General features: G+C 72.2%; 108 protein-coding genes, 1 pseudogene and 2 riboswitches (2 of these 111 running past the window's edge). Of the genes and pseudogenes, 51 read left to right on the plus strand and 58 right to left on the minus strand.

Going from position 1 to position 112,583, the window contains the following annotated elements; all coding sequences use genetic code 11:
- On the plus strand, positions 1-105 hold the 3' end of the coding sequence (mug, locus tag IE97_RS0102030; RefSeq protein WP_030147431.1) for a G/U mismatch-specific DNA glycosylase. 441 nt of this gene lie to the left of the window's left edge; the window shows 105 of its 546 coding nt (coding positions 442-546); its start codon lies off the left edge, out of view; the stop codon is at positions 103-105.
- A 38-nt stretch (positions 106-143) separates the two neighbouring features.
- Here mug and IE97_RS0102035 read toward each other — a convergent pair whose 3' ends face one another.
- From IE97_RS0102035 to IE97_RS0102045, 3 genes are read right to left on the minus strand one after another with little or no spacing between them, the layout of a single operon-like run.
- Positions 144-575 (minus strand): hypothetical protein, encoded by a 432-nt coding sequence (locus IE97_RS0102035; protein ID WP_030147432.1) that lies wholly within the window; start codon positions 573-575, stop codon positions 144-146.
- A 57-nt stretch (positions 576-632) separates the two neighbouring features.
- Entirely contained in the window at positions 633-1,361 is a 729-nt protein-coding gene (locus IE97_RS0102040; protein WP_030147433.1) for an ABC transporter permease, read from the minus strand.
- Between the two features lie 2 nt (positions 1,362-1,363).
- On the minus strand, positions 1,364-2,284 hold the full coding sequence (locus IE97_RS0102045) for an ABC transporter ATP-binding protein (protein WP_030147434.1): 921 nt from the start codon (positions 2,282-2,284) through the stop codon (positions 1,364-1,366).
- 108 nt (positions 2,285-2,392) lie between these two features.
- Here IE97_RS0102045 and IE97_RS0102050 point away from each other — a divergent pair, with 108 nt between their 5' ends.
- The 3 genes from IE97_RS0102050 (at position 2,393) to IE97_RS0102060 (ending at position 5,484) form a co-directional block, all read left to right on the plus strand.
- Positions 2,393-3,562: a sensor histidine kinase gene (locus IE97_RS0102050; RefSeq protein WP_030147435.1), complete on the plus strand. Its 1,170-nt coding sequence runs from the start codon at positions 2,393-2,395 to the stop codon at positions 3,560-3,562.
- Between the two features lie 14 nt (positions 3,563-3,576).
- Positions 3,577-4,239 carry a response regulator transcription factor gene (locus IE97_RS0102055; protein ID WP_030147436.1) on the plus strand — a complete coding sequence of 221 codons (663 nt, stop codon included), beginning with the start codon at positions 3,577-3,579 and terminating at the stop codon, positions 4,237-4,239.
- An 87-nt stretch (positions 4,240-4,326) separates the two neighbouring features.
- Positions 4,327-5,484, plus strand: coding sequence for an ROK family transcriptional regulator (locus IE97_RS0102060; RefSeq protein ID WP_030147437.1), 1,158 nt, complete (start codon positions 4,327-4,329; stop codon positions 5,482-5,484).
- 112 nt (positions 5,485-5,596) lie between these two features.
- Here IE97_RS0102060 and IE97_RS0102065 read toward each other — a convergent pair whose 3' ends face one another.
- A complete protein-coding gene (locus IE97_RS0102065) occupies positions 5,597-6,358 on the minus strand; it encodes a GntR family transcriptional regulator (RefSeq protein ID WP_030147438.1) in 762 nt (253 codons plus the stop codon).
- Positions 6,359-6,694: 336 nt separating this feature from the next.
- Between IE97_RS0102065 and IE97_RS0102070 the strand changes: the two genes are divergently transcribed.
- The 5 genes from IE97_RS0102070 to IE97_RS0102090 all read left to right on the plus strand — a co-directional run bounded on the left by IE97_RS0102070 (position 6,695) and on the right by IE97_RS0102090 (position 12,863).
- Entirely contained in the window at positions 6,695-7,348 is a 654-nt protein-coding gene (locus IE97_RS0102070; RefSeq protein ID WP_030147439.1) for an NADPH-dependent F420 reductase, read from the plus strand.
- 108 nt (positions 7,349-7,456) lie between these two features.
- The gene (locus IE97_RS0102075) at positions 7,457-8,287 is read left to right on the plus strand and encodes an alpha/beta fold hydrolase (protein WP_030147440.1); all 831 of its coding nucleotides are present in this window, start codon (positions 7,457-7,459) and stop codon (positions 8,285-8,287) included.
- A 64-nt stretch (positions 8,288-8,351) separates the two neighbouring features.
- Positions 8,352-9,782 carry a PLP-dependent aminotransferase family protein gene (locus tag IE97_RS0102080; RefSeq protein ID WP_030147441.1) on the plus strand — a complete coding sequence of 477 codons (1,431 nt, stop codon included), beginning with the start codon at positions 8,352-8,354 and terminating at the stop codon, positions 9,780-9,782.
- 139 nt (positions 9,783-9,921) lie between these two features.
- Positions 9,922-11,484 (plus strand): alkaline phosphatase D family protein, encoded by a 1,563-nt coding sequence (locus IE97_RS0102085; RefSeq protein WP_030147442.1) that lies wholly within the window; start codon positions 9,922-9,924, stop codon positions 11,482-11,484.
- Between the two features lie 122 nt (positions 11,485-11,606).
- Complete coding sequence (locus tag IE97_RS0102090) at positions 11,607-12,863, plus strand: GNAT family N-acetyltransferase (RefSeq protein ID WP_030147443.1); 1,257 nt, start codon at positions 11,607-11,609, stop codon at positions 12,861-12,863.
- Positions 12,864-12,872: 9 nt separating this feature from the next.
- Here IE97_RS0102090 and IE97_RS0102095 read toward each other — a convergent pair whose 3' ends face one another.
- Entirely contained in the window at positions 12,873-14,093 is a 1,221-nt protein-coding gene (locus IE97_RS0102095; protein ID WP_030147444.1) for a trans-sulfuration enzyme family protein, read from the minus strand.
- Positions 14,094-14,152: 59 nt separating this feature from the next.
- On the opposite strand from IE97_RS0102095, the gene IE97_RS0102100 reads away from it, so the two are divergent.
- Together IE97_RS0102100 and IE97_RS0102105 are read left to right on the plus strand one after the other, a co-directional pair.
- On the plus strand, positions 14,153-14,644 hold the full coding sequence (locus IE97_RS0102100; protein WP_030147445.1) for an Lrp/AsnC family transcriptional regulator: 492 nt from the start codon (positions 14,153-14,155) through the stop codon (positions 14,642-14,644).
- A 31-nt stretch (positions 14,645-14,675) separates the two neighbouring features.
- Positions 14,676-16,367 carry a DUF885 domain-containing protein gene (locus IE97_RS0102105; RefSeq protein WP_030147446.1) on the plus strand — a complete coding sequence of 564 codons (1,692 nt, stop codon included), beginning with the start codon at positions 14,676-14,678 and terminating at the stop codon, positions 16,365-16,367.
- Between the two features lie 6 nt (positions 16,368-16,373).
- On the opposite strand, the gene IE97_RS0102110 is transcribed toward IE97_RS0102105, so the two are convergent.
- The 5 genes from IE97_RS0102110 to asnB all read right to left on the minus strand — a co-directional run bounded on the left by IE97_RS0102110 (position 16,374) and on the right by asnB (position 24,137).
- On the minus strand, positions 16,374-17,219 hold the full coding sequence (locus tag IE97_RS0102110; RefSeq protein ID WP_030147447.1) for an SDR family oxidoreductase: 846 nt from the start codon (positions 17,217-17,219) through the stop codon (positions 16,374-16,376).
- A 141-nt stretch (positions 17,220-17,360) separates the two neighbouring features.
- Positions 17,361-17,879, minus strand: coding sequence for an immunity 21 family protein (locus tag IE97_RS0102115; protein ID WP_030147448.1), 519 nt, complete (start codon positions 17,877-17,879; stop codon positions 17,361-17,363).
- A gap of 64 nt (positions 17,880-17,943) precedes the next feature.
- The gene (locus tag IE97_RS0102120; protein WP_030147449.1) at positions 17,944-20,937 is read right to left on the minus strand and encodes an AAA family ATPase; all 2,994 of its coding nucleotides are present in this window, start codon (positions 20,935-20,937) and stop codon (positions 17,944-17,946) included.
- Positions 20,934-22,097 carry an exonuclease SbcCD subunit D gene (locus tag IE97_RS0102125; protein WP_030147450.1) on the minus strand — a complete coding sequence of 388 codons (1,164 nt, stop codon included), beginning with the start codon at positions 22,095-22,097 and terminating at the stop codon, positions 20,934-20,936. The genes IE97_RS0102120 and IE97_RS0102125 overlap by 4 nt, the downstream gene beginning before the upstream one ends.
- A 186-nt stretch (positions 22,098-22,283) precedes the next feature.
- Positions 22,284-24,137 carry an asparagine synthase (glutamine-hydrolyzing) gene (gene asnB, locus IE97_RS0102130; protein WP_030147451.1) on the minus strand — a complete coding sequence of 618 codons (1,854 nt, stop codon included), beginning with the start codon at positions 24,135-24,137 and terminating at the stop codon, positions 22,284-22,286.
- A 401-nt stretch (positions 24,138-24,538) separates the two neighbouring features.
- On the opposite strand from asnB, the gene IE97_RS0102135 reads away from it, so the two are divergent.
- The 9 genes from IE97_RS0102135 to IE97_RS0102175 all read left to right on the plus strand — a co-directional run bounded on the left by IE97_RS0102135 (position 24,539) and on the right by IE97_RS0102175 (position 34,541).
- Positions 24,539-25,894: a phenylacetate--CoA ligase family protein gene (locus IE97_RS0102135; protein ID WP_234323971.1), complete on the plus strand. Its 1,356-nt coding sequence runs from the start codon at positions 24,539-24,541 to the stop codon at positions 25,892-25,894.
- A complete protein-coding gene (locus IE97_RS0102140; protein ID WP_030147453.1) occupies positions 25,891-27,663 on the plus strand; it encodes a prenyltransferase/squalene oxidase repeat-containing protein in 1,773 nt (590 codons plus the stop codon). Before IE97_RS0102135 ends, IE97_RS0102140 begins: the two co-directional genes overlap by 4 nt.
- 49 nt (positions 27,664-27,712) lie before the next feature.
- Positions 27,713-28,141 carry a hypothetical protein gene (locus IE97_RS0102145; RefSeq protein WP_030147454.1) on the plus strand — a complete coding sequence of 143 codons (429 nt, stop codon included), beginning with the start codon at positions 27,713-27,715 and terminating at the stop codon, positions 28,139-28,141.
- Between the two features lie 54 nt (positions 28,142-28,195).
- On the plus strand, positions 28,196-28,495 hold the full coding sequence (locus tag IE97_RS0102150; protein ID WP_030147455.1) for an acyl carrier protein: 300 nt from the start codon (positions 28,196-28,198) through the stop codon (positions 28,493-28,495).
- Between the two features lie 2 nt (positions 28,496-28,497).
- The gene (locus tag IE97_RS0102155) at positions 28,498-29,517 is read left to right on the plus strand and encodes an AMP-binding protein (RefSeq protein WP_030147456.1); all 1,020 of its coding nucleotides are present in this window, start codon (positions 28,498-28,500) and stop codon (positions 29,515-29,517) included.
- Positions 29,510-30,928 (plus strand): amidase, encoded by a 1,419-nt coding sequence (locus IE97_RS0102160; RefSeq protein WP_030147457.1) that lies wholly within the window; start codon positions 29,510-29,512, stop codon positions 30,926-30,928. The genes IE97_RS0102155 and IE97_RS0102160 overlap by 8 nt, the downstream gene beginning before the upstream one ends.
- Before the next feature lie 421 nt (positions 30,929-31,349).
- Positions 31,350-32,537: a 3-deoxy-7-phosphoheptulonate synthase gene (locus tag IE97_RS0102165; protein ID WP_030147458.1), complete on the plus strand. Its 1,188-nt coding sequence runs from the start codon at positions 31,350-31,352 to the stop codon at positions 32,535-32,537.
- Between the two features lie 129 nt (positions 32,538-32,666).
- Positions 32,667-33,659: an aldo/keto reductase family protein gene (locus IE97_RS0102170; protein ID WP_030147459.1), complete on the plus strand. Its 993-nt coding sequence runs from the start codon at positions 32,667-32,669 to the stop codon at positions 33,657-33,659.
- Positions 33,660-33,725: 66 nt separating this feature from the next.
- A complete protein-coding gene (locus tag IE97_RS0102175) occupies positions 33,726-34,541 on the plus strand; it encodes an SDR family NAD(P)-dependent oxidoreductase (RefSeq protein ID WP_030147460.1) in 816 nt (271 codons plus the stop codon).
- Between the two features lie 74 nt (positions 34,542-34,615).
- Here IE97_RS0102175 and IE97_RS0102180 read toward each other — a convergent pair whose 3' ends face one another.
- Positions 34,616-35,203 (minus strand): MarR family winged helix-turn-helix transcriptional regulator, encoded by a 588-nt coding sequence (locus IE97_RS0102180; protein ID WP_030147461.1) that lies wholly within the window; start codon positions 35,201-35,203, stop codon positions 34,616-34,618.
- A gap of 114 nt (positions 35,204-35,317) precedes the next feature.
- Between IE97_RS0102180 and IE97_RS0102185 the strand changes: the two genes are divergently transcribed.
- Positions 35,318-36,907 (plus strand): MFS transporter, encoded by a 1,590-nt coding sequence (locus IE97_RS0102185; protein ID WP_234331772.1) that lies wholly within the window; start codon positions 35,318-35,320, stop codon positions 36,905-36,907.
- A gap of 461 nt (positions 36,908-37,368) precedes the next feature.
- Here the strand turns inward: IE97_RS0102185 and IE97_RS0102190 are convergent, their stop codons facing one another.
- The 7 genes from IE97_RS0102190 to IE97_RS0102220 all read right to left on the minus strand — a co-directional run bounded on the left by IE97_RS0102190 (position 37,369) and on the right by IE97_RS0102220 (position 42,807).
- Complete coding sequence (locus tag IE97_RS0102190; RefSeq protein ID WP_030147463.1) at positions 37,369-37,995, minus strand: YigZ family protein; 627 nt, start codon at positions 37,993-37,995, stop codon at positions 37,369-37,371.
- Positions 37,996-38,091: 96 nt separating this feature from the next.
- Positions 38,092-38,376 carry a hypothetical protein gene (locus IE97_RS0102195; protein WP_030147464.1) on the minus strand — a complete coding sequence of 95 codons (285 nt, stop codon included), beginning with the start codon at positions 38,374-38,376 and terminating at the stop codon, positions 38,092-38,094.
- A 123-nt stretch (positions 38,377-38,499) separates the two neighbouring features.
- Positions 38,500-39,042 (minus strand): SixA phosphatase family protein, encoded by a 543-nt coding sequence (locus IE97_RS0102200; RefSeq protein ID WP_030147465.1) that lies wholly within the window; start codon positions 39,040-39,042, stop codon positions 38,500-38,502.
- Positions 39,039-39,764, minus strand: coding sequence for a hypothetical protein (locus tag IE97_RS0102205; protein ID WP_030147466.1), 726 nt, complete (start codon positions 39,762-39,764; stop codon positions 39,039-39,041). The genes IE97_RS0102200 and IE97_RS0102205 overlap by 4 nt, the downstream gene beginning before the upstream one ends.
- A gap of 147 nt (positions 39,765-39,911) precedes the next feature.
- Positions 39,912-40,724 carry an ABC transporter ATP-binding protein gene (locus tag IE97_RS0102210; RefSeq protein WP_037843832.1) on the minus strand — a complete coding sequence of 271 codons (813 nt, stop codon included), beginning with the start codon at positions 40,722-40,724 and terminating at the stop codon, positions 39,912-39,914.
- A complete protein-coding gene (locus tag IE97_RS0102215; RefSeq protein WP_030147468.1) occupies positions 40,721-41,776 on the minus strand; it encodes an iron chelate uptake ABC transporter family permease subunit in 1,056 nt (351 codons plus the stop codon). Before IE97_RS0102215 ends, IE97_RS0102210 begins: the two co-directional genes overlap by 4 nt.
- Before the next feature lie 11 nt (positions 41,777-41,787).
- Positions 41,788-42,807: an ABC transporter substrate-binding protein gene (locus IE97_RS0102220; RefSeq protein WP_030147469.1), complete on the minus strand. Its 1,020-nt coding sequence runs from the start codon at positions 42,805-42,807 to the stop codon at positions 41,788-41,790.
- A 68-nt stretch (positions 42,808-42,875) separates the two neighbouring features.
- Positions 42,876-43,066, minus strand: a riboswitch (cobalamin riboswitch).
- An 82-nt stretch (positions 43,067-43,148) separates the two neighbouring features.
- Between IE97_RS0102220 and IE97_RS0102225 the strand changes: the two genes are divergently transcribed.
- Both IE97_RS0102225 and IE97_RS0102230 read left to right on the plus strand, forming a co-directional pair.
- Entirely contained in the window at positions 43,149-43,559 is a 411-nt protein-coding gene (locus IE97_RS0102225) for a CoA-binding protein (RefSeq protein ID WP_030147470.1), read from the plus strand.
- Between the two features lie 33 nt (positions 43,560-43,592).
- Complete coding sequence (locus tag IE97_RS0102230; protein WP_030147471.1) at positions 43,593-44,816, plus strand: 4-hydroxybenzoate 3-monooxygenase; 1,224 nt, start codon at positions 43,593-43,595, stop codon at positions 44,814-44,816.
- A 15-nt stretch (positions 44,817-44,831) separates the two neighbouring features.
- Here IE97_RS0102230 and IE97_RS0102235 read toward each other — a convergent pair whose 3' ends face one another.
- Complete coding sequence (locus IE97_RS0102235) at positions 44,832-45,191, minus strand: ArsR/SmtB family transcription factor (protein ID WP_037835044.1); 360 nt, start codon at positions 45,189-45,191, stop codon at positions 44,832-44,834.
- A gap of 59 nt (positions 45,192-45,250) precedes the next feature.
- Between IE97_RS0102235 and IE97_RS0102240 the strand changes: the two genes are divergently transcribed.
- Entirely contained in the window at positions 45,251-46,333 is a 1,083-nt protein-coding gene (locus tag IE97_RS0102240) for a cation diffusion facilitator family transporter (protein ID WP_030147473.1), read from the plus strand.
- A 37-nt stretch (positions 46,334-46,370) separates the two neighbouring features.
- On the opposite strand, the gene IE97_RS0102245 is transcribed toward IE97_RS0102240, so the two are convergent.
- Positions 46,371-46,943, minus strand: a complete 573-nt coding sequence (locus tag IE97_RS0102245) for a helix-turn-helix domain-containing protein (protein WP_030147474.1) — start codon at positions 46,941-46,943, stop codon at positions 46,371-46,373.
- 97 nt (positions 46,944-47,040) lie between these two features.
- On the opposite strand from IE97_RS0102245, the gene IE97_RS0102250 reads away from it, so the two are divergent.
- A complete protein-coding gene (locus IE97_RS0102250) occupies positions 47,041-47,898 on the plus strand; it encodes a DMT family transporter (RefSeq protein WP_030147475.1) in 858 nt (285 codons plus the stop codon).
- A 15-nt stretch (positions 47,899-47,913) separates the two neighbouring features.
- On the opposite strand, the gene IE97_RS0102255 is transcribed toward IE97_RS0102250, so the two are convergent.
- Positions 47,914-48,714: an acyltransferase gene (locus tag IE97_RS0102255; protein WP_030147476.1), complete on the minus strand. Its 801-nt coding sequence runs from the start codon at positions 48,712-48,714 to the stop codon at positions 47,914-47,916.
- Between the two features lie 111 nt (positions 48,715-48,825).
- Here IE97_RS0102255 and IE97_RS0102260 point away from each other — a divergent pair, with 111 nt between their 5' ends.
- Complete coding sequence (locus IE97_RS0102260; protein ID WP_030147477.1) at positions 48,826-49,353, plus strand: gamma carbonic anhydrase family protein; 528 nt, start codon at positions 48,826-48,828, stop codon at positions 49,351-49,353.
- Between the two features lie 30 nt (positions 49,354-49,383).
- Here the strand turns inward: IE97_RS0102260 and IE97_RS0102265 are convergent, their stop codons facing one another.
- Both IE97_RS0102265 and IE97_RS0102270 read right to left on the minus strand, forming a co-directional pair.
- The gene (locus IE97_RS0102265; RefSeq protein WP_030147478.1) at positions 49,384-50,007 is read right to left on the minus strand and encodes a DedA family protein; all 624 of its coding nucleotides are present in this window, start codon (positions 50,005-50,007) and stop codon (positions 49,384-49,386) included.
- A 72-nt stretch (positions 50,008-50,079) separates the two neighbouring features.
- Positions 50,080-52,467 carry a phosphoketolase gene (locus IE97_RS0102270; protein ID WP_030147479.1) on the minus strand — a complete coding sequence of 796 codons (2,388 nt, stop codon included), beginning with the start codon at positions 52,465-52,467 and terminating at the stop codon, positions 50,080-50,082.
- A 393-nt stretch (positions 52,468-52,860) separates the two neighbouring features.
- Here IE97_RS0102270 and galU point away from each other — a divergent pair, with 393 nt between their 5' ends.
- A complete protein-coding gene (galU, locus tag IE97_RS0102275; protein ID WP_030147480.1) occupies positions 52,861-53,808 on the plus strand; it encodes a UTP--glucose-1-phosphate uridylyltransferase GalU in 948 nt (315 codons plus the stop codon).
- Between the two features lie 51 nt (positions 53,809-53,859).
- Here the strand turns inward: galU and IE97_RS0102280 are convergent, their stop codons facing one another.
- Positions 53,860-54,297, minus strand: a complete 438-nt coding sequence (locus IE97_RS0102280; protein WP_030147481.1) for a DUF4442 domain-containing protein — start codon at positions 54,295-54,297, stop codon at positions 53,860-53,862.
- Positions 54,298-54,591: 294 nt separating this feature from the next.
- Between IE97_RS0102280 and IE97_RS0102285 the strand changes: the two genes are divergently transcribed.
- Entirely contained in the window at positions 54,592-55,896 is a 1,305-nt protein-coding gene (locus tag IE97_RS0102285; protein ID WP_051704800.1) for an MFS transporter, read from the plus strand.
- Here the strand turns inward: IE97_RS0102285 and IE97_RS0102290 are convergent.
- Together IE97_RS0102290 and tuf are read right to left on the minus strand one after the other, a co-directional pair.
- Positions 55,858-56,703: a spermidine synthase gene (locus IE97_RS0102290; protein WP_030147483.1), complete on the minus strand. Its 846-nt coding sequence runs from the start codon at positions 56,701-56,703 to the stop codon at positions 55,858-55,860. The genes IE97_RS0102285 and IE97_RS0102290 overlap by 39 nt on opposite strands.
- Before the next feature lie 112 nt (positions 56,704-56,815).
- A complete protein-coding gene (tuf, locus tag IE97_RS0102295; protein WP_030147484.1) occupies positions 56,816-57,985 on the minus strand; it encodes an elongation factor Tu in 1,170 nt (389 codons plus the stop codon).
- Positions 57,986-58,315: 330 nt separating this feature from the next.
- On the opposite strand from tuf, the gene IE97_RS0102305 reads away from it, so the two are divergent.
- Positions 58,316-59,107, plus strand: coding sequence for a TVP38/TMEM64 family protein (locus IE97_RS0102305; RefSeq protein ID WP_030147486.1), 792 nt, complete (start codon positions 58,316-58,318; stop codon positions 59,105-59,107).
- Between the two features lie 16 nt (positions 59,108-59,123).
- Here the strand turns inward: IE97_RS0102305 and IE97_RS0102310 are convergent, their stop codons facing one another.
- Positions 59,124-60,293: a thiolase family protein gene (locus tag IE97_RS0102310; RefSeq protein ID WP_030147487.1), complete on the minus strand. Its 1,170-nt coding sequence runs from the start codon at positions 60,291-60,293 to the stop codon at positions 59,124-59,126.
- 93 nt (positions 60,294-60,386) lie between these two features.
- Between IE97_RS0102310 and IE97_RS0102315 the strand changes: the two genes are divergently transcribed.
- The 4 genes from IE97_RS0102315 (at position 60,387) to lnt (ending at position 63,909) form a co-directional block, all read left to right on the plus strand.
- On the plus strand, positions 60,387-60,857 hold the full coding sequence (locus tag IE97_RS0102315; protein ID WP_030147488.1) for a winged helix-turn-helix transcriptional regulator: 471 nt from the start codon (positions 60,387-60,389) through the stop codon (positions 60,855-60,857).
- Positions 60,858-61,030: 173 nt separating this feature from the next.
- On the plus strand, positions 61,031-61,906 hold the full coding sequence (locus IE97_RS0102320) for an undecaprenyl-diphosphate phosphatase (protein WP_030147489.1): 876 nt from the start codon (positions 61,031-61,033) through the stop codon (positions 61,904-61,906).
- A gap of 96 nt (positions 61,907-62,002) precedes the next feature.
- Positions 62,003-62,182 (plus strand): hypothetical protein, encoded by a 180-nt coding sequence (locus tag IE97_RS39710; RefSeq protein ID WP_030147490.1) that lies wholly within the window; start codon positions 62,003-62,005, stop codon positions 62,180-62,182.
- A gap of 152 nt (positions 62,183-62,334) precedes the next feature.
- The gene (lnt, locus tag IE97_RS0102330) at positions 62,335-63,909 is read left to right on the plus strand and encodes an apolipoprotein N-acyltransferase (RefSeq protein WP_030147491.1); all 1,575 of its coding nucleotides are present in this window, start codon (positions 62,335-62,337) and stop codon (positions 63,907-63,909) included.
- Here lnt and IE97_RS0102335 read toward each other — a convergent pair.
- Together IE97_RS0102335 and IE97_RS0102340 are read right to left on the minus strand one after the other, a co-directional pair.
- Positions 63,833-64,738, minus strand: a complete 906-nt coding sequence (locus IE97_RS0102335) for a Gfo/Idh/MocA family protein (RefSeq protein ID WP_030147492.1) — start codon at positions 64,736-64,738, stop codon at positions 63,833-63,835. The two genes, lnt and IE97_RS0102335, sit on opposite strands and share 77 nt — an antisense overlap.
- 13 nt (positions 64,739-64,751) lie before the next feature.
- Positions 64,752-65,108, minus strand: a pseudogene (locus IE97_RS0102340) (FAD-dependent oxidoreductase); the annotation flags it as partial.
- Here IE97_RS0102340 and IE97_RS0102345 point away from each other — a divergent pair.
- The 3 genes from IE97_RS0102345 (at position 65,079) to IE97_RS0102355 (ending at position 66,856) form a co-directional block, all read left to right on the plus strand.
- On the plus strand, positions 65,079-65,681 hold the full coding sequence (locus tag IE97_RS0102345) for a TetR/AcrR family transcriptional regulator (protein WP_030147494.1): 603 nt from the start codon (positions 65,079-65,081) through the stop codon (positions 65,679-65,681). The pseudogene IE97_RS0102340 and the gene IE97_RS0102345 overlap by 30 nt on opposite strands.
- 43 nt (positions 65,682-65,724) lie before the next feature.
- Positions 65,725-66,237 carry a DinB family protein gene (locus IE97_RS0102350; RefSeq protein WP_030147495.1) on the plus strand — a complete coding sequence of 171 codons (513 nt, stop codon included), beginning with the start codon at positions 65,725-65,727 and terminating at the stop codon, positions 66,235-66,237.
- A gap of 115 nt (positions 66,238-66,352) precedes the next feature.
- Entirely contained in the window at positions 66,353-66,856 is a 504-nt protein-coding gene (locus IE97_RS0102355; RefSeq protein WP_030147496.1) for a hypothetical protein, read from the plus strand.
- A gap of 9 nt (positions 66,857-66,865) precedes the next feature.
- Here IE97_RS0102355 and IE97_RS0102360 read toward each other — a convergent pair whose 3' ends face one another.
- The 7 genes from IE97_RS0102360 to IE97_RS0102390 form a co-directional block, all read right to left on the minus strand.
- Complete coding sequence (locus IE97_RS0102360; protein ID WP_030147497.1) at positions 66,866-67,378, minus strand: hypothetical protein; 513 nt, start codon at positions 67,376-67,378, stop codon at positions 66,866-66,868.
- A gap of 128 nt (positions 67,379-67,506) precedes the next feature.
- Positions 67,507-68,190 (minus strand): uracil-DNA glycosylase, encoded by a 684-nt coding sequence (locus tag IE97_RS0102365; RefSeq protein ID WP_030147498.1) that lies wholly within the window; start codon positions 68,188-68,190, stop codon positions 67,507-67,509.
- 92 nt (positions 68,191-68,282) lie between these two features.
- Complete coding sequence (locus tag IE97_RS0102370; protein WP_030147499.1) at positions 68,283-69,863, minus strand: ABC transporter substrate-binding protein; 1,581 nt, start codon at positions 69,861-69,863, stop codon at positions 68,283-68,285.
- A 219-nt stretch (positions 69,864-70,082) separates the two neighbouring features.
- Positions 70,083-70,841 (minus strand): SDR family oxidoreductase, encoded by a 759-nt coding sequence (locus tag IE97_RS0102375; RefSeq protein ID WP_030147500.1) that lies wholly within the window; start codon positions 70,839-70,841, stop codon positions 70,083-70,085.
- 10 nt (positions 70,842-70,851) lie between these two features.
- Positions 70,852-71,613, minus strand: coding sequence for a 3-oxoacyl-ACP reductase FabG (gene fabG, locus IE97_RS0102380; protein WP_030147501.1), 762 nt, complete (start codon positions 71,611-71,613; stop codon positions 70,852-70,854).
- Between the two features lie 303 nt (positions 71,614-71,916).
- Positions 71,917-72,330 carry a DUF3037 domain-containing protein gene (locus IE97_RS0102385; protein WP_030147502.1) on the minus strand — a complete coding sequence of 138 codons (414 nt, stop codon included), beginning with the start codon at positions 72,328-72,330 and terminating at the stop codon, positions 71,917-71,919.
- The gene (locus IE97_RS0102390) at positions 72,327-73,082 is read right to left on the minus strand and encodes a HipA family kinase (RefSeq protein WP_030147503.1); all 756 of its coding nucleotides are present in this window, start codon (positions 73,080-73,082) and stop codon (positions 72,327-72,329) included. Before IE97_RS0102390 ends, IE97_RS0102385 begins: the two co-directional genes overlap by 4 nt.
- A 201-nt stretch (positions 73,083-73,283) precedes the next feature.
- Between IE97_RS0102390 and IE97_RS0102395 the strand changes: the two genes are divergently transcribed.
- Positions 73,284-73,787, plus strand: coding sequence for a Rieske (2Fe-2S) protein (locus IE97_RS0102395; protein ID WP_030147504.1), 504 nt, complete (start codon positions 73,284-73,286; stop codon positions 73,785-73,787).
- Here IE97_RS0102395 and IE97_RS0102400 read toward each other — a convergent pair.
- Entirely contained in the window at positions 73,774-74,427 is a 654-nt protein-coding gene (locus IE97_RS0102400) for a cysteine hydrolase family protein (protein ID WP_030147505.1), read from the minus strand. The two genes, IE97_RS0102395 and IE97_RS0102400, sit on opposite strands and share 14 nt — an antisense overlap.
- Positions 74,428-74,564: 137 nt before the next feature.
- Here IE97_RS0102400 and IE97_RS0102405 point away from each other — a divergent pair, with 137 nt between their 5' ends.
- On the plus strand, positions 74,565-75,035 hold the full coding sequence (locus IE97_RS0102405; RefSeq protein ID WP_030147506.1) for a pyridoxamine 5'-phosphate oxidase family protein: 471 nt from the start codon (positions 74,565-74,567) through the stop codon (positions 75,033-75,035).
- 27 nt (positions 75,036-75,062) lie between these two features.
- Here IE97_RS0102405 and IE97_RS0102410 read toward each other — a convergent pair whose 3' ends face one another.
- Positions 75,063-75,965 carry a LysR family transcriptional regulator gene (locus IE97_RS0102410; protein WP_030147507.1) on the minus strand — a complete coding sequence of 301 codons (903 nt, stop codon included), beginning with the start codon at positions 75,963-75,965 and terminating at the stop codon, positions 75,063-75,065.
- 75 nt (positions 75,966-76,040) lie between these two features.
- Here IE97_RS0102410 and IE97_RS0102415 point away from each other — a divergent pair, with 75 nt between their 5' ends.
- Positions 76,041-77,009: a DMT family transporter gene (locus IE97_RS0102415; RefSeq protein WP_030147508.1), complete on the plus strand. Its 969-nt coding sequence runs from the start codon at positions 76,041-76,043 to the stop codon at positions 77,007-77,009.
- A gap of 214 nt (positions 77,010-77,223) precedes the next feature.
- Here the strand turns inward: IE97_RS0102415 and IE97_RS39150 are convergent, their stop codons facing one another.
- Entirely contained in the window at positions 77,224-78,555 is a 1,332-nt protein-coding gene (locus IE97_RS39150) for an aminotransferase class I/II-fold pyridoxal phosphate-dependent enzyme (protein WP_030147509.1), read from the minus strand.
- A gap of 35 nt (positions 78,556-78,590) precedes the next feature.
- Between IE97_RS39150 and IE97_RS0102425 the strand changes: the two genes are divergently transcribed.
- A complete protein-coding gene (locus IE97_RS0102425; RefSeq protein WP_030147510.1) occupies positions 78,591-79,280 on the plus strand; it encodes a pyridoxamine 5'-phosphate oxidase family protein in 690 nt (229 codons plus the stop codon).
- A 4-nt stretch (positions 79,281-79,284) separates the two neighbouring features.
- On the opposite strand, the gene IE97_RS0102430 is transcribed toward IE97_RS0102425, so the two are convergent.
- The 3 genes from IE97_RS0102430 to IE97_RS38100 all read right to left on the minus strand — a co-directional run bounded on the left by IE97_RS0102430 (position 79,285) and on the right by IE97_RS38100 (position 82,364).
- The gene (locus IE97_RS0102430; protein WP_030147511.1) at positions 79,285-80,220 is read right to left on the minus strand and encodes a DMT family transporter; all 936 of its coding nucleotides are present in this window, start codon (positions 80,218-80,220) and stop codon (positions 79,285-79,287) included.
- 226 nt (positions 80,221-80,446) lie between these two features.
- On the minus strand, positions 80,447-81,451 hold the full coding sequence (locus tag IE97_RS0102435) for an EamA family transporter (RefSeq protein ID WP_030147512.1): 1,005 nt from the start codon (positions 81,449-81,451) through the stop codon (positions 80,447-80,449).
- A gap of 286 nt (positions 81,452-81,737) precedes the next feature.
- Positions 81,738-82,364 (minus strand): PadR family transcriptional regulator, encoded by a 627-nt coding sequence (locus IE97_RS38100; RefSeq protein WP_030147513.1) that lies wholly within the window; start codon positions 82,362-82,364, stop codon positions 81,738-81,740.
- A 177-nt stretch (positions 82,365-82,541) separates the two neighbouring features.
- Between IE97_RS38100 and IE97_RS0102450 the strand changes: the two genes are divergently transcribed.
- Entirely contained in the window at positions 82,542-83,360 is an 819-nt protein-coding gene (locus IE97_RS0102450; RefSeq protein ID WP_030147514.1) for a PhzF family phenazine biosynthesis protein, read from the plus strand.
- Between the two features lie 51 nt (positions 83,361-83,411).
- On the opposite strand, the gene IE97_RS0102455 is transcribed toward IE97_RS0102450, so the two are convergent.
- On the minus strand, positions 83,412-84,212 hold the full coding sequence (locus tag IE97_RS0102455; protein ID WP_030147515.1) for a CPBP family intramembrane glutamic endopeptidase: 801 nt from the start codon (positions 84,210-84,212) through the stop codon (positions 83,412-83,414).
- Positions 84,213-84,278: 66 nt separating this feature from the next.
- On the minus strand, positions 84,279-85,796 hold the full coding sequence (locus IE97_RS0102460) for a glutamate-cysteine ligase family protein (protein ID WP_030147516.1): 1,518 nt from the start codon (positions 85,794-85,796) through the stop codon (positions 84,279-84,281).
- A gap of 554 nt (positions 85,797-86,350) precedes the next feature.
- Between IE97_RS0102460 and IE97_RS0102465 the strand changes: the two genes are divergently transcribed.
- The 3 genes from IE97_RS0102465 to IE97_RS0102475 all read left to right on the plus strand — a co-directional run bounded on the left by IE97_RS0102465 (position 86,351) and on the right by IE97_RS0102475 (position 88,783).
- Positions 86,351-86,935: a hypothetical protein gene (locus IE97_RS0102465; protein ID WP_030147517.1), complete on the plus strand. Its 585-nt coding sequence runs from the start codon at positions 86,351-86,353 to the stop codon at positions 86,933-86,935.
- Between the two features lie 395 nt (positions 86,936-87,330).
- Entirely contained in the window at positions 87,331-87,537 is a 207-nt protein-coding gene (locus tag IE97_RS0102470) for a DUF5999 family protein (protein ID WP_030147518.1), read from the plus strand.
- A gap of 211 nt (positions 87,538-87,748) precedes the next feature.
- Positions 87,749-88,783, plus strand: coding sequence for a LacI family DNA-binding transcriptional regulator (locus IE97_RS0102475; RefSeq protein ID WP_030147519.1), 1,035 nt, complete (start codon positions 87,749-87,751; stop codon positions 88,781-88,783).
- Between the two features lie 273 nt (positions 88,784-89,056).
- On the opposite strand, the gene IE97_RS0102480 is transcribed toward IE97_RS0102475, so the two are convergent.
- From IE97_RS0102480 to IE97_RS0102495, 4 genes are all read right to left on the minus strand, one after another.
- Positions 89,057-90,121 (minus strand): endo-1,4-beta-xylanase, encoded by a 1,065-nt coding sequence (locus tag IE97_RS0102480; protein ID WP_030147520.1) that lies wholly within the window; start codon positions 90,119-90,121, stop codon positions 89,057-89,059.
- 57 nt (positions 90,122-90,178) lie between these two features.
- Positions 90,179-90,943: a carbohydrate ABC transporter permease gene (locus tag IE97_RS0102485; protein ID WP_420706037.1), complete on the minus strand. Its 765-nt coding sequence runs from the start codon at positions 90,941-90,943 to the stop codon at positions 90,179-90,181.
- A gap of 71 nt (positions 90,944-91,014) precedes the next feature.
- Positions 91,015-92,013 carry a carbohydrate ABC transporter permease gene (locus IE97_RS0102490; RefSeq protein WP_030147522.1) on the minus strand — a complete coding sequence of 333 codons (999 nt, stop codon included), beginning with the start codon at positions 92,011-92,013 and terminating at the stop codon, positions 91,015-91,017.
- 6 nt (positions 92,014-92,019) lie between these two features.
- Positions 92,020-93,312 carry an extracellular solute-binding protein gene (locus IE97_RS0102495; RefSeq protein ID WP_030147523.1) on the minus strand — a complete coding sequence of 431 codons (1,293 nt, stop codon included), beginning with the start codon at positions 93,310-93,312 and terminating at the stop codon, positions 92,020-92,022.
- Between the two features lie 443 nt (positions 93,313-93,755).
- On the opposite strand from IE97_RS0102495, the gene IE97_RS0102500 reads away from it, so the two are divergent.
- The 6 genes from IE97_RS0102500 (at position 93,756) to IE97_RS0102525 (ending at position 99,874) form a co-directional block, all read left to right on the plus strand.
- Positions 93,756-95,735: an APC family permease gene (locus IE97_RS0102500; protein ID WP_030147524.1), complete on the plus strand. Its 1,980-nt coding sequence runs from the start codon at positions 93,756-93,758 to the stop codon at positions 95,733-95,735.
- Positions 95,736-95,867: 132 nt separating this feature from the next.
- Positions 95,868-96,263 carry a TOBE domain-containing protein gene (locus IE97_RS0102505; protein ID WP_030147525.1) on the plus strand — a complete coding sequence of 132 codons (396 nt, stop codon included), beginning with the start codon at positions 95,868-95,870 and terminating at the stop codon, positions 96,261-96,263.
- A 159-nt stretch (positions 96,264-96,422) separates the two neighbouring features.
- Positions 96,423-97,238, plus strand: a complete 816-nt coding sequence (modA, locus tag IE97_RS0102510; protein ID WP_030147526.1) for a molybdate ABC transporter substrate-binding protein — start codon at positions 96,423-96,425, stop codon at positions 97,236-97,238.
- A complete protein-coding gene (locus tag IE97_RS0102515; RefSeq protein ID WP_030147527.1) occupies positions 97,235-98,071 on the plus strand; it encodes an ABC transporter permease in 837 nt (278 codons plus the stop codon). The genes modA and IE97_RS0102515 overlap by 4 nt, the downstream gene beginning before the upstream one ends.
- A gap of 271 nt (positions 98,072-98,342) precedes the next feature.
- Positions 98,343-99,428: an ABC transporter ATP-binding protein gene (locus tag IE97_RS0102520; protein ID WP_030147528.1), complete on the plus strand. Its 1,086-nt coding sequence runs from the start codon at positions 98,343-98,345 to the stop codon at positions 99,426-99,428.
- A gap of 26 nt (positions 99,429-99,454) precedes the next feature.
- Entirely contained in the window at positions 99,455-99,874 is a 420-nt protein-coding gene (locus IE97_RS0102525; protein WP_030147529.1) for a TOBE domain-containing protein, read from the plus strand.
- Positions 99,875-99,923: 49 nt separating this feature from the next.
- Here IE97_RS0102525 and gcvP read toward each other — a convergent pair whose 3' ends face one another.
- Positions 99,924-102,809, minus strand: coding sequence for an aminomethyl-transferring glycine dehydrogenase (gene gcvP, locus IE97_RS0102530; RefSeq protein ID WP_030147530.1), 2,886 nt, complete (start codon positions 102,807-102,809; stop codon positions 99,924-99,926).
- A gap of 176 nt (positions 102,810-102,985) precedes the next feature.
- A riboswitch (glycine riboswitch) is annotated at positions 102,986-103,081 on the minus strand.
- A 113-nt stretch (positions 103,082-103,194) separates the two neighbouring features.
- Here gcvP and IE97_RS0102535 point away from each other — a divergent pair.
- Positions 103,195-103,569, plus strand: a complete 375-nt coding sequence (locus IE97_RS0102535) for a PRC-barrel domain-containing protein (protein ID WP_030147531.1) — start codon at positions 103,195-103,197, stop codon at positions 103,567-103,569.
- 16 nt (positions 103,570-103,585) lie between these two features.
- On the opposite strand, the gene IE97_RS0102540 is transcribed toward IE97_RS0102535, so the two are convergent.
- The 9 genes from IE97_RS0102540 to IE97_RS0102580 all read right to left on the minus strand — a co-directional run.
- The gene (locus IE97_RS0102540; protein ID WP_030147532.1) at positions 103,586-104,992 is read right to left on the minus strand and encodes a DNA polymerase IV; all 1,407 of its coding nucleotides are present in this window, start codon (positions 104,990-104,992) and stop codon (positions 103,586-103,588) included.
- Between the two features lie 123 nt (positions 104,993-105,115).
- Positions 105,116-105,799: a MerR family transcriptional regulator gene (locus IE97_RS0102545; protein WP_106975266.1), complete on the minus strand. Its 684-nt coding sequence runs from the start codon at positions 105,797-105,799 to the stop codon at positions 105,116-105,118.
- A 313-nt stretch (positions 105,800-106,112) separates the two neighbouring features.
- Complete coding sequence (locus tag IE97_RS0102550; protein ID WP_003988851.1) at positions 106,113-106,586, minus strand: bifunctional nuclease family protein; 474 nt, start codon at positions 106,584-106,586, stop codon at positions 106,113-106,115.
- A gap of 84 nt (positions 106,587-106,670) precedes the next feature.
- Positions 106,671-107,408, minus strand: coding sequence for a MerR family transcriptional regulator (locus IE97_RS0102555; RefSeq protein WP_030147534.1), 738 nt, complete (start codon positions 107,406-107,408; stop codon positions 106,671-106,673).
- Positions 107,409-107,459: 51 nt separating this feature from the next.
- Positions 107,460-108,407, minus strand: a complete 948-nt coding sequence (locus IE97_RS39715; RefSeq protein WP_078603040.1) for an FHA domain-containing protein — start codon at positions 108,405-108,407, stop codon at positions 107,460-107,462.
- Between the two features lie 61 nt (positions 108,408-108,468).
- On the minus strand, positions 108,469-109,440 hold the full coding sequence (locus tag IE97_RS0102565) for a DUF881 domain-containing protein (protein ID WP_051704802.1): 972 nt from the start codon (positions 109,438-109,440) through the stop codon (positions 108,469-108,471).
- Positions 109,441-109,445: 5 nt separating this feature from the next.
- Entirely contained in the window at positions 109,446-109,778 is a 333-nt protein-coding gene (locus IE97_RS0102570) for a small basic family protein (RefSeq protein ID WP_003988855.1), read from the minus strand.
- The gene (locus IE97_RS0102575) at positions 109,775-110,689 is read right to left on the minus strand and encodes a DUF881 domain-containing protein (RefSeq protein WP_106975267.1); all 915 of its coding nucleotides are present in this window, start codon (positions 110,687-110,689) and stop codon (positions 109,775-109,777) included. Before IE97_RS0102575 ends, IE97_RS0102570 begins: the two co-directional genes overlap by 4 nt.
- 98 nt (positions 110,690-110,787) lie before the next feature.
- Positions 110,788-112,583, minus strand: partial view of a mannose-1-phosphate guanyltransferase gene (locus tag IE97_RS0102580; RefSeq protein WP_030147538.1) — the 3' portion only. It continues 700 nt past the right edge of the window; the window shows 1,796 of its 2,496 coding nt (coding positions 701-2,496); its start codon lies beyond the right edge, outside the window; it ends in the stop codon at positions 110,788-110,790.

Consider the following 112,583-nt stretch of genomic DNA (forward strand, 5'->3'; position numbering starts at 1 on the left):
ACGCGCGTGTGGGTGCTGCCCAACCCGAGCGGGCTGAACGCGCACTGGACGGCCGAGACCATGGCCGAGGAGTTCCGGAGGCTGCGGGAGGCGGCGGACGACTGACCCGGGGCGGTGGCCTCCCTCTTGCCCGGGCCACTCGGTCACGGTGGGTCCGTCTCCGTGATCACGGCCAGGAGTCGCACGTCGTCCGCCGGGTCCCGGTCCGCGACCGCGACGGCGACCCAGCGGCCGGTGCCCTCGACGTGCCACACGTACGCCACCCCGGCCCACGCGCTCAACTCGGCCCACGGCCGGGGCATCTCCTCCCGCTCGGCCCGCAGCAGGACGGTCTGCAGGTTGCAGGGGTCCGTGTCGCCCCAGCGCGAGGCGAGGATTTCGTAGACGGCGTCCCGGTCCTTCTCGAACTGGTCGATCGTCACCGCCCGGGTCGCGGGGTCGTCGTCGGCCGCGCTCTCTAACACCGCGACGTGGTAGCCGGGGCCCGAGGCGCCGACGTCCGACGGGCCGTGCTCCGCCGGAAAGGGGCGGAAGCACAGCTCGTCGACGAGGGCGATGTGCTGGGCGATGTTCATGAGGTCCAGTAAACCCGCCCGCACTGACAGTTGGCGGGGCATCACCCCTGTTATCGGTCAGGCGTCCCGGCGGCGCAGACTCCACGCTCCCACCAGCAGGGCGGCCACCGCCCAGAGCGCGGTCACCGCGAGCCCAGGCCATGGGCCGAGGGACGCCCCGTCGTACGTCTGCCTCAGGACCGACTGCCCCGCCTTGTCGGGCAGGAAGTCGGCGACCGTGCCCGTGGCGTCGCCGATGACGAACGACACGACCAGGATGAACGGGATCAGCAGGGACAGCGTGGCCGTGCCACTGCGCAGCAGGGCGGTGAGCCCGGCGGCGAACAGGGCCATCAGCATGAGGTAGACGCCGCAGCCCACGACCCCGCGCACCTGCTCTCCGGTGGTGAGCCCGTCGGCCGCCGGCCCGAGCCCCGCCCGGGCGACGAGCAGCGCGGCGAGGGCGGTCGCCCACCCCACCAGCAGGGTCGGTACGGCGATGACGGCGGCCTTGGCCGCGAACCACCGGCCGCGCCGGGGAACCGCGGCCAGCGAGAGCCGCAGCGCGCCCGACCGGAACTCGGACGACACGGCCATGGCCCCGAAGGACACGGCCGCGATCTGGCCCGGTATGACGCCGGACAGCGCCGTGAACAGCAGGTCGAATCCCGGATCCGACGTGTCGGAGGCACCGGCGATCGCCGAAAAGGCCGTGGTCGCGGCGAACAGGGCCAGCAGCGCTCCCGGGAGCGAACGCAGGGTGCGGATCTTCAGCCACTCGGAGCGGAGGACGGGCGTGAGTTCCATGGTCAGGCCTCCTGCGGCTGCGCGGTGAACTCGGCCTCGGCCGAGGTGAGGTCGAAATAGGCCTGTTCCAACGTGCCCTCCTCGGCCGCCAGTTCCAGGACCGGCACGCCCGCCTCGGAGGTGAGGCGGCCGATGTCGTCCACGCGTGCGTGGTCCACGGTCCAGTGCCCGTCGACGTGTTCCACGGCCTCGTGGCCGTGCTCCGCGAGCGCGCTCCTGAGCGCCACGGGGTCGGTCGTGCGGATCCGCACCCGGGGCCGCACGCGTGCGTGGATGAACTCCCGCATCGGGGTGTCGGCCAGCAGCCGGCCCCGGCCGAGGACGACGAGGTGGTCCGCGAAGGACGCGGTCTCGTTCATCAGGTGGCTGGAGACCAGGACCGTGCGCCCCTCCCCCGCGAGCCTGCGCAGCAGCCGCCGGGTCCACACGATGCCTTCGGGGTCGAGGCCGTTGGACGGCTCGTCCAGCATGACCACCTCGGGGTCGCCCAGCAGGGCGGCGGCGATGCCCAGGCGCTGGCGCATGCCCAGGGAGTACGTGCGCACCCGGCGCCGGGCGACCGACGCCAGGCCCGTCTCCTCCAGTACCTCGTCGACCCGCCGGTCCGGAATGCGGTTGCTGACGGCCAGGACACGGAGGTGGTCGCGGGCGGTGCGGGAGCCGTGCGCGGCCTGCGCGTCGAGCAGGGCGCCGACGTGGCGCAGGGGTTCGCGCAGCGTCGGGTAGGCACGGCCGCCGACCGTGGCGGAACCGGCGGTCGGCCGGTCGAGGCCGAGCACCAGGCGCATGGTGGTGGACTTGCCGGCGCCGTTGGGGCCGAGGAAGCCGGTGACGCGGCCCGGCAGCACCCGGAAGGTGAGGCCGTCCACGGCTCGTCTGCCGCCGTACTCCTTGGTGAGGTCCTGGACTTCGATGCTGGTCATGGCAGCAGCGTGGCTCATCGCGGACGGCGCCGGCCTCCCCCGGCCGTGGAGATCCCCTCCCCCGTGCGGGGGAGGCCCGCTGTCGGTGACGGCTGGCACGATGGCGCGATGGTCCGCATGCTGCGCCCGCTCACGCGGGCAGTGACGTACAAGCGGTGGCTGCACATGGCGGTGGCCACCGTGTGGCCGTCGCTGTGGCTGTTCATCGAGGAGGCGTGGTGGACCCAGGTCACGGCCGCCGTGCTGCTCGGCCTCGCGGGGCTCGTGCCCGTCACGCGGGTCGTGGAAGGGTTTCAGGCCAGGCTGCTGCTGACCGACCACCGGCAGGAGGGCGAGAGCGCGGAGATCGTGACCACCCCGTCGGCCACCTGGGCCGACCGCGGGCGGACGGTGGTGTGGCTCGAGGCGCGGCTGGTCCTCGGCTGGATCGTGGCCCACCTCTCCTTCCAGCTGCCCCTCCTCGCGGTCGACTTGCTGTCGACGGGGCTCGGCCACGAGCCGGCCGCTGACGGATTCGTGACCGTCGAGGAGAACCACTGGTGGCACGCCGTGCTCGCACCCGTGCCGATGATCCTGGGCCTCATGGCGGTGGTGTGGTCGGGCCACTTCGTCACCGCGCTGGCCGAACGACTCCTCGGCCCGTCGCCCGCCGAGCGGATGGCAGCGCTGGAGGAACGCACCGACCAACTGCTCGAACGCACCCGGATCGCCCGCGAGTTGCACGACTCCATCGGGCACGCGCTCACGGTCGCCGTCGTGCAGGCCGGGGCGGCCCGGGCGGCCGGTGACGCGGAGTTCACGGACCGGGCGCTGAGCGCCATCGAGGAGACCGGCCGGGCCGCCCTGGAGGACCTGGAGCGAGTGCTCGGCGTCCTGCGCGAATCGGGGAAACCGGTCAGCAGCCGGCCCACCCTCGCGGACGCGGACCGTCTGCTGGACTCCGCACGCGCCTCCGGAGCGAAGGTCGACGCCGAGGTGAGCGGCCCCGTGGACACCGTGCCGGGGCCGGTGTCCCGGGAGGGCTACCGGATCCTCCAGGAGGCCCTGACCAACGTGCTGCGGCACGCGGGAGGAGTCCCGGCGCAGGTACGCGTCCTGGTCACCGACGGCACCCTCGTCCTCTCGATACGCAACCCGCTGACGGCGCCGGTACCGGGTCCCGGGCGCGGCAGCGGCCTGCGCGGCATACGCGAGCGCGCGGCCCTGCTCGGCGGGCGGGCCCGGACCGGCCCGGACGAGGGTGACTGGCAGGTCCATGTCGAGCTGCCGCTGGGTTGATCTAGGGTGGCCGGATGCCGGTCACCGTTCTCCTCGTCGACGACGAACCCCTGGTACGCGCGGGCCTGCGGGCCGTGCTGGAGGCGCAGCCCGACATCGAGGTCGTCGGGGAGGCCGCGGACGGGGCGGCGGTGATCCCGCTGGTACGGCAGCTGCGACCGGACGTGGTCGCCATGGACGTACGGATGCCACTGCTCGACGGCATCGAGGCCACCCGGGCGCTGCTGCGAACGGTCGACGAGCCGCCGCGGATCCTCGTGGTGACGACGTTCGAGAACGACGAGTACGTGTACGAGGCGCTGCGCGCGGGTGCCGACGGGTTCCTGCTGAAGCGGGCCCGGCCGGCCGAGATCGTGCACGCGGTGCGGCTGATCGCCGAGGGCGAGTCGCTGTTGTTCCCGGCCTCGGTGCGGCAGCTCGCCGCCGAGTACGGGGAGAGCGGCGGGAACCGTGCGGCGCGGGCGGCGATGGACCGGGCCCAGCTGACCGAGCGGGAGGCCGAGGTGCTGCGGCTCATGGCGCGGGGGCTGTCGAACGCTGAGATCGCCGCCCGGCTGGTCGTCGGGACGGAGACGGTCAAGTCGCATGTGAGCGCCGTACTGGCGAAGCTGGGAGCGCGGGATCGCACGCAGGCGGTGATCGCGGCGTACGAGTCCGGGTTCGTGGCACCGGGCTGACCGACGGGGCCCATGCCCGTCTCTCGCCGGGGGCCGACGTGCCGAGTACGATCCGGCCAACACGCGCACGAGCTGGGAGGACGGACGGTGGGGCGGCTGACCGGCGGGGATCCCTCGCTGCTGCGCAGGATCAACTCCGCGGTGGTGCTGCACGCGCTGCGTGCCACGGACTGCGCGACGCTGACGGAGATCACCAGGGTCACGGGGTTGTCCCGGCCGACCGTCGAGGGGGTCGTCGAAGGACTCATCGAGGCCGGTCTCGTCGTCGAGAAGGCGGCCGAGGAGGGGGCGGCGCGGCGGCAGGGGCGACCGGCGCGGCGGTTCCGGTTCCGGGCGGAGGCCGGGCATCTGCTGGGGCTGGAGATCGGGGCGCACCGGGTGGCGGCACTGCTGGCCGACCTGGACGGGCGGGTGATCGGCTCCCAGGCCAGGGACGTGACCGAGACGGCGGCGGCCGACGAGCGTCTGGAGCGCCTGCGCGGGGCCGTCGCCGAACTGCTGCGCCGGGCCGGTGTCGCCCGCGGCTCGTTGCGGGCGGTGGGCGTGGCGACGCCGGGGATCGTCGAGTCGGACGGCACGGTACGGCTGGGCACCGCGCTGCCGGGGTGGACGGGGCTGCGACTGGGCGAGCGGCTGGGCCGGTCCTTCAAGTGCCCGGTTCTGGTCGAGAACGACGCGAACGCGGCGGCCGTCGCCGAGCACTGGAAGGGCGCGGCCACCGAGTCGGACGACGTGGTGTTCGTCCTGGCGGGGCTCAGTCCCGGAGCCGGTTCGCTGATCGGCGGCCGCCTGCACCGGGGCTACGGCGGGGCGGCCGGGGAGATCGGCGCGCTCCATCTGCTGGGCCGTGGGGTGACGCCCGAGACGCTCCTGTCCACCACGGACGAACCCCTGCACCCTCTCGATGAACAGGCCGTCGCCGATGTCTTCGCCCGGGCCCGCGAGGGCGACCAGCGGGCCCGCGCGGCCGTCGACCGCTTCATCCAGCGCCTGGTCCACGACGTGGCGGCCCTCGCCCTGGCCCTCGACCCGGAGTTGGTCGTCATCGGCGGCTGGGCAGCGGGCCTGGACGGCGTCCTGGCCCCCCTCCGCCAAGAACTGTCCCGGTACTGCCTCCGGCCCCCGCGGGTGACCTTGTCCCGCCTCGGCGACGCGGCGGTGGCGACCGGGGCTCTCCGCCTTGCCCTGGACCACGTGGAGGAACAACTGTTCAGCGTGGAGGGCACCACAACGCCCCGTCGGTGACGCCCCCACAGGGGCGAGGGGCTGTGTCCATATGCGGCTTTGCCGCGTGGGCGCGACCAGCCACACCACACCCGCGGCCCCCTCACTCGACCCGCCCCCTACGGCGCCTCGGTCAGCAAGCCTGCGGCCGAACCCCGTCGCGAATCTCGACCCCACCGGAATCGCCGAAGGTCAACCGACACGTGTCAGCACGATACGTGGCCACGGAAAGCGCGGCCGTGCCACCCGCCGCGACGAACCGCGTCGTGACCACCAGCACGGGCGCCCCGGGCAGCCGGTCCAGTTCCTTCGCGTCACCGGCCCCGGCCGAGCCGAGCTCCACCGCGTTCTCCTGCCGCTCCAGCTCCAGTCGCCTCAAGTCCCGCAGCACCGCACGCGCGCGTGCGGCCCCCGAGGGCGCGTCGATCGCCGAGAGGTCCGGCACCGAGGAGTGCGGGACGTAGAGCAGCTCGGCGGCCACCGGCCGGCCGCGCGAGACGCGGGAGCGGCGCACGACGTGCACGGACTCCTCGCGGCCGGTCCCCAGCGCGTCGGTGACGGCCGCGGGCGGCACGGCCGCCGTGCAGTCGACGGGCTGCCAGGCGTCCTCGGGACCACCCGGCCAGGTGTGCGGGCCGGTGCCGAGGGAGACGCCCTCCCGGGGTGGCGCGACGGTCGTGCCGACACCGCGGCGGCGCTGCAGCCTGCCTTCCAGCTCCAGCTGCTCCAGCGCCTGCCGGAGGGTGGCGCGGGCGACACCGAAGCGGGCCGCGAGGTCGCGCTCGTTGGGGAGGATCTCCCCCACCGCGAACTCCGAGTCGAGCGCCTCACTGAGCACGGTCTTGAGATGCCAGTACTTCGGTTCCGGCACCGATTCCAGCTGCGTGGTCCCCACCCAGTCCTCGCAATCGCCCTGGTCGGCGGCGCTTTCAACGCCCTTGTTTCTTAAAGGTTGTTTCACTTCTCTGCGACCATAGGTCGGCCCTGACGCTTGGTCAATACCAATGCCGGGAACGCTCACGGGGGCGTTTCCGGGAGGCGAACTCCGCTGAGGTGGCGTCGGCGATCCGAGGCAGGACGGGATGGCGCGCTTCGATGACGTCGGTCGCGGACCGGTGGTCACGGACTCCGTCCCGTTCCACCGGTGCCTCCGTCCAGGCGAAATCGCCCAATGCCGGACAGAATGGCCGACAGGACACGGTGATCGGCGAAACGGCACCCGGAGGTGGCGATGCGGTACGCGGTTCTGGGCACGGGCGAGGTCGGGCGCACTCTTGGCGGCCGGCTGGTGGAGCTGGGACATGAGGTGCGGCTCGGCTCGCGCACCTCCGGCAACCCGGCCGCCGTGGAGTGGGCGGCCGCGGCGGGCGCCGGGGCGGAGGCCGGCACCTTCGCGGAGGCGGCGGCGTTCGGCGAGGTCGTCGTGAACGCGGTCGGCGGGCGGGTGGCGCTCGCCGCGCTGGAGGCCGCCGGGGCGGAGAACCTCGACGGGAAGGTCCTCGTGGACGTCTCCAACCCGCTGGCGTTCGAGGAGGGCGAGATGCGGCTGTCCCCCGTCGGGTCGGACAGCGTGGGCGAGCAGATCCAGCGGGCCTTTCCGCAGGCGCGTGTGGTGAAGACGCTCAACACCGTCAACTGCCGGGTGATGGTCGAGCCCGCGCTGGTGCCGGGCGAGCACCAGGTCTTCGTCTGCGGCGAGGACGCGGGCGCGAAGGAGCAGGTGGTGGCCCTGCTCGGGGAGTTCGGCTGGCCGGCCCGGCGGGTCCTCGATCTCGGCGGCATCCGGGAGGCACGCGCCGTGGAGATGTGGCTGCCGCTGTGGATCGGCCTGATGCGGAAGTTCGGGCACGCGGAGTTCAACCTGGAGCTCCGCCGGGCCCGTTGAGCGGTCCGCGGTCACGAAGGTGGCGACGACTCGGGGCTACCCGCCGGTAGCAATTGCTGACAAGCTGTCTACGGCGTCCGTCAGCGAGTCCAGCCGAGGAGCACCCCCATGTCCGCCACCGTCGCCTTCGAAGTCGCCTCCGCGCGAGGCGAGCAGACCGTCACCTTGTCCTACACGCGCAAGGGCACCGGCGAACCGCTGGTCCTGCTGCACGGCATCGGCCACCACCGGCAGGTGTGGGACCCGGTGCTCCCCGCACTGGCGGCCGAGCGGGACGTCATCGCCGTGGACCTGCCGGGGTGCGGTGAGTCGCCGGCGCTCCCCGACGGCATGGCGCACGACCTGGCCACGATGAACACCGTCCTGGCGGCGCTCTTCGCGGCGCTGGACGTCGAGCGGCCGCACGTGGCGGGCAACTCCCTGGGCGGCCTGCTGGCCCTGGACCTCGCGCGGGCGCGGCTCGTCCGGTCCGTCACCGCCCTGTCCCCCGCCGGGTTCTGGAACGAGGCCGAGCGGCGCTACGCCTTCGCCGTGCTGATGACGATGCGGCAGATCGCCCAGCGGATGCCCCAGCCCGTGGTCGAACGGCTGGCCCGCCCCGCGATCGGACGCACCCTGCTGACGAGCACCATCTACGCCCGCCCGGGCCGCCGTTCGCCCGAGGCCGTGGTCGCCGAGACGCTGGCGCTGGCGAACGCGCAGGGGTTCTCCGAGACCCTCCGCTCGGGCCGGACCGTGCAGTTCTCCGACGACATCGTGGGCACGCCGGTCACCGTGGCGTGGGGCAACCGGGACCGGCTGCTCATCCCCCGCCAGGGCGTGCGCGCCAAGGGCGTCATCCCGGGCGCCAGGCTGGTCCGGCTGCCCGGCTGCGGCCACGTCCCGATGAACGACGATCCAGCCCTGGTCGCCCGGGTCGTCCTCGACGGCAGCCGCTGATCGCCCGCCCCCTGCGGCCCTCACCCTTTCCCGGGGAGCCCCTCGCATCCGGCAGACTGACCGCATGAACCGCAACGGGCCCGCGTCCACCGCCTGGGAGCTGTTGCTGCCCGCCGCTGCGGCACCGGCACGCACACGTGGGCGTTCCCTCCAGGCCGCGCTGCGTGAGGCGGTCCGCTCGGGCCGGCTCGCTCCCGGCACGCGGTTGCCGTCGAGCAGGGACCTCGCGGCGGACCTGGGGGTGTCGCGCGGGCTGATCACGGAGGCGTACGAGCAGCTGACGGCGGAGGGCTACCTGCGCAGCGGACAGGGTGCCGGGACGTGGGTGGGTGCCGCCGTGCGGGCCGCCCGGCCGTCCGCGCGGGACCTCGCTCCACGGCTGTCCGGAGCCCGCGCGGACTTCGTGCCCGGGACGCCGGACCTGTCGCTGTTCCCCCGTTCGGCGTGGGCCGCCGCGCACCGCGGGGTGCTGGCGGAGCTGCCGCACCAGGAGCTGGGCTATCCCGATCCGCGCGGGCTGCCCCGGCTGCGTACCGCGCTCGCCGGACTGCTCGCCCGGCGGCGGGGCGTGGTGGCCGATCCGGAGCGGATCGTCGTCGTCTCCGGGGTGGCCCAGGCCACGACGCTGCTCGGTTTCGCGCTGCGCGCCCGCGGTGTGCGCACCGTCGGAGTGGAGGACCCGGGAAGCCCTCAGCACGACGCGCTGTACGCCTCGGCCGGGGTCACCGCCGTGCCGGTGCCCGTGGACGGTGAGGGAATCGCCCTGGAGGCGCTGCGGGCGTCGGGCGTACGGGCCGTCGTGACGACCCCGGCCCATCAGTTCCCCACCGGCATCGCCTACTCGGCCCGCCGTCGCGCCGAGCTGCTGGACTGGGCGCGGTCGGTGGACGGCATCGTCCTGGAGGACGACTACGACGGCGACTTCCGCTACGACCGTGCCCCGGTCGGCGCACTCCAGGGCCTCGACCCGGAGCGCGTCGCCTACACGGGGTCGGTCAGCAAGTCCCTCGCCCCCGGCTTGCGGCTGGGCTGGCTGCTGGTGCCCGAGACCTGGGCGGAGGAGATCGTCGAGCGCAAGCGCACGATGGACCTCGGACACCCGGCCCTCGACCAGGCCCTGTTCGCGCGCTTCCTGGAGCGCGGTGACTACGACCGCCAGCTGCGCCGCTGCCAGCGCGCGTATCGCGAACGCCGCGACGCCCTGGCCGCGGCCCTCGACGAGCACTTCCCCGGCTCCGGGGTGTCCGGGATCGCCGCAGGGCTGCACGTGATCGTCACCCTTCCCGAGCGCTACGGTCCCGAGGACCGTTTCCTCGCCCGAGTGGCGGCGGCCGGAGTGGCGGTGCGCCCGCTGTCGGCGTACGCGCACGCGCCTGCCGCCCGGGCCGGGACCGACCCTCCGAAGCGGATACGCCTCGTCCTGGGCTACGCGCACATACCGCCCGCCCGGATCCACGAGGGTGTACGCCTGATGGCGGAGGCGGCCACGGGGTGACGCCCCGCGCGGACCCGGGCGTCCGCCGGTCCCCCTCCCCCCGCGGTCAGTTGTTCACCTGGGATTCGTGTGCGCGCTGCGGCGTGCCGGTAGGTCTGACTGTGCACACTGGCCGGATCCCGTCCCTGGAGGCGCATCCATGTCACACCGTCCGTTCCCGGGGCGCCGTAGCGTCCTGCGCGGCTCCCTCGCCGCTTCGGCGGCCCTGTCCCTGCCCACCGCGCTCGGCACGGCGCCGGCCTTCGCACGGTCCGGGCGTCCGAACGCGGGATGGGGGGTGCAGACGGGCGACGTGACCTGCGACTCCGGGCTGGTGTGGGTGCGCTCCGACCGGCCCGCTCGGATGATCGTCGAGACGTCGGCGACCGAGTCGTTCCGCGACCCGCGCAGATGGCACGGGCCGCTGCTGGGATCCGGCACGGACTTCACCGGCACGACCAGGCTGCGCGGTCTGCCGCCCGGCGAGCAGATCCACTACCGGGTGCTGCTCGCCGACCCGGACGACCCGCGCCGCACCGGCGAGCCGGTCACCGGTACCTTCCGCACGGCCTCCGACAGGCGCCGCGACGGCGTGCGGTTCGTCTGGTCCGGCGACCTGGCCGGGCAGGGCTGGGGCATCAACCCGGAGTTCGGCGGCTACCGGATCTACGACGCGATGGCCGCCCTCGACCCGGACTTCTTCCTGTGCAGCGGTGACAACATCTACGCCGACGGTCCGATCACCGAGACCGTTCCCCTGCCCGACGGGCGCACCTGGCGGAACATCACCACCGAGGAGAAGGCGAAGGTCGCCGAGACCCTGGCGGAGTTCCGCGGCAACTTCCGCTACAACCTGCTGGACGAGAACCTGCGCGCCTTCAACGCCCGGGTCCCGTCCATCGTCCAGTGGGACGACCACGAGGTCACCAACAACTGGTACCCCGGCGAGGTCCTCACCGACGCCCGTTACTCCGAGAAGCGGGTCGACGTGCTCGCGGCCCGCGCCCGCCAGGCCTTCTCGGAGTACTTCCCGGTCTCCACGCTCCGCCGCCCCGACGGCCGGGTCTACCGCGTGCAGCGCCACGGCCCGCTGCTGGACGTCTTCGTCCTGGACATGCGCACCTACCGCAACGCGAACTCGCCGGGTGACCAGCCCACCGACGCGCAGGGCATCCTGGGGCGCGAGCAGTTGGAGTGGCTCAAGCGTGAGCTGGCCCGCTCCCGGGCGGTGTGGAAGGTGATCGCCTCCGACATGCCGATCGGCCTGGTCGTGCCGGACGGTCAGAACATCGAGGCCGTCGCGCAGGGCGACCCGGGCAAGCCCCTGGGGCGTGAGCTGCAGATCGCCGAGCTGCTGCGGTTCGTCAAGCACCGCCGGATCACGGGCACGGTGTGGCTGACGGCCGACGTGCACCACACCTCGGCGCAGCACTACCAGCCGACGCGGGCCGCCTTCACCGACTTCGAGCCGTTCTGGGAGTTCGTGTCGGGCCCACTGAACGCCGGTGCCTTCCCGGCGAACGCGCTCGACGGCACCTTCGGTCCGGACCGCGTCTTCGTCAAGGCGCCGGCCACCGCGAACGTCTCGCCGGCCGGCGGCTACCAGTTCTTCGGCGAAGTGGACATCGACGGCGGCAGCGGCGAACTGACCGTCCGTCTGCGGGAGCAGGACGGCACCGTGCTGTTCACGAAGGTGCTCCAGCCGGGCCTGGTCGGCCAGTGAGGCACGAAGTAAGGTACGGAGCACAACGTTTGAAGGGTCGATAAAGAGGGCAGACCCACCCTTTTACCCGCCAGTCACAATGCGTTCGTGATCACGCAACACGGTTCGGTCACAGTGGGTGCATGACGCGAGAAGTGACCCATGTGACGCACCTGAACGACTGCCGCCCCGCCACCCCGTGGCAGCGGGTCACGGCGGCGATCCACGCCTGGCGAACACGACGGCACGAACACGCGCCGCCGACGGGCGATACCGGGTCCCCGGCACCTGAGCCGGTGCCGGGGGCGAACACGCTGTGGCGGATGCGGACGACCGTGAAGGACGAGCCGGGGTCCCTGGCGGCCCTGTGCGCCGGCCTCGCCGAGCAGCGGGTGGACATCCTCAGTCTCCAGACGCATCCGCTGGCCGAGGGCACGGTCGACGAGTTCCTGCTGCGGGCCCCGGGCGAACTCCCGGCGTCCGGGATCAGCACGGCGGTACGGGCGGCCGGGGGCACCGACACCTGGATCGAGCGGGCCGACGCCCACGACCTGGTGGACGCACCCACCCGGGTCCTGGGGCTGGCCGCCCGCACCGCGCTGGACACCGCGGAACTGCCCCTGGCGCTGCGCCAGTTGCTGGGCCGGTGCACGATCCGCTCCCTGCCGGCACCCGTCGGCGGCGACCGGGCGCCCGACGGCGTGCCGGTTGAGGGCGCCCTCGACGACACGGTGATGCGCCTGCGCGCCCCGGAAGGCGGCGTCATCACGGTGGAGCGGCCGTACCTGCCGTTCACGCCTACCGAGTTCGCCCGGGCCAGGGCCCTGGTGGAGCTGGACGCCCGCCTCGGTCCGCGCGTCCCGCACGGCCGGGACGTGCTGACCCTGGCCGAAGGCCGTGACATCACCGTGCGCCGGGCCGACCCGCGTGATCTGGAAGCCGCTCGGGCGATGCACGAGCGGTGCTCGGATCGCACGCTCAAGCTGCGCTACCACGGGCCGGTCGGTGACGCCGACCGGTATCTCAACCACCTGCTCAGTCCGCGGTTCGGCCGCACGCTCGCGGTGCAGACCGCGTCCGGGCGCGTGGTGGGGCTCGGTCATCTGCTGTGGGACGGTGACGAGACCGAGGTCGCACTGGTCATCGAGGACGCGTGGCAGCGGCGCGGGATCGGCGGGGTGTTGCTGCGCAAGCTGGTGGGGATGGCTGCCGAGGCGGGCTGCTCGAGTGTGTACGCCGTGACGCAGGCGTCCAACACCGGGATGGTCGCGGCGATGCGGGGACTGGGCCTCCCCCTCGACTATCAGGTCGAGGAGGGGACCCTGGTGATCACGGCTCGGTTGGATGAGCCCGTGGCGGAGCGGCTGACGAGCGAGTTGGGGAACGCGTCAGCGTCGTAGGGATCGTGGTCAGCGTGCGGCTGCGGGCTCGCCGCGGCCGTTCGCGCAGTGCCCCGCGCCCCTGACGGAGCGTTCTCCCAAGGCCGCGTTCAGGTCCGACCACAGGTCCTCCACGTCCTCCAGGCCCACCGACATCCGCAGCAGCCGGTCGTTCACCCCGGCGTCCCTCCGGTCGTCCGCGTCCACGATGCGGTGGCTGATGGACGCCGGGTGCTGGATGAGGGTGTCGACGCTGCCGAGGCTGACCGCGGGGGTGATCAGGCGGACGCCGGCGATGACCTCGTGCGGGTCGCCGTGCACCTCGAAGGAGACCATCGCGCCGCCGATACGGGGATAGTGCACGCGGGCGATCCGCGGGTCGGCGGCGAGACGACGGACGAGTTCCGCCGCGTTGGCGGAGGCGGCCCGGACCCGGACGGGCAGTGTGGACAGTCCACGCAGCAGGAGGTAGCCGGCCAGCGGATGCAGTACGCCGCCCGTGGCGAACCGCACCTGCCGCAACCGTCCCGCGAGTTCCTCGTCGCAGGCGACGACACCCGCCAGGACGTCCCCGTGCCCGCCGAGGTACTTGGTCGCGCTGTGCAGCACCAGCCGGGCACCCTGTCCGGCGGGGCGCTGGAGGACGGGAGTGGCGAAGGTGTTGTCCACCAGCAGCGGGACGGATCCGCAGGCGTGGGCCACCGCCATCAGGTCGACCTCGGCGAGGGTCGGGTTCGCCGGGGACTCCACCATCACCAGGCCGGTGTCCGGGCGCAGCGCCTCCATGATTCCGGCGGGGTCGGTCCAGGTCACCTCCGAGCCCAGCAGCCCGGCGGTGAGCAGGTGGTCGCTGCAGCCGTAGAGGGGGCGTACGGCGACGACGTGGCGCAGTCCCATCGAGGCCCGGACGAGGAGGACCGCGCTGAGCGCCGCCATGCCGCTGGCGAAGGCGACCGCGGCCTCGGTGCCCTCCAGGCGGGCCAGCGCGGTCTCGAAACGGGCGACGGTCGGGTTGCCGAGCCGCCCGTACACGGGCGGGCCGTCCGGCTCCGCGCCGGTGGCGGCGAACGCGTCGATACGGGCCGCCTCGGCCCGGCTGTCGTACGAGGGGTAGGTGGTGGACAGGTCGATCGGCGGGGCGTGCAGCCCCTGCCGGGCGAGGTCGTCCCGGCCGGCGTGCACGGCCTCGGTGGCGAGTGCTCGCGGTGCGGTGGGTGTGTCGTCGGGTGCGCCCATGCTCGCTGTGTCCATGACGAAAGGGTGAACAGCGAACGGGCAGTCGGCGGAGATTCCCGTGTTACGTTCGGCTCATGGCCGAATCCGTCGTACTGGACCCGGTGGATCTCCATTTGCTGCGGCTGCTGCAGAACGACGCCCGGGCGACCTACCGGGATCTCGCCGCGCAGGTCGGGGTCGCGCCGTCGACCTGTCTGGACCGGGTCACCCGGCTGCGTCGCTCGGGCGTGATCCTCGGGCACCGGCTCGAGCTGGATCCGGCCAAGCTGGGGCGCGGGCTGGAGGCGCTGCTGTCGGTTCAGGTCCGGCCGCACCGGCGGGAGCTGGTCGGGCCGTTCGTGGAGCGGATCCGGGCCCTGCCGGAGTCGCGGACCGTCTTCCATCTGACCGGCCCGGACGACTACCTGGTCCATGTCGCGGTCGCCGACATGGCCGACCTCCAGCGACTGGTGCTGGACGAGTTCACCGCGCGGCGGGAGGTCGCGCGCGTGGAGACCCGGCTGATCTTCCAGCAGTGGGAGTGCGGGCCGCTGCTGCCGCCTTCGCCCTCGGCTCAATCCGGGTGACGTGCGCGGTCCGTCGTACGAGGATGGCCGCATGTCTGAGATCAAGAGCCCGCTGCCCCGTCAGGTCGCCGACTCCTACGTCGACGAGCTCATCGCCCTCGACCCGATCACCGGCACGTTCCTCGGCGTGCGGGAGAGTTCGAGCAGGCTGCCCGACACCTCACCGGCGGGCCAGGAGGCGCTCGCGGAGCTGGCGCGCGGGGCGCTGGCCCGGCTCGACGAGGCGGAACGGCAACCCGGTGCGGACAGCGACGCCGAGCGCCGTTGCGCGCGGCTGCTGCGTGAGCGGCTCACCGCCGAGCTCGCCGTGCACGAGGCCGAGGAGAGCCTGCGTTCCGTCAGCAACCTGAGCTCGATCGCCCATGCGGTGCGGCAGGTGTTCACCGTGACACCCGCGCAGTCGGAGGAGGACTGGGCGGCGATCGCGGAGCGGCTGCGCGCGGTCCCGGCGGCGCTGGAGGGCTACCGGGAGTCCCTCGCGCTCGGCCTGGAGCGGAAGCTGTACGGCGGGCCGCGCGCCACGGCCACGTTCGTGCGGCAGCTCGGCGAGTGGGCGGACACCGACGGCCAGGGCCTCGGCTGGTTCGAGACCTTCGCGGCCACCGGCCCCGATGCCCTGCGGTCCGAGCTGGACGCGGCGGCCCGTTCGGCCACCGAGGCCGTCGTACGGCTGCGCGACTGGATGCGGGACGTGTACGCGCCGGCGATCGAGGGTGCTCCGGACGTGGTGGGCCGGGATCGGTACGCGCGCTGGGTGCGCTACTTCAACGGCACCGATCTCGACCTGGACGAGGCGTACGCGTACGGCTGGTCCGAGTACCACCGGCTCCTCGGCGAGATGAAGACGGAGGCCGAGAAGATCCTGCCGGGGGCAGCCACGCCGTGGGTGGCGCTGGCGCACCTGGACGAGCACGGGACGCACATCGAGGGTGTCGACGAGGTGCGGCAGTGGCTGCAGTCCCTGATGGACGAGGCCATCGACGCGCTCGACGGCACCCACTTCGACCTGGCCGAGCGGGTCCGCCGGGTGGAGTCCCGGATCGCCCCTCCGGGCAGCGCCGCGGCCCCGTACTACACGGAACCCTCGGACGACTTCTCGCGCCCGGGGTGCACCTGGCTGCCGACCATGGGCAAGACGCGCTTCCCGGTCTACGACCTGGTGTCGACCTGGTACCACGAGGGCGTCCCCGGCCACCACCTCCAGCTGGCCCAGTGGAAGCACGTGGCGGAGAACCTCTCCCGCTACCAGGCCGGTGTCGGCATGGTGAGCGCCAACGCCGAGGGCTGGGCCCTGTACGCGGAGCGGCTCATGGACGAGCTGGGCTTCCTGACGGACGCGGAGCGCCGGCTCGGCTACCTGGACGCGCAGATGATGCGGGCCGTGCGGGTGATCATCGACATCGGGATGCACCTGGAGCTGACGATCCCCGACGACTCGCCCTTCCACCCCGGCGAGCGCTGGACGCCCGAGCTGGCGCAGGAGTTCTTCGGCTCGCACAGCAGCCGTCCCTCGGACTTCGTGGAGAGCGAGCTGACCCGCTACCTGTCCATGCCGGGCCAGGCCATCGGCTACAAGCTGGGCGAACGCGCCTGGCTGCTGGGCCGCGAGAACGCGCGCAAGCGGCACGGTGACGCCTTCGACCCCAAGGCCTGGCACATGGCGGCCCTGTCCCAGGGGTCGCTGGGCCTGGACGACCTGGTCGACGAGTTGTCGCAGCTGTAGCCGCCGCTAGCGGCGGAAGCCGCCCTCGGAGTCGATGACCTGACCGGTGACCCACTCCGCCTCGTCCGTGGCGAGCCACGCGATGAGGCGGGCCGGGTCGTCGGGCATGCCCCACCGTCCGGCGGGGAAGAGGGCGGCGATGGCGTCGTAGTCGTCCCCGGTCATGTAATCCGTGTCCACGGGGCCGGGGTTGACGGTGTTCACGGTGACCGCGTGTTCGGCGAGCGTGGTCGCCAGGGAGCGGGTGACGGAGGCGAGGGCGCCCTTCTGGAGGGCGTAGGCGAGTTCCCCGGGCATGCCGCCCGCCATGTCCTGGCCGGAGGTCATCATCATCACGCGCCCACCGGGGGTGCGGGGCGGCAGTGCGGTGCGCAGTCGCGCGTACGCCTGGACGAGCAGGATCACGGAGCGGGTGTCGACCGCCCAGTGGCGGTCGAGCATCCCCGCGTCGATGTCGTCCAGAGCACCGTCGAATCCGCTCTGCGCGTGGTTGGCGACGAGGATGTCGAGCCGTCCGCCGAGCGCGTCCGCGGCCCTGCCGATCAGTTCGCCGGGCACCTCCGGGTCGGCCAGGTCGCCGGGCCCGGCGACCACCCGGGCCCGGGGATCGCCGAGCGCACCGCGCACGGACTCGGCGACGTCCTGGGGACGGTCCGCGCCCCAGGGTTGGTCGGCGTCGTGCGGCACGTGGTGATGCAGATAGACACTCGCCCCGTAGGCGGCGAGCCGCCGGGCCACGGCATGCCCGATGCCGCCGCGCCGACTGGCACCGGTCACCAGGGCGGTGCGCCCGCGCAGGGGCAGGGGGTCGCGTCGCAGTTCTTCCGGGGTGGGGTGGGGAAGTCGAGGCATACGATCATCGTGGCCTGGCTACACAGGTGACGCACGCGAATTCCGGCTCTGGGGGCGCGGGACTGTGCTGATATGCGGCTCCGCCGCGTGGGCGCGACCAGCCGCGGACGCCCGCACACGCCAACCGGTCAAGACCGCCGGTCACCTGGGGGCGATCAACCGAACCTGCACCAACCCCACCCACGTCTCCGGCCCCGGCTGCACCCGCGCCGCCCGCACCGCGTACCTGCCCGGCTCCAGAACCACCCGCACACGGTCGTTTCCCGAAGGCTCACCGCCGGGCCAGGCCGCGTCGAACAGCAGCACCGCCCCGGGCACCTCCCAGCTCACCTCCGGCTCCCACTCCGCCGCATCGACAGCCGCCGGCACACTCGCCAGCAACTCGTCCTCGGAGTCGCCCGCGCACCACCGCACGAACACACCCTGCTCGGGCAGATACGCGGTCGAGGCGGGCTCGTCCCCCAGCACCAGCGCCGTACAGTCGCCGACCGGCAACAGCCCGACGTGCCCGTCCACCTCGCAGGCCCGGTCGTAGTCCGACGCCGTCTCCTCGCCGTCGGCGCCCGCCCAGAACGGCAGGACGGTCTCGGGTACCGCTATCAGCGGCCCGCCGCCCGACTCCACCCATTCCACCGTGCCCGGCTCCGCGTATCGCACCATGGTGGAAGAACCTACAACGCCAACTCGCCAAGCGATGTCGCGGGTTGGGGGGGACCGACGCCCCCTAGCCGCCGCGCTGCCGCAGCACCGATCCGGACCGGCCCTTGACGACCTCCAGCTGCGCGTGGATCCGCCGCCGCAGGTCGGGCACATGGCTGACGATGCCGACGCTGCGGTCGCGTTCGCGCAGGGAGTCGAGGACGTCGAGGACCTCGTCGAGGGTCTGGTCGTCGAGGCTGCCGAAGCCCTCGTCGATGAAGAGGGTGTCCAGCCGCACCCCGCCCGCCTCGTCCGTGACGACATCCGCGAGGCCGAGGGCGAGAGCGAGGGAGGCGAAGAAGGTCTCGCCGCCCGACAGCGTCGCGGTGTCGCGTTCGCGGCCGGTCCAGGCGTCGACGACGTGCAGCCCGAGCCCGCTGCGCCCGCGTCCGGTGCGGTCGTCGGAGTGGACGAGGGTGTAGCGGCCGGACGACATGCGGCGCAGCCGGACGGTCGCGGCGGCGGCGACCTGCTCCAGCCGGGCCGCGAGCACGTAGGACTCCAGGCGCATCCGGCGCTCGTTGTCGGCCGAGGTGCCGGCGGTGAGGCCGGCCATGCGGGCGACCCGGTCGTACTCCTCACGCAGCGGTGCCAGCCGGCGTACGGAGGCGGTCGCGCGGGTGGCGAGCCGGTCGAGTTCGGCGCAGCGCCGTGCGGCGGCGTCGTGCGCGGAGGCGGCGTCGCGCAGGCGGCGGGTCGCCTCGTCGGCGGCCTGCTGCGCCGAGGCGACGTCGGCGGGGCGCTGTCCGGCGGCCGCGGCGGTGTCGGCCTCGGCGAGGACGGCCCGGACGGCGGCCTCCTCGTGCAGCCAGGTATCCAGGCGGTGTTGCAGTTCACGGTGGGACGCGTTGTCGAGGAGAGCGGCGGCGGCGGCCTGCGGGGTTTCGAAGCCGGCGCGGAAGGCGGCGTCGGCGAGCCGGGCGTCGGCGACCTTGAGCCGCTGGGCGGTGTCCTCGGCGACGCGGGCGGCGTCGGCGGCGTCGGTGAGCAGCGCGGTCCGCCGCTCCAGCTGCGCGGCCCGGGCGGCGACACTGTCCAGGTCGCCCCGGGCCCGGTCCAGCTCCTCCTCCAGGGCGGCGCGTTCGCGTTCCAGCCGCTCCCGGTGGCCGACCCGGGCGGCGGTCCGTACGGCGGCCTCCTGCCGGACGGCGACGCGCCGTTCGTGCTCGTGCCCGGCCTGCCGCAGCGCTTCCTGCGCGGAGTGCAGGTCGGCGGCCCCCTGGCGGGCCTGGGCGTACTGCTTCTCCAACTCGTCCGTCTCCTGGGCGAGTCGGTCGGTCGGGGTGTCACCGGCCTCGGCGGTCGCGGCGGCCAGTGCCTCCCGTACGGCGCCGAGCCGCCGCTCGTCCTCGGCACGCTGTTCGTCGGCGCGCTGGTACGCGGCCAGGGCGTCTTCCTCGGCCTCGCGGTCGACGTGCCCGGCGACCTTGCGGGCGGGGGCGGGGTGTTCGGTGGCACCGCAGACCGCGCAGGGCGTGCCGTCGGTGAGGTTCGCGGCGAGCTCGGCGGCGATGCCGGTCAGCCGCTGTTCCTTGAGGTCGAGCCAGTGCTGCTTGGCGCGCAGGGTCTCCTCCTGCGCGCGGCGGACCCGGTCCACGGCCCGGTTCGTGTCCTCGGTGAGCTGGTCACGCAGCCGGGCCGCCCTCAGCCGCTGCCGTGCGGGCTCACGCCGTACGGCGAGTTGTTCGGCCAGGGCGGCGGCCTGCTGCGCGGAGTCGATCCGGGCCTGGAGGCCGGTGCGGGTCTCCTCCCACCCGTCGAGCCAGGCCTCCGCCTCCTGGAGGACGTCCGCGTCGGCGCGCTCCTGACGGTCCAGGCCGGCGCGTTCGTCGAGGAGTTCGGCCAGTCGGCGCTCGGCGCGGCGGGCCGAGTCGAGTCCGCCCAGTTCCTCGGTGGCGCGGCGGGCGGCGGCGGCGAGTCCGGCCACCCCCGCGTCGGCGAAGCTCTCGGGCAGCAGGGCACGCGCGCGTGCTTCGGCGGCCGAGGCCTGCCGGTGTTCTGCGTCGGCCGACTCCCGCAGGTCCAGGGCGGGCGCGACCGCCTCGGCCTTGCGGGCCCGCTCCATGAGGGCCTGCGCCTCCCGGTACGCCCCGGCGCCCTCCTCCAGACGCGCGGCGCGTTCCCGCGCCTCGGCGTGCCTCTGCTGCAGCCGGGCGAGTTCGCGCACGTCGTCCAGGGCGCGGCCGGCGGCGGCCTGTGCGGACTCGGCGGCGGTGAGTGTGCATTCGGCGACGGTGAGCTGCTCCCGGGCGGTGCTGCGGGCGACGGCGGCCGCGCCCAGCACGGCCTCGGCGAGGCCCGGTTCGCCCGGGCCCAGCTCGGGGAGCTCCATGGCGTCACCCGCGGCCTGCTGCATGCGGTGCGCGTCGGCCAGCAGTTCGGCGTCGCCGTCGCGCACCTGGGTCTCGGTGGCCCGGCGGCGTTCGGCGAGGCGTTTCTCGACGTCGGCGAAGCGGCGGGTGTCGAACAGGCGGCCGAGCAGCTTGCCGCGGGCCTCGGCATCGGCGCGCAGGAACCGTGCGAAGTCTCCCTGGGGCAGCAGGACGACCTGGCAGAACTGCTCCCGGCTCATGCCGAGCAGCTGGGTGATCTCCTCGCCGATCTCCTGGTGGGAGCGGCTGAGGTCCTTCCAGGTCCCGGCTGTGGTGTCGTACTCGCGCAGCCAGGTCTGGGCCTTGTCAACGGTCGTGCCGGTCCCGCGCTTCTTGGGGCGTTCCCAGGGCGGCTGGCGGGTGATCTCCAGGCGGCGGCCGGCGACGGTGAGTTCGAGGGCGACCTCCGTGCGGGTGCCCGGGGCGGCGTGGTCGCTGCGCAGGGTCAAGCCCTGTCCGCCGCCCTGCCGGGCGCCCGGCACCGAGCCGTACAGGGCGTAGCAGACGGCGTCGAGGACGGAGGTCTTGCCCGCGCCGGTCGGTCCGTGCAGCAGGAACAGCCCGGCGGCGGACAGGTCGTCGAAGTCGACCGTCTGGGTGCCTCCGAAGGGGCCGAAGGCGGTGACCGCGAGCCGGTGCAGCCTCACCGCGCCACCTCCCGTACGGTCTCGTCGGCCCGCACCGCGTCGAACGCGTCCCGCAGCACCGCCCGTTCGTGCATGTCGGGTCCGGTGCCGCGCACGTGCGCGACGAAGTCCTCGGCGATCTGCTGGTCGCTGCGTCCGGCGAGGCGGCGGGCGTACGACACCTCCGGCTCGTCCTCGGCCCGGTCGGGGTCGAAGACGAGGCTGAGCGTGTGCGGGAAGCGCTCGGTGAGGCGGGCCATGGGGTCGGCCGGGCGGACCGGGTCGGTGAGCGTCGCCTCGACCCACGCCTCCTCGTGTTCCGCGAGCTCGGGGTCGGCGAGCAGGTCCTCCAGCGTGCCGCGGATCCGGGCCAGGGGGCGCGGCACCGGGCAGTCGACGCGCTCGGCGGCGACGGAACCGTCGGCGGCCAGGTCGACGAGCCACATGCTCTTGCGGTGGGCGGCCTCGGAGAAGGAGTAGGGCAGCGGGGAACCGGAGTAGCGGACGCGGTCGCCGATGGTCTGGCAGCCGTGCAGATGGCCGAGCGCCACGTAGTCGACGCCGTCGAAGACGCCGGCGGGCACCGCGGCCACACCGCCGACGGTGATGTCCCGTTCGCTGTCGCTGGGTTCGCCGCCGGTGACGAAGGCGTGTGCGAGGACGACGGAGCGGGTACCGGGCGCGCGGGCCGCGAGGTCGGCGCGGACGCGGTCCATGGCGGCGGCGAGCACGGTCTCGTGTCCGGCCTTCTCCACACCGAACTCGTCCTTCACGAGGGCCGGTTCGAGGTAAGGCAAGCCGTAGAAGGCGACATCGCCCTGGGCGTCGGAGAGCACCACCGGGGTGCCGGCCGCGGACGGCTCGGTCCGCAGATGGATCCCGGCCCGCCCGATCAGCCCGGCCCCGACGCCCAGCCGGCGGGCCGAGTCGTGGTTCCCGGAGATCATCACCGTCGGCACGCCGAGCCCGGCGAGCCGGTGCAGGGCGTCGTCGAACAGCTCGACCGCGGCGAGCGGAGGCACCGCCCGGTCGTACACGTCGCCGGACACGACCACCGCGTCCACGGCGCGTTCCCGCACAGTCGTGACGAGGTGGGAGATGAAGTCGGCCTGGGCTCCGAGCATGTTCACCCGGTGGAACGAGCGGCCGAGGTGCCAGTCGGAGGTGTGCAGCAGCCTCAAGACGCCACCACTCCGGCCCGCATGTCTCCCCCTGCTACCGCTCCTACCCGCGCGAGCCGGGACGGCTCGCTGTCAGCACCCACCACGCTAACGCGTGCGGGCACCCGGTCCACCACGAACCTCGGTACACCACTCACAACCAGCGGCGAATCGGCGGAAATATCCGCATGCGAGCTGTGAAGCGGGTCACTCCGGTGCGATGTCGTACTCCCGCATCCACCGGTCGAGGTACAGGGCGGTCTCCAGGCCGTTGCGGTGCAACTGCGTGTGGAAGTGCCCCTGCGGGAGGTCGAGCAGCCGGGTCAGCTCGGTGGCGTCCACCACGTCGAAGGCGGGAGAGGAGCGGTCGGCGAGCAGCGTCCGGGTCCGGGCCCGCAGGTCCTTCTCGTAGAGCTGGTCGGCGGTGGTCGGGTAGGGGCTCTTCCGCCGCTCCAGGACCGAGCGGGGCACGATGTCGCGGGTGGCGCGCTTCAGGAGGCCCTTGGGGTCGCCGTCGGGTGTCTTGAGGTCCCAGGGCGTGTTGTGCACGTACTCGACCAGCCGGTGGTCGCAGAACGGCACGCGGACCTCCAGCCCGGCGGCCATGCTGAGCCGGTCCTTGCGGTCGAGCAGGGCGGGCAGCCAGCGGGTGAGGTGCAGGTGACTGATCTCCCGCATGCGGCGTTCCGTCGGGGAGTCGCCCGGCAGGTGCTGGACCTCGGCGAGGGCCTGCTGATAACGGTCCGCGCGGTACTGCTCGAAGCGGGTGGCCGTCCGGAAGGCCGGGGAGAGCAGTTCGGGTGTGATGAGCTGCATACGGCTGAGCCAGGGGAACGTCGGGGTCCGGACGGTGGCCGGGTCGTGGAACCACGCATAGCCGCCGAAGACCTCGTCGGCCGACTCTCCCGAGAGGGCGACCGTGGAGTGCTCGCGTATCCCGCGGAACAGCAGGTGCAGTGAGGTGTCGACGTCGCCGAAGGTGTACGGCAGGTCGTGGGCCCGCAGGACCGCGTCACGGTTGGCGTCCCGGGTGAGTTCGTCGGCGGAGAGCTCGATGAGACGGTGGTCGGTGCCGATGTGGCGGGCGGCTTCGAGGGCGTAGGGGGAGTCGCGTTCGGGCCGGAAGTCGCTGGCCTTGAAGTCGGCTTCGCTGCCGGTGAAGTCGACGGCGAAGGACCGTACCGGGGGCTCGCCGGCGCGGGTCTGGACCCGGGCGGCCAGTGCGGTGAGGACGGTGGAGTCCAGTCCGCCGGAGAGCAGGGTGCACAGCGGCACGTCGGTGACCATCTGGCGGGAGACGGTGTCCTCCAGCAGGGCCCGGACGGTGTCCGCCGCGGTGCCGGCGTCGTCCTCGTGCGGCTGGCGCTCCAGGCTCCAGTACCGCTGGATCCGCAGCCCGTCGCGGTCGTAGGCCGCGACGCAGCCCGGCGGGACTTCCTCGATGTCCCGGTAGGGGGTGACGCCCGGCGACTTCATCAGGCCGAGGAGGTCGGCGAGCCCTTGGTCGTCGAGCCGGGCGCGGAAGCGCGGGTGAGCGAGGACCGCCTTGGGTTCGGAGCCGAACAGGACACCGCCCGCGAGGCGTCCGATGTACAGCGGCTTGATGCCGAGCCGGTCGCGCACCAGCAGGAGGCGCTGGACGCGCTCGTCCCACAGCGCGAAGGCGAACATGCCGTTGAGGCGCCTGACGAAGTCCTCGCCCCACTGGAGGTAGGCGCGCAGGACGACTTCGGTGTCCGAGCGGGTACCGAAGGTGTGGCCGAACCCACGTAGTTCCTCCCGGAGTTCACGGAAGTTGTACACCTCGCCGCTGTAACTGAGCACCACGGACGGCTTTTCCCCGGCGGGCCGGTCCGGCCCCGTGGGCACGGCCATGGGCTGCCTGCCGCCCTCGATGTCGATGATGGCCAGCCGGCGGTGACCGAGGACGGCGTGTGTTCCGGTGTGGATTCCGGCGGCGTCCGGCCCGCGGCAGGCCATGGTCCGCACCATCGGCTCGACGCTGTCCACCTCCCGTGTGAGGTCGCCTCGGACGTCGGCCCAGCCTGCGATTCCGCACATGAGAAAGCTCCAAGTGGGGGCGTGGAAATGCGTGCTCACGGATTCGGATGAGGGTCGCGGGTGGCCGTGTGAAAACGGCGAAACCCGCTGTTCGGGATCCCTTAACCGCGACTTTGATAAGACTCCGGATTCACACCGGCGTGCGTCGAGACTAAGCCGGAAAATCAACTCGGGCAACGTACCGATCAGTAGGCGCATTGACGCACCGACAGGTCCGTCGATTTTCAGTCGCACATGGCCAATTGAGACCCCCAAGGCCGGTTGCACGGCCGACCTTTAGTGCTATACGTTCGCTGTGAGTCGGGCGTCCGGCCCCTCTGCCAAGCCCTGAGCTGTGGCCTCCCGACTCCCGCAGGGCGGCCCGTCGACGCCGATGTCACGGGAGTACGCACAGGCGATAAATGAGCGAGGTTCGTGTGATCCTGCACACCGACAAACGCCAGGCATTACTTCGTGAGGCACAGTCCGAGATACGGGAGAATCAAGGCCGCGTCCCGGCCATGGACTTCTACACCAGAAAGCTCTCCGCCGCCTGGCGACGCGCACGCGGAACAAGGGCCTACGGGCCTGGTGAGGGCCGGGACGATATCGGGGAGTTCTCCCTCGATCGTTTCCGGGAGCTGCCCGTGACCCCGCGTGAGTCACTGAAGGCACAGCCGTTGGACTTCGCGGCCGTGACGCCCACCGAGGGCTCGAAGTACTACGAGACCACCGGCACGACGGGCCGGCCCACGCCCACCCCGCGCCTCGCCGAGGACACCATCTGGAACACCGTCTCGGTGGCCGAGGCGTGGCGTCCGCTGCTCGGAGCCGACGAGCGCGTCGTGATCCTGCTGCCGTCCGACATCGTTCCGGTGGCGGATCTGATCGCGGGGGTCTGCGAGTACCTGGACCTCGCGCACATCCGCGCCTACCCGTTCGCCAACGGCATCACCGACTGGGACCGGCTGGAGGCCATGTGGCGGACCTACCGCCCCACCACGGTCTTCGTCGCCCCCGGCGTGGCCCTGCAGTTCACCCGGCTGCTGGCGCAGCGCGGGCTGCTGGACGACCTGAGCTCCTCGGTGGACCGGCTGATGCTGCTCGGCGAGGTCAACACCGCGCCCTTCCGCACCCGGCTGGGCAGGTGGTGGAACGCCGGGGCCTTCGACGCCAGTTACGGCAGCACGGAGACCGGCACGCTGGCCGCCGCCTGCGCGCACGGCCGCCAGCACCTGCTGCCCGCCGCCACCTACTTCGAGCTGGCCACACCCGAAGGGGTCGTGCCGCTGCACGACCGGGGCGGCCACGAGCGGGGGCGGCTCGTCGTCACCCCCCTCAACGCCCACGCCAGGCCCCTGCTGCGGCTGGACACCGGCGACGAGGTGTCCGTCGGGACGGACTGCCCGTGCGGCAGTGCCGTACCCCGGATCACCGTCCACGGCCGCGCCAGTGACGGCCTGCGAGTGCGCGGCACACCGCTGTCGGTGCGGGCCGTCGAGGAGGTGGTCTACGGAGTGACCGACGCCACCGGCTATCTGTTGGAGGTGGACAGCGAGGGTACCTACGCCCGGCTGCTCCTGGAACGCGGCGTCGGTACCGGACGCGACCGCGAACCCGAGGAGTGCCGGCGCGTCCAGGCCAGGTCCGAGGAGTTGCTCGGGCTGCGCTGGGACGGGGTGGTGTTCGTCAACTCCCTGCCCGCCAACACCAAGAGCGGCGCCTCGCAGAAGAGCTGGAAGCGGTCCAACATCAGGGAAGTGGAGGTCGCGCGATGACCACCACCGTGACGAGCACGGCCCCCCGCGCGCCGCAGGGGCGGGGCGTGTCCGGCGGGGAACCCGACCTGTGGTGCACCTACGCCGCCGTGCGGACCCTGGCCTGGCTGGACCGCACGGACAGCGTCACCGACCCGGACGGCACCGCCGCCTATCTGGCCGGCCGGCGCAACACCGACGGCGGTTACGCCTGGAGCCGGGGCATGCTCTCCGACGCCTGGGCGACCTTCTACTGCACGCAGGGGCTGCGCGACCTGGGCCGCCCGGTGCGCGACGTCGAGGGCACGGCCCGCTGGCTGGAGCGCACCTGGTCCGGCGACGCCTACGCGATGCTCCCGGGGCAGGCCCCGGACGTGTGGGCCACCCACTTCTCCACCCGTTCGGCGGTCGAGCTGTGCGGCGGCCCGGTGCCCGACCGTGCCCGCCTGCTGGACTGGCTGGGCCGGCTCCAGTGCGCCGAGGGCGGCCTGAGCTGGTCCCCCGAGGACGCCCGGCGCGGCAAGGCCGACGTACGGGCCTGCTACTACGGGGTGATGGCCTGGCGGGCCGCCACCGCGGGCGGCGCCTCGGGAGCCCCGCCGTGGGACGAGGAGGCGCTCGTCGCCTGGCTGCGCGCCCGCCAGGGCGAGGAGGGCGGCTTCCGTTTCGCGCCCGCCGCCGAGGTGCCCTGCCTGTGGGCCACGTACCGGGCCGTGGGCGCGCTCGCGGCGCTCGGCCGGGCCCCGCGCGATCCCGACGGCTGCCACGCCTGGGTCATGGGCCTTCGCGGCCCGTCCGGTGCCTTCGTGCGCTGGGAGGGGTACGACGTCGAGGACGTGTGGGCCTCCTTCTGTGCCGTCGGCACCCTCAAGGCGCTCGGTGCGCCGCTCTCGCCCGTCGCCGACGCCGTCACCGCCCGCCTCGCCGAACTGGCCTGCCCGGGCGGCGGCTACACCTACCGGGAGCCGCGGGACGCGGCGGACGCCCTGTCCACGGCCGCCGCCGTGCTCTCGGCCGGCCCGGCCTCCCCGCGCCCGGCGGAGGTGCGCTGGCTGGAGGGCTGCCAACTGCCCAACGAGGGCGGCTTGATGTACATGCCGGGCCGGGGCAGCGAGGTGCGCTGCACCCTGTGGGCCCTGGCGGCCGGAGCGTTCGCCGAGGACCGGGCGGCCCGGCGCCGGATCGCCGGCTGGCTGGCCGAACTCCAGAACGCCGACGGTGGGTTCGGCTACTGGGAGGGACGCGGGTCCGACATGGTGTCCACGGCCGCGGCGGTGGAGACGGCGGCCCTGCTCGGCGGGCCGGACGGACTCGGTCTTGACCTCGCCGGTGTGCTGTCCTTCGTCGAGTCCTGCCGCGTCCCCGACGGCGAGGCGCACACGTACGGCAACGTGCCCGGCTCCCAGCCGGGCCTGCGCCCCGCGCTCCAGGCCCAGCGCGTCCGGCTGCTCCTCGGCCCCGGGCCGGCCGAGTCCGCCGAGGCCCGCGACGCCGTCGAGGTCCTGCTCGCCCGCCATCGGGTACGGAGCGGCGGATACGCGGGCGAGGGCAACCGCGTCCCCGACCTGCTGTCCACCTACGAGGCGGTGCTGGCCGCCGACCGGGCCGGGCTCGCCCTCGACACCGGACACGCCGGCGCGTTCACCGACCGGGTGCGCGGAGCCGAGGGCACCGCGTGGAGCCCGCTGGCCCCGGGCGGCGGAGGCCCGCTGGCCGACTGTCTCGGAACCCTCCTCGCCCGGCGCCTGACCGCGGGGCCCGGCACGCTGCCGGCCCTCGCCCTGTCCTGAATCACCCGGTTCCCGAACCGCGAGCCTGATACGCCGTCCCGGAGGCCTCGTGCCCACCATCACCATCCGTACCCCCGAACTCCCCGTGCCCCGCCGCCGCGCCGTCGCGCTGCGGATCACCCGCTGGCTCACCGCCCAGGGCGTCCAGGCCGGTCACGTCGTCGTCCGCTTCGAACCCACCGGGGACGGCACCGTCTTCTCCGGCGGGATGCCGGTCGAGGCCCTGCCGTACGAGACGGACGGAACCGGCCCGCAGCACGCGTCGGTGACGTGCTGTGTGGGGCCCGACCGTGACGACACCTTCCGCGACGGGCTCGCCCGCTGCGTCACCGAGGCACTGGGCGCGGACGCCCGGACGCCCTTCTGCTACCTGGAGTTCCGCCCCACCTCCCCGTCCGACGTCTACCTCGGCGCGGGAGAAGGGATGACCAGGGCCGACGGCACGGCCGTGGGCCCCGCACCGGCCACCGCCGGCTGAACGCCTCTTCCTCTCCCCCTCCGAACGACTGTTCCACCGGCAAGGAGTACGACGATGACCACGACCGTCCCCTCGACCGAAGAGATCCACGACCGCACCCGGTCCGTCCTGGCCACCCGTATCGGCGACGCCTTCACCGACGTCCCCTCCGACGCCGACCTCCAGAAGGCCCTCGGCGAGCGCTACGACAGCCTCACCGCGATGGAGTGCATCTCCGCCGTGGAGGGCGAGTTCGGCATCGAGGTGGACTTCGTCGCCGACGACGTCCGCTTCTGGTTCTCCAGCGTGGAGCGGATGGTGCGCTTCACCCACGAGCGTCTGGAGGACTCGGTGGCCCTCGGGCACGGGAGCTGACCGTGCCGGACATCGCCTTCGCCACCTCCGGCAGCACCGGCCCCCCGGTGACCTGGATGCGCACCGAGGCCCAGTTGCGGGCAGAGGTGGAGCTGGTGCACGAAGCGGTGCTGGGTTCCGCCCGGTTCGGCCGCGTCGTCTCCTACGCTCCCCCCGGCCACCTCTACGGGCGGCTGTACGGGCGCGAGCTGCCACGGCTCCAGGACGTCCCGGTGACCGGGCTCTGGGACGAGCCGCTCACCGTGCCTCCGCTCGAGGACGGCGTTCCCACCCTGCTGATCTGCCTGCCCTCCACCTGGCAACTGCTCGCCCGGCACCTTCCGGCCCTGGCGCGGCACGGCCGGGTGACGGCCCTGCACAGCACCGGTCCGGCCACCCCGGCGGCCCACCGGGTGGCCGGACGCCTCACCGAGGCCGGCTTCCGGGCACACGAACTGCTCGGCTCCACCGAGACCGGGGCCGTCGCCCACCGCCGGATCGCCGGCGAGCACACCGACGGTCTGCCCTGGCGTCTGCTGCCCGACGTGGAGGTGCTGCCCGGGGCCCCCGCGGACGACAGCGGCACCGCCCGGCGACTGCGGGTCGCCAGTCCCCGGCTGGCCCGTCGGCCCGGCACCGAAGTACCCCCGGAGGGCTGGGAGTTGCCCGACCTCGTGGCACCGGCGGGCCCGCGCGCCTTCCACCACCTGGGGCGCGCCTCCCGACTGGTGAAGGTGAACGGGGTGCGCTGCGACCTGGCGCGTGTGGAGGAGATGGCCCGGGCCCGCTGCCCGGGGCTGGACCTCGTCTGCGCGCCGGTCAGCGACCCGGTCCGCGGAGAGCACTACGAGGTGTTCTACGCCGGTCCCGCGACGGTCGACCCGGTAGCTCTGCGCCGGCAGCTGGGCCGGCTGCCCTCGGGACTGCCCGCGCCGCGCGCCGTGCACCGCGTTCCCCGTATCCCCCGCAGCGCCACCGGCAAGGTCCTCACCACCGAGCTCACCGCCACCGCCCGCCCCGCACAGGAGGCCGAGCATGTCTGACGCCACCGTCGCCACAGCGCACAGCACCCCCACTCCTCAGGAGGCCATCACCGGCTACGCGCGGCAGGCCCGCTGGACCACCGCACCCGAGGCACCGGCACCCGGCACGCCGATGGCGTTGCCGCTGCCGGAGCGGGTGACGGCCCGTGCCCGGGGCGCCCTGGGCGCCGAGGAGTGGCGTACCGCGGAGGCCGCCTGGTCCGACCTGGCGGACGCCCGCTACCGGGCCTGCGTCCAGCGCGCCCCGCTCGGCCCGGACGCCCCGCCCGTGCGGGTGGGCGTGAAGGACACCGTCGACGTGGCAGGCTTCCCCACCAGGCTGGGTCTGCGCGGCCACCGTCACCACGCCCGGGTCTCGAACCCCGCGATCGCCGCCCTTCCGGGCGGCCTCGCGGCCGTGACCGCCAAGGTCGTCACGACCGAACTCAACATCGGGGTGGGGTCGGAGTGCGTCAACCCGTACGCTCCGCGGATCGACCCCGGCGGGTCCAGCACCGGGACGGCCGTCTCCGTGGCCGCCGGCATCTGTGACCTCGGCCTCGGCACGGACGTGCTGGGCTCGGTGCGCTGGCCCGCCGGTCAGTGCGGGACGGTGGGCCTGCGGATGACGCACCGCACCTCACTGCTGGACGGGGTGTTCCCGCTCTCCCCGCCCATGGACGCACTCGGCTGGGCCACCCGCAGCGCGGCGGACCTGGCGTACCTGTGGCCGCTCCTCGGACTCGACCGGCTCGGCGCCCAGTACCCGGCCGGCCAAGGTCCGTACCGGATCGGCGTCGTCGCCAACGTCGACGGACCCGAGGGCACCTGCGGGCCCGTCATGCGCCAGGCGCTGGACGCCGCCTGCGGGCTTCTGGAAGGGGGCGGTCAGCGGCTCGGCCCGGTACGGCTCGACGACCTGTGGGCGCTGCGCGGGCCCGCGTGGGAGCTGTGCGCGCGTCAGGCCTGGGACGCCTACCAGCTGTGGCGGCCCTGGGTGCCCGCCGACCTGCACGAGACCACCCGAGGAGCCCTGGAAGTGGGCGCGAAGGTCCAGGACGACCGCTACGCCTGGATCCTGGAGCGCCTGGCGCACACCCGCGCCACCGTCGAGGGCGACTTCGACACCGCGGGCGTGGACGCCTGGCTGCTCCCCCTGGACCCGGCCGCGCCGCCGGACCTCGCCACCGCCGACGCCCGGGTGTCGACCATCCCGGCGCCGGGAGATCCCGACTACGACCTGCGCGTGGCCTACACGCCGCTGGCCAGCTTCGCCGGGCTGCCCGCGCTCACCATGCCGGTCGCCCGGGACGAGCGCGGCGCGCCCCTGTGCGTGCAGCTCATCGCCCGCCGCGACCACGAGCCGCTGCTGATCCGGCTGGCCGGGCTGCTGGAGGACGCGGTCGGCCCGCTCGGATTCACCCCCGGGTAGGGCCTGTTGCGAAAGTGCCGGCTGCCGCGCGACGCCCGGCACGCCGAGAGCACGCAACGGACGCCGCGCGGCCGCCCTCCGGGCGACGAGGCCGCTTTCGCAACAGGCCCTGGACCGGTGCGCCCGCAGACCCGCCGACGTCACGACAGGACGACGGAAGGCACCGACGGCCCTCCCCCGCTCATCCGACGACAGCCGATCACCCGGCACCTCGGTGGAGGCCTGCCGGCCCGCGGCAGCGCACCAGGACTGACCCGTCCCGGCTCCGGTCCGGCGCCCGCCGCCGCGGACACCCACCACGCGGCTGCCGTGTGACGCCGGAGCCGGACCGGGCACCGGGATCCGCCCGCTCCCCGCACCCCACCCGCTTCCCCGGCCCGGCCCTGACGCCGGACGCCGACCCGCCCCATGGAGGAAGACCATGACCGCCACGCGCCTGCTGTTGCCGGCCCGTGCCCTGCAGCAGCCCGAATGGGCCTCGCTCGACGAACTCAAGGACGTCCTGCGCTCCCTGGAGGCCAAGCCCCCGCTGGTGGACGCCACCGCCTGCGCCGACCTCACCGCCGAACTCGGGCGGGCCGCCCGTGGTGAGGCCTTCGTGCTGCAGGCCGGGGAGTGCGCCGAGCGGTTCACCGACGCCGATCCCGAGACCGTCCTCGCCAAGGCCGACGAACTGCACGGCCTGGCCGACGAGTTCACCGATGCCGTCGGCCTGCCCACCGTCCGGATGGGGCGGATCGCCGGGCAGTACGCCAAGCCGCGCTCGAAGCCGACCGAGACCCTCTCCGACGGCACCGTGCTGCCGGTCTACCGCGGGGACGCGGTCAACGCCCCCGAGCCCACCCTGGCCGCGCGCACCGCACTGCCTTCCCGGCTGCTCCTGGCCCACCGGAACGCCGGTACCACCCTGAGCACCCTGCTCGAGAGGGACATGGGCCTGGCCGGGCGGGCAGCGCCCCAGCGCACCTACGCGGGACACGAGGCGCTGCTCCTGGAGTACGAGCAGGCTCTGGTGCGCCCCGACGGGGACGGGGGCCGCTACGGCTCCTCCGGCCACTTCCTGTGGATCGGTGACCGGACCCGTCAACTCGATCACGAGCACGTGCAGTTCGCCGCGTCGATCAGCAACCCGGTCGGCGTCAAGATCGGCCCCGGGGCGCCGCCCGAGGAGGTGCGCACGCTGGTGCGGATGCTCGGCGACCCGAACCGTCCGGGCAGGCTCTCCCTGATCGTGCGCATGGGGCGGGACCGCATCGACCCGGGCCTGACCGCGGTGCTGAGGGCGCTCGGTGACGAGGCCGCCGGTGTGACCTGGATCTGCGACCCGATGCACGGCAACACCCGGGTCAACGGCGCCGGGCAGAAGACCCGCGTGGTCCGCGACGTCATGGCCGAGATCGAGGGCTTCGTGTCGACGCTGCACGCGCACGGGCTGCGCCCGGCCGGTCTGATGCTGGAGACGGCCCACGGTCCGGTCACCGAGTGCGTCGACACGGCCGGGGAACTGGCCTCGGCCACGCCGCTGCCCCGCTACGAGTCGGCCTGCGACCCGCGGCTCAGTCCGCGCCAGGCCCGTGAGGTGGTGACCCGCTCGGCGGCACTGCTGTGAGGCGCCGGTCCGGTTGTCCCGCCGCGCCCGCACGCGCACCGCCGGGACGCTCCGCGACAACCGAGAACGCCGAAGAAGAGAAGCCAGCGCACCAGAGAACCAGAGAACCAGAGAAGGGGACACGAACCCATGGAGTTCCGCCGGCTCGGCCGGAGCGGCCTCGTCATCAGCGAGATCGCCTACGGCAACTGGATCACCCACGGTGCCCAGATCGACGAGGAGGCGGCACATGCCTGCGTGCGGGCCGCACTCGACGCGGGCATCACCACCTTCGACACGGCCGACGTGTATTCCGAGACGCGGGCCGAGACCGTGCTCGGCAAGGCGCTCGCGGGGCAGCGGCGGGAGGGCCTGGTGCTCGCCACCAAGGTCTGCCACCCGGTGGGCCCCGGCCCCAACGACCGCGGCCTGTCCCGCAAGCACGTCGTCGAGGGCTGCGAGGGCTCGCTGCGCCGCCTCGGCACCGACTACGTCGACATCTACTACGCGCACCGCTACGACCCGGACGTGCCGCTCGAGGAGACCATGCTCGCCTTCGCGGACCTGGTCCGCTCCGGCAAGGTCCTCTACGTCGGCGTGAGCGAGTGGACCGCCGAGCAGATCAGCCGCGCCTCCGGTCTCGCCAGGGAGCTGCGGGTCCCGCTGGTCGCCAGCCAGCCCCAGTACTCCATGCTGTGGCGGGTCATCGAATCGCAGGTCGTCCCCGCGTGCGAACGGGAGGGACTGGGCCAGGTCGTCTGGTCGCCCCTCGCGCAGGGCATCCTGAGCGGGAAGTACCTGCCCGGCGCGGCGGCGCCCGCGGGCTCCCGGGCGGACGCCGAGGCCGGCAAGGGCTTCCTCGACATGCTGGTCGGCCACTGGATGAACGACGAGGGGGCCCTGCGGGCCGTTCAGGAGCTGGCCCCCGTCGCCTCCGACCTCGGGCTGACGATGAGCCAGCTGGCGATCGCCTGGGTCCTGCAGAACCCGTCCGTCTCGGCGGCCATCATCGGCGCGAGCCGCCCCGAGCAGGTCAAGGAGAACACCGCGGCCTCCGGTGTGCGGCTGGAGCGGCCGGTGCTGGATCGCATCGACGAGATCCTCTCGGCGTACATCGTGCGGGACCCGGCGAGGACGGGCTGATCTCGGCCCCGGGAGACGGGGAGCCGAGGAAGGAGGGACGGACGGACGAGGAGGGGAGCAGACGGCGTGGACGGCACGGACGGCAGGGCCGGTGTACCGGAGTCCGGCAGGCCGGGGCCGGCCGGGAGCGCGGTGATCGTGACCGGCGGCAGCCGCGGGCTGGGCCGGGAGACCACGCTGCGGCTCGCCGCGCAGGGGTGCGATCTCGCCGTGTGCGGTCGTGACGCGGCCTCGCTGGACACGGTCGCCGAGGAGGTGCGCGACCGGTACGGGCGCGTCATGCACACCGAGCGGCTCGACGTACTCGACGAGTCCGCCCTCGCGGCGTTCGTACGGACGTCGGCCGCCCGGCTCGGCCGGGTGGACGGTCTGGTGACCGTCGCGGGCGGAGCGCGCGGCGGGGACCTGCGCGCCACGGAACCGTACGACTGGGACCAGACGTGCCGGCTCAACGTCACGCACCCGGCGATCGCGCTGCGCGAGGCCGCCGATCACCTGGCGGAGGCAGGGGGCAGCGCCGTGCTGGTCTCCTCGGTCTCCGGCTGGAAGCCCGCCCCGCCCGCGCAGTACGCGGCGGCCAAGGCGGCCCAGATCCACCTGGCCGCGTCCCTGGCCCGGGAGCTGGGGCCGCGCGGGATCCGGGTCAACTGTGTCTCGCCCGGCTCCATGCTGATCGAGGGCAAGGGCTGGGCCAGGCTCCGGGACGAGAACCCGCGGGCCTACCGCGAGTTCGAGAAGGAGTTCCCCGGCGGCCGTCTGGTCGATCCGCGGGATGTCGCCGAGGTGATCGCCTTCCTGCTCTCGGACCGGGCACGGGCCGTCAACGGCGCGAACATCCCGGTGGACGGCGGCCAGAACGCGCCGAGCGCGTACGGCTACTGATCCGGAGCTGTTTCCCGGTCCGGGGGCGCCCGGGCCGGGTCCGGCCATGCTTCCGGTCTGGTTTCCGGCCGGGCTCAGCCGTGTCCAGGCTGGTCCAGGCCCTCGTGCCCCACATGGGAGACCCCCCGCACCTTCAGCTCGTCCTGCACGTCGTCGAGCAGTTCGCGCAGCAGTTCGGCGAGGGCTTCCCGCCGCTCCGGGCCCAGGCGTTCCAGGAGCTGTGCCTCGCGGGCGAGCACCCGGTCCACCGTGCGCTCCACCAACTCATGGCCGGCGGGGGTCAGTTCGACCAGGACAGCGCGGCTGCGTCCAGGGGCGGGCCGACGGGTGACCAGGTGGTCGCGCTCGGCGCGGGCGACGCGCTGGGAGATGGCGCCCGCGGTGACCAGGGAGTGCACGGCCAGGTCCCGGGTGCTCATGGTGTAGGGCGGCCCGCTGCGGCGCAGCACGCTGAGCAGGTCCAGGGTGGCGGGGTCGACCCCGGCCTCGGCGAGCACCCGCCTGCGGTCGTCGCCGAAGTGCTTGGCGAGCTGCCAGATCCTGGTGACCACGCCGATGGAACCCACCGGCGTCTCGGGGCGCTCGCGACTCCAGGCGGCCGCGATGGCGTCCGCCGGGTCGTCCCCCGTCGGCCGGTGATCGCTCTGTTCCGGTGTCCTCATGAGGCCTGTCCTTCACTCAGCTGCTACATTTAGATCTGAATTTAGCGCTAAACATATGTCGGTGCTTCGGCGCACCCCGCACGACCAGCGCACCTTCCGACAACGAGTGGTGATATGCGCACAGTGACAACGAAAGCGAGTCCGAAGGCCGGAGCCGGGGCCTCCACCGCGACCGGTCCTCCCCGTGCCACCGGGCGGGACTGGGCGGGACTCACCGTGGTCCTGCTCGCGATGTTCATGAGCCAGATCGACATGTTCATCGTGAACGTCGCGGCTCCGGGGATCCAGGCGGACCTGAACGCCGGGTTCGGCCAACTCCAGTTCGTGATCGACGGTTACGTGATCGCCTACGCAGCGGGCATGGTAACCGCCGGCCGGCTCGGCGACCGGATCGGCCGCAAGCGCACCTTCCAGTACGGGGTGGCCGCCTTCACCCTGACCTCCCTGTTGTGCGCCCTCGCGCCCAGCCCGGTCACCCTGATCGCGGCCCGGGTGCTCCAGGGCCTGTCCGCCGCGGTGATGACACCGCAGGTGCTCTCGCTCATCCGTGCCCTCTTCGTGCACGAACGGGACCGTGCCCGTGCGGTCGGCGCCTACGGGGCCTCCATCGGCGCGGGCGTCATCGCCGGCCTGGTCGGCGGAGGCCTGCTGCTCGACCTCGACGTGGCCGGTCTGGGGTGGCGCATGATCTTCCTGATCAACGTGCCGATCGGCGCGGCGATCCTGTGCGCGGCCGTGCCCGCCGTCACCGAGAGCCGCAGCGCCGACGTGCCGCGACTCGACATCGTCGGCGCCGTCTTCACCGCCGTACTGCTGCCCCTGGTGCTCATCCCGCTGATCCTCGGCGGCGAGCACGGCTGGCCCTGGTGGACGTACTGCTGCTTCGCGCTCAGCGTGGCCGGCGCCTGGGCCTTCCTGCGCTGGGAGCGCCGCGCGGAGTCCCGGGGCGACGACCCGCTGCTGCCGAGCCGGCTGCTGCGGGCCAAGGGCTTCCCGCTCAGCATGGGCACCGTCCTGCTGTTCTTCTCCGGCAACGCCGGGCTGTTCCTGGTCCTCACCTACCACCTCCAGTCGGGCCTCCGACTGACTCCGCTGACGGCGAGCCTGGTCTTCGTGCCGCTCGGCCTCGGGTTCATCGTCGCCTCGGCGGCATGCCGCGGGCTCGCGGCCCGGTTCGGCATCGGGGTGTCGGTGTCGGGCGGCCTCGTCATGGCGGCCGGTCTGGTCGCCGTGCCCGCGACGACCGGCCTGGACAGCACGAGCCAGGCGATCGGGCTCGCGGCGGTGATGGGCGTCTCCGGGTTCGGGCAGGGCCTCGTCGTGGCCCCTCTGGTGGACACCGTCCTGTCCCGGGTCCACCCGGACGACGCCGGTGCCGGATCGGGTGTCCTGAACACCGTCACCCAGGCGGGCATGGCCTTCGGCGTAGCGGTCATCGGGGCCCTGTACCGCGGCTTCCTGGGCACCAATCCGCAGGAACCGGGTCCGGGCACCGGCCTGTCCGAGTTCGCCGGCGCGTTCGACCTCACCGCGTACGTCCTGGCGGCCCTCGCCGTCGCCACCGCACTGCTCGCGCTCCGGCTGGGGCGGGTGCCCGCGGGCACGGATCCTGCGGTGGGTGCGCGGCCCGACGGTTCCGAAGGCCTTTCCGACGGCCCCGCCGTGGGCCCGGACCAGCCCACCGGCGCCGCGACGGACCGCTGACCGCTGTCCGCGCCGGGCGTTCGGACGTCGACCACACCGTCCCCTGGCCGGTCCGACCGAGGGGCGGAGCGCGCTTCCGGCACGCGATGGCCCTGGCGGTGTGCCAGGGCCGGTAGCCGCACCACGGCCCGGTGCGCACACCACCCAGTGGTGCACCGCGCCCCGAAGGCGCACCACAGCCACTGCGCCACATCCGTGGGCACACCCCAGCCACTGCGCCACATCCGTGGGCACACCCCAGCCACTGCGTCACATCCGTGGGCGCGCCACACCCCTGCACGTGCCACGGCCCCGATGCGCGCCCGGCCCGGCGGTATACCGCGCGGGCCCCGGCGGCGCGCCGCGCGGCCTCTCCCCCCACCGGGACGGGCCCGGGCCCGACGGCCCGGCGGGTCCGGGCCGCCGGGTCCGGTGGCCCAGCAGGCCGGCGCTCAGGCGTCGCACCAGGCGCCGCCCGCTCGTCAAGCGTCGCCGTACGCCTCTCCGCCCGGTTCGAACCCGGCCGTGCCGGCGGTCGTGTCGGCGAGCCAGGCGCGGAAGGCCTCCACGTCGGCGTCCGGGAGCGCGATCTCTATCGTGACCGCCTCCCCGTAGCGCACGTCCCGCACCTCGCGCCCGGTGGTGCGCAGGTCGTTCTCGAGCCTGCCGGCTCGCTGGTGGTCGACGGTGACCGTGGCCAGGCGGAACCTGCGGCGGGTACGTGTGCCGAGGGTGTCGAGGGCCTCGCCGACCGCTCCGCCGTACGCCCTGATGAGCCCGCCGGCACCGAGTTTGACTCCGCCGAAGTAGCGGGTGACGACGGCGACGACGTACCGCATGTCACGGCGCAGCAGCATCTGGAGCATGGGGACGCCCGCGGTGCCGCCGGGTTCGCCGTCGTCGCTCGCCTTCTGGACCGAGGCGTCGGCGCCGATGACGTAGGCCCAGCAGTTGTGGTTGGCGTCCGCGTGCTCCTTGCGGACCGCGGCGATGAAGGCCTGGGCCTCCCGCTCGGTGGCCGCCGGGGCGAGGGCACACAGGAAGCGGGATCGGTTGACCTCGGTCTCGTGCACGCCCGGACGGGCGACCGTGCGGTATTCGTCCTGCATCCGGCCAGCCTAGAAGGCTCATGACCCGGACCTTCGAAACACCCCCTGGTCGCCACCCGCGACGCCCCGGGTCAGCCGGATCCGCCGAGGCCTCGGCTACGAATGAGCCACGACCTCGCCCGCCGTGACCTGGGGCGGATTCGGCAGCAGCTCGGCGAGGTGGTCCCGTACGAAGTCCCCGGCCCTCCCGGTCGACTCCTCGGCGCCGGCCCGGTCCTGGAAGACACTGGTCGACACCATCACCCCGTCACCGGCGTCGACCCAGTAGTAGGCCACGAAACCCTGCACCTCGCGCAGGAGCGGCACGAACCCCTCCGCCACCCGGCGTCCCGCCTCAGCCGGGTCGGTCACCCCTTCGTACCGCCGGATCACTGCGTGCATGGCTGGTCTCCTCATGGATCGCGGGGCCGTTCGTCCCAGACGGCGTACCCGCCGCGGCGCCCACCCCCAGCGCGAGACGGGCGCAAATCACCGGAAAGGCCTCGTGCCCGTGGGTGACCCGGGCTACGTCTTCGCGCCCCGGGGCACCATCACGGACGTGAGCAGCGCGCCGGCGGGGCCGAGGGCCCGCCAGGTCGAGCCGTGCCAGGACAGGACGGCGATCGCCGCGGTGGGGAATTTCGTACGGACCCGCTCCAGGTTGTCGTCGAGACCGTCCCCGGCGAGCGCCAGGACCAGCTCCTCCAGACCGGGGTTGTGGCCGATCACGAGCAGCGTCCCCACCTCGGCGGGCACCTCCCGCACGACGGCCAGCAGACCGGCCGGGGTCGCGGCGTACAGGCGCCGGTCGGTGCGGACCGGTGGCGGTGTCCCCCACTGGGCGGCGGCCAGGTCCCAGGTCTGGCGGGCGCGCAGGGCGGTGGAGCACAGCGCGAGGTCCGGCAGGCAGTCGGCCTCGGCCAGGGCCCGTCCGGCAGCGGGGGCGTCGCGGCGGCCGCGCGGGGCGAGCGGGCGCTCGTGGTCGGTGACGTCCACCGGCCAGGCGGACTTGGCGTGCCGCAGCACGACCAGGCGGCGCAGCGGAAGCGCTCCGGTGCGGTCGGTCATGACGATGCTCCCAGGTCGCGGGTGAGGTCGAGGCCGAGGAGCCGGTCGGCGTAGGCGTACGTCTCGAAGCGGGCGCCGTCCGGCAGCTCCGGCTCCGTCTCCACCTGGCGCAGTACGTCCAGCACCCGGGGGACGTCCAGGTCGTCCTGCCAGGCGTCCCGCAACCGGCCGCGCACCTCGTCGGGGACGGGCCGCGAGGGCCGCCTCGCCCAGCGGGCGACCGCACCGCGCCACCGGGCGAGGGTGGTGCGGGCCTCGTCGAGGACGGCCGCCTCCAGCCGTACGGGCGTGTCGTGGTGCCGGGTGAGCAGGGCGAGGCGCAAGCCGGCGGAGTCGGTGTCGTCCAGCGGGCCCGGGTCCTCGGGGCGTACCGGGGCGACACCGATCCGCACGCCGTCGGTCGCCTCCCCGCCCTGGACGGCCACATGAATGATCTGGGCCGCGCCCAGCCCGGCGCTCGCGTCCGTGCTGTCCTCGAACGGCCGGACGCCGAGCGTCGCGGCGCCCGCTCGCAGCTCCGGCTGGTGCCGCCCGCCGGTCAGCAGGGCCCACACCGGAGTGCCGTCGAGTTCCAGGGCCCGGACGAGCACGTCCGCGACGAGCAGCACCCTCAGGTTCGTCGTGTCGAAGCCGGACGCGTGCACCTCGACACGGGTCAGGCCCCGGCGGGCCGGGGCGGCGTCGACCGGCTCGCCGGTACGGGCGTCGATGATGCGCAGCACGATGCGAGCGTAGGCGGGCGGGCACGCACATGCGGGCACGTTCGACGATTTCGGGCCACCGTGGCGGGATTTCACCCCACCAATGGCACGGCCACGCGCTCACACCCACCGCGCCGGGGCCCGGCGGCACGCCCGGGCGAGGACCCCTCAGCCCAGCGTGCCCAGGAACCGCACGTGCGGCCGCCGTTCGGGGCCTTCCCGGCTGACGGCCGCCCGCACGCCGTACACCTCGGCGATGAGCTCCTCCGTGACGACGTCACCTGGGGCGCCGCACGTCACCACCCGCCCCCGGCTCAGGACGACGACCTGGTCGCAGTACATGGCCGCGAGATTGAGGTCGTGCAGGGCGACGACGGTGGTGACCGGCAGGCCGCTGACCAGGGCCAGCAGGTCGAGCTGGTGGTGGATGTCGAGGTGGTTGGTGGGTTCGTCCAGGAGGAGTTCGCGTGGCTCCTGGGCGAGCGCGCGGGCGATCTGCACCCGCTGCCGTTCGCCGCCCGAGAGCGTGTGCCAGGGCTGGCCAGCACGGTCGGCGAGGCCGGTGCGTTCAAGGGCGGCACGCACCGCCCGTTCGTCGTCCGCCGAGGCGGGCGTCCAGGCGCGGCGGTGCGGTACGCGGCCCAGCCGTACGACATCCACGACCGTCAGCTCGACCTGTGTGTCGGCCTGTTGCTCGACCATGGCGAGGCGTCGGGCGACGGTACGGCGGGGCAGGTCGCGCAGCGGGGTGCCGTCGAGGGTGACGATCCCGGCGGTCGGCGTGAGCAACCCGGCCAGCAGCCGCAGCAGCGTGGACTTGCCGGAGCCGTTGGGGCCGAGGACACCGACCGTGGAGCCGGTCCGAGGCGCGAGGACGACGCCGTCGAGGATGAGGCGCCCGTCGGCACGGCGGCTGACCCGGTCGGCCCGGAGCCCGGCGACGTCCGCCGGATCCCCGGTACTTGTTCGCGTCCGGGTCACCGCACCCTCCTCGTCCGGTACAGCACCACCACGAACGCGGGCACCCCGATCAGCGAGGTCACGACCCCCACCGGCACCTCCTGCGGGTCCAGGACCGTGCGGGCCAGGGTGTCCACCCACACCAGGAACACCGCACCGGCGAGCGCGGTGACCGGCAGCAGCCGCGTATGGCCGGGGCCGGCCAGGGCCCGGGCGGCGTGCGGCAGGACCAGCCCGACGAAACCGATGGCCCCGGCCGAGCTGACCAGCGCGGCCGTGAGCAGGGCCGTGACGCACAGCAGCACCAGGCGGGTGCGGGCCACGGACACCCCGAGCGCCGCGGCCGCGTCCTGCCCGAAGGCGAAGGCGTCGAGGGCACGGCCGTACGACAGGCACACCAGCAGCGCCGCCGCCAGCACGGCCAGGCACAGCCACACGTCCGTCCAGCCCGCGCCGCTGAGCGAGCCGAGGAGCCAGAACAGCACGCCCCGGGTCGTCTCGGCGTCGGCGGAGGTCAGCACGACGAAGGAGGTGAGCGCGGAGAAGAGCTGCATGGCGGCGACGCCGGCCAGGACGACCCGGTCGGTGGTGCCGCCGAGGGTGTGGCTGAGCAGCAGCACCAGCGCGAAGGACAGCAGGGCGCCGGCGAAAGCGCCGGACGACACCGAGACGGCACCGCCGCCGACGCCCAGCACGACGACCACGACCGCGCCGGTGGAGGCGCCCGAGGACACCCCGAGCACGAACGGGTCGGCGAGCGGGTTGCGCAGCAGCGACTGCATCACCGCCCCGCACACGGCCAGTCCGGCGCCGCACACGGCGGCGAGCAGGGTGCGCGGCAGCCGCAGCTGCCAGACGATCCCGTCCCGCACCGGGGTCAGTTCCGAGGTGCCGAGGCCGGCATGGGCGGCCACGACGGACCACACGTCGGCGACCCTGATGTCGGCGGGACCGATGGTGATGGCCACGGCGAGGGACGCGACGAGCGCGACGGCCCCGGCCGCGCCCAGAGCGAGCCCCGGCCCGCGACGGGGCCGGGCCGCCCCGGCCGCCGGAGCCGCGACCTCCCTCAGGCCGCGGACGGTCACTTGACCAGTCCGAACCGGCGCAGCCCGGCCGCCACCTGCTCGACACCCTCGACGGTGCGGATGGTCGGGTTCATGGCCTGTCCGCTGAGCAGCACGTACCGCTTGTGCCGGACCGCGTCCATGTTCCTGGTGACGGGGTTGGACTCCAGGAAGGCGATCTTCTTCGCGGCCGACTCGGCGGTCTGCGACTTGCGGGTCAGGTCACCGATGACGAGGACGTCGGGGTCGCGGTCGGCGACCGTCTCCCAGTTGACCTGCGGCCATTCCTCGTGCGTGTCGTCGAAGACGTTCTTCGCGCCCAGGGCCCGGGTGATGATGCCGGGCGCTCCGCAGCAGCCGGCCATGTAGGGCGACTCGGAGTTGGCGAACCAGTACAGCAGGGTGACGTCGGAGGCGTCGATGCCCCGGGTGGCCTTCGTCATGCGCCGTTGGAGGGAGGCCACGAGCCGGTCGCCGCGTTCCCTCACTCCGAACACGGTGGCCAGGTCACGCACTTCGCCGTAGACGGTGTCGATGCCCAGGGCCTTGTCGCGCGTGCCGTCGCCGCCGGAGTTGTCCTTGCCCGCGCAGTCGGACGGGGAGACGTACGTGGGTACGCCGAGCTGCTCGAACTGCTCGCGGGTGGCGACGCCGCCCTTGCCGAGGGTGGAGACGAAGGACGCGGCGACGAAGTCGGGGTCTGCGTCCAGGACGCGCTCGAAGGACGGGTTGTTGTCGGCGATGCGCGGCACGCGCGCGTCGGCCTTCTCCAGCCCCTTCATCACGGGGTCGGTCCAGGTGGCCGTCCCCGCCAAGCGGTCGGCGAGGCCGAGGGAGAGCAGGATCTCGGTGGTGCCCTGGTTGAGGGAGACGGCATGCCGCACAGCGGCCTTGACGCGGACCGTCCGGCCGCAGTTGTCGAGCGTGACGGCGGCCTTCGTGGTGCCGGGCCCTGGCTCGGGGGCACCGCAGCCGGTCAGGAGCAGAGAACCGGCCGCGAGCAGGAGGGCGGCACGGGTGGGGTGGGCGAGGGGCACGGAAACCAGTCCTCAGTCGTCGAGGGCCCGAACGCGGAGCCCGGTCGTACGGTGCTCCCCCGCCGCGAACGGCCGCGGGGGCCGCCAGCAGGTCTTCGGACTCGGGTTCACCCGGTACGGGACGCCTTCCCGGACGACTCGCACGCCGTCCAGTGGCCGAGGCCCCGCCCGTCCCCCTCACCGCTGCGCGTCAGTTCCGGATTCGCACCGGATTCCCTGACCCACGTACATGGGTTCGACTGGCGTCGGCAAGCTATCACGCGGGCCACCGGGGAATCACCGCGCGCCCTGCCTCGTTGTGCGGAGAACAGCTCGTTCACGACGTCCGGAGGAGGCCGCCGGTGTACGGCGACGACGCAACGGTCCGCAGGATCCTCACCGAGCTCGGCGACACCTGGGCCGTGGTGGGCCTGTCGTCGAACCAGGCGCGCGCGGCGTACGGCGTCGCCGCCGTGCTCCAGCGCTTCGGCAAGCGCGTCGTGCCCGTGCACCCGAAGGCGGAGACGGTGCACGGGGAACAGGGGTACGCGAGCCTGGCGGACATCCCCTTCGACGTGGACGTCGTGGACGTGTTCGTGAACAGTGACCTCGCCGGAGCCGTCGCCGACGAGGCGGTCGCGAAGGGGGCGAAGGCCGTGTGGTTCCAGCTCGGCGTCGTCGATGCGGCGGCGTTCGACCGGACCCGTGCGGCGGGCCTGGAGATGGTGATGGACCGCTGCCCCGCCATCGAGATTCCCCGGCTCGGGCGGTGACCGGACTGTGGTCGGTGCCTCCATAATGAGCGGATGCCGCACGCCTCACCGCCTCCCGGCTCCGGCGCCCCGCACCGTTTCCCGGTCGTTGTCGTGGGCGCCGGTCCCGCCGGTCTGACCGTCGGCAACATCCTGCGGGCCGCCTCCGTGGACTGCCTGGTGCTGGAGACCGAGACCCGCGCGTTCATCGAACAGCGGCCCCGGGCCGGGGTCATCGAGGAATGGGCCGTGCGGGCCCTGGAGAAGCGGGGCCTCGCCCGGAACCTGCTGGACCGGGCGGAGCTGCACACCGCGTGCGAGTTCCGCTTCGACGGTGAACGGTATCGTTTCCCCTACGGCGAGCTGACGGGCCGTCACCACTTTGTCTACCCGCAGCCCTTGCTGGTGACGGACCTGGTGCGCGAGTACGCCGACGTACGCGGCGGGCAGATTCGCTTCGGGGTCCGGGACGTGCGTGTGCACGGCATCGAAACCGACCACCCTTCGGTGTCGTACCTCTGCTCCGAGTCGGGTGAACGGCGGGTCGTGCACTGCGAGTTCGTGGCGGGCTGTGACGGGGCGCGCGGGGTGACCCGGGCCTCGCTGCCGCCGGAGCGGGTCCGGACAGCACGGCACGACTACGGCATCGGCTGGCTGGCCCTGCTCGCCGAGGCGCCGCCGTCCGCCGACTGCGTGCTGTTCGGCTGCCACCCGAACGGGTTCGCCGGGCAGATGCCGCGCAGCCCGGAGGTGACGCGCTACTACCTCCAGTGCCCGCCGGGCGACGCCCCGGAGAACTGGCCGCACGAACGCGTCTGGACGGAGCTGCGGCAGCGGCTCGGTGCGGCCGGTGCGCCGCCGCTGACGGAGGGGCGGCTGATCGAGAAGCGCGTACTGGACATGCACGACTACGTGGTGGAGCCGATGGTGCACGGCCGGCTCCACCTCGCCGGCGACGCGGCCCACCTGGTCGCCCCCATCGCCGCCAAGGGCATGAACCTCGCCCTGCACGACGCCTTCCTGCTCGGTGACGCCCTGGTGGCCCATCTGACCGACGGGGACGACAGCGGCCTCGGCGGCTACACGGAGGCGTGCCTGCGGCGGGTGTGGGACTACCAGGAGTTCTCGCAGTGGCTGTCCGAGGTGTACCACGGGGCGGCGTCGGGGGACCCCTTCCGCGCGAGCACCTCGCTCGCCCGGCTGCGCCGGCTGTTCTCGTCGCCCTCGGCGGCCGCCGCGTTCGCCGAGCAGTACCTCGGGACGGCCGATCGGTACTGAGCCCGCGGTGCCGGCTCAGTCGTGCACGGGCCGATCGGTGAGCCGGTGGTCGGCCACCTTCAGCGCCTCGTCCACGAGCCGGCGCAGATGGCCGTCGCGGAGTGCGTAGATCACCCGGCGGCCCTCCTTGCGCGTGCTCACCAGGCCCGCGAGGCGTAGCCGCGCCAGGTGCTGGCTGACGGCCGGCCGCGCGGCCCCGCACGCCTCCGTGAGCGTCGTGACATCGGCTTCTCCCCTGGTCAGGGCATGCAGCAGGGTGATGCGGGTGCGGTCACCGAGCAGGGCGAGGAGTTCGGCGGCGAGCGCGAACTGTTCCTCGCTCGGGGTGCGCGGATGCGCATCGTCCGCAGGTGACAGGTGCATGCGTGCGCTCATACGCACATAATGGCGCCGTGGGCGTGTGCACGTCCACTCGCGCACGGAAGGGGACCCACGTGAGTCACGACCACCCGCACGAGCACGGACACGAGGGCCACGGGCACGGCGACCCCGGACACGGGCACGGGGGCCACGGGCACGCGCACTCCCTCACCGGCCTCCGTCATCGCCTCTCCCACCTCCTCACCCCGCACTCCCATGAGACCGCCGACAAGGTGGACTCCGCGCTGGAGTCCTCGGCGCGCGGCATGCGGGCGCTCTGGGTGTCACTCGCGGTGCTCGGCCTCACCGCCCTCGCGCAGGCGGTCGTGGTGGCCGCCTCCGGCTCGGTGGCGCTGCTCGGGGACACCGTGCACAACGCCGCGGACGCGCTGACCGCCGTACCGCTGGGCATCGCGTTCGTGCTGGGCCGGCGCGTGGCCACGCGCCGCTTCACCTACGGCTACGGGCGGGCCGAGGACCTGGCGGGCCTCGTGATCGTGCTGACGATCGCCGCGTCCGCGGCCTTCGCGGGATGGACGGCGATCGACCGCCTCCTCGACCCGCGCCCCGTGGAGCACGTCCCGGCGGTCGCCCTGGCCGCCCTTGCCGGGTTCGCGGGCAACGAGTGGGTCGCCCGCTACCGCATCCGCGTCGGCCGCTCGATCGGCTCGGCCGCACTGGTCGCCGACGGACTGCACGCCCGCACGGACGGGTTCACCTCACTGGCCGTGCTGCTGGGCGCCGGTGGGTCGGCTCTGGGATGGCAACTGGCGGACCCGGTCGTCGGATTGGCGATCACGGCGGCGATCGCGCTGGTGCTGCGGGACGCGGCGCGGGAGGTGTTCCGGCGCGTGATGGACGCGGTCGACCCGGCCCTGGTGGACCGGGCGGAGCGGGCACTGACCGAGGTGGCGGGCGTGCGGGGCGTGGGCGAGCTGCGGCTGCGCTGGATCGGCCACCGCCTCCGCGCTGAGGTGGCGGTCGTGGTGGACGGCGACGTCTCGGTACGTGAGGCCCATCGCATCGCCGTCGACGCGGAGCACGCGCTGCTGCACGCCGTACCCCGCCTGACCGCGGCACTGGTCCACGCCGACCCGGAACCGGCCCCGGGTGAGGCCGACCCGCATCTGACGCTGGCCCACCACACGGCGGCGTAGCGCCACCGGCCGCCGTACCGGATGCGGTGGGCCCCTGTCAGGACACGGGCGGCACGGAGACGGCCATCATCATCTCCATCGGCACATCGCTGGTGTTGCCGTACGTGTGCGGGGCGTTGGCCTCGAAGGAGACGCTCGCGCCCGCGGGGACGCGGTGCTCCACGCCGTCGACGGTGAGGGTCAGCTCCCCGGCCGTGACGTGGAGCAGCTCGACGGTGCCGGCCGGATGCGGGTCCGAGGGGCTGCTCTCGCCGGGCATCAGCCGCCAGTCCCACATCTCCAGCGGCCCCGGCGCCTCGGTGCCGGCGAGCAGCCGGTTGTAACTGCCGGCGTCGGTGTGCCACAGCCGTACGGCCTGCCCGGCCGGGACGATGCGGACCTTCGGGCCCCGTTCGTAGTCGAGCAGGGTGGTGATGCTGACACCGAGCGCGTCCCCGATCTTGACGACGGTGCCGAGGCTGGGGTTGGTGCGGGCCTGCTCGATCTGGATGAGCATGCCGCGGCTGACGCCCGCCCGGGCGGCGAGCACGTCCAGCGTGAAGCCGCGCACCGCGCGCCAGTGCTTGACGCTGCGCGCCAGGGACTGGGTCAGCAGGTCGAGGTCCGACACATTCCGTCCAATATTCTGTATGACACAGTGCAACAGGGTGCACTATGGTGTGGTTGACCTGATCGTTCACTGAACTGTACTGCGAGGCATCCGGACCATGACAGCGCTCTTCGCCCTGGCCACCAGCCTGCTGTGGGGACTGGCCGACTTCGGCGGCGGACTGCTGACCCGGCGCACTCCCGCGCTCACGGTGGTCGTGGTGTCGCAGTCGATCGCGGTGGTCGTGCTCGGCGCGGTCGTGGTGGCGACCGGCGGCTGGAGCGAGGCGGGGCCGCAGCTGTGGTTCGCCGTGGCCGCCGGTCTGGTCGGACCGGTGGCGATGCTCGCCTTCTACAAGGCGCTCGCGCTGGGCCCCATGGGTGTGGTCTCGCCGCTCGGTTCGGTCGGCGTGGCCGTGCCGGTCGGCGTGGGCCTGGTGCTGGGTGAGCGCCCCGGTCTGCTGCAGTTCGTCGGCATCCTGGTCGCCGTGGCCGGTGTCTGTCTCGCGGGCGGCCCGCAGTTCCGCGGCGCTCCCGTGCAGCGCCAGGCCATCGCCCTGACCCTGCTCGCGGCGTTCGGCTTCGGCGCGGTGATGGCCCTGATCGCCGAGGCGTCCACCACGCTGACCGGCCTGTTCCTCGCCCTGTTCGTGCAGCGGGTGACGAACGTCGCCGCCGGCGGACTGGCGCTGTACGTGTCGGTGCGGCGCGGGGCGCCCGCCCTCGCGGCGGACGGCTTCCCGTGGCGCTCCCTGCCGGCTCTCGCCTTCGTCGGCCTCGCGGACGTCGCCGCGAACGGCACGTACTCGATCGCCGCGCAGCACGGCCCGGTCACCGTCGCCGCCGTGCTCGCCTCCCTGTACCCGGTGGTGACCGCGGTGGCCGCGCGTGGCGTCCTGCGCGAACGGCTGCGGGCGGTGCAGGCGGCGGGGGCGGGCCTCGCCCTGGTGGGCACGGTCCTGCTGGCGTCGGGCTGACCCCGGCCGGGGCCGTCAGGACCCCGGCGCCGGCTCGGCCATGCTGCCGGGCGTCTTCTCCTCGTCCAGTCCGGCCAGCCTCGCCGCGGTCTCCTCGTCCATGCCCGACAGGGCACGCAGCTGCTCGGGCGTGACGCCCTCCGGTATCGGCACCGGCGGTGGGGTGCGCAGCGGCGGCTGCCAGCCGTCGTCGGGCGTCCAGCGCCGTACGACGCGGGCCGGCGCCCCTGCCACCACGGCGTGGTCCGGGACCGTGCCGCGGACGACCGCGCCCGCGGCCACCACCACGTTCCGCCCGATCCGGGCTCCGGGCAGGATCACCGCCCCGGTGCCGATCCAGCAGCCGGGCCCGATGTCCACCGGTTCCATCCGCGGCCACTGCCTGCCGATCGGCTCGTGCGGATCGTCGTAGGAGTGGTTCGTGGACGTCACATAGACGTACGGGCCGAAGTAGCAGTCGCTGCCTATGGTGACCGTCGTGTCGGCGATGACGTGGCTGCCGCGGCCCAGGACGACGCCGTCGCCGAGGCGCAGGATCGGGTCCGGGCCGAGGTCGAGGTCGGGCATCAGGCCAGCCGTGAGGGTGACCTGTTCGCCGATGATGCAGTGCGCGCCGACGTGGATCCAGGGTTCGCCGAAGACCGTGCCGAGCGGGAAGGCGAGCCTGGTACCCGTTCCCATCGCGCCGAATCGGTAGCGCCCGGGATGCTCGGCGGTGACGGAGCCGGTGCGCTGCACCCAGGCCCAGCCCGCGTGGACGGCGCGCTGCGCGAGGCCGCGCCGCCAGGAGGAGAACGTGTTCTTGCGCTTCGGCACGAGGTCACGGTACTCACCGGTAGCCCACCCCGCGGCGTCGGAGGCCTGTGATCTTCACCCCACCGAGTGGCGTACGGTGTGCGCGTTGTCTACGACGTTGTGGAGGCCGGCATGGGACAGCGGGCGATGATCACGGGGATCGGCGGCAGGGAGCCGCGGATCGACGAGACGGCGTTCGTGGCGCCGACGGCGTCGGTGATCGGCGGTGTTTCACTGGGGCCGGGGGCGAGCGTCTGGTACGGGGCGGTGCTGCGCGGTGACGTCGAGTCGATCTCCGTGGGGGCGAGCAGCAACGTCCAGGACAACTGCACGCTCCATGCCGACCCGGGGTTTCCCGTCAGCGTCGGTGAGCGCGTGAGCGTCGGGCACAACGCGGTGGTGCACGGGGCGACCGTCGAGGACGACTGTCTGATCGGTATGGGGGCGACGGTTCTGAACGGGGCGGTGATCGGGGCCGGGTCCCTCGTCGCCGCCCAGGCGCTCGTGCCGCAGGGAATGGTGGTGCCGCCGGGGTCTCTCGTCGCGGGAGTGCCGGCCAAGGTCAAGCGCCCGTTGACAGAGGAAGAGCGGCAGGGCATCACCCTCAACGGCACGATGTACGCGGAGTTGGCGAAGGCGCATCGCGACGTGCACGCGTAGGCCGTATGGCGGGTGCGGGTCGTGTGTCGGCTACTCCCCGGCGATCACGGGCTGCGCCTTCTTGGCCTTGCGCTTGAGCACCAGCATGGAGGTCAGGCCGACCAGGACGGCCGCCACCAGCCCCAGCCACGAGAAGCGCTTCAGCCAGGACTCGGCGACGATGCCCACGTAGTAGATGACCGCTGTCGTGCCACCGGCCCAGACGATGCCGCCGAGGACGTTGGCGATGAGGAACTTCCAGTACGGCATGCGGAGCACACCGGCCAGGGGGCCCGCGAAGATGCGCAGGAGGGCGACGAAGCGGCCGAAGAAGACGGCCCACATGCCCCACTTCTCGAAGGAGCGCTCGGCGGTGGCGATGTGTCCCTCGCTGAAGTGCCTGGGGAACTTGTTGCCCAGCCAGGCCAGCAGCGGCCGTCCCCCCTTGCGGCCGATGGCGTAGCCGATCGAGTCGCCGATGATCGCGCCGGCCGTGGCGGTGGCCCCGAGGACGACGGGGTCGATCTCGCCGTGCTGGGAGGCGAGCAGCGCGGACGAGACCAGGATGATCTCGCCCGGCAGCGGGATGCCCAGGCTCTCCAGGCCGATGACCAGCCCCACCAGTGCGTAGACGGCCACCGCGGGTACGGTTTCGAGCCATTCCTGGACGTGCAACGCCGGTTCCTTTCCCTGTGCTTCCCTGCCAGCCCGGGGAAGCCTACCGGCTCGTGGGACGTCGCTTGCGACTCAGGCGTTCCAGCTCCACTCGGCGACCTCGGGCAGGTCGGTGCCGTGCTCACGGATCCAGGCGTGGTGGCGGGTACGGACGTCGGCCATCCGCTGGCGCACGGCCGTGGCCCGCACCGCGAGGCCCGGGACGCGGTCGATGACGTCCATGACGAGGCGGTAGCGGTCCAGGTCGTTGCGGACGACCATGTCGAAGGGCGTGGTCGTGGTGCCGGCCTCCTTGTAACCGCGTACGTGCAGGTTCTTGTGGCCGGCGCGGCGGTAGGCGAGGCGGTGGATGAGCCATGGGTAGCCGTGGTAGGCGAAGATCACCGGCTTGTCGGTGGTGAAGAGGCCGTCGTACTCGAAGTCGTTCATGCCGTGCGGGTGCTCCTCCCGCGGCAGCAGCCGGGCCAGGTCGACGACGTTCACCACACGGACCGCCAGCTCGGGCAGGTGCCGGCGCAGCAGGTGCGCGGCGGCCAGGACCTCCTGGGTGGGGACGTCACCGGCGCAGGCCAGCACCACATCGGGTTCGCGCAGGCCGTCCTCGGTGCCGGCCCAGTCCCAGATGCCGGCGCCGCGGGCGCAGTGCACACGCGCCTCGTCCATCGACAGCCAGTCGAAGCACGGCTGCTTCCCCGCGACGATCACGTTGACGTAGTCGCGGCTGCGCAGGGCGTGGTCCGCGACGGAGAGCAGCGTGTTGGCGTCCGGCGGGAGATAGACGCGGACGACCTCGGGGCTCTTGTTGAGGACGTGGTCGACGAAGCCCGGGTCCTGGTGGGAGAAGCCGTTGTGGTCCTGACGCCACACGTGCGAGGTCAGCAGGTAGTTGAGGGACGCGATGGGGGCACGCCACGGCAGGCGCCGGGAGGTGCGCAGCCACTTGATGTGCTGGTTGACCATCGAGTCGACGATGTGGACGAAGGCCTCGTAGCAGGAGAACAGGCCGTGCCGGCCGGTGAGCAGGTAGCCCTCCAGCCAGCCCTGGCAGAGGTGTTCGGAGAGGATCTCCATCACCCGGCCGTGCCGGTCCAGGTGCTCGTCGACGGGCAGCGTCCCGGCCTGCCAGGTCTTGCCGCTGGCCTCGAAGACGGCCTGAAGCCGGTTGGAGGCGGTCTCGTCGGGGCCGACCAGACGGAAGTCGCGGCGGGCCCGGGTGTCCCGCATGATCTGGGCCAGGAGGTCGCCGAGGACCCGGGTGGGCTCGTGCGTCGTACTGCCCGGCTTGTCGACCGGGACGGCGAAGTCGTCCAGGGACGCGATCGGCAGGTCGCGCACCAGGAGTCCGCCGTTGGCGTAGGGCGTGGCGCCGAGTCGCCTGGGGCCCTCGGGAACGCAGGCGAGGACGTCGGCGACCGGGCGGCCCTCGGCGTCGAACAGCTCCTCGGGCCGGTAGGAACGCAGCCAGGCTTCCAGTTGCCGCAGGTGATCCGGGTTGTCGCGGACCCCGGACAGCGGCACCTGGTGGGAGCGCCAGGTGCCCTCGACGGGCTGCCCGTCGACCTCGGACGGTCCGGTCCAGCCCTTCGGGGTGCGCAGCACGATCACCGGCCAGTGCGGTCGCTCGGTCGCGCCCTCCTCGCGGGCGGCGTGCTGTGCCCCGGTGATGCGGTCGAGTGCGGTGTCCATCGCCCGGGCCATGGCGCGGTGGACCTCGGCCGGGTCGTCGCCGGCGACGTGGAGCGGCTCGTGCCCGTAGCCGCGCAGGAGCGCGTCGAGTTCCTCCTCGGGCAGGCGGGACAGCACCGTGGGGTTGGCGATCTTGTAACCGTTGAGGTGGAGGATCGGCAGGACGGCACCGTCGTGGACGGGGTCGAGGAACTTGTTGGCGTGCCAGGAACCCGCGAGCGGGCCGGTCTCCGCCTCGCCGTCGCCGATCACGCAGGTGACGAGCAGGCCGGGGTTGTCGAGGGCGGCGCCGTAGGCGTGGGCGAGGGAGTAGCCGAGTTCGCCGCCCTCGTGGATGGAGCCGGGCACCTCCGGGGCGACGTGGCTGGGCACGCCGCCGGGGAACGAGAACTGCCGCATCAGCAGTTCCATGCCCTGCGCGTCCCGCGTCACGTCCGGGTACTTCTCGGTGTAGCTGCCCTCCAGCCAGGAGTTGGCGAGAACCGACGGCCCGCCGTGGCCCGGGCCCCAGATGCACAGGGCGTCCAGTCCGCGGTTCTTGATCACCCGGTTGAGGTGGGTGTGGACGAGGTTGAGGCCGGGCGAGGTGCCCCAGTGGCCCAGCAGCCGCGGCTTGATGTGCTCGGCCCGCAGCGGCTCGGTGAGCAGGGGGTTGTCCAGCAGGTAGATCTGACCGGCCGCCAGGTAGTTGGCGGCCCGCCAGTGGGCGTCGAGCGTGCGCAGTTCCTCTTCGGTCGGTGCGGTGCTGCTGTCCTGGCGCGGGGCCTCGGGCATAAGTGACTCCCTGGGTTCTGCGACGGCCTCAGGAGGAGTACCAGTCTGCTCCGGTTCGATGCCGGGCGCCTCCCAGTCATGCGAGGCATGGCCGGGAAGGCCTCCCCGTCATGCGAGGCCTTCCCGGCCACGGGCGACCCGCAAAGGCGAACCCGGCCGGCCGGGGCCGCCGCAACCGCCATCCGGCCCCGGCCCGCGAGGAGTCGGCCTACCGGACCGGGAACGTCGGCGCCGGGCCCGCCCACATCACCTCGGCCGTCCCCGGTCCGGTCCCACCGCGGCGGTCCACCTGGGCGAACGCGTCTCGCCGCTCCCGTGGCGGTTTCCGCCTCCACAGCCTGCTCCCATGTGCCTCTCGGCGTGCTCTCATCTCCGCCCGCCGGCATGGGCCGCATGATCACCCCCCACCGTTCCGCCCCGCCCGCCCCCGTCCGAACCGTGCGCAAGGCGGTCATCCCGGCCGCCGGTCTCGGCACCCGCTTCCTGCCCGCCACCAAGGCGACCCCCAAGGAGATGCTGCCGGTCGTCGACAAGCCCGCCATCCAGTACGTCGTCGAGGAGGCGGCCACGGCGGGCCTGGACGACGTCCTGATGGTCACCGGCCGGCACAAGCGGGCCATCGAGGACCACTTCGACCACGCCTTCGAGCTGGAGCAGGCCCTCGCGGCCAAGGGTGACACCGTGCGGCTGGACGCGGTGCGCGACCCGGCGCGGCTGGCGAGCATCCACCACATCCGGCAGGGCGACCCGCTCGGTCTCGGCCATGCCGTCCTGTGCGCCCGTCGGCACATCGGCGACCAGCCCTTCGCTGTCCTCCTCGGAGACGACCTCATCGACCCGCGCGAGACGCTGCTCAGCCGGATGCTCGAAGTCCGCGGCCACCTGCTCGGCAGCGTCGTGGCCCTGATGGAGGTCCCGCCGGAACAGACCCGGCTCTACGGCTGCGCGGCCGTCGAACCGACGGACGAGGAGGACGTCGTCCGCGTCACCGGCCTGGTCGAGAAGCCGGCCCCGCACGACGCGCCGAGTCGCTACGCCGTCATCGGACGCTACGTGCTCGACCCGGGCGTCTTCGACGTCCTGGAGCGCACTCCGCCGGGCAGGAGCGGCGAGATCCAGCTGACCGACGCCCTCCAGGAGATGGCCGCGGGCGGCGCCGTGCACGGAGTCGTCTTCCGCGGCCGGCGCTACGACACCGGCGACAAGGCCGACTACCTGCGCACGGTGGTGAGACTGGCCTGCGACCGGCCGGACCTGGGGCCGGAGTTCGTCACATGGCTCAAGGGGTTCGTCGCGGGGCTGGACGGCGCGCGACCCGCACGGCGGGACTTCGCGGCCTGACCCACGAGAACCCCGGCACCCGGCCGGGGTTCCGCGGACACGACGGCCCGGTCAGCCGTTGGGACGCAGCGTCCACACCACGGTCATCTCGCCGGTCACGGCGCCATCGGCCCGCTGGATGGCGATGGCCACCGGGAACTCGGGCCGCTCCCCGGCGTCGAGTTCCGCGACGACCTCGGCGGCCGGACGGCCGAGCGTGGCGGTGGCGGTGACCGGGCCCATCGCCAGTTTCTTGTAGGCGATCTCGGCGCTGACGGCGAGCGGCACGGCCCGCGAGAGCTGGTCCCCGAACGCCGCCAGCACGATCGCCCCGCTCGCGGACTCCCCGAGCGTGAACATCGCACCGGCGTGCGGCCCGCCCACGTGGTTGTGGTACTCGCTCTGGTCCGGCAGGGACACCACGGCCCGCTCCGGCGAGGTCTCGAGGAACTCGAGGTTGAGGGTCCTGGCCATGGGCACCGTGGCGGCGAGCATCTCGCCGATGGACATCTGGTCTGCGCTCATGACCGAAGGTTACTCACGAGTAGGCGCGGCTGGCCAGGCCTGTGTGACGACCGCCGCACCGCCCTCGCCGCATCCGTCCGCGCCGCCCCGTTCCCGGGTTGCTGCGTCTTTCCACCTGGAACCCGTACGGCGCCAAGGGGGCAAGCACGAACGCCCGACGCGACCGTCCAGAAGCTCCTGAGCACTGCGCGTCACCGAGGAGGCGCCCACCGGGCGTGACAGGCCAGGCCGTCACGAATCCGTTTGGCAAGTCGGCCCGCCCCCGGCGATAGTCACCCGGTGACGACCCCCACTTCCTCCCGAATCCCCGGCCGACCCGCCTGGGCGGGCCGCAACTACTCCCTGCTGACCGCGGCCGCGGTCGTCACCGGTCTGGGCAGCCAGGGCGCCCTGGTCGCGGCCGCGTTCGCCGTACTCGAAACGGGCGGTGACGGCGGTGACGTCGGCCTGGTCGCGATGGCGCGAACGCTCCCGCTGGTGCTGTTCCTGCTGATCGGCGGCGCCGTCGCGGACCGGCTGCCCCGGCACCACGTGATGGTCGCCGCCAACGCCCTGAACTGCCTTTCGCAGGCCGTCTTCGCCGCCCTCGTGCTGACCGGCGACCCCCGCCTGTGGCAGATGATGCTGCTCGCCGCCCTCGGCGGCACCGGTCAGGCCTTCTTCGGCCCCGCCGCCGAGGGCATGCTGATGTCGTCGGTCGAGGGCGAGCAGGCCGGCCGCGCGTTCGCGGTGTTCCGGATGGCGATGCAGGGCGCGGCTCTGGGCGGTGCCGCGCTCGGCGGTGCCATGGTCGCCGCGATCGGTCCCGGCTGGGTGCTCGCGGCGGACGCGGCGGCCTTCGCCGTCGCCGGGGTACTGCGGGCCTTCCTCGACGTCGGCCACATCCCGCCGCGCGCCCCGGGCGGCGGTCTGCTCGCCGATCTGCGCGACGGCTGGCGGGAGTTCTCCGGCCGGCCCTGGCTGTGGGCCATCGTCGTCCAGTTCTCCATCGCCAACGCGGTGGTCGCCGCCGCCGACGCGGTCTACGGCCCGCTCGTCGCCCGCGACCACCTCGGCGGCGCGGGCCCCTGGGGCCTGGCCCTGGGCGCGTTCGGGGCGGGCACGGTCGCCGGGGCCGTACTGATGACCCGCTGGAAGCCCCGCCGCCTGCTCTTCGCCGGCACCCTCTGCGTGTTCCCCCTGGCCCTGCCCTCGGCCGCACTGGCCGTCCCGGTGCCGGTCGGCGTGCTGTACGTGGTGATGTTCGTCGCCGGCGCCACCGTGGAGGTGTTCGGTGTGTCCTGGATGACGGCCCTGCACCAGGAGATCCCGGAGGACAAGCTCTCCCGCGTCTCCGCGTACGACTGGTTCGGCTCCGTCGCACTGGTGCCGCTCGCCACGGCAGCCGCCGGCCCGGCCGAGGAGGCCTTCGGCCGGTCGGCGGCCCTCTGGGGCTGCGCAGGCCTGGTCGTCCTGGTCACGGCGGCGGCGCTGTGCGTACCGGACGTACGCGGCCTGCGCCGCAGGACCACGCACGTCACACGCGGCGGGGCCACCGGGAACGACTCAGCCGATACCGAACGCCCCGTCGGGGGGCTCGGGTGACGGCACGGCGTCCTCGTCCCGCACCGCCCTCGCGCCACCGATGAACTCCCGCAGTGCGGCGCCGTGTTCCACCCGCGCGGGAAAGGCGTCCGCGGCGGTGAACCGGGTCAGGGTGGCGACGTCGACCGGCCGGTGCCCGGCGACCAGCACCGCGTTCCCGAACCGCCGCCCCCGCAGCACCCCAGGCTCGGCGATCAGGACGAGCTCCTCGAACACCGTGCCCAGGGTGGCCAGTTGGGACCGGAGGAAGGCGAAGGGCGCGGCGTCGGGCAGATTGGCGAGATAGACCCCGCCGTCCCGCAGCACACGCGCGGCCGCACGGACGTACGCGACCGATGTCAGGTGCGCCGGCACCCGTGAGCCCCCGAACACGTCGGCGACGACCACGTCGGCCGAGTCCGAGGGGCCGCTTTCCAGCCACTCCCGGGCATCCGCCGCGTGCAGCTCGACTCGGGCAGCCTCCGGCAGCGGCAGATGCTCGGCCACCAGCTCCAGCAGCCCCCGGTCGGCCTCGACGACGTCCTGCCGTGATCCCGGCCGGGTCACGGCGACATACCGGGGCAAGGTCAGAGCGCCCCCACCGAGATGCAGCACGTCGAGCGCGGCCCCCGGCTCCGCCACGACGTCCAGCGCATGCCCGAGCCGCCGCGCGTACTCGAACTCCAGATGCGTCGGATCATCCAGATCGACGTACGACTGCGGCGCCCCGTCGACGGTCAGCAACCAGGCCCGGGCCCGGTCGATGTCGGGCATGAGCTTCGCAAACCCGTGGTCGACGGACCGGGCGACGGGTACAGACTCGTTCACCCCTTCATTGTGCCTGCGTGACAACGCCCCCTCAGGGGCGCGGGGCTGCGCTGATGTGCGGCTCCGCCGCGTCGGCGCGACCAGCTGCAACGGCCCCGCGGCCCCCAGCGTCTCAACCCACCACGGTCACGGTCCCGGCCCCCACGGTCCTGCCCCCTTCACGGATGGCGAACCCGAGCCCCGGCTCCAACGGCACCTCCCGCCCCAGCTCCACAGTCATGGCAACCGTGTCACCGGGCCGGGCCACCGCCACCTCACCGAGGTCGACGACCCCCACCACATCCGCCGTACGGATGTAGAACTGCGGCCGGTACCCGGTCGAGACAGGCGTCGTGCGCCCGCCCTCCCGAGCCGACAACACATAGACCTGGGCGGAGAACCGCCGCCGCGGCTTCACACTCCCCGGCGCGGCCACCACATGCCCCCGCCGTACGGCATCCCGCGGCACCCCCCGCAACAGCAGCGCCACGTTGTCCCCGGCCTGCGCCTCCTCCATCGGCTTCCCGAAGGTCTCCAGCCCGGTCACCACGGTGTCGACAGCGGCCCCGAGCACCTCGACCCGGTCCCCGACCCGCACCACGCCCCGCTCCACCGCCCCGGTCACCACGGTCCCCCGCCCGGTGATGGTGAGCACGTTCTCGACGGACAGCAGGAACGGCGCGTCCAGATACCGCTCCGGCATCGGCACATACGTGTCCACGGCGTCGAGCAGCGCCTCGATCGACGCCGTCCAGCGCGGGTCCCCCTCCAGCGCCTTCAGGCCCGAGACGCGTACGACGGGTACGGAGTCGCCGCCGTAGCCGTGCGCGGTGAGCAGGTCGCGGACCTCCAGCTCGACCAGGTCGGTCAGCTCCTCGTCCCCCGCGTCGGCCTTGTTGAGGGCGACGACGATGTGGTCGACGCCCACCTGCCGGGCGAGCAGCACGTGTTCCGCCGTCTGCGGCATGATCCCGTCGAGCGCGGAGACGACGAGGATCGCTCCGTCGAGCTGCGCGGCACCGGTGACCATGTTCTTGACGTAGTCGGCGTGGCCCGGCATGTCGACGTGCGCGTAGTGCCGTGTGTCGGTCTCGTACTCGACGTGCGCGATGTTGATGGTGATGCCGCGCGCCGCCTCCTCGGGCGCCCGGTCGATCCGGTCGAACGGCACGAACGCGCCGGTGCCGCGATCGGCGAGGACCTTGGTGATGGCAGCCGTCAGGGTGGTCTTGCCGTGGTCGACATGACCCATGGTGCCGATGTTGAGATGCGGTTTCGTACGGACGTAGGCCGTCTTGGACATGGCTGTACCTCGAAGCGTCTAGTCATGAAGTGGGACCCCGAGGACCTGCCCGACCCTCCCCTTGCGGGGTCCGCCGGACGAACCGGAGAGGGTCAGCTTCGGGCGCCGTCGGCGAAGGCGGTGACATCGACGGCAGCCTTCGGGGCATCCGTGACCACGGATGCTGCGAGGGCGAAGGCGTGCCGGAACATGAGGTCGATCATTGCCGACGCTTTACCGCACGTCGAATGGTTTTCGGCTGCCCGGACGCGCGGCTGCGCACGGCGGCCTGTGACGCTGGTGAGACGAACCATACGGCGATCACACACATTTGTCGGTTAGTGTCACCGGATGCTCGATGCCACCACCCGCTCTGGGGGCACCGCCACGGCCTCTCCCCGGGCCACCGCCGCGGAGCTCGCCGTAGCCGTTCCCCCGGCCACGACCGCCTCGCCCGCCACACCCACCGGTTTCGCCGCCCGCTGCACCAGAGTTCTGTTCTCCCCCTGGTCGCGGCTGTCCCTGCTCATCGCCCTGCTCGCCGCGGGCGCGTGCACGGTGCTGCTGTTCGAGCCCCAGCGGCTGCTGACGCAGGGCTGGCCTCCGCAGCTGGGCGGAGCCGCGGCGGCGGTGGTGTTCACGGCGGCGTACGGCCTGTGCACCGTGGCGTTCGTGCCGAGGCCGCTGCTGAACCTCGCCGCGGGCGCGCTGTTCGGTTCGCAGCTCGGGCTCGGTGTGGCCCTGGCGGGCACGGTGCTCGGCGCGGGAATCGCCTTCTGCCTCGGCCGGGCGCTGGGCCAGGACGCCCTGCGGCCGCTCCTGCGCGGGCGATGGCTGAAGGCCGTGGACGGCCAGCTCAGCCGGCACGGGTTCCGCTCGATGCTGGCGGTGCGGCTGTTCCCCGGTGTGCCGTTCTGGGCCGCGAACTACTGTGCCGCCTTCTCCCGCATGGGCCTGCTGCCGTTCCTGCTGGCGACGGGCCTCGGCTCGATCCCGAACACCGCCGCCTACGCGGTCGCCGGCGCCCGCGCCTCGACGCCGACGTCCCCCGCCTTCCTGATCGCCCTGGCCTGTATCGCCCTGCCGGCATTGGCGGGCGTGGTGGTGGCCTGGCGCAAGCGGCACCGCCTGCGCCAGCTCTGACGAACCGTTACACCGCTCACACCCTCTCGAGCACCATGGCGTTGGCGAGCCCGCCGGCCTCGCACATCGTCTGCAGCGCGTAGCGCGCGCCTCGTTCCCGCATGGCGTGCACCAGCGTCGTCGTCAGACGGGTGCCGCTCGCGCCGAGGGGGTGGCCGAGCGCGATGGCGCCGCCGTGCACGTTGACCCGGGCGAGGTCGGCGCCGGTCTCCTGCTGCCACGCCAGGACGACACTGGCGAAGGCCTCGTTGACCTCGAAGAGGTCGATGTCACCGAGGGCCAGCGACGCCCTGCGCAGCACCTTCTCGGTCGCCGGGATCACGCCCGTGAGCATCAACAGCGGGTCGGACCCGGTGACGGCGAAGCTGTGCAGCCGGGCGAGCGGACGCAGCCCGAGCCGGGCCGCCGTCTCGCTCGACGTGATGAGCACCGCCGAGGCGCCGTCATTGATCGGGCTGGCGTTGCCGGCCGTGACGTTCCACTCGATCTGCGGGAACCGCTCGGCGAAGCCGGGGTCGTGGTAGGCGGGCTTGAGCCCGGCGAGGGTTTCGGTGCTGCTGCCCGGCCGTACGCACTCGTCCCGCGTGACACCCTCCAGCGGCGCGACCTCGGCGTCGAACAGCCCGCCCGCCCAGGCGGCGGCGGCCTTCTGGTGCGAGGAGACGGCGAAGGCGTCCATCTGCTCGCGGCCGATCGACCACTTGGCGGCGATCAGCTCGGCGCTGATGCCCTGCGGGACGAGCCCCTCCGGGTAGCGCTCGGCGACCCCGGGCCCGAAGGGATCCTTGCCTTCCGGCACGTTCGACCACATCGGCACCCGGCTCATCGACTCGACTCCGCACGCCACGACGAGGTCGTAGGCGCCCGCGATGACGCCCTGGGCCGCGAAGTGCACGGCCTGCTGCGAGGAGCCGCACTGCCGGTCCACGGTGGTCGCGGGCACCAACTCCGGGAGGCCCGCGGACAGCACGGCGTAGCGGGTGGTGTTCATGGCCTGCTCGCCGACCTGGTCGACGGTGCCGCCGATGACGTCGTCGATCAGCGCCGGGTCGACGCCGGAGCGCTCGACGAGGGCGCGCAGGGTGTGGGCGAGGAGCTCCACGGGGTGGACGTGCGCGAGGGCGCCGTTCGGCTTGCCCTTCCCGATGGGTGTGCGTACGGCTTCGACGATCACTGCGTCACGCATGAGCGGGCCTCCACGGCTACCAGTGAGTAGGAAATCCAAACTCACCGTAGCCCGGTAGGTTGGAAAATCCAACCCTCTCCTAGACTGAGCGCCATGGCCGCTCCGAAGGACCCGCGCCCCTGCTCCATCGCCGACACCCTGGCGCTCGTCGGCGAGAAGTACTCCCTGCTCGTGCTGCGGGAGGTGTGCCTGGGCAACGGCCGTTTCGACCGGCTGGTGCGCAACATCGGCGCCCCGCGCGACATCCTCGCCACGCGGCTGCGCCGGCTCGTCGACGCCGGGATCCTCGTCAAGCAGCCCTACAGCGAGCGCCCGCAGCGTTTCGAGTACCGGCCCACCCGGGCCGGACTGGAACTGGAGCCGGTGCTGATGACCCTGATGGCGTGGGGCGACCGTCATCTGCGGACGGACGGCGACCGCCCGATGGTCCTCGAACACTCCTGCGGTCAGGCGCTCGCCCCGGTCGTCACCTGCCGCGCCTGCGGCGACGAGGTGCGCCACGAAGACCTCGCGGCCCGCCCCCAGACGCCCGGCTGGACGGTGACCGGACCGACCGCGGCCTGATCCGGATCCGCCGGGCGCCGGGCGCCGGTGCGGCTTGCAAACCCCTGTGTCCGAGCGGCCACCCGGGGGCGCTACGCTTCCCCCTCGGCACACCTGATCACCCGGTCGTCCCAAGCGGCGGCCCGGTCTGCACGTCGTCCATTCCACGATCGGCACTTGGACTCCGCTACCTCATGTCTTGGTTCGAATCACTCATCCTCGGACTCGTCCAGGGGCTGACCGAGTTCCTCCCCGTCTCCTCCAGCGCGCACCTGCGACTGACCGCGGCCTTCTCGGGCTGGGAGGACCCCGGCGCGGCCTTCACGGCGATCACGCAGATCGGCACCGAGGCCGCTGTGCTGATCTACTTCCGCAAGGACATCGGGCGGATCATCTCGACGTGGACGCGTTCGCTCACCGACAAAGCGCTGCGCGGTGACCCCGACGCGCGGATGGGCTGGCTCGTCATCGTCGGCTCGATCCCGATCGGTGTGCTCGGCGTGACACTCAAGGACCAGATCGAGGGACCCTTCCGCGACCTGCGGATCACCGCGACGATGCTGATCGGCATGGGTATCGTCCTCGGCGTGGCCGACCGGCTCGCGGCGCGGGACGAGAACGGCGGCCGGCACCGCGCGCCCAAGCAGCGCAAGGCCCTGGAGGATCTGGGCGTCCGGGACGGCCTGATCTACGGCGTCTGCCAGGCCATGGCACTCGTCCCGGGAGTCTCCCGCTCCGGCGCCACCATCAGCGGCGGCCTGTTCATGGGCTACAAGCGCGAGGCCGCGGCCCGCTACTCCTTCCTGCTCGCCATCCCCGCGGTGCTGGCCTCGGGCCTGTTCGAGCTGAAGGACGCGACCGAGGGCGGTCACGTGTCCTGGGGCCCGACGATCTTCGCCACGGTCATCGCCTTCGGAGTCGGGTATGCGGTGATCGCATGGTTCATGAAGTTCATCTCGACCAAGAGCTTCATGCCGTTCGTCTACTACCGCATCGCGCTGGGCATCGTCATCATCGTCCTGGTCGGCATGGGGGTGCTGAGCCCGCACGCCGGTGAGTCCGCGCACTGACGCGGCCTGTGTGATCCGGCTCTCGTGACCAACCGCATATCGATCGGGTAGCCGTCCGGTAGCGGGCTGTCAGTGGCTGCCCCTAGGCTTGTCCGCATGTCCCCCGATTCCGTGACCCCTGGTTCCGTGCGGTCCGCCGCCGAGGTCAACGAGGAGATCCGTGCCCTGTGGCGGCGCACGGGCGGCACCCTGTCGGCCGAGGAGCGCGCGGAGTACGAGCTGCTGGTCGTCGAGTGGGCGATCGCGATCCGCGGCGGCGTCGTCAAGGCAGCCTGACCACTTCTGCCCCCGTTCCCCGGGCGCCCTGCCGCGCAAGCACCTCGTCTCGCCCCTGCATGTCGGGGCCTGTGGTCGACCGGCCCGGCTTCCTCTGTCCTAGATCGTCGGCAGGGCGCACACTGGAGGCACCCGCGGGGTAGGAGGCGCCTATGAAGACGCTCGGCCACTGGCTCGCCTCCCCCTGGCAGCGCTCGGCCGCCGCGGCGGTCGCGGGCGCCCTGCCCGTCCTGGCCTTTCCCGCCCCGTCCCTGTGGTGGTGCGCCTACGTCGCCCTGGTCCCCTGGCTCCTGCTGCTGCGCACCGCGCCGACCGGAAAGCGGGCGGTGTACGACGGCTGGTGCGGCGGCTTCGGCTTCATGCTGGCGATGCACCACTGGCTGCTGCCGAGCCTGCACGTGTTCACGTTCGTCCTCGCCGCCCTGCTCGGCGTGCTGTGGGCGCCGTGGGGCTGGCTGGTGCGACGCCTGCTCACCGGCATCCCGCCCTGGACCAGGGTCGCGGCGGCGCTGCTGGTGGTGCCGTCGGGCTGGCTGGGCGTCGAGCTGATCCGCTCCTGGCAGGGCCTCGGCGGGCCGTGGGGCATGCTCGGCTCCAGTCAGTGGCAGGTCGGACCGACACTGCGGCTGGCCTCGGTCGGCGGGGTGTGGCTGCTCAGTTTCCTGGTCGTCGTCGTCAACGTCGCGGTCACCGTGCTCGTGGCGGTCCGGCAGTCCCGCGTGCCCGCGGTGGCCGGTCTCGTGGCCACCGCCGCCGTCACCTCCGCCGCGTGGGCCTTCTCGCCACGCCCGGCCGTCGACGGCCACATCAGGATCGCCGTCGTCCAGCCGGGCGTCATCAGCGGCCCGGACAGCGCGGATCGCCGGTTCGCGCGCGAGGAACAGCTCACCCGCCGCCTCGCCGGCCAGGACGTCGACCTGGTCGTCTGGGGCGAGAGCAGTGTCGGGTTCGACCTCGGCGACCGACCCGATCTCGCCCGGCGGCTCGCGGACCTGTCCCGTGCGACGGGCACCGACATCCTGGTCAACGTGGACGCCCGGCGCTCCGACAAGCCCGGCATCTACAAGAGCTCGGTCCTGGCCGGCCCGGACGGCCTGACCGGCCAGCGTTACGACAAGATGCGGCTCGTCCCGTTCGGCGAGTACGTCCCGGCCCGCTCCCTGCTCGGCTGGGCCACCTCCGTCGGCAAGGCGGCCGGGGAGGACCGCAGGCGCGGCTCACAGCCGGTCGTGATGAATGTGGGAGACGGTCTGCGCATCGGCCCGATGGTGTGCTTCGAGACCGCCTTCCCCGACATGACCCGCCACCTCACCAAGGAGGGCGTCGACGTGCTGGTCGGCCAGTCGTCGACGTCCACGTTCCAGCACAGCTGGGCCCCCGGGCAGCACGCTTCCCTGGCCGCCCTGCGCGCCGCCGAGACCGGCCGGCCGATGGTGCACTCGACACTCACGGGTGTCTCGGCCGTCTACGGCCCGAGCGGGCAGCGCGTCGGATCGTGGCTCGGTACGGACGCGTCCGCCACGCGGATCTACGAGATCCCCCTCGCACACGGCACGACGCCGTATGTCCGCCTCGGCGACTGGACGGTGCACGCGGCGCTGCTGATCCTGGCCGCCTGGGCCGCCGGCGAGGGCGGACGGACCCTGCGGTTCAGGCGGTCCGCTCCTGAACCGCGTACACCACCCGCTCGCACAGTTCATGGGTCTCCAGCGCGTCCCGGGCGCTGAGCACCCGGCCGGCCCGCACCGCGTCCAGGAAGGCCAGCACCGCCTGTTCGATACCGCGCTGCCGGGCCACCGGCACCCAGTCCCCGCGGCGCCGCACGGTCGGCTGACCCTTGTGGTCGACGACCTCGGCGAGATTGATCACCTGCCGTTTGGTGTCCTGTCCGGACACCTCCAGGATCTCCTCGGCCGAACCGCTGAGCCGGTTCATCACGCCCAGCGCGGTGAAACCGTCCCCGGCGAGCTGGAGCACCAGGTGGTGCAGCAGGCCGTCCCGGACGCGGGCGTGCACGGTCACGTCGTCGACCGGGCCGGGCGCCAGGAACCGCAGGGTGTCGACGACGTGGATGAAGTCGTCGAGGATCATCGTGCGCGGCTCCTCCGGCAGCCCGATGCGGTTCTTCTGCATCAGGATCAGCTCGCGCGGATGGTCGGCGCACTGCGTGTAGCCGGGGGCGTGCCGCCGGTTGAAGCCGACCGCGAGGCTCACGTCCCGCTCCTCGGCGAGCCCCACCAGCCGCGCGGAGTCGTCGAGTGCGTAGGCGAGCGGCTTGTCGACGTACGTCGGTACACCCGCTTCCAGCAGCCGCGTCACGATCTCCGGGTGCGTGATCGTGGGCGCGTGCACGAAGGCGGCGTCGAGGTCCGCCGCGAGCAGGGAGTCGAGCGTGGTGTGCCGACGCTCCCGCGGCAGGTGCAGGCCGTCGGAGACCCGGGCGAGCGTGGCCGGCGTGCGGGTCTGCAGGTGCAGCTCCACCCCGGGCTGGAAGGCGAGGACCGGGAGGTAGGCCTTCTGCGCGATGTCGCCGAGTCCGATGCAGCCGACCTTCACGGGGCGTTCTCCTCTATCGGTTTCCTGCCGGGGTCTGCCCGGAAGCATACGGCGGGGCGTACGGCCCGGGAGGCCGCCAGTCGGCGATGCCGTCGAAGCCGCGCAGGAACAGGGCGGGTCCGGCCTGGGACAGTGCCGCGATGACGGTGTTGCGTACGGCGATGCCTGTGCGGCTGGTCATGAGGTTGAGGCGGGCGACCCGCACGGCCTGGCGTGCGATGGCGGTCGCACGGGGCAGCCTGGCGGCGCTGTAGGCGGGCAGGTCGTCGCAGTGGTGTGCCAGGACGATCGCGTCCTCGATGGCCTGGTTGCCGCCCTGGCCGAGGGTCGGGGGCATGGCGTGCGCGGCGTCGCCGACCAGGGCGACCCTGGCCCCGCTCGCTCCGACCTCGTCGCCGACACCACCCTCGCCCTGCTCGCCGAGCGCGGGATGCGCGGTCTCACGCACCGGGCGGTCGACACGGCGGCCGGGCTCCCCCAGGGCTCCACGTCGAACCTCGCGCGGACCCGGCAGGCCCTGCTGGAACTGGCGGTGCGGCGCCTGGCCGACCGTGAGGCACGGGTGCTGGCGCTGCACGAGATGCCGGACCCCGGGGCCGGGGCCGACTCCCTCGCCGACGCCCTGGCCCTGGCGACCCACCGCGCGCTGACGGGCGACCGCGCCCTCTCGCTCGCCCGCTACGAACTGGCACTGGAGGCGACGCGCCGCCCCGAGCTGCGGGCCTACTTCGACGCGACGGGCGCCCGCTTCCGGGAGCAGCTCGCCGCTCTGGTCGCCGGGATGGGCTCCACGGACCCGGCCCGGCACACGCTGTCGCTGATCGCCTGGGCGGACGGGCTGATGTTCAGCTGCGTGGCGGGCTCGTTCGGTGCCGAGGTGCCGAGCCTGGAGGAGGTGCGGGCCGGGCTGCGGGAGCTGCTCGGCGGGATGCTTCCGGGCTGAAAACAGGTGGTGCGGGAGGGAGCAGCCCCGACAGGATGCGTGCATGACGAACGAACGCCGCATCCCTGCCACAACCGCCGACGAACGCACCATGCTGGAGGGCTGGTTGGAGTTCCACCGGCAGACCCTCGCCTGGAAGTGCGAGGGCCTCGGCGACGAGCAGCTCAGGTCCGCCTCGGCGGAGCCCTCCCCGCTGTCCCTGATGGGGCTGGTGCGGCACATGGCGGACGTCGAGCGCAACTGGTTCCGAAGGGTGCTGACGGACGAGGACGTGGCGCCGCTCTACTGGAGCGACGAGGATCCGGACGGCGATTTCCGTCTGACCGGGACGGACACCTACCAGGAAGCACACGCCGCCTGGCAGACCGAGATCGAGACCGCCCGCCGCAACGCGGCCCGCTTCGGTCTGGACGACGTCTCCGAGGGCAAGCACCGGCGCACCGGCGAGCGGTTCAACCTGCGGTGGATCTACACCCACATGATCGAGGAGTACGCGCGGCACAACGGTCACGCCGATCTGATCCGCGAGCGCATCGACGGCGCGACCGGCGACTGACGACGTCACCCGCGCCACGCCGACGGCCTCCGTACGGGGCGGGAGATCACCCGTGCGGGGCATCCTCCTCCTGTCCGCTTCCCCAGTCCCGCCCGGACACAGCAGAGTTGCCCGGGTGCATCGAACGACGACCACCGCGACGCTCCTGGTGACCGTGGCTGTCTCGGCCCTGTCCGGCTGCATGACGGTCCAGCGTTCCTCCGCTCCCGGTCCGCCGGTGGCACCGCCCCGCCCGTCGGCGCCGCACCCGGCGGGGCAGGCGGAGACACAGGCCGTGCCGGCACCGGCCCGGGAGGCCCTCGCACGGATCGAGACGTCCCGCCGCCCGGAGCCGGCCGCGTCCGAGTCCCGGCCGCCCGCCCCCGCGGCGGCCCCGCCGAAGCGGGCGGTGCCGTCCGGCCGCCGCGACCAGCACCCGCACCCCGTGCGGCCGGAGCCGCGCCCGCGGGGCACGCACCGGCCGCATGTCGACGCCCCGGACGTCGCGGGCCGGGTACGGCAGGACGTCCAGAAACGCGTTCCGGACCACACGGATGTCTGTGCCCTGGGCAGGCGGTACGGAGGGTGGCCGGCGGACAGTCCGCAGGCGACCATCTGCCGCGACACCTACGGGCGTTGACCCGCCGCGTCAGGGCCGCTGCCGCGGCGGCCTCCACGTCCCGTCGCCGTCTTCTCCCAGCCGGCTCTCCAACCGCCGGATGGCGGCCCGCACGCCCTGCCCGTAGCGGTCGTCGGCGAGGCCGGCCGCAGCCTTCCTGGCCCTGCTCAGGTGGGTGCGGGCGGCGTCGCCTTCACCGAGCCCGGCGTAGTCGGCGGCCAGGCTCAGGTGCAGGGAGGGGTAGAACGCGCGGACCGCGAGCGCGCCTTCCCGCGCCGCGGGACCGCTCTCGCCGATCTCCTCGGCCGCCGTCAACGCGCGCAGATCCCAGGCCAGTTCGTCCGCGGGGTCGTCCTGCGTGTCGGCCAGGTAGTGAGCGAGCGTGCAGCGGTACAGCGGGGCACCGTGCTCCCCGATCTCCGCCCACAGTTCCAGCAGGCGCCGTCGGGCCTCCTCACGATCGCCCGCGTGGTGCAGGATCACGACTTGCCCGATCCGCGTCAGCACGGCATCCGCCGCCGCCTGCCCCTGCCGCTCCGCCACCACGCCCTCCGCACGTTCGCCGGCTGTCTCCTCCCGACGCTAACCGCAGAACGGGAGGATCCGGCTCATGCCGCTCCGTACCTCACCGGCCACGTGGCATTCGACCGTCGGCCATGAGCCGTCAGCCCTCAGCCGAGGTTCGGAATCGTCCAGTCGACCGGCTCATGCCCCTGGGCCGCCACCGCCGCGTTGATCTGCGTGAACGGCCGGGAGCCGAAGAACTTCCTCGCCGACAGGGGCGAGGGGTGCGCGCCCTTGACCACCGCATGCCGCGAGGCGTCGATCAGAGGGAGCTTCTTCTGCGCGTAGTTGCCCCACAGCACGAACACGGCCGGGTCGGGCCGCTCGGCCACGGCCCGGATCACGGCGTCGGTGAACTTCTCCCAGCCCCGGCCCTTGTGTGAGTTGGCCTCGCCGCCGCGGACCGTGAGCACCGCGTTGAGCAGCAGCACGCCCTGCTGGGCCCAGGGCATCAGATAGCCGTTGTCCGGGATCGGAGTGCCCAGCTCCTCGTGCATCTCCTTGTAGATGTTCCGCAGGGACGGCGGGATCCGCACACCGGGCCGGACCGAGAAGCACAGCCCGTGCCCCTGCCCCTCGCCGTGGTACGGGTCCTGACCGAGGATCAGGACCTTCACCTTCTCGTACGGCGTGGCGTCCAGCGCGGCGAAGACCTCCTCGCGCGGCGGGTGGACGGGGCCCTTCGCCCGCTCCTCCTCGACGAACTCCGTCAGCTCCTTGAAATAGGGCTGCTGCAGCTCGTCACCCAGAACCCCGCGCCAGGACTCGGGCAGCATGGCGATGTCGGTCACGTCAACGTCCTCACGATGTGTGGTCACTTGCAGGCCTCAGAACCTACCGGCGACCACTGACAACATGCCCTCGAGAGCCCGGAGGCCGCCCGCTACCAGGCGGTCTTGCGGTGCAGCTCCCACAGCATCATGATCGTCGACGGGTCCAGGGCCCGCTCCGCGCCCGAGACGTCCCGGCTCGCCGCGACGTACTGCCTGCCCTGCCACAGCGGCAGCAGCCGTGCGTCGTCGACGAGGATCTGCTGGGCCTCCTCGAACTCCTTCACCACGTTCGCGCGATCGCTCTCACGGCGCGACCGGGGCAGCAGATCGCCGGTGATCTCGGGCGCCGGGTAGGGCGTGCCGAGGGCGTTCTGCTCGCCGACGAACGGCGCGATGAAGTTCTCGGCGTCCGGGAAGTCGGGGAACCAGCCACGCCCGAACACCGGGTACTCACCATTCTGGTAGCCCTTGACGTACGTCTTCCAGGGGCGGCTCTTGAGGGTGATCGTGAACAGTCCGGAATCCTCGAGCTGACGCTCCAGCTCCTTGAACTCCGCGGCGGTCTCGGAGCCGTAGCGGTCGCTCGTGTACCAGAGGGTGAGCGGGACCCGCCGGGTGATGTTCGCGTCGGCGAGGATCTCACGGGCCTTGTCGACGTCCGGGTCGCCGTAGTCGTCGAAGAAACCGGTGGTGTGGCCGGTGAGGCCCTTGGGGACCATGGAGTACAGCGGGTCGACGGTGTCCTTGTAGACCTTGTGCGCGATCGCCGCCCGGTCGACGACCTGCGCGATGGCCTGGCGCACGGCCTTCCGGTTGGCCCAGGGGTCCTTCGGGTTGAACACCAGGTAGTTGATGTCCGTGCCGGTGCCCTCGACCAGCTGGATCTCCTCGTCCCTGGAACCCTGGAGCTCGACGACGTCCCCGGCGGCCAGACCGCGGTAGGTCACGTCGATCTGCTCGTCGCGCAGTGCCTTGACCATGGCGCCGGAGTCCTGGAAGTAGCGGATGGTGACCGCGTCGTTCTGGCGCTTCGCGAAGCCCTTGTAGCCCTCGTTGCGGACGAGGACGGCTTCCTTGCCCTCGTTGTAGGAATCCAGCCTGTACGGCCCGGAACCGACGACGTCGCCGTCCTTGCGCAGGGCGTCCTCCGGGTAGGCGTCCGGGGAGACGATCGACATGGCGGGGGTGGCGAGCACGAACGGGAAGGTGGCGTCGGGCTTGTTGAGGTGGAAGATCACCTCGCGCTCGTTCGGCGCCTGTACCCGCTCGAGGCTGCCCAGCAGACCGGCGGGACCGCCGTTGACGTTGATCTTGCGGATCCGGTCGAAGGAGTACTTCACGGCCCGGGCGTCGAGCGCGTCCCCGTTGGAGAACTTCAGGCCCTCGCGCAGCTCGCAGCGGTACACCTGGTTCGAGGAGTCGCTGAAGCCGCACTGCTCGGCGGCGTCCGGCTGCGGCTCGCTGGAGCCCGTCGGATAGCTCAGGAGCGTCTGGTAGATGTTGCGGAACAGCTCCCAGGAGCTGTCCCAGGAGGCGGCAGGATCGAGCGTGCTGGGCGTGCTGGTGGTGCCCACGACGATCGGCCCTTCGTCCTCCGGGGTGTCGGACGACAACACGCCGCACCCGGTGACAAGGGACGATATGGACGCGATGGCCGCCACCCGCCGCAGGCATCGGTTCCGGTTGAACACGCGCACGCTCCTCGATCTGCCATACCAAGGGTCGGCAGACCATACCGCAGTGCCGCGCCGGCTGGCTCTCCCGGGGCGATGACTCCTTGATCACGAAATCCTTGACGACGTTGTCATCGCCTTCGTGGCCCCTTGAAAGGACCCCTGAGCCGGCTGAATGGACCCCCGGTTCGGCACGGGCGTCCCTCGCGTGCGGGCGCCCGTGCCGGACCGCGTACGTCAGCCCGTGCCGGCGTTGAGGAAGATGCCGCCGTCCACCACGAGGGTCTGGCCGGTGACCCAGTCGGACTGTCCGGAGGTGAGGAACGCGGCCGCGCCGCCGATGTCGGAGGGCATGCCGAGCCGGCCCAGCGGGTAGGCAGCGGCGGCCTCCGCCTCCCGGCCCTCGTACAGGGCCTGGGCGAACTTGGTCTTCACGACGGCCGGGGCGATGGCGTTGACCCGCACCTTGGGCGCGTACTCGTGCGCGAGCTGCACCGTCAGGTTGATCATCGCCGCCTTGCTGACGCCGTACGCGCCGATGAACGGCGAGGGCGACATGCCCGCGACGGAGGCGATGTTGACGATGGCGCCGCCGTTGTCCTTCTGCCAGGCGTGCCAGGTCTTCTGCGCGAAGCCGAGCGCGGAGATCACGTTGGTCTCGAAGACCTTGCGCGCGACGTCCAGGTCGAGGTCGGCGATCGGCCCGAACACCGGGTTGGTGCCGGCGTTGTTGACCAGGAAGTCGAGGCGGCCGAAGGCCTCCATCGTGCGCTCGACGGCGGCGGCCTGGTGGTCCTCGTCGTGCGCCTTGCCGGCGACGTAGATCGCGCGGTCGGCGCCGAGCCGCTCGACGGCCTCCTTGAGGGCGTCCTCGTTGCGGCCGGTGATGCACACCCGGTCGCCGCGTGCGACGAGCGCCTCGGCGACGCCGTAGCCGATGCCACGGCTGGCGCCCGTGACCAGGGCGGCCTTGCCGGAGAGTTCCACGGAAGTCATGTCTCGTCCCCTAGTCGAGCGGTCCGCCGGCCACGTACAGCACCTGGCCGGAGACGAACCCGGCCGCCTCGCCCGTGAAGAAGGCGATGGCGTTGGCGATGTCGTCCGGCTCGCCGACCCGGGCGACCGGGATCTGGGTGGCGGCGGCGGCCTTGAAGTCCTCGAAGCCCATGCCGACGCGGTCGGCGGTGGCCTTGGTCATCTCGGTGGCGATGAAGCCGGGGGCGACGGCGTTGGCGGTGACGCCGAACTTGCCGAGCTCCTTGGCCAGCGTCTTGGTGAACCCCTGGAGCCCCGCCTTGGCGGCGGAGTAGTTGACCTGGCCGCGGTTGCCGAGCGCGGAGGACGAGGACAGGTTGACGATCCGGCCGAATCCCGCGTCCACCATGTGCTTCTGGCAGGCCTTGGACATCAGGAAGGCACCGCGCAGGTGCACGTTCATGACGGTGTCCCAGTCGGAGACGCTCATCTTGAACAGCAGGTTGTCACGCAGCACGCCGGCGTTGTTGACCAGGATCGTCGGCGCGCCGAGCTCCTCGGCGACGCGGGCGACGGCCGCCTCGACCTGTGCCTCGTCGGAGACGTCGCAGCCGACGGCGATGGCCTTGCCGCCGGCGGCGGTGATCTTCTCGACGGTGTCCTTGCAGGCCGCCTCGTCGAGGTCGAGCACGGCGACGGCACGGCCCTCGGCGGCCAGGCGTACGGCGGTGGCGGCGCCGATCCCGCGCGCGGCACCGGTGACGACGGCGACCCGCTGCTCAGTGGTGGACATGGCTGCTTCTCCTCAGGTGAGCGACCGCTTAGTACCTTCAGTGGGTGTGACGCTAGAAGCCCTGGCACGCGGTGTCAACGGCAGGGCGCGGCATGTGATCCATCACCCGGGCCCACGATGCCCGGCGAACCCCACATGTCCCCGGCCCGGCTCCGACCAGCCACCCCCGGCCACCCGATCGGCCCACGACCGCCGAGCCCGCACACGCTCGAAGCCGGCACTCCCGCCCGGTCCGCATGGGCGGGCCGGCCAGGCGGGGCGTTGGCCTCCGGACCCCGGCCCGGCCGCGCCAGGGAGGGTCGGTCACCGCACCAGCAGGTCCAGCAACCGCTCGGTCTCCGCTGCCGGGTCCGTGGTCAGGCCGGTGTGCACGGGGCCGGGCTGGACGATCGTCGAGCGGGGGGCGACGAGCCAGCGGAAGCGGCGGCCCGGGTCGTCGCCCGATGCCTGACCGGCCGCGGTGCCGCCCGCGCAGACGCCCTCCACGGCCCGTAGGGCGGCGTGGACTCCGGCCACGTCCGTCTGGGGGTCGAGGGCCAGCAGGCGTGCCTCGTCGAGGTGGGTGCGGGCCCCGACGTAGGACTCGGCGCGGCAGTAGACGAGCACTCCCGCGTTGATGCACTCGCCGCGCTCTACGCGCGGGACGACGCGCAGGACGGCGTACTCGTAGATCTGGCGGTCCCGGGGCCCGCCCTTGATGATGTGCCGGTCGCTCACTTGATCCCCTGGATTCGGTCGTGGATGACGGCGGCCCGGGCGAGCAGCGGCCGGGCGTAGGCCCGCCTCAGGTCGTCCGGTGTGCCGAAGCCGGGCTCGTCCGACAGCCAGGCGTCCGGTACGCGGGCCGTGACGTCGGCGAGCAGTTCCTCGGTGACCAGCGGTGCCAACTCTGCCGCCGCGGAGGTGACATCGGGCGTGAAGGGCGCCAGGGTGTGGTCGGAGGCGTCGTACGGGCGGGCCGCGGAGACTTCCGCGCCGGGCCAGTTGTGGTGCCAGATCATGGTCGCGCCGTGGTCGACGAGCCACAACTCGCCCCGCCAGATCAGCAGGTTGGGGTTGCGCCAGGACCGGTCCACGTTGTTGACCAGCGCGTCGAACCAGACGATCCGCCCGGCTTCGTCGGGGCTCACCGGGAACGCGAGCGGGTCGAAGCCGAGGGCGCCGGAGAGGAAGTCCATGCCGAGGTTGGTGCCGCCGCTGGACCTGAGCAGGTTCTGCACCTCCTGGTCGGGTTCGGCGAGCCCTAGCTCCGGGTCGAGCTCGACCGTGACCAGGCGCGGAACCCGCAGCCCCAGCCGGCGGGCGAGTTCCCCGCAGACGACCTCGGCGACGAGCGTCTTGCGGCCCTGCCCCGCGCCGGTGAACTTCAGGACGTACGTCCCGAAGTCGTCGGCCTCGACGAGACCCGGCAGCGAACCGCCCTCGCGCAGGGGGGCGATGAAACGGGTCGCGATCACTTCCTCGAGCATCGTCCCAGGTTACTGACGCGGCGGTCGGCACCGGCGCCGGCGTCGCGGTGGGGGCCGGGAAACCGACAGCGAACCGACAGGGTGGTTTTGTCCACAACCGCTCGCGGCCGCGTCAGTATTTCGGCACCGTCTGAACAGGCGGTCCGCCCGGACCGTACCTCCCGGCAGATCATCGCAAGCCTCCCGAAGGGAAACGCCAGTATGACCAGCGCATCGCTCCAGCCCGCATCGGGACCGGCCCGTCGTACCGTCGTGGCGGCGGCCGGAGCGGCGGGCCTCGCCGTCGCGCTGACCGCGTGCGGAGGCTCGGACGACAGCTCGTCCGGCGTCGCCGACTCCTCCGGCTCGTCCGGCACGGCCCAGGAGGACCAGGGGGCGGGCAGCACCCCGTCGAGCGGTGGGGGCGACGCCCCGGCCGGTAACGCGCTCGCGTCGACCGCGGACATCCCGGAGGGCGGCGGAAAGGTCTTCGCCGACCAGAAGGTGGTCGTCACGCAGCCGACCGCGGGCGAGTTCAAGGCGTTCTCGGCCACCTGCACCCACCAGGGCTGCGCGGTGAAGAGCATCGCCGATGGCGTCATCAACTGCCCCTGCCACAACAGCAACTTCTCGATCACCGACGGCAGCGTGAAGAGCGGTCCGGCGACCAAACCGCTGCCGGAGATGAAGATCACCGTCGACGGGGACTCGATCACCCTCGCCTGAGCCCGTCACGCGGACGCGTGAGACACGCCAGGACCTCGTCCGTGGTCGCGACCGTGGCGACCAACGCGAGGGTGTGGCGGATCATCGCGGGGGTGTAGTCGGACGGCACTCCCGCGATGGCGTCCGCCGGGACGACGGCGGTGTAGCCGCGGTTGACGGCGTCGAACACGGCGTTGGGGATCGCCACGTTGGCCGAGACCCCGGTGACGATCAGCGTGCGGCAGCCGAGGTTGCGCAGCAGCGGGTCGACGTCGGTGCCCTGCAGTGGCGACAGCCCGTGCAGGCGCCGTACGACCAGGTCCTCCCCGGCGACGTCGATCGGGGCCGCGACACGCACCGCGGGTGTGCCGGAGAGCTGCTGGACGGGCAGGCGTGCGGCGGCGCGGAAGAGGCGGGCGTTGCGGCTGGCCCCCCGGCCGTCGGGGCGGCGTTCGGCGATGGCGTGGACGACCTGGACACCGGCCGCGTGGGCGGCCGCCACCAGGCGGGCGACGTTGGCGAGCACCCCGCCGGAGCGAGCCGCCTCGGCGAGTTCGGGCAGCGCGCTGTCCGCTCCGACGACGCCTTCCTGGCACTCGACGGTGAGCAGCACGGTGGTCGGCGGATCGAGGAGTTCGCTGAGCTCTGGGTGCGCGGGCACGGTTCCCCCTGGGCGCCGGCGGCGGGTCGGGCGAGCGTAGCCACCGTTGCGCTCGGACGGAAGAGAACCCATCCTTTTCTGACGTGATGTCAGAGGATCTCCTCTGGCACGACGTGAGAGAACGAAAGAGGGGGAGCATGACCGTCACGCAGCAGCGCCGGGGCCGGAAGATCATGATGACGCCCGGTGAGCTGGACGATTTCCTCACCACGCAGCGCACCTGCCGGGTCGCCACGGTGTCGGCCGACGGTGCCCCGCACGTGAGCACGCTGTGGTTCGCCTGGGACGGCACCTCGATGTGGCTGTACTCGGTCGTGCGCAGCAAGCGGTGGACCGACCTGCGGCGCGACCCGCGGGTGGCCATCGTGGTCGACACCGGCGAGGAGTACGACGAGCTGCGCGGCGCGGAGTTGTCCGGGACCGTCGAGTTCGTGGGCGAGATACCGCGCACCGGGGAGCTGCGCGCCGAACTCGACGTGCCCGAGATGCTGTTCGCCCGGAAGAACTTCGGCCTGGAGGAGATGCCGCACGACGGCCGGCACGCCTGGCTGCGTCTGACACCTCGGAAGATCGTTTCCTGGGACTTCCGCAAGCTGGGAGGGCAGTAGCGGAACACCCCCCAGCGCCAGGCCGGGTCAGCCGACGCGCTCCCCCGCCGCCTGCAGGGCTTTCACCGCCGCCCGGATCGACGGGCGGCGGTCCGCGTCCGCGCGCCAGACGACGTACACGTGCCGCCGGACCCGCTGCTTGACGGGGACGGTCACGACCCCTTCGGGCACGGGACGGCGGCCGAGCAGCGGCGCGATGCACACGCCGAGGCCCGCGGCGACCAGCGCGAGCTGCGTGTGGTTCTCGGCGGCGCGGTGGCCGACGATCGGTTCGATGCCCTTGGAGCGGAGCGTGAACATCAGCCACTCGTGGCAGAACTCGCCCTCGCCCCAGGTGATCCACTCGTCGTCTGCGAACTCGGCGAGGTCCACCTCGTCGCGCCCCGAGAGCCGGTGGTCCGCCGGCATGGCGACATGGGCCGGGTCGTCCAGGATGGGCGCCTTGACCAGGCCGTCAGGCAGCGCCATCGGCTTGTTGTACCAGTCGAGCACCACGGCCAGGTCGAGGTCGCCGCGCACCACTCCCGCGATGCCGTTCTCCGGTTCCAGCTCGCAGGAGCGCAGTCGCAGCGCCGGATGCCGCTCGCGCAGTGCGGACAGCGCGAGCGGGAACAGTCCGCGTGCGGCGGTCGGGAACGCCGACAGTCTGAGCTCGCCGACCACCTGCCCGCGCTGCGCCTCCAGGTCGGACTGGGCGAGTTCGACCTGGGACAGGATGCGCGCGGCGTGCTCGGCGAGCAGCCGGCCCGCGTCGGTGAGCCGCACGCCCCGGCCGTTCTTGGCGAGGAGCCGCTGGCCGACCTCCCGCTCCAGCTTGGACATCTGCTGGGAGACCGCGGACGTCGTGATGTGCAGCCCCTCGGCCGCGCCGCTGACCGAGCCGTGCCTGGCGAGGGCGTCGAGGGTGCGCAGGCGCTCCAGGTTCAACATGTAAGCAATGCTAAGCGGTATCCGGTGCGAAATCTCGATTGTGCTACGAGGTCGTCGTCCAGCATGGTGGCCGCCATGAGCACCGTCACCTCCCCCAGCCGGGTCACGCCCGCGTCGAGCGACCGGCCCCGTCGCCGCCTCGACTGGCGTCTCCGCTTCGCCGCCCTGTCCCTGATCTGGGGCTTCAGCTTCCTCCTCATCAAGGTGGGCACCCAGGGATACGCCCCGTTCCAGGTCACCCTCGGCAGGCTGGTGTTCGGCACGGCGGTGCTGGCCGCCGCGATGGCCGTGCGGCGCGAGCGACTGCCTCGCGGGGCGCGCACCTGGACGCATCTGACGATCGCCGCGTTCCTGCTCAACGCCCTGCCCTTCTCGCTGTTCGCCTACGCCGAGCTGACCATCCCGTCCGCGCTGGCGGGCATCTGCAACGCGACCTCGCCGCTGTGGGGCATGGCGCTGTCACTCGTCGCCCTGTCGGAGGACCGTCCGACCCGGGTGCGGGTCGCCGGGCTCGGTCTCGGCTTCCTCGGGGTCCTCACGGTGCTGGGCGCCTGGCAGGGCTTCCACGGCCTGGACGCCACCGGCACGGCACTGGCCCTGCTGGCCTCCCTCAGCTACCCGGTCGGCTGGATCTACGTCCGCCGCACCCTGGCCGGCACCGGCCACTCGCACCTGTCGATGACCGGCGCGCAGCTCCTGCTGGCCACCGTGCAACTGGCCGTCGTCACCCCGCTGTTCACAACCCTGCCCACGCGCCTGCCCCTGACGCCGCTGCTCGCGATCGCCGCCCTGGGCGCGCTGGGCACGGGCCTCGCCGTGCTCCTCCAGTACGGCCTGGTGGCCGAGGTCGGCCCGACGACCGCCCAGATGGTCACGTACTTCATCCCGGTCATCGCCACGGCGGCGGGCGTCACACTCCTCGGCGAGCCCCTCGCGTGGTCGACACCGGTCGGGGCGGTGATCGTCCTGACGGGGGCCGCGCTCACACAGGTCCGGCCGAAGCCGCGGACGCAGGTGGCGGGCGTGAGCCCGCAGCGCGGGTGAAAGCCCGTAGCCGGGCCCAGGCAGCGCGCGGACGCCTGTAGCGCGGACGAAGACAGCGGGCATAAGCCCGCAGCGCGAGCACAGGCCCGCGCGGCCGGTCACCGAAGGCTTCGGACGCGGCGGCTCGGACCACCGCCGTGAAGGCGACGGGGCCGGCCGGCACCTCGGTCGCGCCGGGTCGGCAACGCCTCGGACGCGGCCGCCACGCCACACCTCACGCCCAACCGCGCGCCGGAGCCGGCCCGAGGGCCGAGGCGATCGCGTCGGCCAGTGCCTCGGCCTCCCCCTCGGCGAGTGTCGAAACGGTGACCCGGACGCCGGGCGGTGAGCTCATCCGGAAGCGGGCGCCGGGGGCGACGGCCCACCCGGCGTGCAGCAGCCGGGCGACGGCACCGGTCTCGTCCGGCACGGGCACCCACACGTTCATGCCGCTGCGCCCGTGCGCCGTGACGCCGCGCCGGTCGAGCGCGCCGATGAGCGCGTCCCGGCGGCGACCGTACGCCGCCGCCACCGCGCGCGTGTCCACCGCCCCGTCGGCCCACAGCCGCACCAGGGCCCGCTGCATCAGCCGGCTCACCCAGCCCGGCCCGAGCCGTTGCCGTCCTCGGACCCGGTCGACGGTGACGTCGTCCCCGGTGAGCAGGGCGAGCCGCAGATCGGGCCCGTAGGCCTTGGCGACCGAGCGCACCAACGCCCAGTGCCGGGTGGCGTTTGCCAGCGGATGGAGAGGGACGTCCACGATCCCGTGGCCGTGGTCGTCCTCGATCAGCAGGGTCTCCGGGTGCTCACGGAGAACGGACCGCAGGGCACGCGCGCGCGGGCCGCTCACCGCGGCACCGGTCGGGTTCTGGGCGCGGCCCGTGACGATCAGGGCACGCGCTCCGGCCCGCAGCACCCGATGCACGTCGTCGGCACGCGGCCCCTCGTCGTCGATGCCGACGGGGACGGTCCTCAGCCCGAGCGCGGGCACGAGGTCGAGGATGCTCCCCCATCCGGGGTCCTCCACGCCGACCGTGTCGCCTGGCTTGAGGTGGGCCACGAGCACCCGTTCGACGCCGTCCAGCGCGCCCGACACCACGGCGAGCGGCCCGTCAGGAACGCCGTCGGCGTCGAATCCCGCGCGTGCGAGCCGCGCCAGCTCCGGCTCCAGCGGATCCTCGCCGTACAGCACGGGGGCGAGATCGCCCGCGGCGGCGGCCGCCGCGAAGGCCGACGCGAGCGGCGGCAACAGCGCCGGGTCGGGATTGCCGGTCGCCACGTCGCGCACGCCCTCGGGCACGTCCACCCTGATGTGGTCCCGCCCGGTCGTGGCCGGCGCGGGACGCACTCGGCTGCCGCGCCGACCGGCGGTCTCGATGACACCACGCTCCCGCAGCGTCCGGTACGCGGCCGCGACCGTGTTCGGGTTCACCCCCAGACGCTCCGCCAACTCTCGCATGGGCGGCAGAAGTTGACCGGGTTGCAGCTCACCGGTCCCCACTGCCCGCTCGACGCTCGCGGAAATGTCCGCTGCGCGACGCCCGCTGATCGGATACTCTCCTAGCACAAAAGCAAGTATGCACTAGTGCAATGGAGAGCGCCATGCAGGGGACCGCGCAGACGCCGTCGCAGCCCGCCGCCACCGCCTACACCCCGACCGACCGCACCGTCCCCACACGCGCGGCGGACCGGGCCTCGTACGACCGGGAACTGGTGCACGCGATACTCGACGAGGGCTACGTCTGCCACCTCGGCTTCGTCCGCGACGGCGCGCCGGTCGTACTGCCGACGCTGTACGCCCGGGTCGGCGAGCGGCTCTACGTACACGGCTCGACGGGCTCGCGTCCGCTGCGGGCGGCCGGTCAGGCCGACCCGGGACTGCCGGTCTGCCTGACCGTCACGCACGTCGACGGCCTGGTCCTGGCCCGGTCGGCCTTCCACCACTCGATCAACTACCGCTCCGTGGTGGTGCACGGCGTGGCCCATGACGTGACGGACCCCGAGGAGAAGCGGCAGTCCCTGGACGCGCTGGTCGACCACGTCGTGCCGGGCCGCGCCGCCGACTCACGGCCGGCCAGCAAGAAGGAGCTGGCCGCCACGGCCGTGATCCGCCTGGACCTCGACGAAGTCTCGGCAAAGCTGCGCACCGGCGGCGTGAACGACGAACCGGAGGACCTCACCCTTCCGCACTGGGCCGGAGTCGTTCCGGTCCACAAGAGTTACGGCACCCCGATCCCCGACCCCGGCCTGGCCCTCGGTACGGAACTTCCCGACTACCTCAAGGCAAACTGACCGGTCACACAAGCACCCCCGACCCGGCCCGCGCCTCCCCCACCGCAAGCCCCACGACCGACCCCAGCATCAGGAGGGTTCCGGCCACGGTCGCCACCGTCAGCTGCTCCCCGAGCAGAACAACGGCGAGCGCGGCCGCACTCACCGGCTCAAGCAGCATGACCACCGAGACGGTCGCCGACCGTACGACGGCCGCGCCGGCGAAATAGAGGCCGTAGGCCAGGGCCGTCGGCACAGCGGCGACATACGCCAGCAGAACCAGGAGCCGCCCGGGTTCCGCGGTGTGCGGCACCAGCCCCTCGCCCAGCGCGAACGGCAGCAGGCACAGGCTCGTCACGGCGAACGCCCCGACGGTCGTCCGGGAGGCGTCGGTCGCGCCGTCCCGCCCCCACCGGCGGGTGAGCAGCGTCATCACGCTGTACCCGGCCGCGGACAGCAGCGCGAGCAGCACACCCCACGGGCGTACGGCCGTCCCCCCGCCGCCCAGTACGAGGACCGCGAGGCCGGCGAGGGCGCCCGCGACGGCGGCGGTCCCGCCTCGCCCCAGGCGTTCGGAGAGGGTCAGCCGGGCGCCGAGCGCGATGAGCACGGGCCCCGCGCCGAGTGTGACGACAGTGGCGACGGCGAGGCCCGTGGCCGCGACGGCCGCGAAGTAGGCCGTCTGGAACACCGCGAGTCCCAGCCCGGTGACCCCGGCCCGCAGCGCCCTGCGGGCGAGCGGCTCGGACACGGCGGTCCGGGCACGCGGCCGGACCAGGCGCACGGCGAGCAGCAGCACCAGGCCGGCGGCGCAGCGCCAGAAAGAGAGGGCGACGGGCCCCAGGTCACTGGTCCGGTAGACCAGGGAGGCGGCCGCGCCGGCGGTACCCCAGGCGACACCGGCGACGATCAGGTAGAGGAGGCCTCGCCCGACGGGCAGGCCGGAGACAGTCTTCGACACGTGTTCTCTCCGCAGACGCGCACGACACACCGCGCGGCATCGGCGGCGAGTGGTGCGCGGAAGTTCGGGAAGGGCCCCGGATCAGTGGATCAGCGGGGTCCGCGGACTTCGTCTGCGGGCAGCACCGTCCGGCCCGGCGACGACACGCCGGGCGCGGTTTCCGGAGGGCCCGCCTCAGGCGGCCGGAGGCGGAAGAACGAGTGCGTTCGAAGGCATGATCGGCACCTTATGCGGCCGTTCCGGGCGTGGACAACTCCCTTTCCGGGCCGCCGCTCGCCACCGGCCGTCCGGAGCCCTTCGCGGGCGTCGAGGACTGCGCGATGAACGCGCCGACGAGCACGATCACGCCACCGGCGATCTGCGGCGCCGACAAGTGCTCGCCGAGCAGGACCCATGCCAGGACGGTGGCGATGACCGCTTCGAGACAGGCCACGACACCCGCGACCTGCGGGGAGAGCCGGCGCACGGAGAGCACACCGGTGACGTACGCGACGACCGTCGCGACCAGGACGATCCAGGCCAGCAGGACGACGGCGGCGACGGGCGTGGCGTCCATGCGAGCGGTGCCCTGGAGCACGGACCATTCCATGCTCCAGGGCCGGGCGACGACGGTCAGCACGGCGGCGCCGACGAGCAGGCCGTAGGCGATGACGCCGAGCGGGTCGGGCGCCTCGTCCCCGGCATCGCTGCCCTGGTCGGAGAGGACGAAGTAGCCGACCTGGCAGCAGGCCGCGCCGAGCGCGAACAGCAGGCCCAGGGCGTCGAAGCCGAGGCCCGACCACACCTCGACGACACACGCCAGCCCACCGACCGCGAGGACGACACCGACCGCGGCGGCACGCGACACGGGCCGCCGCTGGACGAAACGCACCCAGCCCAGCACCAGGGCGGGCGCCAGGTACTCGATGAGCAGCGCCACCCCGACAGGGATGCGGGAGAGCGCGGCGAAGTAGCAGGCCTGCACCCCCGCGACGGCCAGCAGCCCGAACCCGGCGAGCAGTCCGGGGCGTCGGCGCAGCAGCGCACGGTGGCGCACGGCGAGCGGCAGCATCACCAGGGCCGCCCCGGCCACCCGCAGCCACACCACGTGCAGCGGGTCGAGGCCCGCCTCGATCAGCGGCTTGGCCGCGACACCGGATCCACCGAAGGCCACCGCGGACAGGAGCGCGAGGCCGAGCCCCGCGCCCTTGCCGCGCCTGCTCGCACTGCTGTCAGACGTCCGCACCGGCACATGATGGCAGGGGCCGACAGGAGCGTCACCCCCTATGGCACCTGTCTCACTGTCCGGACGGGGCGAGCCGCTCGGTCAGGGAGTGACTTCGCCGCCCTGGACGGATTCCTGAGGCCGGTCCGACCAGCCGTCGAGCAGGGCGAGCACCTCGTACGGATCGACACCGACTCGTTCGAGCACCTCGACCGCGCGCCTGCCGGTCCACCACGACCGCCGCGAGCAGGTCGGCACCGCGGGCCGACCGGCCGTGCCCCGCGGGGCAGGTTCACCTCGAGGGGGCCGGCCCTCAATCTTCGTCGGCGAGGATCAGATACAGCTTCTTGCGGGCTTCGTTGATGACGCCGAGCGCCTTCTCCCGCTGCTCCTTGCTGCCGGTCTTCCAGACCTGCCCAAAGGCCTCCATCAGCCCGAAGCCGGCCTGGCGGATCTCACCGAGGGCCTCCCAGTCGACCCCGCGGGAGGCCTCCTCCCAAGGAGCCTCGGGCCCTTCGTCGGCAGCGGCGCGGCCGGCCTCGGTGAGCGAGAACAGCTTCTTGCCACCCTCGGACTGGCTGATGATCAGCCCTTCGTCCTCCAGCAGCTGAAGGGTGGGGTACACCGAGCCGGGGCTGGGCTTCCACGCCCCGCCGCTACGCTCGGCGATCTCCTGGATCATCTCGTAGCCGTGCATCGGACGGTCCTTCAGCAGGGCCAGGATCGAGGCCCGCACGTCACCGCGCCGCGCCCTTCCCCTCGGCCCGCCGCGCCCTCGGCCGCCCCATGGGCCGGGACCGAATCCCGGGCCCCCGGGACCACCCCAGCCGGGGCCGCCCGGCCCGAAGGGACCGAAGGCCGCACGCAGCTGCTCGAAGCCGCCCCGGCCGGGACGCGGTCCGCCGTGTCCATGTCCGCGCTCGAAACCATGGGTACGCATCGCAACCACTCTCCATTCCATCTTTGATCTGTCGCGATGCCTCAACGATATATCGGAACAGTACGGTTGCCAAGGCCCGGTCGGCGGACGCCGGCGGGGCCCCTGGCCGGCAGAACCGGGCCAGGACTCGCGAATTGGCCTTGGTCTGCGATTTCACGGAGCCCCTAACGTCGAGGCATGCGGATCCGAATCGTCGACGCCTTCACCGACCGACCCTTCTCCGGCAACCCGGCCGGGGTGCTCCTGCTGGAAGAGGCGGATGCCTTCCCGGACGACGCCTGGCTGCAGAACGTCGCCCTCGAGGTCAACCACGCCGAGACCGCCTTCGCCCACCCGCTGCCCGAGGGCGGCGAGGCCGACTGGGCGCTGCGCTGGTTCACCCCGGCCGCCGAGGTCGCGATGTGCGGGCACGCGACCCTGGCCACCGCCCACGTCCTGCACACCACCGGTACCCAGGAGGGCCCGGTGCGGTTCGCCACCCGCAGCGGCGTCCTCGTCGCCACGTCGGCGGACGACGGCTCCGTCACGCTGGACTTCCCGACGGCTCCGCTCACCCCGGTGGACGTGCCCGACGGCCTCACCGAGGCCCTCGGCGCCGAGCCGCTCACGGCGTTCGACACCGGCCCGAACGTCGGCGACCTGCTCGTGGAGGTCGCCGACGAGAAGACGGTGCGCGGCCTCCGCCCGGACCTCAAGGCACTCGCCACCCACTCCGAGCGCGGCGTCATCGCCACGGCACTCGCGGAGGACCCGGCCCGGGGCTACGACTTCGTCTCGCGCTGCTTCTTCCCGAACGTCGGCATCGACGAGGACCCGGTGACCGGCAGCGCCCACACGGCGCTCGCCCCGTTCTGGTCCGAGCGCCTGGGCCGTCCCGGCCTCACCGGCCTGCAGGCCTCACCCCGCTCCGGCCGCGTCCGCACGGAGCTGCGCGGCGACCGTACCCTGCTGACCGGCAGGGCGGTCACCGTCATCGAGGGTGAGCTGCTCGCCTAGATCCAGCGAAGGGGCGCACGAACACCGTCGTACGCCCCTTTCTGCAGCCGTTCACGCCGTCGGCAGCCAGCCCACCTTGCCCGCCAGCAGCGCGTACCCCACGAACGCCCCGATGTCGAGCAGGGAGTGGGCCACCACGAGCGGGCCGACCCGGCCCCAGCGGCGGTAGAGGTAGACGAAGACGACGCCCATGACCATGTTGCCGATGAAGCCACCGATGCCCTGATAGAGGTGGTACGAGCCGCGCAGCAGGGAGCTGCCCATCAGCGCGGCCGTCGGGGTCCAGCCCAGCTGGCCGAGGCGGCGCAGCAGGTAGCCGACGACGATCACTTCCTCCAGCACCGCGTTCTGGATCGCCGAGAGGATCAGCACGGGGTACTTCCACCACACACCGGGCAGCGCCTCGGGCACCACGGTGAGGTTGAAGCCCAGGCCGCGGGCCGCCAGGTAGAAGGCGATGCCGGTGCTGCCGATGACCGCCGCGATCGCCGCGCCCCGGCCGAGGTCGGGCCAGGGGCGGGTGCGGTCGAAGCCGATCGTGCGCAGACCCGCGCCCTCGCGCAGCAGGAAGTGCGCGACGAGCGCGACGGGCACGAGCGCCGTGGTGATCCCGAACAGCTGCCAGGTCAGGTCGAGCCAGGGCCGGCCGGGCGCGGCCGAGGCGTTCATCGTGGCGGCCTGGTCCTTGAGCCCGCCCGGCTTGGTGACCGAACCGATGAAGCTGATCAGCGCGGACACGCCGCTCGCCCCGAGTGACAGCGCGAGGACGAGCAGGGTCTCGTTGCGGAGCATCCGCCGTGAGAGCCGCTGCTGGGGAATGGAATCGGCCACCGGGCTCGCCTCCGCCTGCACACCTGCCTCCACTTCACCGACTGTCGGATCAGTATGGCGGCAGCAGGATGTCACCCCGACGGCGCGTCAGCCCAGCGACACAGGCTCCGGCAGCCCCACCGGCCAGCTGTGCACCGGGTCCCCCTGGTGCATCAACTCGCGGTAACGCCGGGTCGTCGCGGCCAGCGCGGCCTGACGCGTATGGCCGGCGTCCAGCGCCTTGTGGAACGTGGCGGCCTGCCAGCTCGCCCCGTTCACCCTGCGCCGGCACCGTTCCTCGATCACGCCCAGGTACAGGTCGCGGTCGGCCGGCTCGACCCCCCACGCGTCCAGCCCGGCCTCCGCGAGCGGCAGCAGTTCGTCCCGCACCAGGCTGACCGCGTCGACCTGCCCGGTGCCGCCGTACCGGCCGCGGCGCGGCCAGGTGAAGCGGGCGTCGATGCCGTCCTTGCACGCGGCGTCGAAGTTGGCGGCGGCAGCCTCGAACGGCAGCCGGGTCCACACCGGCCGGGATTCCTCGGCGAGGGCGCGGACGAGGCCGTAGTAGAAGGCCGCGTTGGCGACGACGTCGATGACGGTGGGCCCGGCGGGCAGTACACGGTTCTCCACGCGCAGGTGCGGGACGCCGTCGGCGACGCCGTAGACCGGGCGGTTCCAGCGGTAGATCGTGCCGTTGTGCAGGACCAGCTCCGCGAGCGCCGGGACACCGCCCTGGTCGAGTACCTCGAGCGGGTCCTCGTCGTCGCAGATCGGCAGCAACGCCGGGTAGTAGCGCAGGTTCTCCTCGAAGAGGTCGTACGCCGAAGTGACCCAGCGCTCCCCGAACCAGGTACGCGGCCGGACGCCCTGGGCCTGGAGCTCGGGCGGGCGGGTGTCGGTGGACTGCTGGAACAGAGGAGGCCGCGACTCGCGCCACAGCTCGTGACCGAAGAGGAACGGCGAGTTGGCGCCGACGGCGATCTGCGCGGCGGCGACCGCCTGGGCCGCGTTCCACACGTCGGCGAAGCGGGCCGGGGTGACCTGGAGGTGCAGTTGCACGGAGGTGCAGGCGGCCTCCGGCGCGATCGACTTGGAGGTGCAGGTGAGGTGCTCCACGCCGGCGATGTCGAGCGTGAACTCCTCGCCCCGGGCGGCCACGATCTGGTCGTTGAGGAGGGTGTAGCGGTCGACGTCCGAGAGGTTCGACGACACCAGGTCGTCGCGGTCGAGGGTCGGCAGAATGCCGGTCATCACGATTCCCGCGTCAACCTCACCGGCTTTCCGGTCGGCATATGCCAGTGACGTACGGAGTTCCTCCGCGAGCCGGTCGAATACCCGGCCACCCAGACGGTGTGGAGGAATGTTGACTTCCAGGTTGAACATGGCGAGTTCTGTTTGGAAATCGCGGCTCGCGATCCGTTCGAGGACCTGCGCGTTCAACATTTTCGGCATGCCGTCGGCGCCCGCGAGATTCAGCTCGATCTCCAGCCCCATGAGGTTCTTGGGGCGGTCGAACCGCTTCTCCGCCAGGAGCCGCTCCAAGCCCGTCAGGCACCGACGGAGCTTGTCGCGGTAGCGCTGGCGATCGGACAGGTCGAACCGGCCTGCCACGACCTTCTCCCCCATCGATGCGTCCCTCCTCGAATGATGCGGGCCGAAGATCCGGCCGGCGGGGTCCCGGTCAGGTGGAGGATGCCCAGCGAAAGCGATCGATAACGTCCCGGAGGGGGCCGCTGACCGCTACGCTGGCCACGTGTAACCGGTGGCACATTCACTCGGCATGCCACAGAGGCCCGGGTTTTCGGTTCTGTGAAGTCGTGAAAAACGCCGACAAGAATGGGCCGACCACCTCGCGGACATTCGCCGAGGTCATCGCCGCACACCCACGCCCGGAATCGGGATAATTCTCGCGTATCGCCGACCGAATGTACCCTTGTTCTACTCACCGGAAACGACTAGACGAAACACAGTCTGAACCCGTGTCGTATAAACTCCGCGAACAGGCAGTAGGTTGGCGCCCTCGGTCGACGGGTCCTGCCGTCGAGGCGGTGTTCCACGGACCCCACCCCCCTCTCGTTCTTGAGACCCCCGGCCCCTGCCTCTGTCCACCCTCGTGAGCAGACAGCGCCGTCCGCCCCCGCCCTCGTGCCACCGTGCCTTTGAATGAGAGGCGACCCACCATGCCGCTGCATGTCCCTCCGGCTCCCGTGCCCGCGCTCCGATCCGTCCTCACCGCGCTCTCCTCGCCCACCGCTGTGCACGAGGCCAGAACGCCCTCCCTGCTCCGCGCCCAGGGACCCGCCTCGCCCGAGCTCCCCCTGCCCGTGCACGTCCTCGACCGGGTCACGGCCGAGGGTGTCTCGGCCACCCGGCTGGCCGGGTGGCGTTTCCTGATCCGCTGCGGCGACCGTTCGGTGGCCGCAGCCGAGACCATGCTGACCCCCGACGGCTGGGCCTTCTCCCATTTCTTCGAAGGCCCGTACATCACCTCCACCGAGCGCGCCCTGCGGCAGGCCGAGACGATGCCGCAGCCGTACCAGCCCCGCCTGCTGTCGGTACCCAGCCTGTACATGCTGACGCTCTGGCTGCACGAGGACTGCACCGCGGACGGCGCTGTCGGTCATCCCGCCGCCACCGACCTGCTCGTCCCGCTGGCCCCGGCGCCTCCCGGCATCGCGGCCCACCGGCCGCACCGCGTCGCCGAACTGCTCCCGGTGCTGACCCACCGGGCGACTCCGGGACGTCTGCTCGGCTCACCCGCCTGAAGCGCACCCCGCGAAGATTCCACGCCCCGTCGCCGAATTCCCGGCGGCGGGGCAGACCTTTTGCTCGCTCGTACGAGCATCCAATAGCTCGTACGAGCCAGAAACGGCCTCTGGTCCAACCGAACTAGCCCCATTCGGCCACCACGAACCACCCGAAGTGACAGTCCAGTTGGGGTGAACCGTCCGCGCGGGTGACGCGTCATGAACCTATGAGAAGCGGTGCTGCGAAATCCCTGCGGATAGACGCCCGTGGGGCAACACTGGGTTCCGACGACTTCAACGGGGGGGCGGCCATGAACGACACTTCTAGCCGCGGAACAAAGACCACAGCGGACTCAGCCGACTCGGTCGGTTCGGTCATCTCATCCATCACGCCAGAGCGAAAGATCCCACCCATGTGCCAGCACCAGACACCGTGCCCCTCCGCAGACTCCGCCGACCGGGAGTCCGCCCGCCTCGTGGCGCACCACCCGGAGCAGGGGTGGAGCCTGCTGTGCAACGGCGTGGTGCTCTTCGAGGACACCGGTGAGCTGCTGCCGGACGGCCGGGTCATCGCCCCTCACCGTCCGCTGGCAAGTGGCCAGGTGATGACGGCGGCCTGAGAGCCGCGGGGCGGAGTGAGGTCCGCCCGCAGACACAGAGGGGCCGGCCACGGGACATCCGCGAACCGGCCCCGACGCATGTCAGGGCGTCGTCACTGCCTGTCACCCCTCGCGACGTGCCGTTTCATGGCTCGCACTCCTTCCCCCCGATGCCCGGTTTCCGGAAGACTCCTGGAAGTTTCGCGGTCATGCGCCGACGGAGGTGGGGCAAGTGGCAGGACGTGAGACCGACGCCGGGGGCAAGGTCACGATCACGGAGATCGCCCGGCAGGCCGGTGTGTCCGTACCGACCGTGTCCCGGGTCGTCAACGGCCGGTCCGACGTGTCGCCGCAGACCCGGGCCCGCGTCGAGGACCTGCTGCGCCGGCACGGCTACCGCAAGCGCCCTGCCGCCCCGGGCACCCGTGCCGCCCTGCTCGACCTGGTCTTCAACGACCTCGACAGCCCCTGGGCCGTGGAGATCATCCGTGGGGTCGAGGAGGTCGCACACGCCGCCGGGGTCGGCACGGTGGTGTCGGCGATCCACGGGCGTTCGGGCGACGCCCGCGAGTGGATGCGCAACCTGCGATCCCGTGCCTCCGACGGTGTCATCCTCGTCACCTCCGCTCTGGAACCCACGCTGCACGAGGAGTTGCGGATTCTCGGCGTGCCCCTGGTCGTCGTCGACCCGGCGGGCTCACCCACCCTCGACGCACCCACCATCGGAGCCGCGAACTGGTCGGGCGGCATGGCGGCCACCGAGCACCTGCTCTCGCTGGGCCACCGCCGGATCGGCCTGATCGCGGGTCCGCCACGGCTGTTGTGCTCGCGGGCCCGGCTGGACGGTTACCGCGCGGCCCTGGAAGGCGCCGGCGTCGCGATGGACGACTCCCTCGTCGTGCCCGGCGACTTCCGCCCCGAGTCCGGCTTCACCGCCTGCGGCGCCCTCCTCGACCTGCCCGAGCCGCCGACCGCCGTGTTCGCGGCCAGCGACCAGATGGCTCTCGGCGCGATCGAGGCACTGCGCCGGCGCGGTCTGCGGGTGCCGCAGGACATGAGCGTGGTCGGTTTCGACGACCTTCCGGAAGTCCGCTGGTCGGCACCGCCACTGACCACGATCCGCCAGCCCCTGGCCGACATGGGCAAGCTCGCTGTCCGTACGGTGCTCCGCCTGGCCCACGACGAACGACCGGATTCCCCTCGAGTGGAACTGGGAACGGACCTGGTGGTAAGGGCGAGCACGGCCCCTCCGCCGACGGCCGGCTGACGGCCCGACGGCGCCCGGCCGGCCCCTCACCGACCTGCCCGCCCGACCTCTGCGCCGCGTCCGGCCGCCCCCGTCGCGGCCCTCGGCGTCGGCTCTGACGACGCCCACCGACGCGATCTCGTCGGAGACACCCGATGGCGCCCGCCTGGGCCGCCCCGCGCTACTCACCGCCGAACCGCGCACCCCTCACCGACCGAGCTCCCCCGACTCGACGTCACCGGACGTCGCCCGGCTCCGGGCGGCACAGGGCCGGCGGGGCGCCACCCGCCCCCGTCACCTCCCCGCAAGCGCCTCACGCAGAGCGAAGTACGCCGGTTTCGGCCGCAGTCGCTCGTCCCAGGGCAGGGCCGCGCCCTCTCCCGGGAAGACCGCCGGGATCCACGAGTACTTGTCGGTGTAGTCCCACACGGTGACACCGACGCACCGGCGCACCGCCAGGCACGCCTCGGTCAGGTCCCGGTACCACTCGGCCTGCTGTGCCAGCTTCTCCTCCGTCGCGGGCAGTTGCATCCGTACGTCGACCTCGGTGAGGGCCGTGTCGAGGCCGAGCCGGGAGAAGCGGCGGAGGTTGTCCTCCAGGCTCGTGGGATAGCCGTACTGGAGGGCCAGATGGGCCTGGAAGCCGATGCCGTGCAGGGGTACGCCCTTCGCCTTCAGCTCCTTGGCCAGCCGGTAGTACGCGTCGCTCTTGGGGCCGATCCCCTCGATGTTGTAGTCGTTGAGATACAACTTGACGCGGGGATCGGCCTGGTGCGCCCAGCGCAACGCGTCGGCGATGTACCCCGGCCCGAGCGTCTTGTAGAAGACCGACTCGCGGTACGTGCCGTCCTCGTTGAACGCCTCGTTGACGACGTCCCAGGCGAACACCTTGCCCCGGTAGTGCCGTACCTCCGCCTGGACGTGCTTCTTCAGCACCGCCCTGAGCTCCGGGGCCGTCCACTCCCGCCCCGTGAGCCACTCGGGCAGCTGGCTGTGCCAGACGAGCGTGTGGCCACGCACCTTCTGCCGGTTGGCGCGGGCGAGGTTCACGATCTCGTCGCCCTTGGAGAAGTCGAACACCCCCTGCTGCGGCTCGGTCGCGTACCACTTCATGCCGTTGCCGGGCGTGATCTGGTCGAACTCGCTGCCGAGCAGTGCCTTGTACGGTTCGTCGGTGAGCTCGGGGTTGTCGGTGGCGCTGCCGAAGTAGCGGCCGTGCCGCTGGGCGAGGTCGGCGAGGGTGGGTTCCTTGCCGTGCTCCTCGCCGGCCTGTGCCGCCGGGCCGGTCGCGATGCCTCCCAGCATCAGCGCGGCGGCCAGCGCCCCGGCGAGTCTGAGCCGTGTGGCGGACTTGCGCATGGTGCGACTCCTCACGAACGGGATGGGGGTGTGCGAGCCGGACGTCCGCGGTGCGCGTCAGCCCTTCGTGGCGCCCGCGGTGAGGCCGCCGACGAGCTGACGCTCGGCGACCGAGTAGAAGGCGAGTGCGGGGACCATGGCCAGCACCAGATAGGCGAAGACCTTGGCGTACTCGGCGGAGTACTGCCCCTGGAACTGCTGGACGCCGATCGGCAGGGTCCACCACTGCGCGTCGGTGAACACCAGCAGCGGAAGGAAGAAGTTGTTCCAGCTGGTGACGACGGCCAGCACGGAGACGGTGCCGAGCGCGGGCCGCGCCATGGGCAGTAGCACCCGCCAGAAGAAGCCGAAGGGCGTGCATCCGTCGAGCGTGGCCGCCTCCTCCAGCTCACCGGGGATCTGCCGGAAGAAACCACGCAGGATGATGATGGTCATCGGCAGCCCGAAGGCAGCCTGCGGAAGAATCACGCCGAGGGGGTTGTCCAGCAGGTCCAGGGAGCGCAACAGAAGGAACAGCGGCAGGGCGGCCACCGCGAAGGGGAACATCAGCCCCATCGTGAACAGCGTGAACAGCATCTCCCGGCCCCGGAAGGCGAACCGGGCGAAGGAGAAGGCCGACAGCGCGGAGACCGCGACGACCAGAACGGTCGTGCCGACCGCGATCAGCGTGCTGTTGCCGATCAGCCGCCAGAAGTCCCCCGAGCCGAGGATGCCGGTGTAGTTGGAGGTCACCCACGACTCGGGCAGCCCGACCGGGTTGCGGGAGAGCTCGTCGGTGGTCTTGAAGCCGGAGAGCGCGGCGTAGATCAGGGGGACGGCCATGACCGCCCCGACGACGATCAGGACGAAGTGCAGCGGAAGGTTCCGCCCCTTACGTACCTTCTGACTGGCGGTCACTTACCGTCACCCCGCATGGTCGTGGTGGCCCCTTCCAGGTCGCGCCGGAGCACGAACCGCTGGTAGGCGAGGGCGAAGACGAGGCTGATGCCGAACATGACCACGCTGATCGCGCTGGCGTAGCCGACCTGGTAGCGCTTGAAGCCGTACTGGAACATGGTCACGGCCATGGTCTCGGAGTGGTGGTCCGGGCCGCCCGCGGTGGTCACCCACACCAGGTCGAAGAGCTGGATGGCCCCGATGACCGACAGGAAGACGCTGATCCGCAGGGTGGGCGCGAGCAGCGGCAGCGTCACGTTCCGGAAGCGCTGCCAGGGACCGGCCCCGTCGATGAGCGCCGCCTCCGTCAGCTCCCTGGGCACCGCCTGGAGCCCGGCCAGGTACAGCATCATGTGGAAGCCGAAGTACTTCCAGGTCATGACCAGGAACAGGGTCGCCATGACGGTGGACGGATCGGCGAACCACTCCCCGCCGAGCCCCTCGAGCCCGACCTTGCCGAGGATCTGGTCGGCGAAGCCGTCGTCCGGGGCGAAAATCATGCCGAACAGGATTCCGGTGATGGCCTCGGACAGGACGTACGGGGCGAAGAACAGCATCCGGTAGACCGCCCTGCCACGCATCCGCTGGTTGAGCAGAACGGCCATGGCCAGTGCGAACGGCAACTGGATCGCGACCGACAGCACCACCAGCACCAGACAGCGCCACAGGTCGCCCAGGAAGATCTCGTCCTGGAAGAGCCGGGTGAAGTTCTCGCCGCCGACGTAGTCGGAGGGCATTCCGAAGCCGCCCCAGCGGAAGAAAGCGGCGTACAGGGCGAACAGCATCGGCAGCAGGACGAGCCCCATGAACAGCACCAGGGCGGGGAGCTGGAAGCCGACCGCCGTCAGCCAGTTGAGCGCGCGGCGCCGGGCGCGGCCCGTGGCCCGGTCCTCGGCCGGAGGCGGCAGGACGGCGCCGGGGCCGGTCCGTTTGTCCGGCAGGAACGTGGAGGTCATCGCGGGCTACTGCTCTTCCTTCGCGGTCCTGGTGACCGACTGGGCGACCTGCGCGGGCGACTTGGAGCCGGAGATCAGGGCGGCGACGCTGTCGTTGACCTCCTGGCCGACGGCGGGCGCGTACGCCTGGTCGAGGTAGAGCTGGAAGCCGGTGGACTTCTTCAACTGCTCCTGCACGGACTTGATGTTGGGGTCGGCGATGGCGCTCTCGGCCGCCGGGACGACGGGCAGGACGCCCGTCTTCTTGACCAGTTCCCGGTCGGTGGCCTCGGACGCGAAGAACTTCAGGAAGTCGACGGCCTCCTGCGGGGCGCCCCGGCGCAGGGCGTGCCCGCCGCCTCCGCCGAACACCTCTGTGATGGCGCCCTTGCCGCCCTCGACCGCGGGGAACGGGAAGAAGCCGAGGTCCTTGCCCAGGCCCTTGCCCGCGTCGGCCTGCACGACGGGCGCCCACTGGCCCATGAGCTCCATGGCCGCCTTGCCGTTGCCGACGGCGGCGGCCTGCCCGGTGGGGGTGGAGTACGCGGCGCCGAGGAAGCCCTTCTGGAACGGCTGGAGGGCGACCAGTTCCTCGAGGTGCTCTCCCGCCTCGACGAAGGGGGTGCCGGTGAAGTCCTTGTCCTCGTAGGCCTTCTGGAGCGCCCCGGCACCGGCGGTCCGCATCGCCAGGTAGGCCCAGTAGTACATGCCGGGCCACTTCTCCTTGCCGGCCAGGGCGAGGGGTGTGACACCGGCGGACTTCAGCTTGCGTACGGCGTCGAGGAAACCGCTCCAGGTGGTCGGGGGTGCGCTGATGCCGGCCTTCCGGAAGAGCGCCTTGTTGTACCAGAAGCCGATCATGCCGATGTCGAACGGGATGCCGTAGGCCCTGTCGTCGATCAGGTACGGCTCCCTGGCGGCCGGCAGCAGGGCGTCGCCCCACGGCTTGGTGCTGTCCGTGAGGTCCTCGACGAGTCCGGCGTCGACCTGCTGCTTCAGTACACCGCCGCCCCAGGTGTGGAAGATGTCGGGCAGCTTCCCTGAGGAGGTCAGGGCTGTCATCTTCGACTTGTAGGCGTCGTTCTCCAGCTGGACGATCTTGATCTTGACCTTGGGGTTCTGGGCCTCGAACTTCCGGGCGAGGGCGGCCCAGACGCTCTTGGCCGGCTCGGTGGTGGAGATGTTCCACCACTCGATCGTGGTCGTCCCCGACGACCCTCCGTCCGAGTCCCCGCCGCATGCGGTCAGTGTGGTCATCCCCAGACCGGCCGCGGCGGAGGCCGCCAGGAAGCCGCGGCGGGACAGTGCCGGGTCGCCCATCATGCCCTCCTCGAAAGTTTCGGATGAGATGCAGAAAGCTGCGTCGATGCCGCACCCTAGAGACAGTGGCCAAAGGGTGACAACCCCTTGTGCGTGGGATTCTCGGGTCGGTTCGAGGGCTGAGCCGGTGACGAAACATTCGAAGTGAATGGCGAACGTTACGGAGCCGATCCCCGGGCAATCACACAGGGTGTCCATCTGCGGACCGGCCCTGGGCGCCGTTCAACCACACGGACAGGTGGCTCGGCAGCCGACTCACACGGCCTCAGCTCGCGTTTCACCCCCGGGCCGCCCTCGCCGGAGGACACCCGGACCAGTCTTAACGGAAGCTTGACGCCCTCAGCCCTCTCATCTCGAGGCCACAGCATCACGCTCCGCTTACGCTGATCAGGCCGTCCACAGATGGCCGGAACCTCGTTGAGCCGTACATCGGGAGCACGTCGATGGCCACCACCGACCATTCGCCACTGAGCGGCACCGGGCCCACCCGCCCCAGCCGCCTGCGCGCCTGGATGCTGGAGGGCCTGTCCGAGATGGGCAGGGGAAGCGGTCACACCGGGCCGCACGCCGAACCGGAGCCCCCGCACAAGGGCCAGCCCTGGTGGCGCGTGATGTGCCTGACCGGCGTCGACTACTTCTCCACCCTCGGTTACCAGCCCGGCATCGCGGCCCTCGCCGCCGGACTGCTGTCACCGATCGCGACCATCGTGCTGGTCGTCGTCACACTCGTCGGCGCGCTGCCGGTCTATCGCCGGGTCGCCGAGGAGAGCCCGCACGGCGAGGGATCCATCGCCATGCTGGAACGGCTGCTCTCCTTCTGGCAGGGCAAGCTGTTCGTGCTGACCCTGCTGGGCTTCGCCGCCACCGACTTCCTCATCACCATCACCCTGTCGGCCGCCGACGCCTCCACCCACCTGGTCGAGAACCCGCATCTGGCGGATGCCCTGCACGACAAGCAGCTGCTGATCACCCTGGTCCTGATCGCGCTGCTGGGGGCCGTGTTCCTCAAGGGCTTCCTGGAGGCGATCGGCGTGGCGGTCGCTCTCGTGGGCGCCTACCTCGCGCTCAACGCGGTCGTGGTGGTCGCCGGTCTCTACCACATCGTCACGGCGGGTCACGTGGTCACCGACTGGTCCAGTGCCCTCACCACCCAGCACAGCAACGTCTTCCTCATGATCGGTGTCGCCCTGCTCGTCTTCCCGAAGCTGGCGCTCGGCCTGTCCGGCTTCGAGACCGGCGTGGCCGTGATGCCGCACGTCAAGGGCGACCCCGAGGACACGGAGGAACGGCCGACCGGCCGCATCCGCGACACGAAGAAACTGCTCACCACGGCCGCTCTCATCATGAGCGGCTTCCTGATCACCACCAGCTTCATCACCACTCTCCTCATACCGGAGAAGGAGTTCGAGCCGGGCGGCGCGGCCAACGGGCGTGCACTCGCGTTTCTGGCGCACGACTACCTCGGCAACACCTTCGGCACGGTCTACGACGTCTCGACGATCGCCATCCTGTGGTTCGCCGGCGCCTCCGCGATGGCCGGCCTGCTCAACCTGATGCCGCGCTACCTTCCCCGTTACGGCATGGCGCCGCAATGGGCCAGGGCCGTCCGCCCCATGGTCATCGTCTTCACTCTGATCGCCTTCCTGGTCACCTGGATCTTCGACGCCGATGTCAACGCGCAGGGCGGCGCGTACGCCACCGGTGTGCTGGTCCTCATCAGCTCCGCCGCGATCGCGGTGACCATCGCCGCCCGCAAGGCGGGGCAACGGAACTGGACGATCGCGTTCGCGGTCATCTCCGCGGTGTTCCTCTACACGACCGTCGCCAACGTCATCGAGCGCCCGGACGGCGTGAAGATCGGGGCCTGCTTCATCGCCGGCATCATCCTCGTCTCCCTCCTGTCGCGGTTGGCCCGCGCGTTCGAGCTCCGGGTGACCAGCGTGACGCTGGATCCCATGGCGGATCGCTTCGTCCGGGACATGGCCAGCCGCCGGATGCGGTTCATCGCCAACGAGCCCGACCGGCGCGACATCACGGAGTACCGGGACAAGATCGAGCAGATCCGGCAGGACAACGACGTGCCAGGACAGGAGGACTTCGTATTCGTCGAGGTCACGGTTACCGACCCGTCCGAGTTCGAGTCGGGCCTGACCGTACGCGGCGAAGTGCTCCACAACCGCTATCGCGTTCTGACCCTGGAGTCCTCCTCCATTCCCAACGCCCTGGCCGCGCTCCTGCTCCACGTCCGCGACACGACCGGCCGCACCCCGCACATCTACTTCGAGTGGACGGAAGGGGGCCCCTTCGCCAACCTCCTGCGCTTCTTCCTGTTCGGCCAGGGCGAGGTCGCCCCCGTCACGCGGGAAGTCCTGCGCGAGGCGGAACCGGAGCGGCGGCGAAGGCCGAGGGTGCACGTCGGCTGAGCCACCAGCCCCTGGCCGAACGGATCTCAAGACGGTTCGGCTCGAGCCGGCCCTCCCCGCGACGGCCGGGCCCCCTCCAAAGGCGGCGCCCCGCATCCGCGGTTCCGCCCCTACGCCCCTATCGTGACCGGCATGCAGTCCTACACGATCGGCCAGGCAGCGCGTCTGCTCGGCGTGAGTCCCGACACCGCCCGGCGCTGGGCGGACGCGGGCCGTCTCACCACCCATCGCGACGAGGCCGGCCGACGACTCGTCGACGGACGGGACCTGGCCGCGTTCTCGGTCGAACTCGCCCGCTCCGGCCCCGCCGATGAGGACACGCCGTACACATCGGCGCGCAACGCCTTCCCCGGCATCGTCACCGCGATCAAACTCGGCGACGTCGCCGCCCAGGTGGAGATCCAGGCCGGCCCGCACCGCCTGGTCTCCCTGCTCACCCGCGAGGCCGTCGAGGAACTGGGCCTGGAGGTCGGCGTGGAGGCGACGGCCCGGGTGAAGTCGACGAACGTGCACATCGACCGCGTCTGAACCCTCCCTCACGAACGCACATGCCACCCTTCACGCCCCCATACCCCCGCTCATGCGATGAGACAGGAGACATCTGGCTCGCAGATGCGTCAGTATGATCGGCGTATGGGAAGGGCCTGGCGGGCTCTTCCTCCAGCACACCGAGGGAGTGGCCCCGAGATGACCCGTTCCGCGCCCCGGACACGCCGGCTCCAGCGGGCCGCCGGTGCGTCCGCCGCCGCGCTGCTGGCCCTGAGCGCCTGCTCCTCCTCCGACTCGGACACCGGGAAGGGGCCCTCGGCGTCCTCGTCACCGGAACTCTCCGGCACGGTCACGGTCTTCGCCGCCGCCTCCCTCCAGGAGAGCTTCACGACCCTGGGCAAGGAGTTCGAGAAGGCCCACCCGGGCACCAAGGTCACCTTCAACTTCGGCGGCAGCGACACCCTCGCCGCCAGCATCACCAGCGGCGCACCGGCCGACGTCTTCGCCGCCGCCAGCACCAAGACCATGGCGCTCGTGACCGACAGCGAGGACGCGGCAAGCACGCCCGCCACCTTCGTACGCAACCGGCTGGAGATCGCCACGCTGCCCGGCAACCCGGACCGGATCACCTCCCTGCAGGACCTCACCACGTCCGGTCTGAAGGTCGTCCTGTGCGACAAGACCGTGCCATGCGGTGCCGCCGCCCAGAAGGCCCTGGACACCAGCGGCCTGAAGCTCACCCCTGTCTCCTACGAGCAGGACGTCAAGAGCGCCCTGACGAAGGTCGAGCTGAAGGAGGCCGACGCCGCCGTCGTCTACCGGACCGACGTCCGGGCGGCGGGTGACAAGGTGGAGGGCGTGGACTTCCCCGAGTCGGCCGAGGCCGTCAACGACTATCCGATCGCCCTGCTCAAGAACGCCCCCAATCCCGAGACGGCGAAGGCCTTCATGGCTCTGGTCACCTCGGCCGAGGGCCAGAAGGTTCTGTCCGGGGCCGGGTTCCTCAAGCCGTGACGGGCATCGACACCGTGGAGAGCCGGCCCCGCCGCGACCGCCCCGGCCGACGGAGCCGCACGGTGCCGGTTCCCCTGCTGGTCCCCGCCCTGATCGGTCTGGCGTTCCTGCTCCTGCCCCTGATCGCCCTGCTCGTCCGGACGCCCTGGCGCAGCCTCCCCGGGCAGCTCACGAGCCCCGAGGTGTGGGAGGCGCTCCGGCTGTCGCTCGTGTGCGCCACGGCTGCGACGGGGCTGAGCCTGGTCGTCGGAGTGCCCCTGGCCTGGCTGCTGGCCCGTACACGGTTCCCCGGGCGCGGTTTCGTACGGGCCCTGGTGACGCTGCCGCTGGTGCTGCCGCCGGTGGTGGGCGGTGTGGCCCTGCTGCTCGCCCTCGGGCGCAACGGGGTGGTCGGGCAGTGGCTCGACGCCTGGTTCGGAATCACCCTGCCCTTCACCACGACGGGTGTCGTCCTCGCCGAGACCTTCGTGGCGATGCCGTTCCTCGTCATCAGTGTGGAGGGCACCCTCAGGGCCGCCGACCCGCGCTACGAGGAGGCGGCCACGACCCTGGGCGCCTCGCGCTTCACCGCGTTCCGGCGGGTCACCCTGCCGCTGATCGCGCCGGGCATCGCGGCCGGTGCCGTGCTGGCCTGGGCCCGGGCACTGGGCGAGTTCGGCGCGACGATCACCTTCGCGGGCAACTTCCCGGGCCGTACGCAGACCATGCCGCTGGCGGTCTACCTCGCCCTGCAGAACGACCCGGCGGCCGCGATCGCCCTCAGCCTGGTGCTGCTGGCCGTGTCCATCGCGGTGCTGGCGGCCCTACGGGACCGCTGGATGACGCCGTCATGACGTCCTCCCGCCGACGGCTGGGCAACGGTCCTCCGGCACACGAACCGGCCGCCGCACAACAGCCGGGCGGCACCGCCCGGACCGGCGCCGGCCCGACCGCCGGCCGCCACCACCCCGCCCGACGCCTCGGCGACAGCCTACCGGCACCCGCCCGGACGCCGACGAGCGCCCAGCCACCAGCATCGCCCGACAGGCCCGGCACGACCGCCGGCCGATACCGGCCCCCCGGCCCGGCCGACGCCGACCCTCTGACTTCCTGGACACGATCCTCATGACCGAGACGACCGACCGCGACGACACGGCGACCGGCCTCCTCCCCCAAGGCCTCGACGCCCGCCTCCTCGTCGACCGCGGCGCCTTCCGGCTCGACGTCGCACTCACCGCCGCTCCCGGCGACGTCGTGGCGCTGCTCGGCCCCAACGGCGCCGGCAAGACCACGGCCCTACGCGCCCTCGCGGGCCTCTCCCCCCTCACGTCGGGCCATATGGGACTGGACGGTGTGCGCCTGGACCGTACGCCGCCCGAGTCCCGCCCGGTCGGGGTCGTCTTCCAGGACTATCTGCTCTTTCCGCATCTGACCGCCCTGGACAACGTCGCCTTCGGGCCGCGCTGCCAGGGCGCCGGCAAGGCAGAGGCCCGTGCCCAGGCCGCCGAGTGGCTGGACCGCATGGGCCTCGCCGACCACGCCGGCGCCAAGCCCCGCCACCTCTCCGGCGGCCAGGCCCAGCGCGTGGCACTGGCCCGAGCGCTGGCCACCCGGCCGCGGTTGCTGCTCCTGGACGAGCCCCTCGCCGCCCTCGACGCCCGCACCCGGCTGGACGTTCGCGCCCAGCTCCGCCGCCACCTCGCCGGCTTCGAGGCCGTGGCCGTCCTCGTCACGCACGACCCGCTGGACGCCATGGTGCTGGCCGACCGGCTGGTCGTCGTCGAGGACGGCCACGTCGTCCAGGAGGGCACACCCTCCGACATCGCCCGCCACCCCCGCACGGACTACATCGCCCGGCTCGTCGGCCTCAATCTCTACCGGGGGCTGGCCGAGGGCCACACGGTCCGGCTCGACAACGGACCGGCCATCACGACCACCGAACAGCTCGACGGCCCGGTCTTCGTGGCGTTCCCGCCCAGCGCGGTGACGCTGTACCGGGAACGCCCCACCGGCTCCAGCGCCCGCAACCTGTGGCGCTGCGAGGTCGCCGGCCTGGAGACGCACGGCGACCAGATCCGCGCGGACCTCACCGGCGAGCTCCCCCTGACCGCCGACCTCACCACCGTCGCCGCGGCCGACCTCGATCTGCACCCCGGTGCCAGGATGTGGGCCACGGTCAAGGCGACGCAGACCCACGCATACCCTGCGTAAGGGGTGCATCGGGCTACCGTGCGGTCATGAGCCTGAGCATCCGCAACCAGCTCCCCGGCACCGTCACCGCCGTCACACAAGGCGAGGCCATGGCGACGGTCAAGGTCCGCCTTTGCGGCGGCCAGAACCTCACCGCGGCGATCACCCGCGAGGCCGCCGACGACCTCGCTCTCGCCCCGGGCAGGGCCGTGCGCGCCCTGGTGAAGTCGACGGAGGTCTCGCTGGCCACCGCTCCCGTCGAGGGCCTGTCCATCCGCAACCGGCTCCCGGGCACGGTCACGTCCCTCGCGACCGGCGACGCCATGGCCACCGTCCGGGTCACCGTCGAAGGCGGCGAACTGACCGCCGTGATCACCAGGGACGCCGCCGAGGACCTCGCCCTCGCGGCCGGGACCCCTGTCGTCGCCCTGCTCAAGTCGACCGAGGTGTCACTCGCCGCCCAATGACGGGAGGGGCCCCGCACCGCGGAGCCCCTCCGACTGACACGACGGCCGATCAGTCCTCGTACGCGTCCAGCGGCGGGCAGGAGCAGACGAGGTTACGGTCGCCGAAGGCCTGGTCGATGCGGCGCACCGGCGGCCAGTACTTGTCGGCGGCCGAGACTCCGGCCGGGAAGACGGCCTCCTCACGGCTGTAGGCGTGCTCCCAGTCGCCGGCGAGCGCGCCGGCGGTGTGCGGGGCGCCGCGCAGCGGGTTGTCGTCCGCGGGCCACTCACCGGAGCCGACCTTCTCGATCTCCGCACGGATCGAGATCATCGCCTCGCAGAACCGGTCCAGCTCGGCCAGGTCCTCCGATTCGGTCGGCTCGATCATCAGCGTTCCGGCCACCGGGAACGACATCGTCGGCGCGTGGAAGCCATAGTCGATGAGCCGCTTGGCGACGTCGTCGACGCTCACTCCGGTCGCCTTGGTCAGCGGCCGGAGGTCGATGATGCACTCGTGCGCGACGAGCCCGCCGGGCCCGGTGTAGAGCACCGGGTAGTGCGGCTCCAGTCGCTTGGCGACGTAGTTGGCGCTGAGCACCGCCACCTGCGTGGCCCGCTTCAGCCCCTCGCCGCCCATGAGCCGGACGTACGCCCACGAGATCGGGAGGATGCCCGCGGACCCCCAGGGCGCGGCGGAGATGGGACCGACACCCGTCTCGGGGCCCGCCTCGGGCTGCAGCGGGTGGTTCGGCAGGTACGGCGCGAGGTGCTCGCGCACCGCCACCGGGCCGACGCCGGGACCGCCACCGCCGTGCGGGATGCAGAAGGTCTTGTGCAGGTTCAGGTGCGAGACGTCACCGCCGAAGTGCCCCGGCTTGGCGAGCCCCACGAGCGCGTTGAGGTTGGCACCGTCGACGTAGACCTGCCCGCCCGCCTCGTGCACCTGCGCGCAGATCTCGGAGACGTGCTCCTCGAACACACCGTGCGTGGACGGGTACGTGATCATCAGCACGGCCAGCTCGTCCCGGTGCTGCTCGATCTTCGCCCGCAGGTCCTCGACGTCGATCTCACCGTCCTCGGCGGTCTTCACGACGACGACCCTCATGCCCGCCATCACGGCGCTCGCGGCGTTGGTGCCGTGCGCGGACGACGGGATCAGGCACACGGTGCGCTGCTCGTCCCCGTTGGCCCGGTGGTACCCGCGGACGGCGAGCAGACCGGCCAGCTCGCCCTGCGACCCGGCGTTCGGCTGCAGGGACACCTTGTCGTAGCCGGTGACCTCGGCGAGACGGTCCTCCAGCTCGTGGATGAGGGTGAGGTAGCCCGCGGCCTGCTCGGCGGGGGCGAAGGGGTGCAGCTGACCGAACTCGGGCCAGGTGACCGGCTCCATCTCGGTGGTCGCGTTGAGCTTCATGGTGCAGGAGCCCAGCGGGATCATGCCCCGGTCGAGCGCGTAGTCGCGGTCGGCCAGCCGGCGCAGGTAGCGCAGCATGGCGGTCTCGGAACGGTGCTGGTGGAAGACGGGGTGCGTCAGGTACTCGTCGGACCGCAGCAGAGCATCGGGAAGCCCGTCCTCCGTGGCGGCGTCCAGCGCCTCGATGACGCCCTCGATACCGAAAGCGGCCCACACGGCACGCAGCTGGGCCCGCGTGGTGGTCTCGTCGCAGGCGATCGACACGTGATCGGCGTCGACGAGCCGCAGGTTGACCCCGTTCTCCCGCGCGGCGGCCACGATGTCCGCGGCCCGTCCGTCCACGCGTACCGTCACGGTGTCGAAGTAGGCGCCGTGCACGACCTCGACCCCGCCGTTGGCGAGCCCGGCGGCGAGGACGGTGGCGTACCGGTGGGTGCGGCGCGCGATGCCCTTCAGCCCCTCGGGCCCGTGGTAGACGGCGTACATGCCGGCCATGACGGCGAGCAGCACCTGCGCGGTGCAGATGTTGCTGGTGGCCTTCTCGCGGCGGATGTGCTGCTCACGTGTCTGGAGCGCCAGCCGGTAGGCCTTGTTGCCGTCGGCGTCCACGGACACTCCGACGAGCCGCCCGGGCAGGCTGCGCGCCATCTTCTCCCGCACCGCCATGTATCCGGCGTGCGGCCCGCCGAAGCCCATGGGCACGCCGAAGCGCTGTGTCGTACCGACCGCGATGTCCGCACCGAGCTCACCGGGCGACTTCAGCAGTGTCAGCGCGAGCAGATCGGCGGCGACGGTGACGATCGCCCCGAGCTCGTGCGCCCGGTCGATCACCGGCTTGATGTCCCGTACGGCCCCGGAGGCGCCCGGGTACTGGATCAGCACGCCGTTGATCTCACGCTCGGCGACCTCGGCCGGGATGCCGTCGCCGAGGTCGGCGACGACGACCTCGACGCCGGTCGGCTCGGCCCTGGTCCGGATCACGGCGATGGTCTGCGGCAGGGCGTCCGCGTCGACCAGGAACAGGCCCTTCTTGTTCTTGCCCAGCCGCCGTGACAGCGCCATGGCCTCGGCGGCCGCGGTGCCCTCGTCCAGCAGGGAGGCACCGGAGGTCGGCAGTCCGGTGAGGTCGGCGACCATGGTCTGGAAGTTGAGCAGCGCCTCCAGCCGCCCCTGCGAGATCTCCGGCTGGTACGGCGTGTAGGCCGTGTACCAGGCCGGGTTCTCCATGACGTTGCGCATGATGACCGGCGGCGTGAAGGTGCCGTAGTAGCCGAGTCCGATCATGGAGCCGAGGACCTGGTTGCGGTCGGCGAGGGAGCGCAGCTCGGCGATCACCTCGGCCTCGCTGCGGGCGCCCGGCAGGTCGAGCGCCTCAGCGCTCTTGATCACGGCCGGGACCGCCGCGGCCGTGAGCTCGTCCAGCGAGCCGTAGCCGACCTGGGCGAGCATCTTGGCGCGGGCCTCGTGGTCCGGGCCGATGTGGCGCTGCTCGAAGGGGACTGCCTCTTCGAGCTCGGAGAGCGGAATGCGGTGGGCGGTCATTTGCGGAGGCCTCCTGGTCGACACGACCTTCGAGGGGCACCACGGCGCGGGTACCCGAACGGCCTCCCCCTCTGTCATCTCAACCTGAGAGCTTCACCGGATCACCCGAAGGTCTCCGGCTTTCACCGTCGGTGAGAGCGGAAGCCGTCGACACCCGCCCTGCTTTCCAGAGTGACCTCGTCCGTGCGGTACGTGAGCCTGAGAGATTCCGGGGAGGATTTGCTCCTTCGGCGCCTCCGATGGTGTCCGGAGGACTCTCCCGCACGGGGTCAGCAGCCGCTGCCAGCGTACCAGCGGGGGCCACGCACGAACCTTCGAGTGGCCGCAGTCGTCATTGTGCCGTTTTGTAGTGTCTACGAATGACTTGCGACCACGTGGAGGGCCCGTGCGAACCGATATCGATCCGCGCAACCTGATCGGCCGCAAGGCGTTCGACCGCACCGGAACCAGGATCGGCACCATCGACGAGGTCTACCTCGACGACGCCACCGGCGAGCCGGAGTGGGCGGCGATACGGACCGGCCTGTTCAGCAGGGACGCCTTTGTCCCCCTCGAGCCCAGCGAGCTCGTCGACGGCGCTCTCCACGTCCCCTTCGACCGCTCCCTGATCAAGGACGCCCCCGACTTCGGCGTGGGCCGCCACCTCTCCCCTGAGCAGGAACTCCAGCTCTACCATCACTACGGCCTCGACGTCGCCGCCCCTCCTCCGCTCACGGATCACGACTTCGGCAAGCTGGCGGGCACGGACGAGACGGCCTGACGCCCCGGTGATCCGTTCACGGGGCGGCGGACCGCAGTCCCACCGCCCCGGCCTCGCCGTCCGGCCCACAGCTCTCGTCCGGTCTCATTGACACCAACGGCAACGGGTCCGCCGGCTCCAGTTCCGGATCGTCGGTCCGGAACGTCCGCACACGGCCCGGCTGGGAGCCGGGCGTCTCGAACCGTACGGTGACCCGCCCCAGGCCGCTGCCCTGCACCCACCCGTGCCCGAACTCGGCATGCCGCACGTCGTGCCCGGCGGGCCAGCGCCGCTCGGCGAGCGCCGGCTGCTCCTCGGCAGCTGCCACGGCGTGCTCCTCGGCGGGCCGCTGCTCGGGGTTCGTCCGCTCTCCCGCCGCCTGCGCGAAGAGGTCCTCCTGCGTGTAGTCGGCGAGGCCGCTGACCCCCACCCCGAGCAGCCGCACACCGCCCGTCGTGTCGACCGAATCCAGCAGTCTGGCCGCGGCCTCCCGGATCACCCCGGGGTCGTCCGTCGGCCCGCGCAGCGTCTCGGACCGGGTGAGCGTCGAGAAGTCGAACCGCCGCACCTTCAGCACGATGGTCCGCCCCGACAGCCCCGCCCCGCGCAGCCGCCGCACACACCGGTCAGCGAGCCGCTGCACCTCGAGCCCCACGCGCAGCCGGTCGTGGATGTCCACGTCATACGTGTCCTCGACCGACACCGACTTCGCCTCCCGCTCCGCCACCACGGGCCGGTCGTCCCGCGCCAGCGCCATCGCGTAGAGCCCGTGACCGTGCGCTCTGCCCAGGAGGCGCACCAGCTCGTCCTCGCCCGCCTCGACGATCTCCTCGACCGTCGTGATCCCGGCACGTCGCAGATGGTCACCCGTCGCCGGACCGACCCCCGGCAGGGTCCGCACCGACATCGGGCCGAGCATCGACCTCTCGGTCCCCGGCTCGATCACCACCAGCCCGTCGGGCTTGGCCTGCTCCGACGCGATCTTCGCGAGCATCTTGGACGCGGCGAGCCCCACCGACCCCGTGAGCCCGGTGAGGGCCCGTATGTCCGCGCGCAGCTGCGTCCCGACCAGGCGCGCCGATGCCTCGTCCCAGGCCGCTCCCCCGGCCTCCAGGTCCACGAACGCCTCATCCAGGCTCAGCGGCTCCACGAGCGGCGACAGCGCCCGCAGCAGCTCCATCACCCGCTCGCTGATCGCCTTGTAGAGCCCGAAGCGCGGCACGAGGTACGCGGCGTTGGGCGCGAGCCGCCGGGCCTGCCCCATGGGCATCGCCGAATGCACGCCGAAGACCCGAGCCTCGTACGACGCCGTGGCCACCACACCCCGCGGCCCGAGCCCGCCCACGACCACGGCCTTCCCCCGCAGACTCGGCTTGGACGCCTGCTCCACCGAGGCGAAGAAGGCATCCATGTCGAGATGCAGGATCGTGGGCGCGGTTCTCACATCTCCGATGCTGCCCTACGCCACTGACAATGCCCCGGGGAACTGCCCGGACCGCCAGGGGGAAACCGCTTGCCGTCCGGTGCGGAAACGTCCCGCCTACGCATGCGGCACCGCGGGAACGCCTCAGACGGCCCGGTTCCGACGTCGCGCCAGTTCGTCCGCCGGGTTGGGCCCGACCAGGGTCTCGCCGGTGTCGATCCGCTCCCCGTGCAGCTGGGACAGCGCGCTGTCGACGTCCCGCCACACCACACCCACGGCGATCCCGAAGACCCCCTGCCCCCCTTGGAGCAGGGCGTGTACCTCGTCAGGCGAGGTGCACTCGTAGACCGTCGCGCCGTCGCTCATCAGCGTCATCCGCTCCAGGTCGCTGAAACCGCGTTCCCTGAGGTGCTGGACGGCCGTGCGAATGTTCTGCAGCGACACCCCGGTGTCGAGGAACCGCTTGACGATCTTCAGGACGACGACGTCCCGGAAGCTGTACAGCCGCTGCGTTCCGGACCCGTAGGCAGGGCGCACGCTCGGCTCGACCAGGCCGGTGCGGGCCCAGTAGTCCAACTGCCGGTAGGTGATACCGGCGGCCGCGCAGGCCGTGGGGCCGCGATAACCGATCTGCTCGGACACCATGGACGTCGCCCCTCCGCTGCTCGGCACGGCCGTGGGTCGCTGCGGAGCGTGATCGGTCACACCCTCGGGCTGGGGACATCCCTCGCTCGGGCGGAGCCGAGAGCCGGGGGGAGCGTACGGACCGCTCACCCTGAGACTGCGCTCGGGGCCGCCCCCAGCCGTACCGTCGCCGCTGCTTCTCACGCCGACCTCCGTCCTTGACCTGCCTTCTCGACGGTAGGCAGTCACCGGGGGTGCGTCAACGATCGCCACACACGCCACGCCGAGTGATAATCACCCTAAGAGTGGTTTCCCGTGCCCCGCCGCGGGGAAAGGCTAGCCGAATGCCTTCGGGACGGCCCGTGTGACGCTCTCCCGCGCCCTCGGCACATCCGGGACCCGTCACACATGCGGCGGGCGACCCTGCCGCGGACCTCGTCGTCCGCCGGGTCGCCCACACGTACCCCCGACTGCTGCCCTTCCCTCTGCCGTCCGGCTCGCACCGGCCGGCTGGAACTCACTGGCTGCTGCTGCCGAAGTCCTCCGGGGAGATCTGGTCGAGGAACTCGCGGAACTTCTCCACCTCGTCCTCCTGCTCGTCCGGGATCGCGATACCCGCGTCGTCCAGCACCGTGTCGCTGCCGTAGATCGGCGTCCCGGTGCGCAGGGCGAGCGCTATGGCGTCGGACGGACGGGCGCTCACCTCGACGCCGCTGGCGAAAACCAGCTCCGCGTAGAAGACGCCCTCACGCAGGTCCGTGATGCGCACTTCCGTGAGCTCCTGGCCGACGGCCTCCAGCACGTCCTTGAAAAGGTCGTGAGTCAGCGGCCGCGCGGGAGCCATGCCCTGCTGGGCGAAGGCGATCGCCGTCGCCTCCCCCGGTCCGATCCAGATGGGGAGGTAGCGGTCTCCTCCCACTTCACGCAGCAGCACGATCGGTTGGTTGGAGGGCATTTCGACCCGGACACCTACGACATCGAGCTCGTTCACACAGCAACCCTAGGCCGTGCTCGGGATGTTTGGGTAGTCGGGCCGGGATCGGGCCCGTGATCCGGCCGAACGCGACCGGCCGCTTCAGGGCAGCCGCACCCCGAGCGCCGTCTGCACGAGCGCGGCATGCAGCTTCACCGTGAGGCCGGCCAGCTCTCTGGTGCGAGCCTCGGCAACAGCCCTGGTCTGCGGGTTCCGGTGCCGCTTCAGGGGGGCCACCACCTGGTCCACGAGCCCGGCCTCGCGGTCGGCCGCGGCCTTCATCACCCGCAGATGCCGAGGCTCGATCCCGAAGCGCCCCAGCTCGGCGACGAGGGCGGCCACCGTGAGCGCCTCCGCGTCGTACGCACCGTCCTCCAGTGGAGTGACGAGGCCGTACGACTCCCACTCCTTGAGCTCCTGCTCCCCGACACCTGCGGCAGCGAGCAGCTCCTGGCGCCCGATCCTGGCGGCCCTGGGCGCCTCGGAGGGCTCGGGTACGGAGCCGCCGTCTTGCTGACGGCCCAGCACCGGCAGCTGGACCGCCTCACCACGCTCCATGGCCTCCAGGTGCTCGCGGATCACCTTCAGGGGCAGATAGTGGTCCCGCTGCATCCTCAGGACGTGACCGAGACGCTCGACGTCATGGGGGCTGAACTTGCGATACCCCGAAGGAGTCCGCTGCGGCTCGATGAGCCCCTCCGACTCCAGGAAACGGATCTTGGAGATGGTGACTTCGGGAAACTCGTCGCGCAGCACGTTCAGCACCGTGCCGATGCTCATCAGCCCACTGTCCGTGGCGGCGGTGCCGTGCCCGGCACCGCCGCTCGGTGTTTGCGGCATGGACCTTCCCTGGCGGATGGGCCTTCGCGGGGTACCCGGACGACGTCCGGATCAGTAGCCCCGCTGGCTGGCGTAGAAGACCAGCCGGTACTTGCCGATCTGCACCTCGTCGCCGTTGTTCAGGGCGACCTGGTCGATCCGCTCACGATTCACGTACGTGCCGTTCAGACTGCCCACGTCGGCCACCGTGAACGAGCCGTCCTGACCGCGGCGGAACTCCACGTGACGCCGGGAGACCGTCACGTCGTCCAGGAAGATGTCGCTCTGCGGGTGACGCCCGGCCGTGGTCAGATCGCCGTCCAGCAGGAAGCGGCTGCCCGAGTTCGGCCCGCGGCGCACGACCAGAAGCGCGGAACCCAGCGGCAGCGCGTCGACGGCCGCCTGCGCCTCGGGAGAGAGCGTCGGCATCGGCGTCTGGCCCGTGGCCTCGCTGTCGTAGGCCTCGAGACCGGAGATCGAGATCGTGGAGGTCGTCTCGGAGGGACGCTCCGGCGTGGCCCCGGCCCGCAGCGGCGCACCGCAGTTCGAGCAGAAGCGGCTGTTCTCAGCGTTGCGGTTACCGCACCTCGTACACACCAGGGCCGACATCGGATCCTCCTGCCGCGGCTGCCCACCGGGGGCATTGGACGCATACGGGTCGGAAAACCCTCCACCCGCACTTGAGGGTTGTCCGAAACCTATGCCGCCGGGCTGCGCAGGGTCAACCGAGGGCGCGCCCTGACCTCCGGAGATGTCGCCGCCGGGACCACCGACCTGGTCACGGAACAGCGGCCGCTGACCTTCCTCGTCAGGCTGTGCGCGATGACGAGCGGTCGCATTGTCGCTGCCCTCTCGCGCGCTCTTCCCGAACAACTTCGCAAACAACTTCACGGGCGATTCCCCTTGACCGAAACAGACCCGCCCGTGGGGCAGGACGAACCCTGACTGAACACTCTGGCCGACCCGGACATCCTGACAACGTCCGTCTGCACCAGACAGTTTCCACCACGCACCACCCATTCGGTGCGCCGACCCCCCGCAACCTCATGCCCTCGCCGGACGCCGCCCATGCACTGCCGGTTCACCGGGAGGACGACCGAGCGTAGTCAGGCCGCTTCGCTGCTCGCAAGGCGTCCACGACGATCTTGGTCGACCGCTCGATGGTGACCGTGGCCTGTTCCTTCTCGAGAGTCTGCACCACGCCTCCGGGGATGTTGAGCGCCGGCTCGAGGTCCTGCGGCTTGCCGATGACCTTGAAACGAAAAGGAGCGTTGATCTTGTTCCCGTCCACTGCCACACCCTTGCCGGAGTCCGTCAGATAGGTACCCGCGACGACGCGTACATCGTTGACCTGAATCGCCTCGGCACCCGCCGCGCGCAGCTCCTGGATCGCGTCGAGCAGCATGTTCGCCTCGACCGTCCCCCTCGTGTCCTCGATGGTCACCGTGATGCCGGGCCCTTCCGCGGCCACCGTGCCCGCCAGGATGCCGAGTTGCCTCTCCTTCTCGATCGTCTGCTTCCGGGCCTCCTCGGCCTGGTCCGAGCTGTTCTCCAGCTCGTCGCGCTGCTTCTCGAGCCCCTGCTTCTCGTCCTCAAGACGCTGTGAGCGGTCGTCCAGTTCATCGAGGATGCGGACGAGATCCTCCTGACGCGCTCCGCGCAAGGCGCTGTCACTGTCGCTGTTCGAGGCCACCTGCACGGCCAGCCCGAATCCCAGGCCGAACAGCAGCACCGCGACGATGAGTTGGGCCCGGCTGACCCGCGGCGGCCACAGTCCCTCCACCAAGCGCTGGCGACCGGTCATCTGCGGCTCGGGGGCCACCGTCTCCGGTTCCGGCTCCCGCACCGGCTCGGGTTCCTGCTCCTGCTCCTGCGCCTGCGCCTGCTCCTGCTCCTGCTCCTGCTCCGGGGTGGCCCTGGCGGCAGGCACCACCGAGGTCACTTCCTCCGGCAGTTCCTTGCGCAGCCGGTTCCCGGACTCGTTGCTGTCGTCGCGCCGGTCCGCGCGTGTGTCGCCGAGTTCCTCGGCCCGCTTCTCGTCGTGGTCGCTCATCGGCCTCACGCCCGGAAGACGTGCCGGCGGATCGCGGCGGCGTTGGAGAAGATCCGGATCCCCAGGACGACCACCACACCGGTGGACAGCTGAGCACCCACGCCCAACTTGTCGCCCAGGAACACGATCAGCGCGGCCACGACCACGTTCGACAGGAACGACACCACGAAGACCTTGTCGTCGAAGATGCCGTCGAGCATGGCCCGCAGCCCCCCGAAGACAGCGTCCAGAGCCGCCACGACGGCGATCGGCAGATAAGGCTCGACCACCGCCGGAACCTCAGGCCGGACCAACAGGCCGGCCACGACTCCCACGACGAGGCCCAGTACGGCGATCACGATGTGCCCTTCTCGCTCTTCTCAGTGCTCGGCTGTGCTGTACGTACGATCACACTCGGCGCGGCGGGCAGACGGAGGTCGTCCTCCACCGAAAGGGCGGTTCGGACGCCGTAGCCCTCCTGGAGCGCGTTCAGGTACAACCCGTCCGCACTGTCCTGGAACCGCGTGCTCAGCCGCTGCCCGTCCCCCACCGCGAGCACCGTGTACGGCGGCACCAGCGGTTTGTTGTCGACCAGTATCGCGTCACCCGCGGCCCTGATCGCGGACAGCGCCGTCAGCCGCTGCCCGTTGATGGAGACGGCCTCGGCTCCGGACTCCCACAGCCCGTTGACCACGCGCTGCATGTCCCGGTCGCGTACCCGGCCGGTGTCGGCGAACCCCGAGGTCTCACGCGGGTCGCTCTCCCCGTCTCCGCCGGCCTCCTTGGCATCGTTCACCACGAGCTTCACGCCGGGGCCGTGCACGGCGGAGGCGCCCGACAAAACGCCCACCAGGTCGGACTCGGCGTTTCCACCGCTGTGCTTCAGTGCCTCACGCTGCCGCGCGCTCACGTCCTCGCGCAGCCGGTCCACGGAGTCCTCGAGCCTGTCCGCCGCCTCGGTTTCCCGGTCGATGCGGTCGACCAGTTCTTCCCGCTCCTTGGCGACGACCGGAGCGGCGACCCGCGCCTGTGCCGCTCCCACGGTCACGATGAGGGCCGCGAGCACCAGCCCGGCGGCAAGCCCCAGCTTCGCCCTCAGCGTCTTCGGCATGCCACCGTCGCCCGCGGCCTTCTTGCGCGCGGCGGCCTCGGCGTATCCGTCGTCGAGGCTGTGGTCCATGACGTTGGTGATCAACGACATGGACGCGTCCGGGCGCCGGGGCCGCGTCGGTGTGCTCCGAATGGGGGGTTGCTGCGGCATGGGGCACATCGTCGCACGTCGGGGCCGCTACCTCCGAACGGCCCCACCGGCGTGCCGGACAGGCCCCGTTGGGGAGGCTTGTCCGGCACACACGCGTGCGGCTGGTTCTACCGGCCGGCGCTGTCCACGACCGCCGACCACTCGTCGAGCAGGGCCTGCGCGGAGGCGTCGTCCGGCCCCTCGGCCCACAGGTGGGTGACGGCCTCGGCCGGGTCGGGCAGCACCATCACCCAGCGGCCGTCGGTCTCCACCACACGCACACCGTCCGTGGTGTCCACGAACCGGTCTCCGGCCGCCTCGACGACCCGGCGCATCACGAGACCCTTGACGGCCCAGGGAGTCGCCAGATCCCGCTTCAGGACGTGCGCCCGCGGGATCCGCGCGTCAATCTGGCTAAGGGTGAGCTGCGTCCGCGCCACGAGCCCGATGAGCCGTACGAAGGCCGCGGTGGCGTCGTACACGCTGCTGAACTCGGGGACGATGAACCCGCCCTTTCCGTCGCCACCGAAGATCGTCCCTTCCTCACCGCCCACGCGCGTGAGGTCGTCCGGGGAGGTGGTCGTCCACTCGACCTGCGTCCCGTGGTACGCCGCCACCTGCTCGGCGATCCGGGTCGTGGTCACCGGCAGGGCCACCCTGCCACTGCGCCGCTCGGCGGCGACCAGATCCAGCATCACGAGCAGCGCCCGGTCGTCCTCGATGATGCGCCCCTTCTCGTCGACCAGGGACAGCCGCTCACCGACAGGGTCGAACCGCACACCGAACGCCGCACCCGAGGAGGCGACGATCTCCCCGAGACGCACCAGGCCCGACCGCCGCATGTCGGCCGTCTCCGTCGGCCTGGACTCGTCGAGACCGGGGTTGATCGTCAGCGAGTCGACACCGAGCTTGCCGAGGAGGCTCGGCAGTACGAGCCCCGCGCTGCCGTTGGACGCGTCGACGACGACCTTCAGCCCGGAGTCCGCGATCCCGGCGGTGTCGACGTTCCGCAGCAGCGACCCGGTGTACGAGTCGAAGACACTGGCCGGGAAGTGCAGGTCGCCGATCTCCCCGGGGAATGCACGGCGGTACTCCTGCCGCGCGAACACGCGGTCCAGCTTCCGCTGACTGCCCTGCGACAGGTCTGCGCCGTTGCCGTCGAAGAACATGATGTCCACGGAGTCCGTCACTCCGGGCGTGGTCCGGATCATGATTCCGCCGGCGCTGCCCCGCGCGGTCTGCTGCCTTGCCACGGGCAGCGGAACGTTCTCCAGGTCCCGCACGTCGATGGCGCTGGCCTGCAGGGCGGAGATCACCGCCCGCTTCAGCGCACGGGCACCACGCGAGTGGTCACGGGCCGTGGTGACGGTCGAGCCCTTCTTCAGGGTCGTCGCATACGCACCGGCGAGCCGGACGGCCAGCTCGGGTGTGATCTCGACGTTCAGGATCCCCGACACCCCACGGGCGCCGAAGAGGTGCGCCTGTCCCCTTGATTCCCAGATCACCGAGGTGTTGACGAAGGCACCGGCCTCGATGGTCTTGAACGGATAAACCCGCACATTGCCCTGAACGATCGATTCCTCGCCGATCAGGCATTCGTCACCGATGACCGCCCCGTCCTCGATCCGCGCCGCACGCATGATGTCGGTGTTCTTTCCGACGACGCAGCCGCGCAGATTGCTGTGCGGCCCCACGTAGACGTTGTCGTGCACGACGGCCTTGTGCAGAAAGGCGCCGCTCTTGACGACCACGTTGGAGCCCACGACGGTGTGCTCACGGATTTCGGCCCCGGCCTCGACCTTGGCATAGTCACCGATGTAAACCGGCCCTCGGAGCACGGCGTCGGGATGAACCTCGGCCCCCTCGGCCACCCACACGCCCGGCGAGATCTCGAATCCGTCGATGTCGACGTCGACCTTGCCCT

The sequence above is a fragment of the Streptomyces sp. NRRL S-455 genome (assembly GCF_000717875.1).
Taxonomy (GTDB): Bacteria; Actinomycetota; Actinomycetes; order Streptomycetales; family Streptomycetaceae; genus Streptomyces.

What these genes read in the sequence shown, in the direction of transcription:
- IE97_RS0102110 (WP_030147447.1), bottom strand. Translation starts at nt 17,219, where the DNA reads ATGCCTCGACTTCCCCACCCCACCCCGGAAGAACTGCGACGCGACCCC.
- IE97_RS0102160 (WP_030147457.1), top strand. Translation starts at nt 29,510, where the DNA reads ATGTCTGACGCCACCGTCGCCACAGCGCACAGCACCCCCACTCCTCAG.
- IE97_RS0102315 (WP_030147488.1), top strand. Translation starts at nt 60,387, where the DNA reads ATGGCCGCTCCGAAGGACCCGCGCCCCTGCTCCATCGCCGACACCCTG.
- IE97_RS0102415 (WP_030147508.1), top strand. Translation starts at nt 76,041, where the DNA reads ATGAGCACCGTCACCTCCCCCAGCCGGGTCACGCCCGCGTCGAGCGAC.
- IE97_RS0102195 (WP_030147464.1), bottom strand. Translation starts at nt 38,376, where the DNA reads ATGCACGCAGTGATCCGGCGGTACGAAGGGGTGACCGACCCGGCTGAG.
- tuf (WP_030147484.1), bottom strand. Translation starts at nt 57,985, where the DNA reads ATGTCCAAGACGGCCTACGTCCGTACGAAACCGCATCTCAACATCGGC.
- IE97_RS0102495 (WP_030147523.1), bottom strand. Translation starts at nt 93,312, where the DNA reads ATGGGCGACCCGGCACTGTCCCGCCGCGGCTTCCTGGCGGCCTCCGCC.
- IE97_RS0102085 (WP_030147442.1), top strand. Translation starts at nt 9,922, where the DNA reads ATGTCACACCGTCCGTTCCCGGGGCGCCGTAGCGTCCTGCGCGGCTCC.
- IE97_RS0102115 (WP_030147448.1), bottom strand. Translation starts at nt 17,879, where the DNA reads ATGGTGCGATACGCGGAGCCGGGCACGGTGGAATGGGTGGAGTCGGGC.
- IE97_RS0102320 (WP_030147489.1), top strand. Translation starts at nt 61,031, where the DNA reads ATGTCTTGGTTCGAATCACTCATCCTCGGACTCGTCCAGGGGCTGACC.
- IE97_RS0102395 (WP_030147504.1), top strand. Translation starts at nt 73,284, where the DNA reads ATGACCAGCGCATCGCTCCAGCCCGCATCGGGACCGGCCCGTCGTACC.
- IE97_RS0102350 (WP_030147495.1), top strand. Translation starts at nt 65,725, where the DNA reads ATGACGAACGAACGCCGCATCCCTGCCACAACCGCCGACGAACGCACC.
- IE97_RS0102070 (WP_030147439.1), top strand. Translation starts at nt 6,695, where the DNA reads ATGCGGTACGCGGTTCTGGGCACGGGCGAGGTCGGGCGCACTCTTGGC.
- IE97_RS0102185 (WP_234331772.1), top strand. Translation starts at nt 35,318, where the DNA reads ATGCGCACAGTGACAACGAAAGCGAGTCCGAAGGCCGGAGCCGGGGCC.
- IE97_RS0102470 (WP_030147518.1), top strand. Translation starts at nt 87,331, where the DNA reads ATGTGCCAGCACCAGACACCGTGCCCCTCCGCAGACTCCGCCGACCGG.
- IE97_RS0102270 (WP_030147479.1), bottom strand. Translation starts at nt 52,467, where the DNA reads ATGCCCGAGGCCCCGCGCCAGGACAGCAGCACCGCACCGACCGAAGAG.
- IE97_RS39710 (WP_030147490.1), top strand. Translation starts at nt 62,003, where the DNA reads ATGTCCCCCGATTCCGTGACCCCTGGTTCCGTGCGGTCCGCCGCCGAG.
- IE97_RS0102180 (WP_030147461.1), bottom strand. Translation starts at nt 35,203, where the DNA reads ATGAGGACACCGGAACAGAGCGATCACCGGCCGACGGGGGACGACCCG.
- IE97_RS0102555 (WP_030147534.1), bottom strand. Translation starts at nt 107,408, where the DNA reads ATGCCGCAAACACCGAGCGGCGGTGCCGGGCACGGCACCGCCGCCACG.
- IE97_RS0102465 (WP_030147517.1), top strand. Translation starts at nt 86,351, where the DNA reads ATGCCGCTGCATGTCCCTCCGGCTCCCGTGCCCGCGCTCCGATCCGTC.
- gcvP (WP_030147530.1), bottom strand. Translation starts at nt 102,809, where the DNA reads ATGACCGCCCACCGCATTCCGCTCTCCGAGCTCGAAGAGGCAGTCCCC.
- IE97_RS0102490 (WP_030147522.1), bottom strand. Translation starts at nt 92,013, where the DNA reads ATGACCTCCACGTTCCTGCCGGACAAACGGACCGGCCCCGGCGCCGTC.
- IE97_RS0102460 (WP_030147516.1), bottom strand. Translation starts at nt 85,796, where the DNA reads ATGGGGGAGAAGGTCGTGGCAGGCCGGTTCGACCTGTCCGATCGCCAG.
- IE97_RS0102170 (WP_030147459.1), top strand. Translation starts at nt 32,667, where the DNA reads ATGGAGTTCCGCCGGCTCGGCCGGAGCGGCCTCGTCATCAGCGAGATC.
- IE97_RS0102575 (WP_106975267.1), bottom strand. Translation starts at nt 110,689, where the DNA reads ATGTGCCCCATGCCGCAGCAACCCCCCATTCGGAGCACACCGACGCGG.
- modA (WP_030147526.1), top strand. Translation starts at nt 96,423, where the DNA reads ATGACCCGTTCCGCGCCCCGGACACGCCGGCTCCAGCGGGCCGCCGGT.
- IE97_RS0102525 (WP_030147529.1), top strand. Translation starts at nt 99,455, where the DNA reads ATGAGCCTGAGCATCCGCAACCAGCTCCCCGGCACCGTCACCGCCGTC.
- galU (WP_030147480.1), top strand. Translation starts at nt 52,861, where the DNA reads ATGATCACCCCCCACCGTTCCGCCCCGCCCGCCCCCGTCCGAACCGTG.
- IE97_RS0102230 (WP_030147471.1), top strand. Translation starts at nt 43,593, where the DNA reads ATGCCGCACGCCTCACCGCCTCCCGGCTCCGGCGCCCCGCACCGTTTC.
- IE97_RS0102165 (WP_030147458.1), top strand. Translation starts at nt 31,350, where the DNA reads ATGACCGCCACGCGCCTGCTGTTGCCGGCCCGTGCCCTGCAGCAGCCC.
- IE97_RS38100 (WP_030147513.1), bottom strand. Translation starts at nt 82,364, where the DNA reads ATGCGTACCCATGGTTTCGAGCGCGGACATGGACACGGCGGACCGCGT.
- IE97_RS0102410 (WP_030147507.1), bottom strand. Translation starts at nt 75,965, where the DNA reads ATGTTGAACCTGGAGCGCCTGCGCACCCTCGACGCCCTCGCCAGGCAC.
- lnt (WP_030147491.1), top strand. Translation starts at nt 62,335, where the DNA reads ATGAAGACGCTCGGCCACTGGCTCGCCTCCCCCTGGCAGCGCTCGGCC.
- IE97_RS0102045 (WP_030147434.1), bottom strand. Translation starts at nt 2,284, where the DNA reads ATGACCAGCATCGAAGTCCAGGACCTCACCAAGGAGTACGGCGGCAGA.
- IE97_RS0102050 (WP_030147435.1), top strand. Translation starts at nt 2,393, where the DNA reads ATGGTCCGCATGCTGCGCCCGCTCACGCGGGCAGTGACGTACAAGCGG.
- asnB (WP_030147451.1), bottom strand. Translation starts at nt 24,137, where the DNA reads ATGTGCGGAATCGCAGGCTGGGCCGACGTCCGAGGCGACCTCACACGG.
- IE97_RS0102150 (WP_030147455.1), top strand. Translation starts at nt 28,196, where the DNA reads ATGACCACGACCGTCCCCTCGACCGAAGAGATCCACGACCGCACCCGG.
- IE97_RS0102375 (WP_030147500.1), bottom strand. Translation starts at nt 70,841, where the DNA reads ATGACTTCCGTGGAACTCTCCGGCAAGGCCGCCCTGGTCACGGGCGCC.
- IE97_RS0102035 (WP_030147432.1), bottom strand. Translation starts at nt 575, where the DNA reads ATGAACATCGCCCAGCACATCGCCCTCGTCGACGAGCTGTGCTTCCGC.
- IE97_RS0102305 (WP_030147486.1), top strand. Translation starts at nt 58,316, where the DNA reads ATGCTCGATGCCACCACCCGCTCTGGGGGCACCGCCACGGCCTCTCCC.
- IE97_RS0102105 (WP_030147446.1), top strand. Translation starts at nt 14,676, where the DNA reads ATGTCTGAGATCAAGAGCCCGCTGCCCCGTCAGGTCGCCGACTCCTAC.
- IE97_RS0102135 (WP_234323971.1), top strand. Translation starts at nt 24,539, where the DNA reads ATGAGCGAGGTTCGTGTGATCCTGCACACCGACAAACGCCAGGCATTA.
- IE97_RS0102280 (WP_030147481.1), bottom strand. Translation starts at nt 54,297, where the DNA reads ATGTCCATCGGCGAGATGCTCGCCGCCACGGTGCCCATGGCCAGGACC.
- fabG (WP_030147501.1), bottom strand. Translation starts at nt 71,613, where the DNA reads ATGTCCACCACTGAGCAGCGGGTCGCCGTCGTCACCGGTGCCGCGCGC.
- IE97_RS0102500 (WP_030147524.1), top strand. Translation starts at nt 93,756, where the DNA reads ATGGCCACCACCGACCATTCGCCACTGAGCGGCACCGGGCCCACCCGC.
- IE97_RS0102310 (WP_030147487.1), bottom strand. Translation starts at nt 60,293, where the DNA reads ATGCGTGACGCAGTGATCGTCGAAGCCGTACGCACACCCATCGGGAAG.
- IE97_RS0102565 (WP_051704802.1), bottom strand. Translation starts at nt 109,440, where the DNA reads ATGAGCGACCACGACGAGAAGCGGGCCGAGGAACTCGGCGACACACGC.
- IE97_RS0102520 (WP_030147528.1), top strand. Translation starts at nt 98,343, where the DNA reads ATGACCGAGACGACCGACCGCGACGACACGGCGACCGGCCTCCTCCCC.
- IE97_RS0102080 (WP_030147441.1), top strand. Translation starts at nt 8,352, where the DNA reads ATGAACCGCAACGGGCCCGCGTCCACCGCCTGGGAGCTGTTGCTGCCC.
- IE97_RS0102090 (WP_030147443.1), top strand. Translation starts at nt 11,607, where the DNA reads ATGACGCGAGAAGTGACCCATGTGACGCACCTGAACGACTGCCGCCCC.
- IE97_RS0102100 (WP_030147445.1), top strand. Translation starts at nt 14,153, where the DNA reads ATGGCCGAATCCGTCGTACTGGACCCGGTGGATCTCCATTTGCTGCGG.
- IE97_RS0102405 (WP_030147506.1), top strand. Translation starts at nt 74,565, where the DNA reads ATGACCGTCACGCAGCAGCGCCGGGGCCGGAAGATCATGATGACGCCC.
- IE97_RS0102075 (WP_030147440.1), top strand. Translation starts at nt 7,457, where the DNA reads ATGTCCGCCACCGTCGCCTTCGAAGTCGCCTCCGCGCGAGGCGAGCAG.
- IE97_RS0102505 (WP_030147525.1), top strand. Translation starts at nt 95,868, where the DNA reads ATGCAGTCCTACACGATCGGCCAGGCAGCGCGTCTGCTCGGCGTGAGT.
- IE97_RS39715 (WP_078603040.1), bottom strand. Translation starts at nt 108,407, where the DNA reads ATGGGTGGTGCGTGGTGGAAACTGTCTGGTGCAGACGGACGTTGTCAG.
- IE97_RS0102390 (WP_030147503.1), bottom strand. Translation starts at nt 73,082, where the DNA reads ATGCTCGAGGAAGTGATCGCGACCCGTTTCATCGCCCCCCTGCGCGAG.
- IE97_RS0102140 (WP_030147453.1), top strand. Translation starts at nt 25,891, where the DNA reads ATGACCACCACCGTGACGAGCACGGCCCCCCGCGCGCCGCAGGGGCGG.
- IE97_RS0102190 (WP_030147463.1), bottom strand. Translation starts at nt 37,995, where the DNA reads ATGCAGGACGAATACCGCACGGTCGCCCGTCCGGGCGTGCACGAGACC.
- IE97_RS0102485 (WP_420706037.1), bottom strand. Translation starts at nt 90,943, where the DNA reads ATGGCCGTCCCCCTGATCTACGCCGCGCTCTCCGGCTTCAAGACCACC.
- IE97_RS0102235 (WP_037835044.1), bottom strand. Translation starts at nt 45,191, where the DNA reads ATGAGCGCACGCATGCACCTGTCACCTGCGGACGATGCGCATCCGCGC.
- IE97_RS0102260 (WP_030147477.1), top strand. Translation starts at nt 48,826, where the DNA reads ATGGGACAGCGGGCGATGATCACGGGGATCGGCGGCAGGGAGCCGCGG.
- IE97_RS0102250 (WP_030147475.1), top strand. Translation starts at nt 47,041, where the DNA reads ATGACAGCGCTCTTCGCCCTGGCCACCAGCCTGCTGTGGGGACTGGCC.
- IE97_RS0102450 (WP_030147514.1), top strand. Translation starts at nt 82,542, where the DNA reads ATGCGGATCCGAATCGTCGACGCCTTCACCGACCGACCCTTCTCCGGC.
- IE97_RS0102095 (WP_030147444.1), bottom strand. Translation starts at nt 14,093, where the DNA reads ATGGACACAGCGAGCATGGGCGCACCCGACGACACACCCACCGCACCG.
- IE97_RS0102425 (WP_030147510.1), top strand. Translation starts at nt 78,591, where the DNA reads ATGCAGGGGACCGCGCAGACGCCGTCGCAGCCCGCCGCCACCGCCTAC.
- IE97_RS0102200 (WP_030147465.1), bottom strand. Translation starts at nt 39,042, where the DNA reads ATGACCGACCGCACCGGAGCGCTTCCGCTGCGCCGCCTGGTCGTGCTG.
- IE97_RS0102040 (WP_030147433.1), bottom strand. Translation starts at nt 1,361, where the DNA reads ATGGAACTCACGCCCGTCCTCCGCTCCGAGTGGCTGAAGATCCGCACC.
- IE97_RS0102480 (WP_030147520.1), bottom strand. Translation starts at nt 90,121, where the DNA reads ATGCGCAAGTCCGCCACACGGCTCAGACTCGCCGGGGCGCTGGCCGCC.
- IE97_RS0102055 (WP_030147436.1), top strand. Translation starts at nt 3,577, where the DNA reads ATGCCGGTCACCGTTCTCCTCGTCGACGACGAACCCCTGGTACGCGCG.